The organism is Marinobacter sp. es.048 (genome assembly GCF_900188435.1).
Classification (GTDB): domain Bacteria; phylum Pseudomonadota; class Gammaproteobacteria; order Pseudomonadales; family Oleiphilaceae; genus Marinobacter.
Map to the genome: position 1 here is coordinate 230,687 of NZ_FYFA01000002.1, position 114,827 is coordinate 345,513.

General features: G+C 55.3%; 107 protein-coding genes, 1 pseudogene and 1 riboswitch (2 of these 109 running past the window's edge). Of the genes and pseudogenes, 52 read left to right on the top strand and 56 right to left on the bottom strand.

The features are described from left to right. A protein-coding gene (gene glgB, locus CFT65_RS12100) for a 1,4-alpha-glucan branching protein GlgB (protein WP_088828396.1) crosses the window boundary here: on the bottom strand, nt 1-688 show its 5' end (the start). It extends 1,199 nt beyond the left edge of the window; 688 of the gene's 1,887 nt are visible here — the first part of the coding sequence; the start codon lies at nt 686-688; its stop codon lies beyond the left edge, outside the window. A 203-nt stretch (nt 689-891) separates the two neighbouring features. Here glgB and glgC point away from each other — a divergent pair, with 203 nt between their 5' ends. The 6 genes from glgC (at nt 892) to glgP (ending at nt 9,183) form a co-directional block, all read left to right on the top strand. Next, the gene (gene glgC, locus CFT65_RS12105; RefSeq protein ID WP_088828397.1) at nt 892-2,157 is read left to right on the top strand and encodes a glucose-1-phosphate adenylyltransferase; all 1,266 of its coding nucleotides are present in this window, start codon (nt 892-894) and stop codon (nt 2,155-2,157) included. Next, a complete protein-coding gene (locus tag CFT65_RS12110) occupies nt 2,147-3,874 on the top strand; it encodes a glycoside hydrolase family 57 protein (protein WP_088828398.1) in 1,728 nt (575 codons plus the stop codon). Before glgC ends, CFT65_RS12110 begins: the two co-directional genes overlap by 11 nt. After that, nucleotides 3,871-5,364, top strand: coding sequence for a 4-alpha-glucanotransferase (gene malQ, locus CFT65_RS12115; RefSeq protein WP_088828399.1), 1,494 nt, complete (start codon nt 3,871-3,873; stop codon nt 5,362-5,364). Before CFT65_RS12110 ends, malQ begins: the two co-directional genes overlap by 4 nt. A gap of 100 nt (nt 5,365-5,464) precedes the next feature. After that, nucleotides 5,465-5,827: a PilZ domain-containing protein gene (locus CFT65_RS12120; protein ID WP_088829546.1), complete on the top strand. Its 363-nt coding sequence runs from the start codon at nt 5,465-5,467 to the stop codon at nt 5,825-5,827. Between the two features lie 20 nt (nt 5,828-5,847). Further along, on the top strand, nt 5,848-6,618 hold the full coding sequence (locus tag CFT65_RS12125) for an SDR family NAD(P)-dependent oxidoreductase (RefSeq protein WP_088828400.1): 771 nt from the start codon (nt 5,848-5,850) through the stop codon (nt 6,616-6,618). 30 nt (nt 6,619-6,648) lie between these two features. Continuing rightward, nucleotides 6,649-9,183, top strand: a complete 2,535-nt coding sequence (glgP, locus tag CFT65_RS12130; RefSeq protein WP_088828401.1) for an alpha-glucan family phosphorylase — start codon at nt 6,649-6,651, stop codon at nt 9,181-9,183. 3 nt (nt 9,184-9,186) lie between these two features. On the opposite strand, the gene CFT65_RS12135 is transcribed toward glgP, so the two are convergent. Next, nucleotides 9,187-10,599: a TrkH family potassium uptake protein gene (locus CFT65_RS12135; protein ID WP_172408515.1), complete on the bottom strand. Its 1,413-nt coding sequence runs from the start codon at nt 10,597-10,599 to the stop codon at nt 9,187-9,189. A 251-nt stretch (nt 10,600-10,850) separates the two neighbouring features. Between CFT65_RS12135 and CFT65_RS12140 the strand changes: the two genes are divergently transcribed. The 3 genes from CFT65_RS12140 to CFT65_RS12150 are packed head-to-tail and all read left to right on the top strand — an operon-like array spanning nt 10,851 to nt 12,612. Further along, nucleotides 10,851-11,393, top strand: a complete 543-nt coding sequence (locus tag CFT65_RS12140) for a porin family protein (protein WP_088828403.1) — start codon at nt 10,851-10,853, stop codon at nt 11,391-11,393. A 23-nt stretch (nt 11,394-11,416) separates the two neighbouring features. Then, on the top strand, nt 11,417-11,992 hold the full coding sequence (locus CFT65_RS12145; protein WP_088828404.1) for an ACP phosphodiesterase: 576 nt from the start codon (nt 11,417-11,419) through the stop codon (nt 11,990-11,992). Continuing rightward, complete coding sequence (locus CFT65_RS12150; protein ID WP_088828405.1) at nt 11,989-12,612, top strand: ATP-dependent zinc protease; 624 nt, start codon at nt 11,989-11,991, stop codon at nt 12,610-12,612. The genes CFT65_RS12145 and CFT65_RS12150 overlap by 4 nt, the downstream gene beginning before the upstream one ends. A 17-nt stretch (nt 12,613-12,629) precedes the next feature. Here the strand turns inward: CFT65_RS12150 and CFT65_RS12155 are convergent, their stop codons facing one another. Then, nucleotides 12,630-13,634 carry an MBL fold metallo-hydrolase gene (locus tag CFT65_RS12155; RefSeq protein WP_088828406.1) on the bottom strand — a complete coding sequence of 335 codons (1,005 nt, stop codon included), beginning with the start codon at nt 13,632-13,634 and terminating at the stop codon, nt 12,630-12,632. A gap of 261 nt (nt 13,635-13,895) precedes the next feature. Between CFT65_RS12155 and soxC the strand changes: the two genes are divergently transcribed. From soxC to CFT65_RS12215, 12 genes are all read left to right on the top strand, one after another. After that, nucleotides 13,896-15,227, top strand: a complete 1,332-nt coding sequence (gene soxC / locus CFT65_RS12160) for a sulfite dehydrogenase (protein ID WP_088828407.1) — start codon at nt 13,896-13,898, stop codon at nt 15,225-15,227. After that, nucleotides 15,211-15,888, top strand: a complete 678-nt coding sequence (locus tag CFT65_RS12165; RefSeq protein WP_216360437.1) for a c-type cytochrome — start codon at nt 15,211-15,213, stop codon at nt 15,886-15,888. Before soxC ends, CFT65_RS12165 begins: the two co-directional genes overlap by 17 nt. A 54-nt stretch (nt 15,889-15,942) precedes the next feature. Further along, complete coding sequence (soxX, locus tag CFT65_RS12170; RefSeq protein ID WP_088828408.1) at nt 15,943-16,296, top strand: sulfur oxidation c-type cytochrome SoxX; 354 nt, start codon at nt 15,943-15,945, stop codon at nt 16,294-16,296. A 19-nt stretch (nt 16,297-16,315) separates the two neighbouring features. After that, a complete protein-coding gene (gene soxY / locus CFT65_RS12175) occupies nt 16,316-16,804 on the top strand; it encodes a thiosulfate oxidation carrier protein SoxY (RefSeq protein ID WP_216360438.1) in 489 nt (162 codons plus the stop codon). Nucleotides 16,805-16,829: 25 nt separating this feature from the next. Continuing rightward, a complete protein-coding gene (gene soxZ, locus CFT65_RS12180) occupies nt 16,830-17,141 on the top strand; it encodes a thiosulfate oxidation carrier complex protein SoxZ (RefSeq protein WP_088828410.1) in 312 nt (103 codons plus the stop codon). A gap of 51 nt (nt 17,142-17,192) precedes the next feature. Further along, nucleotides 17,193-18,032, top strand: coding sequence for a sulfur oxidation c-type cytochrome SoxA (gene soxA, locus CFT65_RS12185; protein ID WP_088828411.1), 840 nt, complete (start codon nt 17,193-17,195; stop codon nt 18,030-18,032). A gap of 27 nt (nt 18,033-18,059) precedes the next feature. Beyond that, entirely contained in the window at nt 18,060-18,365 is a 306-nt protein-coding gene (locus CFT65_RS12190) for a hypothetical protein (RefSeq protein WP_088828412.1), read from the top strand. 82 nt (nt 18,366-18,447) lie between these two features. Then, nucleotides 18,448-20,205, top strand: coding sequence for a thiosulfohydrolase SoxB (gene soxB / locus CFT65_RS12195; protein ID WP_088828413.1), 1,758 nt, complete (start codon nt 18,448-18,450; stop codon nt 20,203-20,205). Nucleotides 20,206-20,208: 3 nt separating this feature from the next. Next, nucleotides 20,209-20,667: a hypothetical protein gene (locus CFT65_RS12200; RefSeq protein ID WP_088828414.1), complete on the top strand. Its 459-nt coding sequence runs from the start codon at nt 20,209-20,211 to the stop codon at nt 20,665-20,667. A 28-nt stretch (nt 20,668-20,695) separates the two neighbouring features. Then, nucleotides 20,696-21,211, top strand: coding sequence for a GlcG/HbpS family heme-binding protein (locus tag CFT65_RS12205; RefSeq protein WP_088828415.1), 516 nt, complete (start codon nt 20,696-20,698; stop codon nt 21,209-21,211). Nucleotides 21,212-21,240: 29 nt separating this feature from the next. Next, on the top strand, nt 21,241-22,002 hold the full coding sequence (gene dsbG / locus CFT65_RS12210; RefSeq protein ID WP_088828416.1) for a thiol:disulfide interchange protein DsbG: 762 nt from the start codon (nt 21,241-21,243) through the stop codon (nt 22,000-22,002). 24 nt (nt 22,003-22,026) lie between these two features. Next, a complete protein-coding gene (locus CFT65_RS12215) occupies nt 22,027-22,962 on the top strand; it encodes an MBL fold metallo-hydrolase (protein ID WP_088828417.1) in 936 nt (311 codons plus the stop codon). Between the two features lie 103 nt (nt 22,963-23,065). Here CFT65_RS12215 and CFT65_RS12220 read toward each other — a convergent pair whose 3' ends face one another. Next, a complete protein-coding gene (locus CFT65_RS12220) occupies nt 23,066-23,410 on the bottom strand; it encodes a c-type cytochrome (protein WP_088828418.1) in 345 nt (114 codons plus the stop codon). A gap of 220 nt (nt 23,411-23,630) precedes the next feature. Here CFT65_RS12220 and CFT65_RS12225 point away from each other — a divergent pair, with 220 nt between their 5' ends. Continuing rightward, nucleotides 23,631-24,344 (top strand): DUF6639 family protein, encoded by a 714-nt coding sequence (locus CFT65_RS12225; RefSeq protein WP_141103819.1) that lies wholly within the window; start codon nt 23,631-23,633, stop codon nt 24,342-24,344. Between the two features lie 396 nt (nt 24,345-24,740). Here the strand turns inward: CFT65_RS12225 and CFT65_RS12230 are convergent, their stop codons facing one another. The 5 genes from CFT65_RS12230 to istA form a co-directional block, all read right to left on the bottom strand. Beyond that, nucleotides 24,741-27,944, bottom strand: a complete 3,204-nt coding sequence (locus tag CFT65_RS12230; RefSeq protein ID WP_088828420.1) for a type I restriction endonuclease subunit R — start codon at nt 27,942-27,944, stop codon at nt 24,741-24,743. Further along, nucleotides 27,944-29,074 (bottom strand): restriction endonuclease subunit S, encoded by a 1,131-nt coding sequence (locus CFT65_RS12235; protein WP_088828421.1) that lies wholly within the window; start codon nt 29,072-29,074, stop codon nt 27,944-27,946. The genes CFT65_RS12230 and CFT65_RS12235 overlap by 1 nt, the downstream gene beginning before the upstream one ends. Then, nucleotides 29,071-29,511, bottom strand: coding sequence for a hypothetical protein (locus CFT65_RS12240; RefSeq protein WP_216360439.1), 441 nt, complete (start codon nt 29,509-29,511; stop codon nt 29,071-29,073). Before CFT65_RS12240 ends, CFT65_RS12235 begins: the two co-directional genes overlap by 4 nt. 70 nt (nt 29,512-29,581) lie before the next feature. Next, nucleotides 29,582-30,322 carry an IS21-like element helper ATPase IstB gene (istB, locus tag CFT65_RS12245; protein WP_088828422.1) on the bottom strand — a complete coding sequence of 247 codons (741 nt, stop codon included), beginning with the start codon at nt 30,320-30,322 and terminating at the stop codon, nt 29,582-29,584. 9 nt (nt 30,323-30,331) lie between these two features. Next, a complete protein-coding gene (istA, locus tag CFT65_RS12250; RefSeq protein ID WP_088828423.1) occupies nt 30,332-31,873 on the bottom strand; it encodes an IS21 family transposase in 1,542 nt (513 codons plus the stop codon). A gap of 279 nt (nt 31,874-32,152) precedes the next feature. Here istA and CFT65_RS12255 point away from each other — a divergent pair, with 279 nt between their 5' ends. Beyond that, the gene (locus tag CFT65_RS12255) at nt 32,153-33,181 is read left to right on the top strand and encodes a hypothetical protein (protein WP_088828424.1); all 1,029 of its coding nucleotides are present in this window, start codon (nt 32,153-32,155) and stop codon (nt 33,179-33,181) included. A gap of 29 nt (nt 33,182-33,210) precedes the next feature. Here the strand turns inward: CFT65_RS12255 and CFT65_RS12260 are convergent. The 9 genes from CFT65_RS12260 to CFT65_RS12295 form a co-directional block, all read right to left on the bottom strand. Continuing rightward, nucleotides 33,211-34,352, bottom strand: a protein-coding gene (locus CFT65_RS12260; RefSeq protein WP_088828050.1) for an IS3 family transposase whose coding sequence is annotated in 2 segments (ribosomal slippage) — nt 33,211-34,100 and nt 34,100-34,352 — 1,143 coding nt in all. Because the reading frame shifts where the segments join, the coding sequence is not laid out codon by codon here. A gap of 355 nt (nt 34,353-34,707) precedes the next feature. Next, entirely contained in the window at nt 34,708-35,202 is a 495-nt protein-coding gene (locus CFT65_RS12265) for a DUF1772 domain-containing protein (protein WP_088828425.1), read from the bottom strand. After that, complete coding sequence (locus CFT65_RS12270; protein ID WP_088828426.1) at nt 35,199-35,606, bottom strand: hypothetical protein; 408 nt, start codon at nt 35,604-35,606, stop codon at nt 35,199-35,201. Before CFT65_RS12270 ends, CFT65_RS12265 begins: the two co-directional genes overlap by 4 nt. A 13-nt stretch (nt 35,607-35,619) precedes the next feature. Further along, nucleotides 35,620-36,456: an alpha/beta fold hydrolase gene (locus CFT65_RS12275; protein WP_088828427.1), complete on the bottom strand. Its 837-nt coding sequence runs from the start codon at nt 36,454-36,456 to the stop codon at nt 35,620-35,622. 31 nt (nt 36,457-36,487) lie between these two features. Then, nucleotides 36,488-37,330 carry an NAD(P)H-binding protein gene (locus CFT65_RS12280; RefSeq protein ID WP_088828428.1) on the bottom strand — a complete coding sequence of 281 codons (843 nt, stop codon included), beginning with the start codon at nt 37,328-37,330 and terminating at the stop codon, nt 36,488-36,490. Nucleotides 37,331-37,435: 105 nt separating this feature from the next. Further along, nucleotides 37,436-38,437 carry an AraC family transcriptional regulator gene (locus tag CFT65_RS12285; protein ID WP_088828429.1) on the bottom strand — a complete coding sequence of 334 codons (1,002 nt, stop codon included), beginning with the start codon at nt 38,435-38,437 and terminating at the stop codon, nt 37,436-37,438. Between the two features lie 263 nt (nt 38,438-38,700). Further along, complete coding sequence (locus CFT65_RS19280) at nt 38,701-38,874, bottom strand: tyrosine-type recombinase/integrase (RefSeq protein WP_228705896.1); 174 nt, start codon at nt 38,872-38,874, stop codon at nt 38,701-38,703. A 41-nt stretch (nt 38,875-38,915) separates the two neighbouring features. After that, entirely contained in the window at nt 38,916-39,272 is a 357-nt protein-coding gene (locus CFT65_RS19285; protein ID WP_228705847.1) for a hypothetical protein, read from the bottom strand. Between the two features lie 438 nt (nt 39,273-39,710). Next, nucleotides 39,711-40,700: a LysR family transcriptional regulator gene (locus CFT65_RS12295; RefSeq protein WP_228705848.1), complete on the bottom strand. Its 990-nt coding sequence runs from the start codon at nt 40,698-40,700 to the stop codon at nt 39,711-39,713. An 86-nt stretch (nt 40,701-40,786) separates the two neighbouring features. Here CFT65_RS12295 and CFT65_RS12300 point away from each other — a divergent pair, with 86 nt between their 5' ends. Continuing rightward, nucleotides 40,787-42,250, top strand: coding sequence for an NAD-dependent succinate-semialdehyde dehydrogenase (locus tag CFT65_RS12300; RefSeq protein ID WP_088828431.1), 1,464 nt, complete (start codon nt 40,787-40,789; stop codon nt 42,248-42,250). Nucleotides 42,251-42,281: 31 nt separating this feature from the next. Next, entirely contained in the window at nt 42,282-43,553 is a 1,272-nt protein-coding gene (gene gabT / locus CFT65_RS12305) for a 4-aminobutyrate--2-oxoglutarate transaminase (RefSeq protein ID WP_088828432.1), read from the top strand. Nucleotides 43,554-43,697: 144 nt separating this feature from the next. Here the strand turns inward: gabT and CFT65_RS12310 are convergent, their stop codons facing one another. Genes CFT65_RS12310 through torT form a run of 8 tightly spaced genes read right to left on the bottom strand, consistent with a single transcriptional unit; the run spans nt 43,698 to nt 51,615 of the window. Further along, on the bottom strand, nt 43,698-44,672 hold the full coding sequence (locus CFT65_RS12310; protein WP_088828433.1) for a biotin-dependent carboxyltransferase family protein: 975 nt from the start codon (nt 44,670-44,672) through the stop codon (nt 43,698-43,700). Beyond that, complete coding sequence (locus tag CFT65_RS12315) at nt 44,662-45,537, bottom strand: 5-oxoprolinase subunit B family protein (RefSeq protein ID WP_088828434.1); 876 nt, start codon at nt 45,535-45,537, stop codon at nt 44,662-44,664. The genes CFT65_RS12310 and CFT65_RS12315 overlap by 11 nt, the downstream gene beginning before the upstream one ends. Further along, a complete protein-coding gene (locus CFT65_RS12320) occupies nt 45,530-46,927 on the bottom strand; it encodes an acetyl-CoA carboxylase biotin carboxylase subunit (RefSeq protein WP_088829548.1) in 1,398 nt (465 codons plus the stop codon). Before CFT65_RS12320 ends, CFT65_RS12315 begins: the two co-directional genes overlap by 8 nt. A gap of 7 nt (nt 46,928-46,934) precedes the next feature. Next, on the bottom strand, nt 46,935-47,174 hold the full coding sequence (locus tag CFT65_RS12325) for an acetyl-CoA carboxylase (RefSeq protein ID WP_088828435.1): 240 nt from the start codon (nt 47,172-47,174) through the stop codon (nt 46,935-46,937). Between the two features lie 35 nt (nt 47,175-47,209). Next, on the bottom strand, nt 47,210-47,938 hold the full coding sequence (locus CFT65_RS12330; RefSeq protein ID WP_088828436.1) for a LamB/YcsF family protein: 729 nt from the start codon (nt 47,936-47,938) through the stop codon (nt 47,210-47,212). A 12-nt stretch (nt 47,939-47,950) separates the two neighbouring features. Beyond that, nucleotides 47,951-48,985: an ABC transporter permease gene (locus CFT65_RS12335; protein ID WP_088828437.1), complete on the bottom strand. Its 1,035-nt coding sequence runs from the start codon at nt 48,983-48,985 to the stop codon at nt 47,951-47,953. After that, a complete protein-coding gene (locus CFT65_RS12340) occupies nt 48,985-50,538 on the bottom strand; it encodes a sugar ABC transporter ATP-binding protein (protein ID WP_088828438.1) in 1,554 nt (517 codons plus the stop codon). Before CFT65_RS12340 ends, CFT65_RS12335 begins: the two co-directional genes overlap by 1 nt. A gap of 3 nt (nt 50,539-50,541) precedes the next feature. Then, nucleotides 50,542-51,615 carry a TMAO reductase system periplasmic protein TorT gene (torT, locus tag CFT65_RS12345; RefSeq protein ID WP_088828439.1) on the bottom strand — a complete coding sequence of 358 codons (1,074 nt, stop codon included), beginning with the start codon at nt 51,613-51,615 and terminating at the stop codon, nt 50,542-50,544. 330 nt (nt 51,616-51,945) lie between these two features. Between torT and CFT65_RS12350 the strand changes: the two genes are divergently transcribed. Continuing rightward, nucleotides 51,946-52,857, top strand: coding sequence for a LysR family transcriptional regulator (locus CFT65_RS12350; protein ID WP_088828440.1), 912 nt, complete (start codon nt 51,946-51,948; stop codon nt 52,855-52,857). Between the two features lie 180 nt (nt 52,858-53,037). Here the strand turns inward: CFT65_RS12350 and CFT65_RS12355 are convergent, their stop codons facing one another. The 4 genes from CFT65_RS12355 to CFT65_RS12370 form a co-directional block, all read right to left on the bottom strand. Further along, complete coding sequence (locus tag CFT65_RS12355; RefSeq protein WP_088828441.1) at nt 53,038-53,451, bottom strand: ACT domain-containing protein; 414 nt, start codon at nt 53,449-53,451, stop codon at nt 53,038-53,040. A gap of 86 nt (nt 53,452-53,537) precedes the next feature. After that, a complete protein-coding gene (locus tag CFT65_RS12360; RefSeq protein WP_088828442.1) occupies nt 53,538-53,987 on the bottom strand; it encodes a PAS domain-containing protein in 450 nt (149 codons plus the stop codon). Nucleotides 53,988-54,100: 113 nt separating this feature from the next. Beyond that, entirely contained in the window at nt 54,101-55,837 is a 1,737-nt protein-coding gene (locus CFT65_RS12365; RefSeq protein ID WP_088828443.1) for an isocitrate/isopropylmalate family dehydrogenase, read from the bottom strand. 30 nt (nt 55,838-55,867) lie between these two features. Next, nucleotides 55,868-57,337 carry a malate:quinone oxidoreductase gene (locus CFT65_RS12370; RefSeq protein ID WP_088828444.1) on the bottom strand — a complete coding sequence of 490 codons (1,470 nt, stop codon included), beginning with the start codon at nt 57,335-57,337 and terminating at the stop codon, nt 55,868-55,870. Nucleotides 57,338-57,614: 277 nt separating this feature from the next. Here CFT65_RS12370 and CFT65_RS12375 point away from each other — a divergent pair, with 277 nt between their 5' ends. From CFT65_RS12375 to CFT65_RS12400, 6 genes are all read left to right on the top strand, one after another. Further along, complete coding sequence (locus CFT65_RS12375; RefSeq protein ID WP_088828445.1) at nt 57,615-58,799, top strand: thiamine pyrophosphate-dependent dehydrogenase E1 component subunit alpha; 1,185 nt, start codon at nt 57,615-57,617, stop codon at nt 58,797-58,799. Nucleotide 58,800: 1 nt separating this feature from the next. After that, nucleotides 58,801-59,778 (top strand): alpha-ketoacid dehydrogenase subunit beta, encoded by a 978-nt coding sequence (locus CFT65_RS12380; protein ID WP_088828446.1) that lies wholly within the window; start codon nt 58,801-58,803, stop codon nt 59,776-59,778. A gap of 26 nt (nt 59,779-59,804) precedes the next feature. Then, complete coding sequence (locus tag CFT65_RS12385; RefSeq protein WP_088828447.1) at nt 59,805-61,403, top strand: dihydrolipoyllysine-residue acetyltransferase; 1,599 nt, start codon at nt 59,805-59,807, stop codon at nt 61,401-61,403. 9 nt (nt 61,404-61,412) lie between these two features. Continuing rightward, the gene (locus CFT65_RS12390) at nt 61,413-63,290 is read left to right on the top strand and encodes a protein kinase domain-containing protein (RefSeq protein ID WP_088828448.1); all 1,878 of its coding nucleotides are present in this window, start codon (nt 61,413-61,415) and stop codon (nt 63,288-63,290) included. A gap of 192 nt (nt 63,291-63,482) precedes the next feature. Then, the gene (locus CFT65_RS12395; protein WP_088828449.1) at nt 63,483-65,390 is read left to right on the top strand and encodes a methyl-accepting chemotaxis protein; all 1,908 of its coding nucleotides are present in this window, start codon (nt 63,483-63,485) and stop codon (nt 65,388-65,390) included. A gap of 213 nt (nt 65,391-65,603) precedes the next feature. Beyond that, nucleotides 65,604-66,065, top strand: coding sequence for a hypothetical protein (locus CFT65_RS12400; protein ID WP_088828450.1), 462 nt, complete (start codon nt 65,604-65,606; stop codon nt 66,063-66,065). Here CFT65_RS12400 and CFT65_RS12405 read toward each other — a convergent pair. The 3 genes from CFT65_RS12405 to CFT65_RS12410 form a co-directional block, all read right to left on the bottom strand. Continuing rightward, the gene (locus CFT65_RS12405) at nt 66,062-66,313 is read right to left on the bottom strand and encodes a hypothetical protein (protein ID WP_088828451.1); all 252 of its coding nucleotides are present in this window, start codon (nt 66,311-66,313) and stop codon (nt 66,062-66,064) included. The two genes, CFT65_RS12400 and CFT65_RS12405, sit on opposite strands and share 4 nt — an antisense overlap. A gap of 234 nt (nt 66,314-66,547) precedes the next feature. Then, the gene (locus CFT65_RS19055; RefSeq protein WP_172408492.1) at nt 66,548-66,700 is read right to left on the bottom strand and encodes a hypothetical protein; all 153 of its coding nucleotides are present in this window, start codon (nt 66,698-66,700) and stop codon (nt 66,548-66,550) included. A gap of 168 nt (nt 66,701-66,868) precedes the next feature. Continuing rightward, nucleotides 66,869-67,120, bottom strand: a complete 252-nt coding sequence (locus CFT65_RS12410; protein WP_088828452.1) for a YdcH family protein — start codon at nt 67,118-67,120, stop codon at nt 66,869-66,871. Between the two features lie 167 nt (nt 67,121-67,287). Here CFT65_RS12410 and CFT65_RS12415 point away from each other — a divergent pair, with 167 nt between their 5' ends. Together CFT65_RS12415 and CFT65_RS12420 are read left to right on the top strand one after the other, a co-directional pair. Further along, complete coding sequence (locus CFT65_RS12415) at nt 67,288-68,256, top strand: beta-ketoacyl-ACP synthase III (RefSeq protein WP_088828453.1); 969 nt, start codon at nt 67,288-67,290, stop codon at nt 68,254-68,256. Nucleotides 68,257-68,402: 146 nt separating this feature from the next. Next, on the top strand, nt 68,403-68,675 hold the full coding sequence (locus tag CFT65_RS12420; RefSeq protein WP_008171158.1) for a YebG family protein: 273 nt from the start codon (nt 68,403-68,405) through the stop codon (nt 68,673-68,675). Nucleotides 68,676-68,709: 34 nt separating this feature from the next. Here CFT65_RS12420 and CFT65_RS12425 read toward each other — a convergent pair whose 3' ends face one another. Both CFT65_RS12425 and CFT65_RS12430 read right to left on the bottom strand, forming a co-directional pair. Then, nucleotides 68,710-71,166, bottom strand: coding sequence for a YbcC family protein (locus tag CFT65_RS12425; RefSeq protein WP_088828454.1), 2,457 nt, complete (start codon nt 71,164-71,166; stop codon nt 68,710-68,712). After that, the gene (locus CFT65_RS12430; protein WP_088828455.1) at nt 71,163-72,782 is read right to left on the bottom strand and encodes an NADH-quinone oxidoreductase subunit L; all 1,620 of its coding nucleotides are present in this window, start codon (nt 72,780-72,782) and stop codon (nt 71,163-71,165) included. Before CFT65_RS12430 ends, CFT65_RS12425 begins: the two co-directional genes overlap by 4 nt. A gap of 100 nt (nt 72,783-72,882) precedes the next feature. Here CFT65_RS12430 and CFT65_RS12435 point away from each other — a divergent pair, with 100 nt between their 5' ends. The 4 genes from CFT65_RS12435 to CFT65_RS12450 all read left to right on the top strand — a co-directional run bounded on the left by CFT65_RS12435 (nt 72,883) and on the right by CFT65_RS12450 (nt 77,131). Further along, a complete protein-coding gene (locus tag CFT65_RS12435; protein WP_088828456.1) occupies nt 72,883-73,794 on the top strand; it encodes a LysR family transcriptional regulator in 912 nt (303 codons plus the stop codon). A 90-nt stretch (nt 73,795-73,884) separates the two neighbouring features. Beyond that, nucleotides 73,885-75,375, top strand: coding sequence for a flavin-containing monooxygenase (locus CFT65_RS12440; RefSeq protein ID WP_228705849.1), 1,491 nt, complete (start codon nt 73,885-73,887; stop codon nt 75,373-75,375). A gap of 79 nt (nt 75,376-75,454) precedes the next feature. Next, nucleotides 75,455-76,132, top strand: a complete 678-nt coding sequence (locus CFT65_RS12445; protein WP_088828458.1) for a FadR/GntR family transcriptional regulator — start codon at nt 75,455-75,457, stop codon at nt 76,130-76,132. A gap of 3 nt (nt 76,133-76,135) precedes the next feature. Then, nucleotides 76,136-77,131: a bile acid:sodium symporter family protein gene (locus CFT65_RS12450; RefSeq protein WP_088828459.1), complete on the top strand. Its 996-nt coding sequence runs from the start codon at nt 76,136-76,138 to the stop codon at nt 77,129-77,131. A 13-nt stretch (nt 77,132-77,144) separates the two neighbouring features. Here the strand turns inward: CFT65_RS12450 and CFT65_RS12455 are convergent, their stop codons facing one another. After that, nucleotides 77,145-77,789 (bottom strand): molecular chaperone DnaJ, encoded by a 645-nt coding sequence (locus CFT65_RS12455; protein ID WP_088828460.1) that lies wholly within the window; start codon nt 77,787-77,789, stop codon nt 77,145-77,147. Nucleotides 77,790-77,918: 129 nt separating this feature from the next. On the opposite strand from CFT65_RS12455, the gene CFT65_RS12460 reads away from it, so the two are divergent. From CFT65_RS12460 to CFT65_RS12470, 3 genes are read left to right on the top strand one after another with little or no spacing between them, the layout of a single operon-like run. Further along, entirely contained in the window at nt 77,919-80,066 is a 2,148-nt protein-coding gene (locus CFT65_RS12460; protein WP_088828461.1) for a TonB-dependent receptor plug domain-containing protein, read from the top strand. Nucleotides 80,067-80,098: 32 nt separating this feature from the next. Then, complete coding sequence (locus CFT65_RS12465) at nt 80,099-81,076, top strand: ABC transporter substrate-binding protein (RefSeq protein WP_088828462.1); 978 nt, start codon at nt 80,099-80,101, stop codon at nt 81,074-81,076. Continuing rightward, on the top strand, nt 81,069-83,012 hold the full coding sequence (locus tag CFT65_RS12470; RefSeq protein ID WP_088828463.1) for an ATP-binding protein: 1,944 nt from the start codon (nt 81,069-81,071) through the stop codon (nt 83,010-83,012). The genes CFT65_RS12465 and CFT65_RS12470 overlap by 8 nt, the downstream gene beginning before the upstream one ends. Before the next feature lie 38 nt (nt 83,013-83,050). On the opposite strand, the gene gorA is transcribed toward CFT65_RS12470, so the two are convergent. The 11 genes from gorA to gspE form a co-directional block, all read right to left on the bottom strand. Further along, complete coding sequence (gene gorA, locus CFT65_RS12475; RefSeq protein ID WP_088828464.1) at nt 83,051-84,412, bottom strand: glutathione-disulfide reductase; 1,362 nt, start codon at nt 84,410-84,412, stop codon at nt 83,051-83,053. A gap of 26 nt (nt 84,413-84,438) precedes the next feature. Further along, nucleotides 84,439-85,110 carry a GNAT family N-acetyltransferase gene (locus CFT65_RS12480; protein ID WP_088828465.1) on the bottom strand — a complete coding sequence of 224 codons (672 nt, stop codon included), beginning with the start codon at nt 85,108-85,110 and terminating at the stop codon, nt 84,439-84,441. Nucleotides 85,111-85,166: 56 nt separating this feature from the next. Further along, nucleotides 85,167-85,697, bottom strand: a complete 531-nt coding sequence (gene gspM, locus CFT65_RS12485) for a type II secretion system protein GspM (RefSeq protein WP_088828466.1) — start codon at nt 85,695-85,697, stop codon at nt 85,167-85,169. A 4-nt stretch (nt 85,698-85,701) separates the two neighbouring features. Further along, nucleotides 85,702-87,006, bottom strand: a complete 1,305-nt coding sequence (gene gspL, locus CFT65_RS12490; RefSeq protein WP_088828467.1) for a type II secretion system protein GspL — start codon at nt 87,004-87,006, stop codon at nt 85,702-85,704. 2 nt (nt 87,007-87,008) lie between these two features. After that, nucleotides 87,009-88,013, bottom strand: coding sequence for a type II secretion system minor pseudopilin GspK (gene gspK / locus CFT65_RS12495; protein ID WP_088828468.1), 1,005 nt, complete (start codon nt 88,011-88,013; stop codon nt 87,009-87,011). A gap of 6 nt (nt 88,014-88,019) precedes the next feature. Next, the gene (gspJ, locus tag CFT65_RS12500; RefSeq protein ID WP_323807567.1) at nt 88,020-88,787 is read right to left on the bottom strand and encodes a type II secretion system minor pseudopilin GspJ; all 768 of its coding nucleotides are present in this window, start codon (nt 88,785-88,787) and stop codon (nt 88,020-88,022) included. Further along, nucleotides 88,784-89,158 (bottom strand): type II secretion system minor pseudopilin GspI, encoded by a 375-nt coding sequence (gspI, locus tag CFT65_RS12505; protein ID WP_088828469.1) that lies wholly within the window; start codon nt 89,156-89,158, stop codon nt 88,784-88,786. The genes gspJ and gspI overlap by 4 nt, the downstream gene beginning before the upstream one ends. Next, on the bottom strand, nt 89,155-89,685 hold the full coding sequence (gspH, locus tag CFT65_RS12510; protein WP_014576992.1) for a type II secretion system minor pseudopilin GspH: 531 nt from the start codon (nt 89,683-89,685) through the stop codon (nt 89,155-89,157). The genes gspI and gspH overlap by 4 nt, the downstream gene beginning before the upstream one ends. A 6-nt stretch (nt 89,686-89,691) precedes the next feature. Continuing rightward, nucleotides 89,692-90,144, bottom strand: a complete 453-nt coding sequence (gspG, locus tag CFT65_RS12515; protein WP_088828470.1) for a type II secretion system major pseudopilin GspG — start codon at nt 90,142-90,144, stop codon at nt 89,692-89,694. Nucleotides 90,145-90,212: 68 nt separating this feature from the next. Then, nucleotides 90,213-91,424, bottom strand: a complete 1,212-nt coding sequence (gspF, locus tag CFT65_RS12520; RefSeq protein WP_088828471.1) for a type II secretion system inner membrane protein GspF — start codon at nt 91,422-91,424, stop codon at nt 90,213-90,215. 3 nt (nt 91,425-91,427) lie between these two features. Next, on the bottom strand, nt 91,428-92,936 hold the full coding sequence (gspE, locus tag CFT65_RS12525; protein ID WP_088828472.1) for a type II secretion system ATPase GspE: 1,509 nt from the start codon (nt 92,934-92,936) through the stop codon (nt 91,428-91,430). 165 nt (nt 92,937-93,101) lie between these two features. Here gspE and CFT65_RS12530 point away from each other — a divergent pair, with 165 nt between their 5' ends. From CFT65_RS12530 to CFT65_RS12555, 6 genes and pseudogenes are all read left to right on the top strand, one after another. Continuing rightward, a complete protein-coding gene (locus CFT65_RS12530; RefSeq protein ID WP_088828473.1) occupies nt 93,102-93,752 on the top strand; it encodes a type II secretion system protein N in 651 nt (216 codons plus the stop codon). Between the two features lie 8 nt (nt 93,753-93,760). Continuing rightward, nucleotides 93,761-94,311: pseudogene (locus CFT65_RS19460) on the top strand (transglutaminase-like cysteine peptidase). 122 nt (nt 94,312-94,433) lie between these two features. After that, complete coding sequence (locus tag CFT65_RS12540) at nt 94,434-96,038, top strand: FAD-binding oxidoreductase (protein ID WP_088828474.1); 1,605 nt, start codon at nt 94,434-94,436, stop codon at nt 96,036-96,038. A gap of 26 nt (nt 96,039-96,064) precedes the next feature. Beyond that, a complete protein-coding gene (locus CFT65_RS12545; RefSeq protein WP_088828475.1) occupies nt 96,065-97,663 on the top strand; it encodes a glycerol-3-phosphate dehydrogenase/oxidase in 1,599 nt (532 codons plus the stop codon). Further along, nucleotides 97,653-99,212, top strand: coding sequence for an FGGY-family carbohydrate kinase (locus CFT65_RS12550; protein ID WP_088828476.1), 1,560 nt, complete (start codon nt 97,653-97,655; stop codon nt 99,210-99,212). Before CFT65_RS12545 ends, CFT65_RS12550 begins: the two co-directional genes overlap by 11 nt. A 112-nt stretch (nt 99,213-99,324) precedes the next feature. After that, nucleotides 99,325-99,789 carry a c-type cytochrome gene (locus CFT65_RS12555; RefSeq protein ID WP_088828477.1) on the top strand — a complete coding sequence of 155 codons (465 nt, stop codon included), beginning with the start codon at nt 99,325-99,327 and terminating at the stop codon, nt 99,787-99,789. Nucleotides 99,790-99,801: 12 nt separating this feature from the next. On the opposite strand, the gene CFT65_RS12560 is transcribed toward CFT65_RS12555, so the two are convergent. After that, the gene (locus CFT65_RS12560; protein WP_088828478.1) at nt 99,802-100,494 is read right to left on the bottom strand and encodes a cytochrome b/b6 domain-containing protein; all 693 of its coding nucleotides are present in this window, start codon (nt 100,492-100,494) and stop codon (nt 99,802-99,804) included. 27 nt (nt 100,495-100,521) lie between these two features. After that, a complete protein-coding gene (locus tag CFT65_RS12565) occupies nt 100,522-101,739 on the bottom strand; it encodes a D-amino acid dehydrogenase (protein WP_088828479.1) in 1,218 nt (405 codons plus the stop codon). A 163-nt stretch (nt 101,740-101,902) separates the two neighbouring features. Then, a riboswitch (glycine riboswitch) is annotated at nt 101,903-101,995 on the bottom strand. Nucleotides 101,996-102,100: 105 nt separating this feature from the next. Here CFT65_RS12565 and CFT65_RS12570 point away from each other — a divergent pair. Then, nucleotides 102,101-103,573 (top strand): DUF3336 domain-containing protein, encoded by a 1,473-nt coding sequence (locus tag CFT65_RS12570; RefSeq protein ID WP_088828480.1) that lies wholly within the window; start codon nt 102,101-102,103, stop codon nt 103,571-103,573. A 13-nt stretch (nt 103,574-103,586) separates the two neighbouring features. On the opposite strand, the gene CFT65_RS12575 is transcribed toward CFT65_RS12570, so the two are convergent. Genes CFT65_RS12575 through CFT65_RS12590 form a run of 4 tightly spaced genes read right to left on the bottom strand, consistent with a single transcriptional unit; the run spans nt 103,587 to nt 109,361 of the window. Next, the gene (locus CFT65_RS12575) at nt 103,587-104,213 is read right to left on the bottom strand and encodes a condensin complex protein MksE (protein WP_228705850.1); all 627 of its coding nucleotides are present in this window, start codon (nt 104,211-104,213) and stop codon (nt 103,587-103,589) included. Next, entirely contained in the window at nt 104,206-105,651 is a 1,446-nt protein-coding gene (locus CFT65_RS12580) for a hypothetical protein (protein ID WP_088828481.1), read from the bottom strand. Before CFT65_RS12580 ends, CFT65_RS12575 begins: the two co-directional genes overlap by 8 nt. Beyond that, nucleotides 105,644-108,586: a hypothetical protein gene (locus CFT65_RS12585; RefSeq protein WP_088828482.1), complete on the bottom strand. Its 2,943-nt coding sequence runs from the start codon at nt 108,584-108,586 to the stop codon at nt 105,644-105,646. The genes CFT65_RS12580 and CFT65_RS12585 overlap by 8 nt, the downstream gene beginning before the upstream one ends. Then, nucleotides 108,579-109,361, bottom strand: coding sequence for a hypothetical protein (locus CFT65_RS12590; protein ID WP_088828483.1), 783 nt, complete (start codon nt 109,359-109,361; stop codon nt 108,579-108,581). Before CFT65_RS12590 ends, CFT65_RS12585 begins: the two co-directional genes overlap by 8 nt. Nucleotides 109,362-109,502: 141 nt before the next feature. Between CFT65_RS12590 and CFT65_RS12595 the strand changes: the two genes are divergently transcribed. From CFT65_RS12595 to CFT65_RS12605, 3 genes are read left to right on the top strand one after another with little or no spacing between them, the layout of a single operon-like run. After that, nucleotides 109,503-110,030: a CIA30 family protein gene (locus CFT65_RS12595; RefSeq protein WP_088828484.1), complete on the top strand. Its 528-nt coding sequence runs from the start codon at nt 109,503-109,505 to the stop codon at nt 110,028-110,030. Between the two features lie 16 nt (nt 110,031-110,046). Further along, on the top strand, nt 110,047-110,889 hold the full coding sequence (locus CFT65_RS12600) for a hypothetical protein (protein ID WP_088828485.1): 843 nt from the start codon (nt 110,047-110,049) through the stop codon (nt 110,887-110,889). Between the two features lie 4 nt (nt 110,890-110,893). After that, nucleotides 110,894-111,712, top strand: a complete 819-nt coding sequence (locus tag CFT65_RS12605) for an SDR family NAD(P)-dependent oxidoreductase (protein ID WP_088828486.1) — start codon at nt 110,894-110,896, stop codon at nt 111,710-111,712. On the opposite strand, the gene CFT65_RS12610 is transcribed toward CFT65_RS12605, so the two are convergent. After that, nucleotides 111,705-113,027 (bottom strand): NADH:flavin oxidoreductase/NADH oxidase family protein, encoded by a 1,323-nt coding sequence (locus CFT65_RS12610; RefSeq protein WP_088828487.1) that lies wholly within the window; start codon nt 113,025-113,027, stop codon nt 111,705-111,707. The genes CFT65_RS12605 and CFT65_RS12610 overlap by 8 nt on opposite strands. Before the next feature lie 172 nt (nt 113,028-113,199). On the opposite strand from CFT65_RS12610, the gene CFT65_RS12615 reads away from it, so the two are divergent. Next, entirely contained in the window at nt 113,200-113,457 is a 258-nt protein-coding gene (locus CFT65_RS12615; protein WP_088828488.1) for a YdcH family protein, read from the top strand. Nucleotides 113,458-113,538: 81 nt separating this feature from the next. Here the strand turns inward: CFT65_RS12615 and CFT65_RS12620 are convergent, their stop codons facing one another. Together CFT65_RS12620 and CFT65_RS12625 are read right to left on the bottom strand one after the other, a co-directional pair. Next, on the bottom strand, nt 113,539-114,633 hold the full coding sequence (locus CFT65_RS12620; protein ID WP_088828489.1) for a flavin monoamine oxidase family protein: 1,095 nt from the start codon (nt 114,631-114,633) through the stop codon (nt 113,539-113,541). A 55-nt stretch (nt 114,634-114,688) separates the two neighbouring features. Next, nucleotides 114,689-114,827 carry the 3' portion of an SOUL family heme-binding protein gene (locus tag CFT65_RS12625; RefSeq protein ID WP_088828490.1) on the bottom strand. 440 nt of this gene lie beyond the right edge of the window, so the window shows 139 of its 579 coding nt (coding positions 441-579); its start codon lies off the right edge, out of view; its stop codon occupies nt 114,689-114,691.

A 114,827-nucleotide genomic window follows, 5' to 3' on the forward strand; every position in this document is an offset into this window, starting at 1 on the left:
GACACTGGTCTACCAGATAGCGAAGATCGTCCGGGGTGCCGAACCGACTCGTTGGAGCGTAGTAGCCCGTGGTCTGGTAACCCCAGGACTCATCCAGCGGGTGTTCAGTCACCGGCAAAAGCTCAATGTGGGTGAAGCCCAGTTCGAGTACATAGGGAATCAGCTGATCCGCCAGCTCTCGATAAGTCAGCCAACGGCCGGATCCGTGGTGGCGCCAGGAGGCAGCATGAACCTCGTAGATGGACACGGGAGAGTCCTGCCAGTTCCAGCGCCCCCGTCGGGCGAGCCAATCGCCATCGCCCCAGCCAAAATGGCCACGTTCAGTCACCACGGCGGCAGTAGAAGGCCTCAGTTCAAAGGCTTGCCCGTAGGGATCTGTTTTCAGGAGCTGATGGCCTTTCTCCGAGGTAATGGCAAATTTGTAGAGGGCACCGGTGCCAATGTCAGGAATAAAGCAGGACCAGACACCCGTTCCAGGGTGCGGAGCCATTGGGTGGGCATCAGAACTCCAGTGGTTGAAATCCCCGACAACGCTGACAGCTTTGGCATGAGGCGCCCAGACGGCGAACCGAACGCCTTCCACGCTGCGGCTCCGGCAAACATGAGCACCCAGCACATTGTAAATGTGCCAGTGGCGGCCTTCGCCAAAGAGATGAAGGTCGAATTCGCTGAGCGTTGGACTATCCATAGACCGAGCTGTTCCTGACCAGTTGGAGCGCAGTGGGCGTCCGTTCATTGGACGCGAAAGGGCCTGTGTAAAAAATGACCCAAAACAAGTTTACGTCATAATTCCGTGATAGTGTTCTAATATAGTTTAAGGCGTCCAAAACGTGGCAAGCCCTTGCGGTTAAATAACCGGTCACAGGGAAGGTTTTCTTCAGGGAAGCAGCTATGCATACGGCCCAGCGTTTCGTCAGTCGTCTCACTCGTCAGACTCTCGCACTGGTACTTGCAGGGGGGCGGGGCTCCCGCCTCTACGATCTCACCAAGTGGCGTGCCAAACCGGCGGTGCCATTTGGCGGCAAGTTCCGAATCATCGATTTTCCCCTTTCCAACTGCATCAACTCCGGCATAGGCCAGGTTGGCGTGATCACCCAGTACAAATCCCATTCCCTGATCCGCCACATTCAGCGGGGCTGGGGTTTTTTAAGGGGAGAGCTGGATGAGTTCGTCGAGCTGTTACCGGCCCAGCAACGCATCGAAACATCCTGGTATGAAGGAACTGCCGATGCTGTGCTCCAGAACCTCGACATCATTCGAAGTCACCGGCCTGAGTACGTACTGATTCTGGCGGGCGACCATGTGTACAAGATGGATTACGGCACCATGCTGGCCCATCACGTGGAAAATGATGCCGATATCACGGTTGGCTGTATCGAAGTCCCGATCGATGAAGCCTCGGCATTCGGGGTAATGTCGGTCGATGATGAACTCAGAGTTACTGAATTCGTGGAAAAGCCGGAGCAGCCCAAACCGATGCCAGGCCAACCAGGGAAGGCACTGGCGTCCATGGGAATTTACGTGTTCAGCACTCAGGTGCTTTTTGATGAATTGATGCGTGACCAGCAGTTGGATGGGGAATCTTCCCACGATTTCGGCAAGGACATTATCCCTTCCGTGATCAAACGCCTGCGTGTGGTCGCGTTCCCGTTCCGCAACCCTATTCAGAACAAACCAGCCTACTGGAGGGACGTAGGCACCGTCGACGCACTCTGGCAGGCAAACCTTGAGCTGATCGGCATTAGCCCGGAACTGAACCTTTACGATTCTCACTGGCCCATATGGACCTACCAGGAACAGTTGCCACCGGCAAAATTCGTGTTCGACGATGACAATCGCCGTGGAATGGCGGTGGATTCCATGGTGGCCGGTGGCTGCATCGTGTCCGGCGCTCTGGTGAAACATTCACTGCTATTCTCACAAGTTAAAGTGCACTCTTTTAGTGAAGTATCAGATTCGGTTATCTATCCGGACGTGGATATTGGCCGCCACTGCCATATCCGAAATGCGTTGATTGATCGGGGATGCCGCATTCCGGAAGGCACTCGCATCGGGTTTGACGAGGCCGAAGACCGGAAACGGTTTCATGTTTCCCCCAAAGGTATTGTGCTGATCACGCCCGAGATGCTCGGGCAGGATTATCCCCATGGCCTCTGACACCAAAACGCCGGTTGTACTATGCTGGCATATGCACCAGCCGTCCTATCAGGATATGCGTACCAATCAGTTCCTGTTCCCCTGGGTGTACCTACATACCATCAAGGATTACAGCGACATGGCCGCGCATCTGGAAGCGAATCCAGACGCGCGAGCGGTGGTCAATTTCGCGCCTGTTCTGCTTGAGCAGATCGAAACCTACCTGATCCAGATAGAGCGTTGGCGCCACGCTGCCGGAGAGATTGGTGACCCTCTGCTGTCCGCTTTGGTCGCGGAGAAACTTCCGGAAACCGGTACGCCGGCTTTTCTGGGTCTGATGGAGAAGTCCCTGCGGGCCAATCGGGAGCGGATCATCAATCGCTATCCCGCATACGCACGGTTGGCAGAATTGGCCGAGCTTTACCGCGGGAAACCGGAACTTCAGAGGTACGTTTCCAGCCGTTTACTTTCGGATCTTCTGGTCTGGTACCACTTGGGCTGGATGGGGGAGACCATCCGCCGAAAAAGCCACTGCATTCAGAGCCTTCAGGAAAAAGGCCAAAACTTCTCGATGGATGACCGGCGTGCATTGCTGGATGTGATTTTTGATGTGTTATCCGGCATCGGCCCCAGGTACCGTCATCTCGCCGAGAAAGGCCAGGTTGAACTCTCGGTCAGCCCCTATACCCATGCCATGCTGCCGTTGCTCATCGACCTGACGTCCGCCCGCGAGGCATTGCCAGACATCGCCTTGCCGGTTCACAGTCATTATCCGGGCGGTGAGGAACGGGCTGGCTGGCAGCTACAGCAAGCAAAAGCGGTATTTCAGAGGTTCTTCGGCGTTGATCCGACCGGTTGCTGGGCCTCGGAGGGCGGCCTCAGCCAGGCCACTCTGGGCTTGCTGGACCAACATCAGTTCCGATGGACAGCAAGCGGGGATTCCGTGGTTCACAACAGTCTTAACCGCGCCAGAGAGACGAACCCGGAATTGTCGGATTACGGCATCCATCGGCCCTACACCTTCGGTGAATCGGCCACATCTGTGTTCTTTCGGGACGACGGCCTATCAGACCTTATCGGGTTTAGCTACGCGGACTGGCACGCCAAGGACGCCGTTGGCAACCTGGTTCACCACATGGAAAACATCGCCGGCCAGAGCAAAGGCAAAGCGCGGCCTGTGATTTCCGTGATTATGGATGGCGAGAACGCCTGGGAGTATTATCCGGAAAATGGCTTTCATTTCCTGGATGAACTCTACCGAGTACTTGCGAACCACCCCAGGCTGAAACTGACCACCTACAGCGATTTGGTTGCGAACCCGGTCACCGAGGCGGTTCATCTGCCATATCTGGTGGCCGGAAGCTGGATATACGGCACTTTTTCCACCTGGATTGGTGATCCGGACAAGAACCGCGCCTGGGATCTGCTGTGTGAAGCGAAAACCCACTTTGACCGCGTGATGGACAACGGCAGCCTCAACTCAGAACAAAAAGAGGCCGCCATGGAACAACTGGCGATCTGTGAAGGCTCCGACTGGTTCTGGTGGTTTGGCGACTACAACCCGGCCCAGATCGTTAGCGACTTCGAGCATCTTTATCGCCGCCACCTGGTAAACCTCTATGAAATGATCGGTTACCCGGCACCGCCTTCGGTATTCCAGCAGCTAAGCCAGGGAAGTGGAGAACCGGCCCGCGGTGGCACCATGCGACCAGGACACGAGGCGGATAATCCGGCATGACGTTTGCCAACGCCAACGACCTGTTCAGTGTCAGAAGGGCGGGTGTCCTTCTGCATCCAACCTGCCTGCCGGGCACCTTGGGTGTGCTGGGGGCTGGCGCGCGCCGTTTCGTCGATTTTCTGGCCGCCAGTGGTATCACCGTCTGGCAGACTCTGCCTGTCGGCCCGACACATCAGGACCTTTCCCCCTATCAGTCCCTGAGCGCTCACGCGGGCAACCAGGATTTCATCGACCTATCCGAATTGCTGCAGGCTGGCCTGCTGGCAGACACGGAGCTCACGCAGCCCATTGCCGAGTCACGCCGACAGCTACTGGGCATTGCGGCCCAACGTTTTTTCGAAGGCACAGGGGAAGCCAGGAACGGCCTTGATCTGGCCGGTTTTGAGGAATTCCGTGCAAAAAACGACTACTGGCTGGATGATTTCTGCCTTTTCTGCGCAATCCGGGAGGTTCAGGATTCACCGGGGTGGCTTCAATGGCCAGAGCCTCTGAGAGACCGCGATCCGGCCGCACTGCAGATATTTATCGACCAGAACCAGTCACGGTTGGCCCGAATACGATTTGAGCAGTTTCTCTTTAATCATCAGTGGCAGGCACTGCGCGATTATGCGCGTGGCAAGGGAATCCTGCTGTTTGGTGATATTCCTATTTTTGTCGCGCACGACAGCTCTGATGTCTGGGCCAATCGACATCTGTTCAAGCTGGACGAGCGGGGCGGTCCGACAGTCGTTGCCGGTGTCCCGCCGGATTACTTTTCCGTCGATGGACAGCACTGGGGAAACCCGCTCTACAACTGGCAGGCGATGGCTGTAGATGAATACAAGTGGTGGTTGGAAAGGCTCGAGAGCCAGCGCCATCTTTTTGATCTGATCCGGATTGATCATTTTCGCGGACTTCAGGCTTACTGGGAAATTCCCGCCGAGACGCCGGCACCAAGAAATGGCTATTGGGTCTCGGGACCCGCGGATCATTTTCTCCAGGCCTGCTTCAATCGGTTCCCGGATTTGCCATTGGTGGCCGAAAATCTGGGCATCATCAGTGACGATGTGGAAGAACTTCGTCAACGATTCCAGCTGCCGGGAATGACGGTAATGCAGTTTGGTTTCGACGGCAGCCCCAACAATCCACACCTGCTGCACAACCATCATACCCGGGATCTTGTGTACACCGGCACTCACGACAATGACACCACGTTGGGCTGGTACCGAAGCCTGGACGATCATACCCGGCGCTATGTGAATGAATACCTGGGAACCAACGGTGACGGTATGCCGTGGCCCGTTATTGAGGCTGCTTTCCGTTCCGTTTGCTCTCTGGCTGTTGTCCCCATGCAGGATTTCCTCGGGCTGGGAACAGAGGCACGATTCAACACGCCCGGCACCATTACAAATAACTGGATTTGGCAACTGAACTGGAATTTTTCTGAGGAAGACCTGTCGAAAACTATCGCTGACGCAGTAAAGCGACATGGGCGCCTACCCCAGGACTGACCATTTTTTGATCAGCATCAACGAAGCGCTCCCAAATCTTCGATATAAAACACAGGCAGTATCAACAATTGGCGTTCTGGATGAGTCACAGGGGGGAAACATGGAACACAGACTCAGTAAACGCGTAGCGGGAAAGCTCGGCCTGTTGGTATACAAACGCGGGATGCCGGTGGCAACCGGACAGATCCGCGATGCTTCCAAACGTGGGCTGTTCATTGCCACAGACTACACCGACGTTCAGTTAAACCAGACCGTAGAACTGGAATTCCGTTTTCCGGACACCCAGGAAAAGCAGTTTCGTCGCCTCAAGGCCCACGTGGTCCGAAAGTCAGACAATGGATTGGGTGTCGACTTTGAAGGGATTGAGAACGACAGTTTCACCATCTCTTCATTGGTTCACTGGCTGAAAAACCATCATATGCCCGTCAACTATTTCCCGGCTCGCCGGCAGCAAGCCTATTAAATTGGTCAGGGAGATCTTTCATGGAACGACTCAAGGGTAAGGTTGCTGTCATAACGGGTGGCTCCGTAGGCATCGGAGCTGCAACCGCAACCCGTATGGCGGAAGAGGGCGCTGCCGTCGCCATACTGGATGTTCAGGACTCCGCAGGTAAAACTCTCGCAAAAGAGCTCGCAGACCTTGGGCTCAAGGCCGATTATTGGCACTGTGATGTAAGTAAGGAGCAAGAGGTAAAACGGGTACTGGACGACGTTGCCAAAACCTTCGGAAACGTGACAGTACTGGTCAACAACGCCGGTATCGCGGGTGCCAACAAGCCCACCCATGAGCTGACCGAGAAAGAGTGGGATCACGTGCAGACTGTGAACGTGAAAGGTGTGTTTTTCTGCACCAAGCATGCCATTCCCCACATGAAAAAGGCGGGGGTTGGCAGCATTATCAACCTGTCGTCGATCTACGGCCTGGTGAGCGCGCCTGATATCCCGCCATATCACGCGTCCAAAGGCGCCGTGCGACTGATGTCCAAAACCGACGCTCTTTTTTATGCCACTGAAAACATTCGCTGCAACTCCATCCATCCCGGATTTATCTGGACCCCGTTGGTTGAGGCTCACCTTAAAACCACCGGGCAAGACCCTGAAGAAGCCAGAAAAGCAACGGCGGCGATGCATCCGGTGGGTCACATGGGCGAACCGGACGATATTGCCTGGGGTGCCGTCTATCTTGCCTCGGACGAGTCCAAGTTTGTGACTGGCAGTGAACTGGTGATTGATGGCGGTTATACCGCTCGCTGATATCCCGACCAACCTGAGCGGAGCTCGAATTTGACGCTGGCAGCCTATACCCCGCGGTTCATGCCGGAATCCCTGAACGGACTGTTTCAGCTGGCATTGGACCTGCGATGGACGTGGCACCATGGCACCGATGATCTTTGGCGTGCCCTTGATGCAGAAATCTGGGACACCACCCGCAACGCCTGGCTGGTGTTGAACAGTGTATCTGGCGACAGGCTGGAAGAGCTTGCCACAGATCCTGAATTCCAGCAGCGCTACCGTAATCAGATGTCGGCCCATGGTGAGTTTATCCGGGCCGACACCTGGTATTCCTCGGAGTGTCCGGGAAACATGGCCGAAGGCATTGCCTATTTCTGCATGGAATACGGACTGAGCGAATCTCTCCCGCTATACAGCGGTGGACTCGGCGTACTGGCCGGGGATTTCCTCAAGGCGTCGAGTGATCTGGGTGTCCCCGTGATGGCCGTAGGCCTGCTTTACCAGCAGGGCTATTTCCGTCAGGCCATCAGTACCGATGGCAAACAGCTGGAATTCTACCCTTATAACGACCCGACGATGCTACCGGTTTCTCCCCTGAGGGACGAAGAAGGCCAGTGGGTGAGGGTGGTTGTACCTTTCCCCGGGCGACACGTGCGCCTTCGCGCCTGGAAAGCACAGGTGGGCCGTTGCGAATTGCTACTGCTTGATAGCAACGACCCGCGCAATGAACCCGGCGACCGGGGGATCACCAGTGAGCTTTACACCGGCGATCCGGAAAAGCGCCTGCAACAGGAAATGGTGCTGGGAATTGGGGGCTGGCGTCTGCTTGAACAGTTGGGCCGAAAACCCGCTCTCTGCCATCTCAATGAGGGGCATTGCGCGCTCGCACTGATTGAGCGTGCTTTCAGCTGGCAGGACCAATACGACAGCGATTTTCAGGTTGCCCGTACCGCAACGAGAGCAACCAATCTCTTTACCACGCACACCTCGGTGGCCTCCGGCTTTGACCATTTTTCCCGATCCCTACTGCGCTTGTATCTGGCGCCATGGCTTGATGGACGCGACCTGGATGTCGACCAGTTGATGGCCTTGGGAACTGAAAGCACCGAAACAGGTGATGAAACAGGATCCCCAAAGCTCAACATGGCCCTGCTCGCGCTGAACATGAGCGGACGTTTTAATGGCGTCAGCCGTATCCACCAAAAGGTTACCCAGACCATTTTTCAGCCCTTCTTTCCCCGCTGGCCCGCCGAGGATATCCCCGCAGACTATGTGACCAATGGTATCCACACGCCCAGCTGGGATTCACCGGAATCTGACGCTATCTGGACCCAGGCCTGCGGCAAGGACCGCTGGCGCAGGCCACTTCAGAAATCCTGCCCCATGACGGAAATCACCGATGAGGCCTTATGGGAAATGAGGCGCCTGCAGCGAACCCGACTGATCAGTTATCTGCGCCGACGGCTCTCAAGCCAGCACTGTGAGCAAAACCCGGGCTTTGACCATTCTGCCGCCTGTGGGCTGCTACTGGATCATGAAACCCTGACTCTGGGCTTTGCCCGGCGCTTTACCGAATACAAACGACCAGACCTGCTACTCAAGGACCAGGATCGACTGCTCAAGCTCCTGGCAAGCCGTGACCGCCCTCTGCAAATTGTCCTTGCCGGCAAGGCTCATCCCTATGATCTGCCCGGAAAGGACATCATCCGTCAGTGGAAAGCCTTTTCCCGCCGACCGGATGTAGAAGGCAAGGTCGTGTTCATTGAAGATTATGATCTGGGTGTGGCCAACCAGTTGATCCAGGGTGTAGACGTCTGGCTGAACTGCCCGAGACATCCATGGGAAGCCTGTGGCACAAGTGGCATGAAGGTGCTGGTGAATGGAGGTTTGAACCTGTCCCAATACGACGGCTGGTGGGCGGAGGCCTGGAACCAGGATGTGGGCTGGGCCATTCGCCCCGGCGCAACCTTTGATGAACTGAGCTGCTCAAACAACCATGACCACGACCTTTCTGACATGAATGAGCTGTTTGATCTTCTGGAAAATGAGGTGATCCCGGGCTTCTACGACGTAGATAACGACGGTATCCCCCGCAAATGGCTGAGACGGATACGTGCCAGCATGGACCAGCTGACGGCGGCGTACTCTGCCAATCGAATGGTGCGTGAGTACGTGGAACAGTTCTACCTGCCCATGGCTGATAAAGGCGGCAAACGCACGCGGGAAACCTCGAAGGAACTGTTGGACGAATACAACACAATAACGCGGCATTGGCCGCGACTGAGATTTAACAGCTTCAATACCACCGAATCATCAGAAGGCCAAACCTGCACGGTGGAAGTCTATCTGGATGGAATCGACGAACAGCGGATTACGGTGGAGCTGGTGGCGGAAAAATCAGCGTATGGGCCGAGAACCGTAGCAGCCATGGAAATGAGGCACCCGCTCAGTGGTTCTGCCCACACCTATCTATACGAATGCACGGTGCCTTCAAGACCGGAAGGGCACTATACCCCTCGGCTTCGCGTGTGTGATGATCGGCTGAACCTGCCACTGGAGAATCCCGCCATACTCTGGCTCAAGTAATCCTCAGCTTCGCCAGAACGCCGGCGAAAGAACGATCACGACGCTCAGGATTTCCAGACGCCCCATCAACATACCCACCGAAAGTACCCATTTTGCGGCATCAGGCAGGGGCCCGAAGTTCCCTGCAGGGCCGATGATGTCACCCAGACCTGGGCCGACGTTGGTCAGCGAGGTGAGGGCGCCTGAAAGCGCTGTCACGAAATCCAGCTGCATCGCAGCCAGCGCAACGGTGATCAGCAACAGGCAAAGCAGAAAAATAAACGTGTAGGCGATCATCGAGGAGATAATCTCATCACTCACGGCCCGGCCATTGTAATTTCGGGTGAACACGGCGCGGGGGTGCAGCAAACGCATCAACTGCTCGCGCAGAACAATCAACGACAGCTGGAACCGGAAAATCTTCATACCACCAGCGGTAGATCCGGAACACCCGCCCACAAACATCAGAAAGAAGAACAGTACAAACGCCAGCGGCCCCCACGCCGAATAGTCCTCGGAAGCATAACCGGTGGTGGTTACCACGGACGTCACGTTAAACAGAGTGGCTGCGTAGTTGTGAACGGGATCAAACGGAACGGGAGAAACCATCCAGCGGTAGAGCGTCAGTAAAAGAGGCACGAAAAACAGGATCGCCAGGAACAGACGGACCTGCTGGTCCCGGAGCAGAACACCGTGCTGGCCGTGAAGCTCCCGGACAAACAGGAAGAACGGCAGGCTGCCGATGATCATGAAAAAGGTGGCTTCCATGAGGATCAGATCATTGAACTTGCCCATGGACAGATCCGAGGTGGAAAAGCCACCGGTGGCGATGCTGGTAAGGCCATGGTTAAAGGCATCGAACAGGGTCATGCCGGACAGCCAATAGGTCGTCACAGCAATGATCGAAAACCCGACATAAACCAGCAAAAGACCCCGGCTGAGGGTTTTCATCCTTGGCAGGGCCTTGTCTGTCCATTCTGACGACTCTGTGGCGAACAGCCGCATGCCGCCCACTCGGAGAAAAGGCAGCACAGCAACGAACATACCGATAATCCCGATACCTCCAATCCATTGCAGGATTGAGCGCCAGATCAACAGATCGTGGTCCATATCATCCAGGCCACTCAACACGGTCGCACCGGTCGTTGTAATTCCTGAAGTACCCTCAAAGAATGCATCCGCTGCAGAAATGCCGAGGTCACTCAGGTAGAACGGCAGAGCGGAAAACAACGCGATAATGAACCAGGACGATACCGTGAGGACAAACATGAACCGGGGCTTCAAATCCCGCGGCTTGCGATAGGTAGCGGCCATGCCCAGGATGCCAAGACCGCAGGCAATAGCGGCTGATTCCGCAAACGCCATGGCATTCGGCGTTTCGGAGCCCGCAAGTAGAATGACAGGCAAAGTCATGAAAATGCTCAGAAGCACAAACATGACGCTGACAATGAAAATGACGGGGTAGAGATTTCTCAATGGATGCTCGAGCCAGCTGATACCGGGAGACGGCGTCAGAATACCTGTGGGTTCCGGCTTCCGCAAGGTAACACCGCGCGGATGCTAAAATTACCGGCGAATTAAATCGGTGTAAATAACGCGTAAATGCGGATCTTTCTGATGGTAAAACGCGTGAGCCTGATGCAAGTTCAGTGTTGTACACCGAATGATTCGGTTAAGGAGATATCAAGATGAAACACGTACGTTCAATTGCCGTTGTTTTCGCCACAGGCCTGGCTGCTGCCGGTACCGCGTCTGCTCAGGACATGTACAAATCTGGCGTTGGGGGGCTTTATACGGGCCTGAACTACACCTTTATGAACCTTGAAAGCGGTAATGCGGACGCCGATGTAGGCACTCTGTCTGCCAAGGTAGGCGTGATGGCGACGCCATACCTGGGCATCGAAGCCCGGGGCGGTTTCGGGGTAGATGATGAGCGTATCGGCGGAGTCGATTACTCCCTAGACAACTTCTTTGGTGGTTACGCCACGTTCAATCTGGCCAACGAATCGCCGATTACGCCCTACGCCATTCTCGGCTTTACCCGGGTTGAAATCGAAGCCTCTTCTTTCCTGGGCACAGCGACCGAGGATGAAACGGACGTGTCCTATGGCATCGGCATGAATATGGAATTTGCGCCGAACCTGTCCGGCAACCTCGAATACATGCGTTACTATGAAGACAGCGATGCCGAAATCGATGGTCTGGGTGTCGGCATTCAGTTCAACTTCTGAAACCGGATCACCGGGGAGACTGCTTGAATCACCTGGCTCATGTATTTCTCGCGCCGGACTCGCCCGAAGCCCGGGTGGGTAGTATCCTCGGTGACTTTACCCGGGGTGTCGATCTCTCGACACTCCCGGCTACGGTGAAGCAGGGCGTTCGCCATCACCGGGCGGTCGACAGCTTTACCGACCAGCATCCCGATGTACTTGCCAGCAAGCAGGTGTTCTCCCCTCAGCGACGGCGATTTGCCGGCGTCGCACTCGACATCCTTTATGATCACTTTTTGCTCAAACACTGGGATCGGTTTAGTGCTATTGATCAGGATGCTTTTATCCTCCGTATTTACAGCGAGTTGAAAAAAAACGAACACCTGATGCCAGACCCAATGGCCCGGGTTACACGCCGGATGGTCTGGAACGACTGGTTCGGAGCCTATCAGGATCTTGAGAATATAGGCTACGCGCTGGACCGTGTTGCGGGGCGTATACGCTTCAGAAACGACTTCACGGGCATGATCACAGAAATTCGCGCAAACCAGGACGAACTGGAGAAGAAATTTTTGTCTTTTTTTCCAGAATTACAGGAATTTGCAGGAGGTATTGAATGAGGTTTGTTAGCAGGGTGTTTTTGGCTGCCGCATTGGCTTTCCCATCGACGATGGCTGTTTCAGCGGAGTCCGATGCCAACAATGACCAGCGCCCACCGGAAACCCTTGGATACGTTGAATGGGTGGTCATGCAGGATACCAGCCTTCGTCTCAAGGCTCGGCTGGATACCGGCGCTAAAACCTCATCGCTGCATGCCGTAAATATCGAACCTTTTGAAAGGGATGGAGCAGAATGGGTAAATTTTCAGATCCCTCTCGGGGATCACCAAGACCAGCCGACAGAGGGCGAGCTTGAGCATGAAGACATCATCCTTGAGCTGGAAAGGCCCGTCGAGCGAACCGTTCTGATCAAACGAAAAGGTGCGCCATCCCAAAAGCGCTATGTGGTACTGATGGATTTCTGTATCGCCGGAACTACCCATACCACCCAGTTTTCACTGACAGACCGTGGCAAATTCTCTTATCCGGCGCTGCTCGGTCGGCGATTCATGCGCGATGACAACATACTCATCGATTCGGCGGATTCGTTTCTTGCCGAAAAGGAGTGTGATTACATGACACTGGAAGAGCTGGTTGACAAACATGAGGCGCAAGTTCGAGAGCAGGCAGGCGCTGAATAGCGCGAGTCAGGTCCTCGCTAGTTTCCTTCCAGAGCCTCTTTTTCCATTTCAAGGTAGACGCGATAGGCGTTTGCCTTGTTAGAAGCATCGAAGGCCGGCAGGTTTGCGTATCGCGACCAGTCTGTCTGCTCGTATGCCTCTTCAAACTGAAGCCACTGTTTAACCGCATCGCCCATCTTTTCGCGAACGAAAGACAAATAATCGTATGTAAAATCCAGGGCCGCCATAGCGTTTCCGGATGCCCGCCCATGGCCGGGTACCAGAATCTCAGGTTCAAGCGCTCTGACTTCGTCGATTGCCGTCATCCAGTTTGCTGTATCAACCTCAGAACTCGCCAGGAAAGGGACACGGCCATTCTGAATAATATCGCCAGAGAACAAAACACCTGCTGGTTCCACCATCATCAGGCTGTCATCCGGAGCATGGGCTGGTCCGGCATGCAATATCGTGAAGCGGAAACTGCCTGATTCTAACGTAGTCGTCTCGTCGAAAGTCAGGTCTGGAGCGATTAGACGGGTTTTATCATCAACCCAGGGTGACAGGGCCACACTACGTTGTTCCAATCTTCGGTCCGCGTCCGGACTCTGGATATAGGCGACTGATGATTCCTGAGCAATCACCTCTGCCTCTGTATGATCCTTGAATGCCTGAAGACCATACACATGATCCGCATGATAATGACTGATCACCACATGAGTGATAGGTAACGCGGTCATTTCGCGTATTTTGGCGATCATTTCGAAACCCAGGCTGGGCGTTCCCAGCGCATCGAAAACCACCACACCCTTTTCAGTAATGACAAAGCCGGAATTGGCAGTAAACCCCTCGTTTTCGGGACCGGGAACACCAGAATGACCAGCGAAATAATAAACGTTTTCGGCATCGACCGACTCTGCCTCAAACGGTATTGAAATTGGAGGGTAGGTTGACGAGGAATCGGCCTTCAGCGATCCGGACCCGAATAAACTCGCCGCCAAATACCAGGCAAACGTAATACAGCTTTTAATTTTTTTGTCACGCATTTAACCCTTCTCCTCTGCAGATTCGGATCGTACAAACCGCATGTATCACGGTGCCTTACGCATTTCTTACTACATTCGAAAACCACCTTTCCCTTCCAGCACGGGGCTGACTCTGCTCAAAAAACGACTTGTAACCTCATTTCAAGCAGTCTATAAACAAAGTTATATCCTTATAACAGAAACAACAAGACCGCCATCTCAGTGCTTCACTGATGCCGGCCGACTGTCCCGAAAGGGCATCGAAGGAGGAGGAGAAAAAATATGCTCGGCAAACTTCGCCGGCTTAGCCAGGGTGTATCCGAAATCGCCCTGGAAGAGTCCGAACGCTTACCCTCAGCAGAACGCAGACGGTTTCTCAGAAGCGGCTTGTTTACAGCTGGTGGTGCCATGGTTGGCGGTGCACTCGCAGGCATCGCACCCAAGGCTCTGGCGGCAACCCAATACCCCCCTGAAATACCCTCATGGACCCGCTCGCTGGGGCCGGGTGTCGTGGCCGATCCCTATGGCGTTCCATCTCCTTTCGAGAAAGATGTCATTCGGCGAAACGTGCCCTGGTTAACCGCGGACAAGGTTTCGTCCATCAGTTTCAGCCCGCTACAGCACTTGAAAGGAATCATCACGCCAAATGGTCTTTTCTTCGAGCGGCACCATGCCGGGCGCCCGGAGATCGATCCGCAGCAGCACCGTTTGATGATTCATGGCCTGGTAGACCGACCGATCATTCTTTCAATGGAAGATCTGCAGAGGTTTCCGAGCGTTTCCCAAATCAATTTCATTGAGTGTCCCGCAAACGGGGGCATGGAATGGCGCGGCGCACAGCTCAATTCACTTCAGTTCTTGCATGGCATGATCAGTTGCGCCGAGTGGACAGGCGTACGGCTCTCAACACTTCTTCAGGAAGCGGGAATCCAACCCAAAGGCAAATGGTTATTGGCCGAAGGCGCAGACGGAGCCGCCATGACCCGCAGCATTCCGCTCGAAAAGGCTCTGGACGATGTCATTGTCGCGTACGCCCAGAACGGAGAGGCGCTGAGGCGCGAGCAAGGCTATCCGATTCGTCTTGTGGTGCCAGGTTGGGAAGGAAACACCCATGTGAAATGGCTGCGGCGCCTGGAGGTGGGTGACAAACCCTGGATGCAGCGGGAGGAAACCTCAAAATACACCGATCTGATGCCTGATGGCACTGCCCGTGGTTTTACCTGGGTAATGGAGGCTAAATCGGTCATAACCTCGCCGTGCCCGGAGATGCCGGTTCGAGGCAAGGGTATTTGCCAAATTGAAGGGCTCGCCTGGAGCGGACAAGGCAAGGTCAGAGCGGTCGATGTTTCGGTTGACGGTGGAAAGAACTGGCAACAGGCCCAGCTCCGGGAACCGGTGATGTCCAAATCGCTGACCCGATTTTCTCTGGAATGGAAGTGGGATGGCAATCCAGCACTCTTGCAGTCGCGAGTCATCGATGAAACCGGTTATGTACAGCCAACGCTTGGGCAACTGAAAGCGGCTCGCGGTACCAACTCGATTTACCACAAGAACGCCATCCAGACTTGGAAAGTCAACACAGACGGGAGTGTCGTCAATGTTCAGCTTTCTTAAATCCTCGCGTGCTTTGACGGGAATCTGTCTGGGCGCAGCGCTCGTCTCCGCCCCGATGATCGGTGTCGCCGAATCAGCAGGCCATTATGGATACGGTGAAGCGGCGACCGAGGAACAGATTGCGGCCTGGGATATTGACATCCGTCCTGACGGCACGGGGCTTCCGGATGGCAGCGGCAGTGTTGATGAGGGTATGCAGGTCTATGAAACCTACTGCTCATCCTGTCATGGCGCATTCGGTGAGGGGATGGGCCGTTACCCAAAACTGGCAGGCGGTGACGGAAGCCTTGCCGAGGATCGCCCCGAAAAGACCGTTGGAAGCTACTGGCCCTACGCCTCAACACTCTGGGACTACATTCATCGCGCCATGCCTTTCTTCGCGCCCCAGTCCCTCACTGATAATCAGGTCTATGCGCTTACTGCCTATGTGCTGAACCTGAACTACATCGTAGAGAGCGATTTTATAGCCAACAAAGAGACTCTGCCGGACGTGGTCATGCCCAATCAGGATGGTTTTACCTGGGATGACCCGCGACCGGTTTTTAACAACGAACGCTGTATGAAGGACTGCAAAGAGACGGTGACGGTTTCCGACTCAGCAGCAGGGAAAAACCTGACACCAAGCACCACCGGCCCCCTTGATGAGGGGATTACAGAATAAGAAGGCTGATCTGGGGTCGAGGCTCCAGGAAACAGAGCTGAGGAGGACTGCGTAATGCGAAAAGGGCTCATCTCCGTGTGCTTGACCACACTCGCACTGAGCGCAACAGCGCCGGTGTTTGCCGAAACAACCCAGGCTGATATCGACCGCGGAAAAGAACTCGCATACAGCCGAAAAGACGGAAACTGCCTTGCCTGCCACAAGATGGACGACGGCAAGCTTACCGGGAATATCGGGCCGGAACTTGCTGACATGCAGGCCCGATTTCCAGACCGAGAAATGCTGTTCAAACGCATCTGGGACGAAACCCAGTTCAATCCCGTAACGGTGATGCCACCGTTCGGGAGACACATGATCCTGAGCAAACAAGAAATCAACCGGATCATCGATTACCTGTATACGCTTTAACTGCGGAGGAGAAGTTACCGTGACTGACCAAAGGCGAAGAGGCTTTTTGAAGGGGATGCTGGGCGCAGGTGTCGCAGGGTTCGCACTGGGTTCCGGCATTGTGCCGCTGCGAGTCGAGGCCGCAACCGCTCCCGACGCATCTGACTGGCCGGACAAGGCCTTCAAGACCCCGGGGGTGGATGAAACCATCGCCGAACTTTACGGGATGGAAGCGAGCGAATCCGACAAGATCACCATGGACTTGCCGACTATTGCCCAGAATGGCGCAGTCGTACCCGTGACCGTCGAAACCTCGCTCCCTAATGTAACCAGCATTGGATTGTTGGTCGCCGAGAACCCCAACGCCCTGGCGGCCTATTTCGACATTCCTGAAGGCACACTGCCTTTCGTATCGAACCGCCTGAAAATGGCTGAGACGACGGATGTTGTAGCAGTCGTTATTTCTGACGGCAAGGCCTACAAGGCGACCCAGAACGTGAAAGTCACCGTTGGCGGCTGCGGCGGCTAACAGCTAACCGGACAGGAGAATAACAATGGCGTCCAGTATCAGAGTTCGAGCAGTAGAGAATGGCGGCGTGACATCACTGAAAGCCCTGGTTCGACATCCCATGGATTCAGGCTTCGTTAAGGATTCAGCAGGGAACGTCATCCCGGCTCATTTCATCAAGGTTCTTACTATTGCTCACAAGGGCAAGAACGTTTTCGTAGCCAATTGGGGCCCGGCGGTATCCAAGGATCCCTTTCTGGAATGCCGGTTCGAGGGTGCCAAGAAGGGTGACGAACTCACCATCAGCTGGGTCGACAACGAAGGCGAAAGCGATTCAACCAACGCAACGATCGCCTGAGAATTTGCCGCTGGGGGATTCTCCCCGAGCTGGTGAATAGGAGGATTGGATATGCTTAAAGCGAAAGTCATTCTGGTCTCGCTCGGTATTACATTGGCCATTCCCCAGGCAATGGCGGGCTCGACTCCGGAAGAAGACAGAAAAGAGGCGGTTGAATACTTCAAGCAGATGTTCCCGGATGTTCCGTTCGAGGAGTACGTTAACGGCCAATACGCTCTGAACGAAGATCGGCGCAAGCAGTGGGAATCAATGCAAGACTTCCCACCTTACGAATTTGCAGTGGCGGAAGGTCAGGAAATGTTTGAGACGCCATTTGCCAACGGCAAGACCTACGCTAGCTGTTTCGAAAATAACGGCATCGGTATTCGTCAGAACTACCCGTACTTCGATGCGGAGAAGAATGAAGTTATCACACTTGAACTCGCAATAAATCGCTGCCGTGAGGCCAATGGAGAGAAACCTCTGAGATGGAAGAAGGGGGCAATTGCCTCGATTTCCGCCTATATGGCCTCCACCTCAGCGGGCAAGCCTATTGATATCAAAGTTCCCGACAATCCTAATGCCATGGCTGCGTACCAGGATGGCAAGGAGTTCTATTACAGTCGGCGCGGGCAGCTCAATTTCTCTTGCGCAAGCTGCCACGTACAGAACCCGGGCAAGTGGATTCGGGCAGATTTTCTGTCGCCATCACTGGGTCAGCCCGCCAACTTCCCGGTACACCGGTCCAAGTGGGGCGAGCTGGGCACATTGCATCGCCGCTTTGCCGGATGTAACAACAACGTGCGTGCAGATCCGTTGCCAGCCCAAAGTGAGGAATATCGGAATCTTGAGTATTTCCTTACCTACATGAGCAATGGGTTACCTGTAGTTGGACCAGCCACGCGGCCGTAGGTCGGGACCGCAGAGGGAGAAACGAAAATGAGAAAGCCTTTACTGACAATCGGCATATCACTTGCGTTGTCTGCTCCACTGACTGTCCAGGCGGGCGCGAAAGAAGAGTTCGCAGAGCTTTACGCAAAAGCGCAGAGCACCCACAAGGATGCGGGGACCTTCCAGTGGACTGTGACGGGTGATCGATTAAAAGCAGCGCAGTCGGCTGCTGACAATGGTGACTACAAGAAAGCCAAAACAATGGCGAATGAAGCGCTGAAACTCGCTGAAGAGTCGGTCGCTCAACGAAAGAAACAGCAGGAAGCCTGGCGTCAGGTCGCAATAGGCAACTGATCATCGCTCCAAAATAACCAGCCACCCCGGAAACAGCGGGGCAGGCTGGTGAGCTCCCCTAACGACAAAAAAGGAGAGGGCAGTGACAATTTCCCGAAGAGACTTCCTGATGGCCATGCAAGCGGCAGCCTTGGCTGGGCTTGCCCCGAAACTTGCTTTGGCAAAAGGCGGCGAGGGACTTTACGACGCACCAAAGTTTGGTAATGTACGACTGCTGCATCTCACCGATATTCATGCCCAGTTGCTCCCCGTTCATTTCCGGGAACCAAACGTTAACCTTGGGATTGGTCCCAGTAGAGGCAAGGTCCCTCACCTTGTAGGCAGTCACTTCCTGGACCATTTCGGCATACCCTCTGATAGCCGTCGCTCTCACGCCTTCACCTATCTGAATTACCGGGAAGCCGCGCAGGAATATGGAAAACTTGGAGGATTTGCCCATCTTAAAACCCTCATAGACCAACTTCGGGAGCAGGCGGGTGCCGGCAACTCACTTCTGCTCGACGGAGGCGATCTATGGCAAGGTTCTGGAACAGCTGTCTGGACCAACGGTGAAGATATGGTCGAAGCCAGCAACCAGCTTGGTATCGACGTCCTGACCGCGCACTGGGAATTCACCTATCCGGAACAGCAAATCCGTAAGAACTTGAGCGCCTTTAAAGGAGAGTTTGTTGCCCAGAACGTCTTCCTTTCTGACGAAGCCATGTTCATGGGTGCGGAATCTTTTGATGAAATGAGTGGCCGCGTCTTCAAGCCCTACACAATCCGTGAACTAGGGGGCAAACGGGTCGCAGTCATAGGCCAGGCATTTCCTTACACACCGATAGCCAACCCTTCCTATTTTATTCCTGACTGGCGCATGGGGATCAGGGAATCAGAAATGCAGTCCCTGGTTAATGAAATCCGGGAAAAGGAAAAGGTGAATGCCGTTGTGGTGCTTTCTCACAATGGCATGGACGTTGACCTGAAAATGGCAAGCCGCGTAACAGGTATCGATGCCATCCTGGGCGGTCACACTCACGATGCCGTTCCACAACCCACGGAGGTGACAAACCCAGGCGGTAAGACATTGGTCAGTAACGCCGGCACTAACGGAAAATACGTTGCAGTCCTGGATCTGGATATCGGCAATAACGGTGTACGGGGCTATCAATACAAACTGCTACCCGTATTTTCAGACTTGATCAAACCGGATCCCTCGATGACGAGATTTATTGAAGAGGTCCGCGCGCCATATCTGGGCAGGCTCGACGAAAAACTCGCGATGGCCGACGAGCTGCTTTACCGACGGGGTAATTTCAACGGCACCATGGACCAGGTGATCTGCGATGCGCAACGACAGGTGCTTGATGCCCAGATTGCGCTTTCGCCGGGCTTCCGATGGGGCACGACCGTGCTGCCGGGCGACGACATCCTGATGGAAGATGTGATGAATGCCACCGCGATCACCTATCCGGAGACCTACGTGCGGGAGATGTCAGGCGCCGACCTCAAACTAATCATGGAAGATGTGGCCGACAATCTGTTCAACAAGGATCCATATTATCAGCAGGGCGGCGATATGGTTCGCGTTGGCGGTATGGATTACACCTGCGATCCCACCGGCACTATGAATGGCCGGATTTCGGATATGCGACTGGATGACGGTGAACGGATTGAAGCGAACAAAATGTATAAAGTCGCTGGTTGGGCCACGGTTAACTCGCGGGCACCGGGCCGACCTATATGGGATGTGGTTGCCGATTATCTGCGGTCCGAAAAGACTGTGAAAATCGAAAAGTTCAATACTCCGAAGCTCAAAAATGTCCAGGGTAACCCGGGACTTGAAGACTATGCAGGGTAGCTGATGAGCTCCTATCTTCTGAAGGCGCCAATCTCAATGCTGCTGGGCCTCGCGCTCATAGCATCAGGCCTGCTTCATGCGGAACCTTTAAGTGAGAGTAAGCCCTTTGCAGAGAAATTCCTGCTCTTGCAGTTAAGTGATGGTGAAGCTGAAAAACAGAACAAGGTTCTGAGCGTCGCGGCCAATCTGATCGAGTTTTATGGGCCCGATGCTATCGATATGGAAATTACTACATTCGGACCCGGTGTTCGCCTGATGTACGCCGACAACAGCCGCCGGGAAAGAATCAGTAGCCTCATTGCGCAGGGTGTTCGGTTCACCGTGTGCATGAACACGATCAATACTATCGAAAGGGAGACAAGAACCCGACCGCCCCTCCATCCGGAGAGCATCCCGGTTGACGTGGGAGTGGCCCACATTCTCGACGAGGTTGAGAAAGGCTATGTTCTCGTTCGTCCATAATCGTCTGGCCCCAGAAAGGAAGCCTGCCATGAAGAGCACATTTACAAGATCCCTCACATTAGCGGCGGCTATTTCAACTAGCGGTCTGGCTGGCGCTCAAGACACCAATCAGCCGGTAATGGTGGAAATCAAGAAACTGTCGATGGATACGGCGCTGACGATCGCAAAAACAGCCATTGATACCTGCCGAGAGCAGGGTGTTCAGGTTGCAGTGACGGTCGTCGACCGGGGAGGGCATCCACAGGTCGTGTTGCGGGACGTGTTGGCAATGGACCTGGCGCTTGAAGTCAGCTATCGCAAAGCCTATACGGCCATGACCTTCACCAGTCCGACATCGGCCCTGGAGGACCGCTTCACCGGGCCATTCTCGGTAGGCAAGGTGGAGAAAGTTTTGCTCTCGGCGGGAGGCGTGCCCATTCAGGCCAGTGGTGAAACTGTTGGTGGGGTGGGTGTAAGTGGCGCACCCTCCGGAGAGACTGATGAGATGTGTGCTCAGGCAGGTGTTGCTGAAGTAGAGATGGATCTGGAGATGGCCTCTTTTTAGAACTCGAATAAAACTAGCGGGAAATCAGAATGCTAAGAGGGTTTCTGAAAGTCGTTTGCCCAATACTCCTGATCCCTTCATTGGCCTTCTCTGAGCCATATCCGGACGCAGTCCAGACACTTGTTGAAGACGGACTCACGATCGAGGCGAGCTTCACTGCACCAGGAGGGCTGAAAGGCTATGTCGGCCGAAGAAACGGGCGTTCGGTATCGCTTTATCTCATGCCGGATGGAGAACACGTGGTGGTTGGCAGGATGGTGGACGGTTTTGGTCAGGATCTCAGTGCAGACCATATCAGGCGCTGGCTGCCAGATCCGGATCTCACAGGTGCCTGGCAAAAACTGGCGAATGCTGCCTGGATTTCCGAGGGACCGGTTGATGCCAATCGAATTGTCTATGTCTTTTCCGACCCCAATTGCGGCTATTGCCTGGTGTTTCGCGACAAGGCGCAGACGTATCTAACTCGCGGAATCGAGCTGCGTCATATCATGGTTGGAATCATTCAACCATCCAGCCTGGCAAAAGCAGCCAGCATAATCGGGGCTGAAGATCCGATCAGTAAACTCGAGTTCCACGACAGTCAGTTTCCCAGGGATTGGCTGGAGTCTGATGACAATGTTCCAACAGACTTGAGAGAAAAGGTTCAGAGCAACAATCGTTTGATGAAAAGCCTGTCTGCGGCAGCAACTCCATCCGTCTTTTATCGAGATTCGGAAGGAAGAGTTCGCAAAATCGTAGGTTTGCCGGATGACTCGGCACTATCCGAGGCAGTGTTCAGAGAACCGGATTGATTCAATTTGGAAAGGAGATCAACCATGGGACTAAAAAGCCTGCTTTTTGCGCTATTCATGCTTCCCGGACTTGTTGCGGCCAGTGATGGCGTTCCCGAGCAGTTGAAACTGACGAAGGTGACGGACCGGGCTTATTCGGCCATAGGGGCCACTGCGCCGGGCACCTATGAAAACCATGGTCACAACAACAATCTGAGCTTCATCATCACTGAAAAAGGCGTGGTCGTGTTCAACGGCGGCGATAATTATCTGCTTGCAAAAGCCTTTCACAATTCGATTCGCAGTATTACAGACAAAGACGTCAAATACGTGGTGAATGAAAACGCCCAGGGTCACTCCATGCTTGGCAATAGTTACTGGCGTGATCACGGTGTTCCGATAATTGCTCAAAACGAAGCAATCCGGGAATTCGAGCACCAGGGAGATGCCAAACTGGCTTCCATGAAGCGACGGAACAAGGAGAAAGCGGAAGGGACTTACGTTGCTGTTCCAGATATCGGCTTTGAAAAACGGCACGACCTCGACATGGGGGACGTGCAGATACAGCTGCATTATTTCGGGCCGGGGCACGCACCAGGAGATATAGCACTTTGGGTGCCAGACGAAAAGCTGCTGATTACCGGTGACCTCGGGTTCCACCAGCGCCTGCTGGCTGTTTTCGAGGATACGGAGACCGGCGCATGGATCGAGTCTTTCGACAAAATGACAACCCAGTTGGATCCCGAAATTGTGATTCCCGGGCACGGTGAACCGACGACAATAGACGTTGTTACCGAAGAGACCCGCGGCTATCTCGTTTTTCTGCGAAATGCGGTCATTGAAATTCTGGAGCAGGGTGGCGGCCTGGACGATGCCTACAATATTGACCAATCACAGTGGTCTTATCTGGACACCTTTGAGGAGCTCGCCGGGAAAAACGCCGGGCGCGTTTTTCAGGATCTGGAGTTTGAGTATTTCTGATTCCCGAAAATCGGGGATGATGTCGATGCTCTCATTCCCCAACATGGCTGGCGGGGACATTCGAAATGCCCCCGCTGTATTCAGCCGGTCATCTCCTGAATATTCACATCTTCTCTGAATGCATATCCAAGATCCATTTAACCAGCTTTCTAGCTTGTTTTTCAGTGACTTCAGCTCTTTCATCCATTTCTGGCATCTTTGCTGAACCCCAGTGATCCTCCCCACCGGTCATTACAACTTGAACCAGCATGTCCGCATCATCCTGAGTATATTTTTGCGCAATACTTTCGAATCCCGGAGCGCGGGGCACTTCAGCGCCGGTAGCGTGACAGGCCATACACTGTTTTTCTTCAGCTAGTTGCATTGTGCTTTTGGCGTGAGAGTCTGCCAATGCTATGACAGGGCCAATGCAGAGGCAGAGTGCAGTGAATCCAATTGTCTGTTTCATATCGGCATCCCTCCATTAGACAATCATTTTAGCATACGAGATTACCGCCCTTGGCCTTGGCCAATACTACCATCTCGCTACTAAGCTTAGACCAAAAAGCATGGTTTGAGGAAAACAGTGTGGAGACAAGCGTAAAAAAATTTTAGAAATAAATGTAATGCTCTGGTAAGAGTGCATGTAAGCATATTGCTGATGCGCTGACTAAGAGAGGAGGGCGTTCGTGGCACGGCGCCGAGCTTTCAACAAAGAATCTTTTACAAAACGCATTCGGTTGATGCTTGCGTTTCTGTTCTCGGTACTAGCTGTTTCGGCCTACTCCGCCGAGCTTATGACGTGCGCTGTTCCGGGCGTCAGAGTTTTCAGCGACCAGGCTAAAGACGGTGACCTCGCATGCCAGGCAGTGGGTTCAACGTTGGCATTTATGAAAAGCATGGGCTTCCATGCCGATACTCGGTTTACCATCGAGTTAGTGGATCACCCACTTAGTCTGCATGGTTCGGAAGTGACTGGCACTTATGATTCCAGGCACCTTTACATTGAGGTTCCGAACTTCAGTCAAGCGCAAAGGGTCGCTGGCCGACACGCGCCATTCGGGATGTTCATGAGTCATGAGATTTGGCAGAGCTTCATTGCACACGAAGTGGCCCACGCAGTGGCGCAGGCAAACTTCCGGCTAGAAAAGCCCGGCATTACGGCACATGAATACATTGCTTACGTGGTCCAGCTAGCGACCCTTCCGAAAGAAACACGCGAGGAGCTGCTGAAGCGCTTCGACAATTCGCCATTCCGACATGAAAGACAAATCAACCGCGTGTTTTTAGAGCTGGATCCGGAAGTCTTTGCGGTGAAAGCTTACCGGCATTATCTGGCCCAACCGGATCCCTCCGTGTTTTTTCAGCGTCTTTTGACCAGAAGACTTATTTCGCCACGTTAGTGGGGTGCAACTTTCACTAACCCCGATGTTACAGAACTGTTTTGCTATTCGGATATTATATTTAACATAATATACATTATGCGTATTGCAGGATGCGGTTTTGGTTGCCTTTAGATGACCACTTGTGTAGATTTCAGATGAGACTTAGATTCGGTCTCACAAGGTTTGAAATCTCTAAGCGATTATTTTTCAGGAGCTTATGAGGGATTCCCCAGTTTTCCCCACCGTCAATTTTTCAAAACACGATGAGATTCGTGTTGCCTTGATGGCCCGGTCTGTCTCGCTAACGAGCCATGGCATGCTCGCACTTACTCAGTGATGTTCTCTCGCCGAACTGGTCGCCGACTAGTCTTCTATCAAATTCCACGAAAAATTTTTGTCCTTGTCGGGTCGAATTCAGGCACCACTCAACCACACATCATTGCGCTGTGAAATCAACAAATGCACAAATACTGCCTCAGTTTTTTCCTCAACTTCTTCAGGATTAAAGCTCTCAGGCAAGCCAGTTTCCTCATCCCACAAGAAATTTTTGATTTTCACCTTAATCTCATCTCGCGTGCTCTGCTTGGCGGAAAAGTTCTGCACTCGATCCAGCTCGTGCCTTATCGTCTGATACAGACCTTCGGACACTTTCTTAATGCGATCAATTTCCTTCCTGGAGAGATCTGGCTTCAATAGCAAATCAAAAAGCGCCAGGGACTCTTCCGATAGGCCCTCTTTCACTGCCCGCTGATCTTCCTCGCTTAGCTCATCAACCAGCTTAATCAAAGCTTCGAAAGTCGCTTCAATAGTTACCTGGTCTTTCTCATTGTTATATGCATCAACGATTTCTTCGTAGTGCTTCTGAAAATCTGTCCGGGTCGGATTTTGCATTAGCATTTTCAGTAGCTTTTTCTCAATGACCTCTTTGAGGCTCTGCACGGTTGTATTCTTGGCGGGCGCACGTTCAAATTCTTTCCTCAGCCGATCAAAGTCGACCTTGCTGATATCGTAAAGCTTGCTTGGGCCTTGGACGCCACTTTTTGGCTCAATACTCTCTTCAATTGCGACGTGAAGGTTGCGGATGATGTCGGAAATATCAGCCTTCTCAACATCTTCTTGCAAGCTTTTGTAGATAATATTGATTGCATCATAGGCGGAGCGATAGTTATTTATAGCCTTAATCGTCAAACAGGCCTTGAACTTTTTGAACACCTCACGGCATATAATTTCAAAACGCTTGCGGGTTTCATCGTTTTGGTTAATGACTTCTTTTGCATCAATGATGACTTTGTTGCGCTCAAAGCCTGTTTTCTCGAGAACGTCTTCCAGTCTGAATTCTTTTGCGGCAAGAAACGCTCTTACCGTCTCTATAGTTTCTTCGAGATCCGCAAGCAATTCCTCTTCTGGTTTTACCGGATCAAACTCTGGTGGCAGCTGTTCATCTCCACCTTCACAGCCAGAATATCCAGCAAAGGTCGCAAGCGCTTTGCGTAAGTTCTTCAAGATACCGCAATAATCTACGATAAGGCCGTTATTCTTACCCTCAGCGACACGGTTAGCGCGGGCTATCGCCTGCATCAAGGTGTGCGCCTTTAGCGGCTTATCAAGGTAGAGCGTCGACATTGTTGGCACGTCAAAGCCTGTAAGCCACATGGCGCATACTATGGCTACTCGGAAAGGATGGTCCTCCTTCTTAAAAGCGCTCTCCATATCCAGGCGTTTGCCATCGGCAGTTTCAAAGCCTTCCTTAATAAGCCTTCGGTGTGGGGTGATATCAAAACCCCACTTGCGGAATTTATCGACCTCGCCCTGCTCTTCACTGACCACCACAGCCATGATGGTTCCACGCATCCAAGCAAGTTTCCGCTCCATCTCCATGACAGCTTGCTCATCAGACAGTTTCAGCAGAGCTTTCTCAGCCTCAGCGATCTTTTCCTGCCACTTCTCATGAATAATATGCTGCATGCGAACACAAGTGATCTTGTCGATACAGACCATCATCGCCTTGCCGTTTTGGCCGCCGACACTGTAGTGATCGACGAAGTCTTCGGCGATCTGTTCCAAACGGCTTTGCGCCGTGATGATGTGGTAGTCGCGTTTTAGCTCACGCTCCAAACGCTCGGTGACGTCCTGGTCTTCAATCTCGATCTCTTCGAGCTTGGCTGCGATCTTTTCGTTGAGATCGTTGGTCGCAAGGCCAAGCTTTTCCCCCCTGGCATCGTAGTAAAGAGGTACGGTTGCGCGATCTTCCACAGCCCGCTGGAAGTCATAGGTCGAGACGTATTCCCCAAATACCCGCCGAGTGATTTCATCATCTTTAAAGAGCGGCGTTCCAGTGAAGCCGATATAGCTGGCATTGGGCAATGCGTTGCGCAAATTCAATGATAAGCGCCCATATTGGGTACGGTGCGCTTCGTCGGTGATCACGATAACATCGTCGCGATCCGAATACGGCTCACTGGGATCAACATCTTTATTGAATTTCTGCACCAGCGTGAAGACATAGGCTTTGTGCTGGTGAAGCAATTCCTTTAAATGCTGGCCTGAGCCTGCTCGGCAAGGGTCTTGATCATTATCGACAAGCCCACACCCTGCGAAGGTGTTATAAATCTGACCGTCCAGATCCTCACGATCGGTGCAAATCAGGAAGGTAAAGTTTCCGCCAAGCTTGCGATGTATTTTACGAGCGAAAAATACGATGGAATAGGACTTACCAGAGCCTTGCGTATGCCAGAACACGCCGAGCTTGCCTTGCCGCTCTTCTCGATTCTTCACGGCTTCGATGGCACGGTTCACGCCTAAGAACTGGTGGTTACGGGCTAGGATTTTAATCAGCTTGCCTTCGCTCTCATCAAATAGCGTGTAGTTTTCAAAGAGATCGAGAAAATCGCGCTTATTGCAGATACCTTTGAGTAAGGTCTCCATATCCACAACGCCTGGATCATCTTCCGCCAAACGCTTCCAGTCATTGAAATGCGCAAACTTACTGGAAACCGAACCAATCTTGGCATCCACACCGTTACCCAGAATCACAAAGGCATTGTGATGGAAGAGATGGGGAATAGTATCTTTATAATCAGAAAAATTTTGCTCATAAGCATGACGAATGTCTTTGTGAATGGTCTTGCACTCAATGAATAGCAAAGGAAGGCCATTTACAAAACCAACAATGTCGGCGCGGCGGCGGTAAATATCACCGCGAACCCATAGCTCACGAACACAAAGGAAGTGATTGTTCTCAGGGTTGTCAAAATCAAAGACTTTCAGACGCCTTTTCTCAAGCTCACCTTTGGCATTGCGGAACTGAACCTGAACGCCGCTTTTGATCAACTCATACTGTTCAAAGTTGATTTGCAGCGCGTTCTCGGTCACGGGGGCTTCGGTGATTTGGCGCAACGCATCTTGATAGGCGGTATCGGGCAAGCCTGGATTGAGATTCACGAGCGCCTCGCCGAGATACCTGGTTAGGATAACTTCTTTGTCAGACTCCCTGCCAAGCGTACCTTCTTTGCCGAAGGTTTCACTGTTATAGGCAAAGATGCTTTTCCAGCCTAACTGGTCTTCCAAATAGTAGGCTGTGGTTGCCTGAACCAGCGTATCTTCATTGAGCGGTGCCATCAGACCGCGACCTCTCCATTCATGAGTTTGGGAAGCAGAATGTCGCGCGCCTGAGTCAGCTTCGAATTCATTTTGATAAGCGTCTCCATCTGAAGGAATTGCTGGGTTACAAGATCATGAAAACTATCCAGCAAGCTTTCTGGGGGAAGAAGCACTTCCATGCTAGAAAACTTCGATTTGTTAACATTTGGCATTGTCGCTCCCCCGCCAATAGCCAACAATTTTTCCCTAAATCCTTTAAGGGTCAGATAAGAATAAAATATGTAAATTTTGCTTTTTGGAATAACCGCGTTTATTTGTTGGTTCGTCTGACAGCGGCGGGCGTTTAAAGAGACGACTCCTAAACGTGCGCCTATACAAGCCGTTAATATCGAGAACTTAGGAAGGTATTTGTTCGCTTGGGTATTGGCTCCTCGCTCAGATAAATATTCTTCAGGCTCAAAGATTATTGAAGAACTGTGTATATCTGGAGTTTTTATAAAGGGGATATCTCCACCGAAGTTTTCTTTTACTTTAGTAGAAGGTGTTTTTCCTGTAACCACCTCGCCTAAATCACTAACACGGCCTTTGCTCCACCCCTTCGGCACGCCTTCAACAATTTTGATATGCTCATGGCCGGGAAAGCGGAAGCGCACAAACCATTCTTTGTAAAGCTGCCGCGCTGATTCCTCCAGCAACTCGATCCGGCGCTTGTTGTTTTCGATGAGATCATCGTATTTTGAAAGAACATCCACAATGCGCTCCTGCATACCCCTATCAGGTGCGCGTACCTTTAACGAATGCAGCACATTTCTATCGAGTCCAGGAACTGCAGCCTTATCGCTTTTGTATGACCTGAGTGTCTTTTTGAGAAAATAAGCCGAAAATCTAGGGTCTGTATTCTTAAAATCAATAACATATAGAGCTGTATTTAAGGGCCAATAATCCCGTTCAATGAAGTAAACTCCACCCAACGTTCCATATCGACCAGTTATGACACCTGGCGGCTCAGCTTTAGCTTCATTGTGATAGCCTGTAACTCCAGAAGAAGATACTACAGGCACATCACCCTCAATTCTTTTAGCATTAGGCAAGTCATGCCCACGCTTCAGAGTCATCAAATCCCCTAACGTGCAGTCTTGCCAACTCATATGCCCAACTCCTCAAAATTCTTTTGGATTTGGGCGGCTATTGTTGATGCTTCTTCATTTAATCCTTTCAATTCAATATGAATATCGCGAAGCGTTTCTTCAAAATCGAAGTCTTCGTCCTCGATCTCCGGTGCAACGCCAACATAGCGCCCTGGCGTGAGGCTCCAGTCGTTGGTTTTGATCTCTTCGAGATCCACCAGTTTGACCAATCCTTCTACATCAGCAAGCTCCGCATCAGGAAAACGCTCTTGTAGCCAATGCGCTTGTTTAAAGAAATAACGGATCAGCTTTAACTGCTCGACAGCATCTTTGCGCTGCTCATCCAGCGTCTTAATAGGTCTGTTCAAACCTTTTTCGCCGCTTTCCTTGGCTTGTTTCTCAACAAACTTATAGAGCTGGTCTACCTGCTGCGTATTCCGGCGAACGTGAACGCCCATTCCGGCTGAACGTGAACACCTTTTTTCTTAACGCATCACCCACCGGAGTTTGTACCCCGGGTGTTCACGTTCAGTCAATTTCCTGAAGTCGCTTTCTCATCGATTCCCCTTTCAGAGCCCAGCGGTGAGCGTTGTGCATCAGCCGATCCAGAATGGCGTCCGCCAGAGTGTTATCGCCGATGGCGGCGTACCACTGATCGGTGGGTAGCTGGCTGATGATCATGGTCGAGTGAGTGCCGTGACGGTCATCCATGATCTCCATCAGGTCGTTCCGGTGTGCAGGTTTCAGAGCTTCCAGCCCCCAGTCGTCCAGGATCAGCAGCTTTACTTTGGCTAGTTGGCTGAGGTTTTTCTGGTAGGTGCCATCGGCCTTGGCCTGGGTCAGTTCCAGCAGTAATCGGGAGATCCGGTAATACCGGGCACTGAAGCCGTTCAGACAGGCTTGGTGCCCCACTGCACAGCCCAGGTAAGTTTTGCCACTGCCACAGGGGCCGGTGATCAGCAGGTTCTGGCCACGTTCCAGCCAGTCTGTCTGAACCAACTGGGCCACCTGCGCTTTCTTGAGGTTGCGCGGGTGCTGGTAGTCGATGTCCTGGACCGAGGCCCGGAGTTTGAAGCGGGCCTGGCGAACCAGGCGATCCTGTTTCCGGTGTTCCCGGGTCTGGAACTCTCTTTCGAGTAATAATTCCAGGCGTTCGGTGAACGACAGCTCGTCATAGGTGCCCGGCTGGTTTTGTTGATGTTCAAGGGCGGCGGCCATGCCGCCCAGCTTCAGGTCTCTCAGTCGCGTCAGGGTCTGGATGGTGCTCATAGTGGTGTCCTAGTGGAAGCTCTTCGGGCCACGGATGTTCTCGTGGTGCTGGGGCAGTTCTGTGTGCAAGGGCAGTTGTTCTGGCAGCTTGTCGCGGTTGCTCCGGAGAATGGCCTTGATGTGTTTCAGTCGGTCCAGGCCTTCGCGGTTGGCAATACGGCAACTGGCATTCAGGCGCTCACTGGGGTACTCCTTGCTCAGGTTGAGCAACCCGAGACAGACCCGGTAAGCCTGTTCCGGATGCTCCCGCTCCTCCAGCCGATCACGGACCCAGACGAGGGTGTCTGGCCCGATGTCCCGGGCCCAGTTCTTAAGCCGTCCGGGCGACCACTGTTGTTGTTTTTGATGGCGGGTGGGCATGTGTCCTGATTCGGTAGTGATGCCGTACTGATGGCTGCGTGGGTGGCTGGCGATCTGTCGCTGCCGGAAGTAGATCTGTACCAGTCGCTCACTGGCGTGGATGTCCACTTGCTCTCCAACGTACTGGTGCGGCACCGAGTAGTGATGCTGACTAAACTCAATGTGGTAATCGATGTTGACCCGGCAACGCCGGATCTCGATGTACTCATAGGGGTGCTTGGGTAGTGCCCTCAGGGCTGGCTGGTCGAGCGTCTTGAAGGCCTCCTGCCGGTTGCCCGGCAGCCGCCGGAACGGCCGGCTGTTCAGGTCTTCCAGCAGGGACCGGATGCACTGATTCAGGTCGGCCAGGGTGAAGAAGGTGTGGTGGCGCAACCGGGCCAGGATCCAGCGTTCAACGATCTGCACCCCCACCTCCGCTTTGGATTTATCCTTGGGCTTGTAGGGCCGTGCTGGTAGCACCGCGACCTGATAGTGCGCCGCCAGTTGCTGGTAACTGGGGTTCAGGTCCGGATCGTACCGACAGGCTTTGCTGACACCGCTGCTCAGATTGTCCGGCACTACCATTTCCGGAACACCGCCGAAGTACTCGAAGGTGCGCACGTGACTCAGCAGCCAGTCCTGCAACCCCTGGCTCCAGGTGGCTTCGGCGTAGGTGTAATTGGAGGCACCCAGAACGGCAACAAACACCTGAGCCGTGCGGATTTCACCGGTTTGCGGATTAATGATCGGTACGGTGGGACCACAGTAATCAATGAAGCACTTTTCACCGGCCTTGTGGATCTGGCGCATGGAGCGCTTTTGCTGCTTTTGCCAGTGCCGGAAGCGGTCACAGTATTGAGAGTAGCTGTAACACCGGTTGGGATACTGTGCGGTGTATTCCTCCCACAGCAACTGCTTGGTCACGCCTTTGCGTTTGAGTTCCTGATGGACGGTCGCCCAGTCCGGTACCTGATAGCGGGCGGACGAGGTGGGATCGGAGCCGGGATAGAACATGGCTGCCAGGCGGCCATCGTCCAGGTCCTCTGGCAATGGCCAGGTGATCTCCAGGGTATCGGCCCGGGCTAAGAGTTTCTGGATGGCTCCGACACTGGTCTTGGTGCTGGCGCTGATCTGCCGGATCGAGAGTCCGGCTTCCAGCCTCAGGCGAAGCAATTCTCTGATTTTGCGCATTGGAATTCTCTTTGCTGCCATGACCCTGGTCCCCAAAAAAAGGAACCAGAGTAGCAAACGGTTGAATAAACAATGCGTTAAGAAGGATTCTGGTTGAACGTGAACACCAATTCCGGGAACGTGAACGCCGATTCCGGCATGGTGAACACTGATTCCGGAAAACCACCGGAAAGTGTTCATCTTCGACCGGAATGACTGTTCACGTTAAACCAGAATAGGTGTTCACGTTCGTCCGGAATGGATGTTCACGATGGGCCGGAATATGCACGAAGACGGGCTTTCACAGGATCACCTATATTCTTGGGCGACCGCTGGCTGTACGACCGTATCGAAATTGACGAACAAACCATCGATTGTGAGCAATCTACAGTTGGCCTCGAACTTGAATTTGGAGAAAGACTTCCTGCGTTGCGATTACCGCGATTGACTCTACTGTCCGCTATCGACAAGGCCACTGACTGCATACTGGGTTTTCAGTTGGCGTTAACTCCTGATCCGCAGCAAGACGATTTACTTGCTCTACTAAAGCAATGTATGAGCCGCTTTCCCGAACGCAAAATAACGACATCGGGGCTTGAGCTTCCTGCTGGCGCAGGTTTTCCTGGTTCAGATTCAAGCTTGCCGCTGCCATTACCTCGGGAGATAGCATTTGATAATGCATGGATCCATCAGGCTTACAGTGTTGAATCGTTTATCACTAAAGAACTCGGGGCAACGGTCAGCTTTGGTCGGCCGCAAAGTCCCACTGTCCGAAATTCTATTGAAATCAGCTTCAATAGAATAAATCAGCATCTCAGTCATCGGATTGCGTCAACTACTGGCTCTCATGTGACGGATCCCAAGCGAGAGTCTGCCCAGAATCGCAAAGGGGTCCCGATGATGCCGCTCTCATCCTTCGAAGAGGCCCTCTATATCACACTTGCGGAGGCCAATAATCGGCCCCGAGCCCATCTTGGTAGTGCCACTCCACTTGAAGCACTACGCCACCAATCGGAGCAGGTGTACATCACAGACGTGGATGACGATCGGCGATCTGAGTGGAACCCGTTTCTCGAAACACGGGAGGTACGTGTTCATGATCTCTCCGCGCCTAAGCGCAGGCCATACATAAACTTTGAATATCTGAGGTACAAGGGCCCCGGTTTGCTTACTGTCACCGGTTGGCGACCGTCGGTGCAGGTTAGATTCGATCGCCGCGACATACGCCAGCTAGAAGCGTTTAGTCTCGACGGGCAGAGTCTGGGAACCCTTCATTGTCCGAGTACTTGGAAGAGCCACTCGCATGGTCTTTCTGACCTGCCCCCAATCACTAAACCAATCACTGCTTAGTAATGTCGGTTACTGACCCTGACCCCGAATTAGGTCCACCCAGAGTTGGAAAAATCCGGCTCCAGTTGCTTCTGTTTTCTTCGTGAAACCGCATGTTTTCTGGCGTAGTCCGAGGGCGTGCACCACTCCAATGCGGAATGGGGTCTGACTTGGTTATAGAAAGTCCTCCATGCTTCGATTTTCTCCATGGCGTCGGCCAGTGACAAGAACCAATTTTCATTCAGACATTCCTGCCGGAGTCGTCCATTGAACGATTCTACCGTTGCGTTGTCGGTAGGCTTCCCGGGCCGTGAGAAGTCGATTTCAATGTTTCGCTCATAGGCCCAGCGATCCATGACCTTGCCGGCAAACTCCGAACCGTTGTCGGTCTTTAGCACCTCCGGGTTGCCCCGGAAGCGCGCAATCGCCGTCAGGGCTTCCTGAACATCGTGGCCCTTCAGGCTCTGCCCAACCACAATGCCGAGGCACTCCCTGGTGAACAGATCAATGATCGTCAGGAGACGCAGACGTCGACCATCAAACAGCGCGTCTGAGACAAAATCCATGCCCCAGATGTGATTGGGATGGTTGGCCTGCTGTAGCGGCTGTCGGTTCTTGGCGGCCTTGTTACGCTTCGGACGCTTGAGGCGAAGTGACAACCCCTGGTCCCGATATAACCGGTAAACCCGTTTGTGATTATCACGCCAACCCTCCCGTTGCAGCTGGACGTGCACACGCCGGTAACCGTAGTGAAGCCGCGTGAGCGTGATCTCACGGATCCTCATCGACAGCGCCGACGAGTCCCTCGCCACCGATTGATAGCGATTAGACGCCCTGGAAAACTGCAAGACCGCGCACGCTTGGCGTTCGCTGACCCCATATCGCTTTTGTAGGTCAGCCACCAGTTGGCGTTTACGAGGCGGTCTCAGAGCTTTTTTGCCACCACGTCCTGAAGCATGGCCTTGTCCAGGCTTAGGTCCGCTACCAGCTTCTTAAGGCGATGATTCTCCTCCTCCAGCTGCTTGAGTCGCTTCAGCTCGGATGGCCCCAGGCCGCCATACTTCTTGCGCCAGTTGTAGAACGTGGCATCCGAGACGCCCATTTTCCGACAGACTTCCGGGACCGGCGTACCCAGCTCGGCTTGCTTCAGGGCGAAGGCAATCTGCTCTTCGGTGTAACGGGATCGCTTCATGGCATGATCTCCTGCTCAAGGCTCTATCATGCCGGATTTTCCAGTTTTAAATGGACCTAAATTCTGGGGTAGGGTCACTTATGACGGAGGACGAGGAATTTAGCACTTTGTGTGAAATTCAGAATCCGATCTCTAATCTAGAATCTACTTTAAGTCTGTTTAGCACTTTGTGTGGAAATCGTACTGTAAACTATTGATGCGTCGATGCGGGAATTTAGTACTTTCTGTGGTCGTCCACCACTTACCGTTCCACAACCAGTAAGCTGAAAGCTTCCGCGTCATTGGGGCCTCAAAATAGCCAGTCACGAGCCTGAAAACTCCTCTTTATCGAACTGTGCCTGCCTGCTGCGCTCTGTCAAAGCCACAGCAGAACTAGCATCAATAAGACGCTAACCACGGAAGCGAATACAGTCCTGACCAGGTTCCATCTGACCCAGCGATGTTCGAAAGAGCGCCGTGCTGAGTCGAGCGTGAGTTCATCCATGTCGTCCGCATTCAACGCTTGCAAGGTGTTATTAAGTGGAACATTTATTCGAAAAGTTGTTAGTTGGACTCCAAGAATATAGGCGATCGCAGTGGCAACAACCAAGGTTGGCACTATGCCCTCGTGTTGCAGGACTGCCAGAATCGCCGCCGCCACTAAAGCAAAGACGGATCCTATCCATACAAGACCAAAGACAGGTTGACCGGCTTGGATCGCGCCGTCGATAGCTTGAAATGCGCGGATGAATTCCTTGTCCGTTAAATTTCCAATTCCTGGCATGACGACCGATGCAAAGGAAAAAACAAACCCGGCCGTTAAGGCGCAAAGCAACGTAGCCACGATCATTACAAGCTCAAACACAGTCATGAGTTTCCCTCACTCGAAACCGATCTCGCCAGCGTGAACGAGCTCGTTAAAAATACCCAACCAAATCCAAGAACTCCGACGTTCATGCCAAACGCCGTTTTCTCCGTTCCATCTGAATGAACCATAGATCCGCCGTACAGATCTTGCATTGCAAATGCGGCAAGAAAGCCTCCGGTTACAAGCAGTGCAATTAGGCTGGCCTGCGCCCTACCATTCTGGGAAAACCAGGTTAACCACAAAGCTACCGCGCCAAGGGACGAATTGGTGATTAGCTGCCAAACCTCATGCAGTTTTGCATGGGCCACCCAGGCGGGGTTGAAGACATGCGTATCGTTAATTTCCAGGTAAGGAACGACAACGGCATAGAGTCCGATTGATAACGTTAACAACAGTTTATCGAGCATTTTAATGTCCAATTTAAATAAAATGAGATGATGTATTATCAAGAAAATGCATGATTTTCTGAGTGACTTCGGGATTCTGAAGCAGCCGACTGTGGCCCCATCCGGCGGTTCGAAATATCTGGCTATTATCGAATGCCAGCGAGAGACTCTCGGACTCTGACACAGGTATTTCCTGGTCATCCTCGTCATGAATCAGAAGTACTGGCACTTTCTCAACTTCGGCGATTAAGAGCAGATTTAACTCCTCAACCGGAATGCCAACGGTTTCTTCCATGGTCGTGATGAAGTGACTTTTGCTCCGCTTCCCGAGGTTAAGAAAACGAGCAAATCTATTCAGCACTCCTTCAATCGTTGCCGGGCTGGAGATAAGAACCATTCTTTCAAAGCTTTCGGTCAGCGCCTGAACAGAGACGAGAGCGGCTGCCCCAAGTGAATGGCCTATCGCAACATCAAAGCTGCTATCAAGGTATTCAATGGCTTCAAGTGATGCTTCGATAAACCGACCAGGATGAGATCGAACCGCTCTCGATTCGCCGTGTCCCAGGGGTTGAATGGCGTAAACCGTGTATTCGAAGGGATTGATCTCTCTGATCAACCCCTCAAACTGCCCGACCCAGCCCGACCAGCCGTGTAAAAAGAGTATCTTCTTGTTGCCGTTTCCATATGAGCTGAGTCGAGCACCACTCGGCAGGGCTACGTGTTCAGAAAACAGTTCCTGACAAGACAATCGTCGCTCCCGGGTGATTCGAGGGCTGGTCATCCACTCAACGGCTTTGCATGCCGCTCGACCTGGAAGAATCGAACTGTATGCGCCAAAACCAGTTTGAAACAGATTCAGAGAAATATTCATCGTTTGTCCCCTGCGGATGATTGAATCGTTCCTAGTGGCTTTCCCAGAGTCCCGTGGCTGCCGTTTCCCGCGCGTAGTCTGCGAAGTCCTTGGCAGGTCGACCGAGCGCTTTTTCAACGCCATCGGTCACATGCGCGTTGCGGCCGTCGAGGACCGTTGCGAATAGATAATCCAGCATCCAGACCACATCCTGGGGCGCACCAGAATTCTCAATCTCGGCGATGAAGTCCGTGTGGGGTACGTCGATGAAGGCAATTTCGCGTCCGGTCACTTGGGATAGGTCGTTGGCCACGTCCGCAAAGGTCATCAGTCTTGGCCCTGTCACCTCATAGATGCGGCCGTTGTGGTGATCCTCCGTCAAGGCGGCAACCGCAACGTCTGCGATGTCATCGACATCCACGAAAGGTTCGACCTGATTGCCCGCAGGCAGCGTGATGGCACCGTTCAAGACCATGTCGATGAAAGCGCCCTCAGAGAAGTTCTGGTTAAACCAGCTTGCCCTCACGATTGTCCATTCAAGACCAGAGTGCTTAACAATGTCTTCGCAGGCCTGAGCCTCGGCCTCGCCACGGCCTGATAGCAGAACGAGTCGCTTTACTCCGAGGCGCTTCGCGAGATCAGTAAACGCCTGAATAGCGTCAGTGGCACCGGGCATTGCCAGGTCTGGAGAGTAGGTGATGTAGGCTGAGGTGACACCCGAGAGACATGCCTCCCAGTTATTCTCGTTGTTCCAGTCAAAAGACGGGATAGCTGAGCGGGACCCCACTCGCACTTCATAACCGCAGTCTTTCAACTGCTCAACAACGCGCTTACCGGTCTTTCCGGTACCGCCGACGACAAGAATGGATTGACGTGTTTGATTGGATGTTTTCATTGACTTGCTCCTTTTGATTTAAGTGCAAGTCAATTTTCCTGAAACAAAGTCTCTGGTTATTGCTCCTGCGTGCCAGAGTTTGTGCAGCTGGCGACAACTTACAGCTCAGCGAGTCGAGAGTCGATAGGATCGAGGTGTCTGGCCCGCCCAACGCTTAAATGCCCGGGTAAAGGCACTCTGCTCCGCGAATCCTGTCAGGAAGGCCACCTCGGCAAGACTGTAATCTGTCTCCCTAAGCAACCGTTGAGCGAGATCCTTTTGCGTCATGTCTACCACGTTTTGATAAGAATACCCCTGCTCCGACAATCGCCTCTGCAAGGTCCGGGCACCCATTTTCAGTTCGGACGCAACGCGTGAGAGTCTGGGGACACCCTCGCTGAGCACGTTCGCAACGGCACGCCTCACTTGTTGTTTAAGGTCGTTATCTACTTTCAGGGAATTCAATTGTTGTTCGAGATGTTGGTCAAAAAACCGGGCGATAGATTCGTCACCCAATTTATTGGGAATGTCGATGCTTTCTCTACTCACAAGTACTGCATCTCGTCCCGATTCAAAAACCACTGGGCAACCAAAATGAGTTTCGTAAACAGCGGTGTCGCCTCTAGCCGAATGTTTGAAATAGATGGCCAGAGGCATGAAGTTTGAGGAACTGACCTCTTTGCTGATGGTATCCACTGCAGACATGCTGGCCTCATTGGAGACCACCATGCCAAGGCTATTATCTCCTGCTTTTTCAAGGTTGAAGAAGAATCCTTTGGCTGTTTCCTCAAGCGAATAGGTTTCTGCGCTGCCCAGAACGTGGCCGTATCGCTCTGCCCTTGTATAAGAACCCCGCAAGGTCGGCGCGGATTTCCAGGCCAGACCAAAAGCGCCGTACTCATCACTTCGCATGGCAGAGCCGATCTTCAGCGGTAATAAAAGACCATCGGGATCTCGATCAACCAAAGCTGCAAAAAAATCATAAAACTCCGATGAAGACACCATCCGAGTGGGATCGATGGGACCTTCCGCGGGGAGTCCAAGTCCTTCCATCAGATCCCGCGTTTCGACACCGGGGGTTGCCTGACTGACGACCTTATAAACGTACAGTGACGTAATTTGAGCCATGACAATACTGATAATCTACGTTGGACCAATTGTGCAACCTATTAATTAAGTCGGGCATGAAGATGGCAGCATTGGCCACAACCGGCATGTTAGAGGTCTTGTGAAAGACTATGGAGATTCTATTGCTGGCGTTTTATTGACCCGGACCGACTGATAATGCCCAGAAAATAAGAGACATTAATGTCCGCTTTTGTTTAAAACCTTTCGGACGCAAAGTTTTTAAAGGCACTCTCCTATGTTCTCCGAATCTGATTAATATCAGCCTAGTGAAACTCTACGCCTTCTAAAAGATGCGCTCCATCGAACGTGAGCACATTCGTGTGCACCTCCGTGGATTCGACACTACGGTGACCGAGGAGTTGGCTCACAAACTTCAGAGGTCGCCCGTGCAGCAGCAGGTGCACCGTAAAACTGTGTCGAAAGGTGTGGCACCCGATCTTGAACGGCGGCTCTCCCCCAACCTACTCTATTAAGCGATCTATGTTCGCACTGACCGCCGACGGGTGATCGGAAAGATCCGCTCGTCCTTCCGAAACTTCCCCATCCACAGATAGCTCTGGATCCGGATCTGAAAATCCCGATCGAGTATCGGGATAAAACGATTTGGCGAGCGTTGCAGGCTGCGCTTGCTCGGCCGCCCTCCCTCTCGCTTGAGCGTCTTGAGGACCACTCCGAAGTCGTAGCCGTCGTCGTGGAAGCTCGCCGGCGTGATGGCCAGCACCTCGGAGACCCGGGCCCCGTTGCACCACATCAGATCCAGGATGAGCCGGTGCATGGGATGGGTCTCGGCCTCCAAGAGTGTCAGCACCTCGGGCTTGAGCAGGTACTTCGGCATGGTGTCGAGGGTCTCCAGCAACAAAGGCCGCTTGTCGATGAGTCGGTCCCAATCGATGGTTCACCTCGGTGATCGGGAACAACACCGGGGGGCGCTCCTGAAACCCGTGCGAACGCGCATTTCGTGACGGGCGCGAAAATGACCGCAAGCTGGTGATGGAATTTGACACTTCCCATCCGGGGTTCTGTCAATTATGGCGTGGAATTAAAGGCCCGGCTAGGCGCCCTCTTCCGACTCCTTAGGTATGGCAAGCGCCGGGAAAACCGCAAGAAACGGGGCCGGTTGAGGAACTACTTGGATTTATAAAGACTTCTGTTTTGGCCGCAACGGTAACTAGATTCCGCGCCTTTAGGGCTTTCGCTGGATATTCAGGAGGCGTCGAGGCCTCCAGTCAATCATGGGGGCTTCTGCGCTGCGGTGAGTTGCTGCCATTGGGCGTCAGTGGAGATCACAATTGTGATCCTGATGGCGGTTATGATTGACGACGTCCATCCAATGCTCAAGAAACAGCTCACGCGCCCTATTAGCTCTGCCGTATGAACGGGTGATGGTGCAGACCTCTAACGAATAATGCCTGGTTTCGGGCATCAGAGCGCGCAAATCTCCCGCCTCCACGTAGTGCTGAACGTAAGTGTCTGGCATGAACCCGATGTAAGCACCAGAAAGGATCATCGCGAGTCGGGCTTCATAGAAATAGGAAATCGCTGCCTTGTTCATATCCGCCAATTGAGCACCCACCTGGGGACTGGTGTGAATCCCGGCGTGAACAACTTTACTGGAGAGAACCTGATCCAGCAGCTCTGGCGATGGCTTTGCGTTGAAAAGCTGATGGGTGCGACTGCAGTAAAGGTGGCAGTCGTCAGCGTACAGGGTGCGATAATCCAGCCCGGTAAGCGGGCGATGATAAGGAATCACGCCAATGTCGGCTTTGTCGTTGAGGACCATCCGTTCAATATCGCTGAGTGATCTCACGTCCAGCAGCACATTAACGTCTGGCGCTGCTTCCGAGAATCGAGCAATCGCCTCCGAAAGCCCGGATTGGGGGTCCATGCAAATGGCATCACTGGCAATAATACGCAGCTCGCCGGTAAGGCTTACGTGCAGAGCATTCACCCCTGAACGGAAGCCTTCGAGAGCCGACAGGAGCGTCTTCATTAATTCATAGACTTCAGCGCCTTCTTCTGTCAACGAAAACCCGCCCCGGCCTCGCGAACAAAGCTTTAGATTCAGTCGCTCTTCCAGGTTCGAGATGTGAGTACTGATGGTTGAGCGGCCTATGCTCAACTCACTTTCAGCCGCAGAAAAACCACCGTTTTCCACAACAGCCTCGAATACTTTTAGAAGGCGGATCTCGTAATCACCGACTTGCCCTAGCTTTATTTTCAGATTCTTTTTCATTGTTTGATAAACATCAACGTATACCCCCAATCATTCATATTTATCACACAAACACTCCGAGATACCATCCCTTCAACTGATTAAGCCACTTTGTCCAGGACGTTTTGGAGCCCTTTATGACGTTAAATCTCAACCAACCAACTTTGTTTCGGGATCGTGCCTTTATTGATGGACAGTGGGTCCAGGATGCCAAAGCCCGAACATTTCCGGTATTCAATCCCAGCACCGGCGCTAACTTGGCTTCTGTTCCTGATCTGGGACCAGAGGAAACCCGAGCCGCCATCGACGCTGCTGAAAAAGCATTGAAATCCTGGCAAGCCCTGACCGCAAAGGAGCGTGCTGCCTGCCTGCGTAACTGGTTCAACCTTATTGTTACGCATCAGGATGACCTTGCCAGCATCATGACCAGCGAACAGGGCAAACCCTTTGCAGAGGCCAAGGGCGAAGTCGCCTACGGGGCGTCCTTTGTTGAGTGGTTTGCGGAAGAAGCCAAACGCATTTATGGCGACGTTATTCCCGCCCACGGCCCGGATAAGCGGCTGGTGACCATCAAGCAACCGATTGGTGTCGTTGCGGCAATCACACCCTGGAATTTCCCTATTGCCATGATTACCCGGAAAGTTGCCCCGGCGCTGGCAGCGGGATGCACGGTTGTGATCAAGCCGGGTGAAGATACCCCCCTGTGTGCGCTGGCGCTGGCAGAACTGAGCCAACAGGCCGGCATTCCTGCAGGCGTTTTGAATGTGATTACAACGCTGCAGGCGCCAGAGGTTGGCCGCACTCTGTGCGAGGACTCCAGGGTACGCAAGCTGTCCTTCACGGGCTCAACACCGGTGGGCAAATTACTGATGCGTCAGTGCGCCGATACGGTGAAGAAGGTCTCTTTGGAATTGGGGGGGAATGCGCCGTTTATTGTTTTTGACGATGCCGACGTGGATGCGGCCATCTCCGGCTTGATGGCTTCCAAGTTCCGCAATGCGGGCCAGACCTGCGTGTGCACCAACCGCATTCTGGTTCAGGATGGCGTACACGACATTTTCGTTGAAAAGCTGAATGTGGCCATCCGGAATCTGAAAGTCGGCGATGGGTTCGGCGAAGCCGTGACCATCGGCCCTCTGATTAACGATAAGGCGGCAAACAAAGTCCTCGGCCTTGTTGAGGATGCGCTCACCCATGGCGCCCGGGTCACTCAGCAGCAGGACGTCGGGATGCTGGACAATCCGAACTTCTATCCACCTACTGTGTTGACCGGCGTAACCGCAAGTATGCGCATTGCGCAGGAAGAGATTTTTGGCCCGGTGGCCACGATATTCCGCTTTACTGAGGAGGCAGAGGCAGTCGCATTGGCGAATGACACGCCATTTGGCCTTGCTGCTTATTTCTACAGCCGGGATATCGGCCGGGTATGGCGTGTGGCTGAGGCTCTTGAGTACGGCATGGTTGGGATTAATGAAGGGCTGATTTCTACGGAAGTTGCGCCTTTTGGGGGCATCAAGGAGTCGGGCATCGGCCGCGAAGGTTCCCGCTATGGCATCGATGACTTTGTCGAAATCAAATACCTGTGTATGGGCGGCCTTTGAACGCTGCTACTGTCTGATAAGGAAAAAGTTGATGAATAACGCGCAATTGAATGAATTGAAACAGAAGTATGTTGCCAACGGCGCTGCCAGCCCCGCCACGCAGTTTGCGGATCGCGCAGAGAATGCCTTGATTTGGGATGCGGATGGTAATCGAATTATTGATTTCGCCGGTGGCATTGGGGTGTTGAATATTGGCCATTGCCACCCCAAGGTTGTGGCAGCCGCGCAAGCGCAACTGGAGCGTGTGATGCACACATGCCAGACCGTGATGCCCTATGAAGGCTACGTCAAAGTCGCCGAGAAGCTAAGCCAGCTCACCCCGGTGAGAGGACAAGGTAAGGTCATGTTAGTGAACTCCGGCGCTGAAGCTCTAGAGAATGCGGTCAAGATTGCGCGGGCGGCGACGGGTAAAAACAACGTCATCTGTTTTGATGGCGGCTATCACGGCCGCACCTTTATGACCATGGCGATGAACGGCAAAGTCGCTCCGTATGCAGCCGACTTTGGCACAATGCCGGGTAACGTCTTCCGTGCACCATATCCAGTGCCTTTTCATGGGGTCAGCGAAGAAGACGCTATTCGTGGACTAAAAATGACGCTTAAGACCGATGCCAACCCTCGTGACACGGCAGCCATCGTGATCGAGCCGGTTCTGGGCGAGGGCGGTTTCTATCCTGCACCAGCAAGCTTCCTCAAGGCAGTGCGCAACATCTGCGATGAGCACGGCATGCTGATGATCGTTGATGAAGTTCAGTCCGGTTTTGGCCGCACGGGCAAAATGTTTGCCATAGAACACAGCGGTGTTGAGCCCGACCTGATGGCCATGGCCAAGAGCATGGCAGCTGGCATGCCGATCTCCGCCATTGTGGGTACAGATGTTCATATGGATGCATCCGGCCCGAACTCACTTGGCGGCACCTATTCTGGCAGTCCGGTATCATGTGCAGCGGTATTGGCGGTGCTTGAGGTGTTTGAAGAGGAAGACATCCTCACGAGGAGCCAGTCCCTGGGGGAGGCTCTGGGCCAGCGCTTCTCACAATGGCAGGAGCGTTTCGCTTGCGTGGAGAATGTTCGTCATCTGGGCGCCATGGCAGCTATGGATATTGTCTCAGCTGACAAAGAATCCGATGCGGAGCTCACGGCTGCGCTGTGCAAGCGTGCGCGTGAGAAAGGACTAATCCTGCTTTCTTGCGGCCTTTACGGCAACACGCTTCGTTTTCTCATGCCGGTCACAATTGAAGATGAGGTGCTGAAAGAGGGGCTGGCAATCCTTGAGAAGTGTCTCGCGGAACTTGCGGGTTAAAAATAAACCTACACGATCCGTCCAGCTATAACACCGCGCAGTGATAGCTCGGAAACCTCGGTAACGACTAACGAAGTCAGCGACTGCATGTCGCTGACTTCGTCACAAACCGTCAAGCTATTACAGGACGTGTTCCTGTCATCCTTAGCTCAATAATTCTCGAATCTCATCCATGATGGTCGCCTGCTCCTTGCGCGCGGCAAGGGCACCCTCCATATCCACTTTAACGAACCGAACGGGCGTATTGGGCTGTAACTGGCCGATCAGGTCCATGTCAGCCGAAATAACGGTACCTAACATGAAATATCCCCCACCCGACACTGCATCGCGATGCAGTACAATCGGCTCGGACCCGCTCGGTACTTGTATTGAGCCGTACGGATAGCAGGCGTCCGTGATGTTGGACGGGTCGGCCCCGGCACTGAACGGCTGTTCGCGTTCCACAAACTCAAGTTTGCGCCCGCCCTGAAAGCGATAACCCATGCGGTCGGCTTCGTTAGCAACTTTCCAGGTATCCTCAAAAAAATTGCTCTGGGCCTGTTCAGTGAGACGGTGCCAGTAAAGCCCGGGCAGCACACGTAGCTCAGCCGGGTTGGACGGGCCGCGGCGTAGCGCCGGGGGTACCGATAATCCGTCTTTGACCGTTTTGCTGCTTTTGCCGAGCGGCAGCGAATCGCCAGGCTGGACAGGGCGACCATTAACACCACCGAGCGCCCCGATCGCATAGGTTGAGCGGCTGCCAAGGTACATAGGGGTGGTGATACCGCCGGAAATCGCAATGTAGATGCGCGCACCGGATTTCAGAAAATCGAAGGACAACACCTGGCCGGCTTTCACGGTGAAGGCGGTCCAGGTATCGCGTGGCTCACCATCCACTTTCGGTGGCAGTTCTGCACCGCATACGGCGACGGTCACATCCTGGGTAAATTCAAGTTCCGGTCCAACGAATACGGATTCGAGCCCGGCTGCTCCCTCATCGTTACCAACAAGTAGATTGGCGGTTTTCAGCGCCAGACGGTCCATGGCCCCACCCATGGGAATACCAAGATGATAATAGCCCGGCCGTCCCAGGTCCTGGATCGTGGTGGCAATACCGGCTGAGATAACATTAACGGTCATAAAGGGCCTCCATCAGCTTGGCGTTGGTACCATCCATATCGGCATTGAATTCGCTTAGCGAGAAGCGAACGTTTTTGGTGCGGGGCATGAACTCACCCGCCTGCACTTGTGCAATCGCCGCATCATACTCTTCCCGGTTGATTGGCTTAAACTTGACGATGTCCCCCGGCTTGAAGAAGACCATAAAATCCTTCAGATAGGGAACACTCTGCTCAGGGTCATAGATCGGCATCGGGGTAATGCCGAACATCTGGTAGCCGCCGGCGCCGCGAACGGAATAGATGCAGGAGAAACTGCCCCCATAGCCAACCGTCTGCCGTGGTGTGTCGGTGCGCGGGCTAAGGTATTTTGGCACCTGGATCTGACGGGACCGGTCGACCATCTGGTAAAGAAACGGCAAGCCGGATACAAAGCCGACCATGGAAACGAACCAGGGTGCCCCAGAATGCGCCTCAATAAATTTTTCTACACTGTCATAGCCATTTATCGAGGCCGCATATTCGATGTCGGTCGCGCTAGGATCCTGGTGGCGCTCACGGAATCGCATCAGGGTATCGTGCGTCCAGGGATCCTGATAATAGACGGGGACTTCAACAATGCGAGTCTCCAGAACATTGTCGCCCTGCTCCGCCTCGGCTTCCAGTCGCTTCAATTCCTTCATCATGTCGTCGGGGTGAATCACATCCGGATCAAACTTGATCTGGAACGAGGCGTTGGCCGGGCAGATTTCGGTGACGCCCTTGATGTTGGCATTGCGCACCGCGTTGGTCATGGACAGCGAAACAAAGAATGCCTCAAGCGACATTTCTTCGTCGACTTCTACGAAAATGTGCTCATCGCCGCCAAATGTGTATCGACTACTCATGAGTTTGAGCCCCTTTTTGTTTGATGAGATCAAGATTGTTTTCCAGCCACGGCTCCAACCATCGGGTATGGACTGCGCTTTGCTGCAGCTCTTCACTCTCGAGCAAAGCCTGGAACAGCGGCGCTGTGGTGGGCAGTCCTTCGACATGAAGCTCGCCCAGAGCGCGTTTGAGGCGCAACAGTGCACGGTCGCGGTCTTCGGCCCAGACAATCAGTTTGCCGAGCAGCGAATCGTAAAAAGGCGGAACGGCGTAGCCCGAATAGAGCATGTGATCGAAACGCACACCTGGCCCATCGGGAGTGATCAAGTTGCCGACGATACCTGGAAACGGCATAAAATTATTGGCCGGATCCTCTGCGTTTAAACGCACTTCGATGGCATGCCCGGTTCTGCGTATCGTCTCCTGTGTAACTCGCATCTTTGTACCGCCAGCGATCAAGATCATCTCGGCGACAAGGTCGAAGCCGCAGATCATTTCGGTCACAGGATGTTCGACTTGGATGCGGGTATTCATCTCAATAAAATAGAAACTTCCTGTCTCGTCGTCGTAGAGATACTCAACGGTGCCGGCACCTTTATAGTGGACAGCCTTTGCCAGCGCGACGGCCGAGCGATACAGTTCGTCGCGAACTCGATCATCCAACGCAGCCGACGGAGCTTCTTCCCACACCTTCTGGCGACGGCGCTGCAAGGAGCACTCGCGCTCAAAGAAATGTACGACGTTTTCGCCATCACCTAATACCTGGACCTCAATGTGCCGGGCGCGCTCAATGACTTTCTCTATATAGATGCCTCCATCACCAAACGTTGCTGCCGCCTCCGAGGAGGCCTGGGGAGCTAGCTTTCTGAATTCATCAAGGTCGTGGGCAACACGGATGCCCCGACCGCCACCTCCAGCGGCCGCCTTGATCATTACGGGGAAGCCAATTTTTTCTGCCATTTGCGCCGCGGCGTCCATGTCTTCTATGACCCCGTCACTGCCTGGCACCGTGGGTACATTTGCCTTTTTCGCCTCGCTCCGCGCAGCCGCCTTATCGCCCATGAGGCGGATGGTATCGCCATCCGGTCCTACGAAAAGGAGGCCTGCGGCGGCTACGGCGTCTGCAAAGTCTGCATTTTCGGCAAGAAAGCCATAACCCGGATGGATAGCGTCGGCACCGGTTTCCTTCGCTGCGCTCAGGATCGCATCGATAGAAAGATAAGACTTTGCCGCCTGCGGTGGCCCGATGTTCACCGTTTCATCCGCCATCTGAACGGCCCGACTTTCGGTGTCAGCGTCGCTGTGCACGACCACAGTAGCGATACCGAGATCGCGTGCGGCACGGATTATTCGGATTGCGATTTCACCCCGGTTGGCGATCAGCAATTTTTGAATGCCTGGGTTTTTCATGATCACCTCAGCTCAGTTCGGCAATAGTCTGCCCCGCCATAACGGGATCACCATCACCGACTGGAAAGTCGGCAATCGTTCCACCGGCATCCGCTTTCACTTCATGGAAGGTTTTCATAACCTCGACAAGACCTATGGTGTCGCCTTTGGTTACGGTATCCCCGACGTCGAAGTAAGCCGGCTGGTCCGGCGCCGGTTTACGGTAAAATGTTCCGGGGATTGGTGATTTCACTTCATGCATAGACATCGATAATGCCTCCTGATTGTTGTTATGGTGCTGTATTAAGCCGTTCCAGGCTGGTTGACTGCTGCGCTGACCGCCTTGGCGATATCAACGGCGTTGGGTGTGTCAGAGTGGACACAGACGGTGTCGGCGCGCACGGGCAGTGACTTTCCATTGACGCTGTCCACTCTGCCGTTGCGAATGGCGTTCAGAACTCGCGATGCAGCGTAGCCGGGGTCAACCTCGCCGTGCGACCGGGTGATGATCAGACTTCCATTGTCATCATATTCCAGATCGGCAAAGAACTCCGCCAGGAAGGGGATATTACGTTCCTTGTAGACTATTTCGTGCTGGGTGCCAGCCAGGCCAAGCACGGGCACACCATAAACTTCGGCTGCATCGGCGACGGCATGGGCAATGTGCTCCATTCGCGCTGCCATGCCATAGAGCGCGCCGTGTGGTTTTAGGTGGGACAGGGCGACACCGCTGGCGTCGAGGAAGCCCTTCAATGCACCGATCTGATAAAGGATGATGTTGGCCATTTCCTCACGGCCAATCTTCATTTCGCGCCGGCCGAATCCGGCCAGATCGGGGAGCGAGAAATGTGCACCAACTTTGACGTTATTCTTGCGCGCCAGTTCGACGGTGCTGCGCATGTGGTTAGGGTCGGAGCCATGGAAACCGCATGCTATATTGGCCTGGGTGATGTAGGGCATCATGCCTTCGTCGTCTCCCATCTTGTAAAGGCCGAAACTTTCTCCCATGTCACAATTCACATCTACATGCATTGTTTGTTCTCCTTAATTCTTAAGGGAGGCAACGTAGCGAAGCCTGATCTGGTCTGCGATAACCGCAAGTATCAGCAAAGTGCCGAGCACTACGGTTTGTAAGTAGGATTCGATTTGGGCCAGATTCATGCCGTTCTGAATCAGACCGATGAAAAGTGCACCCAGTACGACGCTCTCAAGACGCCCCACACCACCTCTCAGACTTACCCCGGCGATCACACAGGCGGCAATTGATTCCAATGGCATCGAAGCGCCAATGTTGGCCTCCCCGGTATCAATTCGTGCCGTCAAAAGCATACCGGCGACAGCGGCAAAAAAAGCGCTCAGCACATAGGTGAAAAACAGCGTGGCTTTGGTGTTGATCCCGGACAGTGATGCAGCCTTGAGGTTGCCGCCGACCGCATAGAAATACCGGCCCTGGGGAGTACGATAGAGGAATACATACAGGGCGACGGCCAGTAATGCAGCGACGAAAACCGGCGCTGGAACACCAAGCAGGTAACCGTAGCCAAAGGTATCACTGAAGGCCATGGGCATGCCGTAAACAGGTACGCCACCGGTCAGGTAGAGAGCAACCCCGAAACCGACCGATGCCATGCCGAGCGACACCATGAAAGGTGACACGTTGAAGAAGGCGACGCCCGCTCCGTTGACAATGCCAATCGTGATACCTGCCAGAATGCCCGACAAACAGCCGAGTGCAATGGCCAACCACACCATGTCGGGGGCGATGGCGAAGATGGCCGCCATAACCATAGCCCCGACCACTGAGCTCAACGCCAGTGCCGTGCCAACCGACAGGTCAAAGCCCCCTGTGAGCAATGCCAGCATCTGCCCAAGGGCAACAATCATTAGATAGACCGATTGGCGAAGCACGTTCATCAGGTTTTGTAGCGTGAGAAAATTCTCTGACAACAGCGTGAACACAACCATGGCGATAAACAGGAGAAACGGCAGAATGCCAAGCTTGACGAACAGACGCTTTGTTAAGTTCCCAAGGCCGCCGATAGCTGGCGCGTTCGTCGGAGTAACAGATTGCTCAGCCATTAACAGGCCTCCTTTTCGAAGAAATGGGCAAGCACCTTCTCCTCTGTGAGTTCATCGGCCTGTAATTCGGCCTGAGTCCGTCCATGGAAAAAAACATAGGCGCGGGTAGTAAGATGCAGTATTTCTGGCAAATCAGACGAGATAAGGACGATGGCCACGCCGCCGCGAGCGAGTTCAACAATAAACTCATAGATGGAAGCGCGTGTACCAACATCTACGCCGACTGTTGGTTCGTCAAAAACGATCAGATCATATTTGCGAGTCAGGGCCCGTGCGAGCATCACCTTCTGTTGATTGCCGCCGGAAAAGTGTTCGACCGTACGTTCAATCTGCGGCGGCGACAGATTGAGCCGCGTGGTGAGGGCTTCGACCGCCTTTTTTTCGCCACCACGATTGATAAAGATACCTTTTGAAAATGGCTCAATATCGAGTGAAGCGAGCGAAATATTCTCGCGCACCGAGCGCGTCATCATCAGGCCCTCTTTGTGCCGATCTGCAGGTAAATAGAGAAAACCGTCGCGTATATTGCGTTTTGGTGTATGGCCGGTGATACCTCGGCCATTCAACATCACAGTCCCCGTACGGATTGCCAAACCACCAAAACAGGCCTGCATCAGCTCCGATTTGCCCGACCCGACCAGGCCGGACATCCCGACAATCTCGCCAGCCCGCACGGTCATTGATGCGTCGACCACTGAACCGTCGTTCGTCGTTACATTCCTGGCTTCAAGCACCACATCGCCTGGCGCATTCAGGTTCAGCTCGGGGAAAATGGCGCCGACCACACGACCGGTCATGAGCTGAACCAGATCATCCTCCGTCGCTTCCGCAGCATTGACAGTATCGATGTAGCGGCCGTCCCGAAGAACAGTGATGCGGTCGCCAATGCGGCGAATTTCAGCCATTCGGTGAGTAATGTAGATGACTCCCACTCCACGTTTCTTCAATCCCGCGATCAATTCGAACAATTGATCAGTCTCGTGCGTGGTGAGTGAGGCCGTAGGTTCATCGAGGATCAATACCTGGAGCTCGGAGCGAAATGCCTTGGCTATCTCTACCATTTGCTGCTCTGCACGAGTGAGGCGATCGACAAGTTGGTCGGGCCTCAGCGCAAAGCCAAGCTCATCAAGCGTCTCTTGTGCCTCACGGCTGATGCGGGCGCGGTCAAGTAATCCGGCCCGCCTGGGTTCGGCACCAAGAAACAAGTTCTCCTCTACAGTCATTTGAGGGATCAGTGAAAATTCCTGGAAAACTGCAGATATTCCGAGGGAGCGAGCGTCGTGAACCGAGGCCAGTGTTACTGGCTCACCTTTATAAGTGATTTGACCCGTGCTCGGCTGCTTGGCACCAGCCAGAATGGAAATCAGGGTCGACTTTCCCGCTCCATTCTCACCGAACAGCACATGCACTTCGCCGGCAAGCAGTTCGAAATCGACGTCATCGAGCGCCCGGACGCCGGGATAATCCTTGGTAATGGCCCGGGTCTGGAGGAGAGGGAGCGGGGTTGCCCCCACCTCCTCACAACCCTGCGGCTTGTTGATTGAATTCGACATGGCTCATTCTACCGAGAAGACCGGGCGGAAACCGTCTGGTGCCAGGGTCGAAGTCGGGTCAAACTCGTCGTAGTTTTCCTGTGTTACCACATAGAGCTTGGGACCGACGTGCTTCAGATAATCCTCGCCTTCCAGTATCCGGACGGCCTGGTCGACAGCGATTCGCCCCTGGATGACGGTGGAATCGGTTGGTGCAGCAAGGATCTGGCCACGCGCGATACCTCGATCAACACCCGGAGCATAATAATAGGAAACTACCTTGACTTTGTCGGTCAGACCGCGTGAACGCAGGATCGGGATCGCCGCTTCTGCTGTGACCGCAGTGCCGACAATGTAATCAAGATCCGGATAGGTCTGAAGGGTATCTTCGACGAGCCTGGCCTGGGCTTCCTTACCAGTGTCGCCGTATTTGGTTTCCACCATCTCGATCGCTGAACCCTCTACCGCGCCCAGAAAGCCAGCATTACCCGCTTCGACCCAGCCAGCACCAGCGGGCCCTGGGAACCAAGCTACTTTTGCTGATTCACCACCGGCCGGATGCAAGTCGGCCAGGAACTCACCAGCTTTTGCACCCATTTCGCCAAAGGATACCAACGACTTGGCCGAGAGCTTGTCGGACGACATTCCATTGATAACGTCGATGACCGGAATCCCATCCTCACTGATCTCAGCGACCAGGCTGTTAAGCCCGTCGTAAGCGATGGCGCCGATAATAACGGCATCACCGCCGGCTGAAACGCAATCCTCAATCTGCGAGATCTGAGTGTTGAGGTTGGTGTAGCCACCCGCGTCGGTCACCGTGGCTTTCACGCCAAGCCGTTTGGCTTCTTCGGTGATGCCGTAGTTGACGCCGAGCCAGTAGGCATCCTTCATGTGTGGAAAAGAAACGCAGAGATTCCATTTCTGCGAGGCTTCATCGAGTGGTTCGTAATCGGCCTTGCTGCGTGGGCTCTCCATGTCGAACGGTGGGGTCCAGACTTCGACAGGATAGGGGTACCATTCTTCGGCCATTGCGCTGCTGGATAGAGCAAATGCCATTGCCACGGTTGCAGTTGACGCGCTGAGAATTTTTTTCATTGTTTTTTCTCCTGAGGTGAACGGAGCGGTGCTTCCGCAACGCCAATCCCCTTTGGAAAGGCGATGTAAAAACCATAGGATGTAATGGGAAATTTGTATAATACGATTTTCAGAGACCCATTATCTGTTAAATTGATACACTGGTTAGCACCCTGCGGCAGTTCAAGTTGACATGGCAAGGCGGTTCAAATGTGATTGGGTTATTTATCTAAACAGAAGATGACGGGAAAATTAGGCAGGTGCAGCGACTGCAATGACGGAGGACGTCGGGCCCCAGTGCAATCCGGCAATATTTTTCACTCACTTTATTAAATAGTTATTATAAAAATTATGAATATACCTACAATTCGACAGATTCGTTACTTCATTGCCGTCGCGAATTTGGGCCAGATTTCACGTGCAGCCTTAGAGCTTAACGTCTCCCAATCTGCAGTGACGACGGCTGTAAAACAACTCGAGGAAATTGTCGGAACCCCCCTGCTCGCCAGGCATGCTGGTGGTGTGGCACTGACCTACGAGGGTAATATCTTTCTTGATCACGCCCGGCGAATATTGGCTGCGATGGAAGAAGCGGTGAGGTCCCCGCGCCGCTTGAGGGATGACGTAAAGGGCACTCTTCGTTTGGCAATGACCTACACGGTTGCTGGCTATTATATTCCAACTTATATTGAGCGGTTCCTTCGCGTGTTCCCCGGTGTGGACCTCCAGTTAACCGAATCTTCGCGAGCTGCAATCGAAGACGGGCTTGCTTCAGGAATGTTTGATCTGGCAGTCATGCTGACCTCTAATATCGTCGATCAGGAGGGGATATCCTATGAAACACTGCTGCAATCACGCCGTAGACTGTGGCTGTCGGCGAACCACCCCCTTCTCGAATTGCCATCGATCTCCCTGGCCGATGTTGCTGCCCAGCCCTACATTATGCTAACCGTCGACGAAGCCAGTAACACGACGCAGCGATATTGGAATCGCACGAACTACCGACCACATACAATATTCAGGACAAGTTCAGTTGAAGCTGTGCGTTCAATGGTTGCCAGCGGCATGGGGGTTACGATTCTGTCTGACATGGTCTATCGGCCATGGTCGCTCGATGGTCGCCGTGTCGAGGTCACATCACTGGCCGATCGGATACCGACAATGGATGTCGGTCTCGCCTGGGCCACTAATGTCGAGCAAAACACCGCCGTTTCCGCTTTCCGCGAATTCATGCATGTTGGTGAAGAGCCTGACGTGCGATGAACACACCACTGATCCTTTTCACGCTTTCACGCGTTAGAGCGAAAACTACTGACTGAAAACCAAGCAAGTATTTTCCTCGCATGCGAATAATTGCCACCGGTTGATAACCTCAACCGACGTTTCTCGTTTTTTGCTCATTCTTTACCTCAATCCCCGTCGGGCCAAGGCATTTCGGACTATCTATTCGCCGCTTGGGTTACTGGCAAGCTCCTTCAGTGCTTTCATGGCCTCATCAGTGCGATCGCTGGGCACAAACATATGGTCGTGGTAGAACCCTGCAATAACGTTTGTGGTGATGCCCCGTTCGGCCAGCAGGCTTGTCACCACTGATGTCAGACCCAGAGCCTCAAGGCTGGAGTGGCCCTCAAGGGTGATACGCCTGAACACTCTGTAGTAGTCCAGGCCCTCGGCTTTGGCTTCCTCAAGCGGAATGACCAGTGTAAGTCCTTCAAGCTCGGCAATGCTGACAATGGGCTTGAGGTGTTCCAGATCGCCGTACTTTGCCTTTGGCACAGTGCAGTAGACGTAAGTCGTTGAATCCAGTGTTGGCGACAGCTGTTTGATCAAATCCTGCAAAAACTGTGTTCGCATCATTTTCGACTGTCCTTAGGCTAAGTTTCGCCGGCGTTCATTAAAGAAATTTGAGACTTTCTGTATGAGCATAGCCAATTACGGCAGATCTAGTCATCAAAATCCGTTGCTGATTCCCGGATTCCGCCAATTAATGCAATTACCCGCGTTGACACGCCCTGCTCGCCCTTCACCGGCGAATAACGAGCCTCTAACCAGACATCACGTCCATCGGCGTGGACAGCCGGAAAGCTGCCCTGCTTAACATTGCCGGTAACCAGTTCACGCCAGAATCTGATGTAGTCCTCGCTTGTAGCATAATTGCTGGTGCAGAAAGCCCGATGGTGCTGGCCGATAAGCTTCTCTGGCTTATAGCCGAGGAGGTCCACGAATCTGTTGTTCGCCCGCTCAATAATGCCATCCTGCGTCATAACGAGAACCGCCACGGCTTGCTCAACAGCCTGAAAATCCGACTCCAGATCCCGAATCCTGTTCTCAGCGGCTTCCAGCTTTTCAAGCGCATCCTGCAATTCCAGCTTTCTTCGGTTGTAAAACGCCATTAAGAGGGGCCCCTGGCAGAGAGATTTCGTCTAGCTTACGTTCCTGCTCTCTATTAGATCACGCATGCGAGCATGGATGCTGAGACAGTCCCCTCTGGTAATTCGTGAACAGCTCATTGGAGCGCTTCTTCGACTGCTTCCAGAAAACCGATCATATCCACCACTTGTTCCGAATCGGGGTCCACGGTTTTGCCTTTCAGATCTGCCGTAACGATGCCTTGATCAACAGTATCGGTCAGCGCCGCCTTGAGTTGCACGGCATACTGGCTCAGGGGTTCGTTACCTTCCCGCTCACCGAGGGTTTCCAGGGCGTTGCCCAGCGCAAAAATCAGCGCCGAGGGGTTGAAATGAGCAACCTTACCGTCGCTCTCGAGATACTTCAGGTAAAGATCATGGGCGGTGCCATGGGGCGCCTCGAACAGCATGGTTCCGTCCTTGCTCTCGATGATTGAACTGGCCGTCGCCAGGCTTCCTCCGAGAGCGGCGGAAATGTCCGAGAAGATATCCCCATCGAGGTTCTGGGAGGGATAAAGCGCATTTCTCGGTGGATCCGTGATCATCTTTTTAAGCTGGCTGGACGGCCGCATGATCATGAACGAGGGCGGCGGTGTATGCTCGCTGGCCAGTTCCCTGCGCACTTCGGTAATGACCTCGCTGTAGACTTCGTCGTACTCCATGTACTCGCGCTTGAGACCGAAATACACCTCTTTGTCCTTGCGGGAAGCATCCCGAAACACTTGCAGAACCCAGTCCTTGATGGCTTCACGGTCATTGGACATAAGCAACATTGGATCGCCTTTCCGGACCCGGCGGGCATGCTTCTCGTCACCGTCAACGATCACCTTGAGAATGCCATCCTCCTTGGCCGCCATGTTGAAGCTACCATACTGGTCGCCGCCGCCAGCGCTCATCCGTGAGATGGACACATGGGCCCCGCGTGCTGGAATGCCAAATTCCTTGAGTTGGTTCACCAGCTTGAGCAGTTTGCGCCCGGTGGTGTTATCCGGCACACCCCAGAGCGCACGCTCCGGCGGATTGGAAACAATGCGGGCTGCCTGGGCATCGATCAGTTCGTAGTAGTAATTCAGCCCCAGGTCTTCAATCTGCTTCTTGTAGTCACTGTGATAGATGTCCTCGATCACCGAGCGCATGGCCCCATCGTAGCCGGGGATCACCGTATCCTTGAGGCCCAGGTATACGTCCCGTTTTTCTGCGATTGCACGCTGGAAAAAGCGATGCGCCCAGGCTTTCACATCCTCGATGTCATTCGTCGCAAGAAGCCACGGATCTCCCTTGCGAATCTCTCGCCGATGAAGCTCTACCGGGTCGCCACTGCTGCCCACAAACATCAGCTTGACCACGCCGGTTGCCAGGGAAAGCTGGTTGAAGCTGTCCTTGATGCCGCCGAATTCCATGGTATCCACCTCAATGTCACGCCCTACCCACTCGGGGCGGCGGATGTTGAGGTTACGGAACTGGATGTCTTCCCGGGTGATATTGCCGCTGATGCCCTTGCGAATAGCGCCGTTCGGAGACTTGGTCGCCAGAGGATTCAGGTTGTTGCCGTCCACATCCGGGTGCTTGCGGAGCAAGTCCTCCAACTGCTGGCGGTTTACCGTCATGCCCGCGTTCTTTACACCCACTCCGTGGCGTTGGAGCGAATTGATGGCATCAATAACCACCTGGCCATTGGTCAGCAGGCGGTTCTCCGCAGACAGGTCAATTTCTTCAAGCTGAATATCAAGCCGTGAGCTCACGAATTTCTTGAGAATATGCTCGAACGCAACCTGGGCCATTTCGTCGCCATGAAGGATCACGAGAGGCGAGGTCACACTGATTCTGCTGTCCATGGATGTCTCCCTGCTGCTTAGTGGCCTGGCTCAGTCTTGCTGAGCCGCTGACGGTGTGATGCCCAGCCGCTCGTTAACGGCATCGCGGATTTCCCGGTAACGCTCCGGATTCTTGGCCAGGGTGTCCAGATTGTCCTCGGGGAATATCTCTTTTTTCTTTTTACCTGCTTCCTCACTGGTAAAAATAGACGGCAAGAGCTGTTCCAGGCAACGCAACATGACTTCCGGCGATACCGAAGCCCCGGGCGACGCACCCAGTAGCGTCCCGTAGGTCTTGTCGTTTGAGACCAGAATCTCAGTTCCCATCTGCAGGTCACCATCCCGGATGATCTGCACACGCTGGCCTGCCTCGACCGGTTTCCAGTTGAACTTTTTACTCATGCCCGGAGCGAAACTGTCCAGCTCCTCGAACATGCTCTTCTCACCTTTGAAGGTCTCCGAAACCAGGTATTTGACCAGGGGAAAGTGCTCAAGCGCGACGTTCAGTAGGCCCGGTATGTCATGCAGGCGCATGGAACGCAGGTAATCCAGGAAACCACGGCCTCTCTCAAGAACCGGTTTGAACGAGGCAAAGGGACCGAACAGCAGATAATACTGGCCATCGGCTACCCTTAGATCCAGATGCGGGACCGACATTGGAGGGGCACCAACCTTTGCCTTGCCATAGGTCTTGGCCCGATATTGCTCAGCCTGCTCGGCGCTGATCGGCGCCTGCAGGAAACGACCGCCAACCGGGAAGCCGGTGAATCGACGGGCAAAAGGCAGGTGGCTCTTTTTCAGGATCGGGAAGGCGCCGCCACCGGCACCGACAAACAGCACGTCTGCCTTGTATTGACGGTCAACTCCTCCACTCTTCGTCTCCACAAGCCAGCTACCAGCCGGGCTTCGATGTACACGTTTGACGTGGGTACCGTATTCAATCTTTACACCCAGTTCGTTCACCGCATGCTCAGCCATTTGCTCGGTCAACGCACCGAAGTTGACGTCCGTACCCGTTTCAATAACCGTTGCCGCCATTTTTTCATGCCGAGGACGCTCCTCCATGGTGTATGGGATCCAGCTTTTGATCTCATCGAAATCTTCCGAGTAGCGCATTTTTTCGAAAAAATGATGGGCCGACATCTCTTTGAAGCGGAGTTTCAGCTCAGGAATAGATGGCTCAGAGACGATGGTGCAGTGCTTGGTCTGGTTTATAAAAGATTTGGGGTCTTTGATAGCGCCCGTCTGAACCAGGTACGCCCAGAACTGCTTGGCTACATTGAACTGAGCGTGAATCTTCTCAGCCTTTTCGACCGAGATAACCTCTTCGTCCACCGGGGTGTAGTTCAGCTCACAGTTCGCCTCGTGCCCGGTGCCGGCATTGTTGAACACCCAGGAATTGCCTGTTCCGGGGCCGTCCAGTCTTTCAAGAATGGTGATATCCAGTTCCGGTGCCAGCTCTTTCGCCAAAGTTGCGAAAGTGGTGCCCATTATTCCTGCGCCAATGATGATTACGTTCATTAAAACCTACCCGCGTGAGTCGAATGTCTGAACAAGGTTGGAAAAGTGTGTGTATTGACGGTAGCACGCTTCGGCAAACACGGAAAACGCATCCCGGGCGCTCTCTCCCGAAGGGAAAATCTGAACAGGAGGGTCTACCCCTGTTTCGCAGTTTACGTTAAGGTAAACATCACTTGGCGCGAATCACACCAGATTCTGCCAGGCTGTCTACAATGACATTAACTACACTCCCACAAGGAGTGTTTGTTCCTCAGGCCATTACCCCAGGAAGAGGATTATGACAACAACAAAGTCCAAAGTTGTGTATTCCCCAGTGTTTACCGACGGCGCGGAATTTCGGATTCCCACGTTCAAGCTTCTGAAACAGGACGGCAAGCTCTACAAGAGCGCCAAAGCTCCTGATCTCGACAAAGACAAGGCCCTTCGCATCTACCGGGCCATGGTCACCACCCGGATACTCGACGAGCGCATGCTTGCCGCCCAGCGGCAGGGCCGCCTGAGTTTTTACATGCAGTGCACCGGCGAAGAAGCTGCCGTGATCGGCAGTGCGGCAGCGCTGGATGATGCCGACATGATCATGGCGCAGTATCGGGAGCAAGGCGCCCTCGCCTATCGCGGCTTTACCATCGACGAGTTCATGAACCAGTTGTTCGGCAACGATATGGACTACGGCAAGGGCCGCCAGATGCCGGTGCATTATGGTTCGAAGAAGCTGAACTACATGACCATTTCCTCGCCGCTGGCCACCCAGATTCCCCAGGCCGCAGGCTATGCCTATGGTCAGAAACTGCGGGGCGAAGGTCTCTGTACCATTACCTATTTTGGTGAAGGCGCCGCCTCGGAAGGCGACTTTCATGCTGCCCTGAACATGGCTGCAGTTCATCGGGTTCCGGTGATCTTCCTGTGCCGCAACAACGGGTACGCCATTTCTACGCCGGCCGCCGAACAGTTTGCTGCCGACGGCGTTGCGCCCCGGGCGTACGGTTACAAGATGGACGTGATCAGGGTGGATGGTAACGACATTCTTGCGATGTATCAGGCCACGCAGGAAGCGCGAAAGCTGGCGGTAGAACATAACCGCCCGGTGCTGATCGAGGCCATGAGCTATCGCCTGGCCGCCCATTCCTCCTCGGACGACCCCTCCGGCTATCGCAGCAAGGATGAAGAAGCCGTGTGGCGCGAGAAAGATCCGATCCTGCGCATGCGCCTCTGGCTGGAAAGCAAGAAATGGTGGAGCGAGGACGACGAGAAGCAGCTGCAGGAGAACATGCGCCGCGAAGTTCTCGAAACCATGAAGAAGGCCCAGAAACGGCTTCCACCACCACTTGAATCATTGGTGAGCGATGTCTACGACGAGGTCCCGCCGGCGCTGGCTGAGCAGTTCGATAAATTGAAGGCACATATCCGCCGCTACCCGGACGAATACCCGAAGAGTGCCGAACACGCCAAGGGAGGAGCTTGAGATGTCCAAGATGAATATGCTCCAGGCCATCAACAATGCCCTCGACACCGCCATGGCGGAAAACGAGCGAGTCCTGTGCTTCGGTGAGGATGTGGGTGTTTTTGGCGGCGTTTTCCGTGCCACCAGTAACCTGCAGCAAAAATACGGCAAGGCCCGTTGCTTTAACACGCCTCTGGTAGAGCAAGGCATCATCGGGTTTGCCAACGGCCTGGCTGCGCAGGGTTCGGTGCCGGTCGCAGAGATCCAGTTTGCCGACTACATCTTCCCGGCATTCGATCAGATCGTGAACGAATCCGCCAAGTTCCGCTATCGGTCAGGCAACCTGTTCGACGTTGGCGGGCTGACCATTCGCGCCCCATACGGCGGCGGCATTGCCGGTGGCCTGTACCACTCCCAATCACCGGAAGCCTACTTTGCCCACACCCCGGGTTTGAAAATCGTGGTGCCGCGTAACCCGCATCAGGCCAAAGGGCTACTGCTTGCTGCGATCCACGATTCAAACCCGACCCTGTTCTTTGAGCCCAAGCGACTGTACCGGGCCTCGGTGGGTGAAGTGCCTGATGAAGACTATCGCCTGCCTTTAGGCGAAGCAGAGGTAACCAAGGAAGGTACAGACGTGACGATTCTGGGCTGGGGCGCCCAGATGGAAGTGATTGACCAGGCTGTAGAGCGGGCCGAGAAAGACGGCATCTCCTGCGAGGTCATCGACCTCAGAACCATTCTGCCCTGGGATGTGGAAACCGTCGCCAACTCCGTGTTCAAGACCGGAAGGCTGGTGGTCACCCACGAAGCTCCCCTGACCGGCGGATTCGCCGGTGAAATCGCCGCCACAATTCAGGAGCGCTGTTTCCTGTATCTGGAGTCTCCGATCGCTCGGGTAACCGGGATGGACACCCCATTCCCATTGGTGCTGGAAAAAGAGCACCTGCCCAACCACCTGAAGGTCTACGAGGCCATCAGGGCGAGCGTTGAATTCTAGGCTGATATCAGGACAGGAGAGCAATTATGAGTGATTTTATACTGCCCGATATCGGCGAAGGTATCGTGGAATGTGAACTGGTCAAATGGCTGGTTAGCGAAGGCGATGTCATCGAGGAAGATCAGCCCGTGGCCGAGGTTATGACCGACAAGGCCCTGGTGGAAATTCCGGCGCCCTACAAGGGCCGTGTAACCCGCCTCTACTATAAGGAAGGTGATATCGCCAAAGTTCACGCGCCGCTGTTTGAGCTGGTGGATGAAAGCGAAGGTGCTGGCCAGGCAACGGCGCCCACTTCGCCTGAACCGGCGAATTCCGAGCCTGCAAACGAAGCCAGCGCGGAGTCCGCTACACGCCCGGCGCCTGACGATGGTACGACCGAAGACTTTATTCTGCCGGATATCGGCGAAGGCATCGTTGAGTGCGAAGTGGTGGAATGGCGTGTCGCCGAAGGTGACGAAATCGAGGAAGACCAGCCGGTTGTGGACGTCATGACCGATAAGGCGATGGTTGAAATTACCGCACCCAAAGCCGGGCGCGTAACCAAGCTGTACCACCAACAGCAGGCCATGGCCAGGGTTCATGCCCCGCTGTTTGCATTTATTCCCCGGGATCGGGAAGAGCCGGACGAGCCAAAAGCGAAAGCGGAGCCAGCTGCTCAACTCGCAACGGCGACTGCCTCACCTGTGGCTACGGCCAGCCGACAGCGCGTCCCAGCAAGCCCCGCTGTCCGACGCCTGGTTCGAGAGCACGAGCTCAACCTCGCCGATATACCTGGCTCCGGCAAGGATGGCCGTGTTCTGAAAGCCGATGTATTGGCTCATCTTGAGGACGGCTCAAAACCGGCCCAAGCTCCGGCAGTCGCCGACGATACGCAAGCGGCCACCACGGGCGGCGCCCGCAGGCAGGCTGCGCCCGAACAGGAAGTTCGGGTCGAGCCTATCCGGGGCATGAAAGCCGCCATGGTGAAAAGCATGGTGAAATCGGCCACCACCATTCCTCATTTTATTTACAGCGAGGATATCGACGTTACCGACCTGCTCAAGCTGCGAGAACAACTGAAACCGGAGGCAGAAGCACGGGGCTCAAGACTGACGCTCATGCCCCTCTTCATGAAGGCGATTGCGCTCGCCGTACAGGAATACCCGGTTCTAAACAGCCAGCTCAACGATGACGTAACGGAGATTCACTACCTGTCCCAGTGCAATATCGGTATGGCGGTGGATGGCAAGGCGGGGCTTATGGTGCCGAACATCAAGGGCGTTGAAAGTCTGTCCTTGCTGGGCATTGCCGACGAGGTGGCGCGTCTGACCGAAGCGGCCCGGTCTGGCCGCGTCAGTCAGGAAGACCTCAAGGGCGGCACCATCACCATCTCCAACATAGGGGCACTGGGCGGCACCTACGCAGCGCCCATTATCAATGCGCCGGAAGTGGCCATTGTTGCCCTGGGGCGGACCCAGAAACTGCCCCGGTTTGACGCCAACGGCCAGGTGGTGGAGCGCGCCATCATGACCGTGAGCTGGGCCGGCGATCATCGCATTATCGACGGCGGCACCATCGCCCGATTCTGCAACCGCTGGAAAGGTTATCTGGAATCGCCCCAAACCATGCTCCTGCATATGGGCTGACGTTTCATCATGGCGCAGAAGACTCAACTGCAGCAGTTCTACATCCCCGAAGAGCAGTCGATCTATCTGCTCAGCCATGATGATGCCAAGAAGCTCAAGGACTGGGTGGCGCTCTGCGCTGCCCAGCTCCGGCAACTCGGCTACCGGGACATCGAGCTGATTGGCAAGGGCGCTTACGGCTTTGTGTTTTCTGGCCGCCTACCAGGAACGGCGATTGGCGGCCCGGAACACGTGTTCAAATTCACCCGCATCAACCTGCCCAGACATCTTCAGGACCGCCTCGAAGACGAAGCCTACATTCTTGAACAAGTCCGGCACCCCAGGGTGCCCAGGTTGATCTCCTACCAGCGAGCCAATAACCAGCCGATTTTGGTGATGGAGCGCGCCGCCGGTTTGAATCTGGAAGAAGTGTCCCTGCGTGAAGGCCGCCTGAAACCCCGACTCATCATGCGCATTGCGGATCAGCTTGCCGACATCCTCCGTAACCTGCGCCGCGAAAATGGCCCTGCCGGCAGGCCGATCGTTCATGGCGACATCAAACCCTCCAATCTGGTCTTTGACGCCAGCACGGAAAACATTGCCCTGATTGACTGGGGCTCTTCCGTATTTGCCCAGCTCGACGCCAACCAGCAATTCATCACGGCCAACGTGATGGAGCTGATGTCCGACAACCTGCAGCAAACCAACGCCCGGCTCGGTGATGTATATTTTATCGGCGATGAGCAACTGAACGGCGGGCTGTCTTCGCCCCGTTTTGATGAACAGGGCGCAGCTGGGACGCTCTATGCCCTGGCCTCCGCGCAATCCTGCCGCTTTGGCCATCGGGCCATCCCGGCCACTTCCCTGGGCCTGCCCATGGAATTCGCCCGGATGCTGGATGGTATGCTCTCGCCGAATCCGGACACCCGCCGCAAGGCCGGTGATTACTATCTCGGAGAAATGTCGCGTATGGCCCGCACGGTGATGATCGACCTGCCAGAAAGGCCGGTCGTGGCTCAGGTTCCCGTTTGGGTGCGGGCCTCAGACCAGGAAATCGACACCGTAGTTTACAGTTCCCGCAAGTCGTTCCTCCGCGAGGAAGGTGCACCGGAAACCCTCAACGACGTCAATGACGTGCAGCTGGACCGCTACTACAAGAACTTCATGCAGGGCATGGGCGAAACCGAAAAGGCATTCCTCGCCGCCGTCAGCCGGCTCGGGCGCTACCCGGTGGAAGGCGGCCTGGCCGTGCGCTGGGAAACCGATGGGATCTACATTGACACGTCCCTGAATCTGCACCATCCGGCCTTGAAGTCGGCGTTTGTACAGGCGGTCAACAACATGGTGTACCTGGCTCAGGCAATCTACCGGAAAGGCATTTTCAAAAGCTGCCTGTTCAACGCACGGAACACTCTGCACATTGATCGCGACGAACCCGACCAGCCATTTCTGGTGTCAACGGATATGAAACTGCATTATGAGGTCAGCGCCGCACCAGAGGTGGAAGACGAAAGCCGCGTACACTCCTACTTCGAAGACGGCCCAGACCCGGAGGAGTTTCTCGTGCTTCCTGAAACCATCATCCGTTCCCTGGAGGCACTGAACCATATTCATCATACAGGCATGATCATCTTCGAAGCCCTGCCACGCCATCTCAAAATCCACAGCCACTATCGGCTGCTGGATCCGGACCGGGAGCAGGAGTTCCGCCAACTGTTGGACGAAATCCTGTCATCGGTGGAACAGATTACCGGCCTGGGCGTGTCGGGTTTTATGAAAATGCCTTACAAAGACACCCGACATTTCCCCCACATTGAACGCATGCCCGAAAAGTACTATCCCCGAAACCCAAGATACGAAAGTCGCACGATTCCCGACATACGACAGAATGAACAATTGGGGAATTAACCACGAGCCGCCTCGCGTTGGAACGTTTAGTTAGAATTGCCAAATATAAAGGTCAAGAAATCGAACGCACAGCCGATCACATCAAATACAAGGCGACTGCGTTCTATCAACCGATGGTCGGCTTCCTGATAAAAAGTAAACATCCAAAGATTTTGTAAGGCTCAGCAAGATCTACCCAAGGAATGAGGCATTATGCTGGCACAGGTGAAAATTAGCACACGGTTGGCTCTCGGTTTTGCGGCTGTTTTGCTTGCCATTCTTGCTCTTGTTGTACCGTTAACGTTGACTCAACTCAGCCGGGTAATTGAGTCTGCAGAAAATAACGAGCTGAAGAACCTCTATAAAAGCGCCCTGGCTGAAATTTCCTCAGAGGGCCGTACTGCCAAGGCGATGAGTACAGTTATTGCCAGTTCGCCAGAAGTAAGCAGAGCATTGCTTGAGGGTGACCGCGATGCTTTGGCCAAAACCTCTGTTCCGCTCTTCAAGATCCTGAAACGCGATTTCAATGTAGCGCAGTTTCAGTACCACCTCCCACCGGCCACTTCATTTCTCAGGGCTCATCGCCCCGAAAAATTTGGTGATGATTTGTCGGAGATTCGTGAAACTATTTTGGTAACTAACCGTGAGAAACGAGCGCTTATGGGCCTGGAACGTGGACGCGCAGGTCTAGGAATTCGTGGTTTAGCGCCGATTGAAGCTAATGGCCAGCATCTGGGATCAGTAGAATTTGGCATGTCATTTGGTCAGCCTTTTTTTGAAAATTTTAAAGAAAAATACGGTGTCGAGGTAGCATTGCATGTCGCGCAAGGCAACGATTTTGAGAAATTCGCCTCAACTCTTGAGAACCCACTCCTTACCAAAGAATTACTTAATTCGATCTCAAGTGACGGCCCGACAGTAGCTCGGATGGAACAAGCCGGAACACCCTATGCGGTCTATGGGGAGGTAGTCACCGACTTCAGTGGTAATCCTGTTGGCGTGCTTGAGGTCGCACGAAATCGCGGTGACTACCTGGGACTACTCTCTGCCACCCGTAATGCCATTTTAATCGCCAGCTTGATTGCTATTGCCATTGCCGCTTTCATCGGCACAGCCATTTCACGCAGCATTTCACGCCCCGTTCGCCAGGCGGCGGAAGCGATGCAGGAGATTGCCGATGGAGACGGAGATTTGACTCAGCGCCTATCTGTCGTTGGCAAGGATGAAATCAGCATGATGGCTCGCGGCTTTAACCGGTTTGCGGAGAAGGTGCAGCAAAGTCTGAGAAAGGTAACTGATTCAACGGAACAGCTTGCCTCTGCAGCGGATGAGATGTCCTATGTGACACAACAGACGCGAGACGGAGTAAAACAGCAGCAGAATGAGACTGATCAGGTTGCAGCCGCAATGAACGAGATGACGGCAACGGTTCAAGAGGTCGCGAGACATGCGAGCGACGCATCGACGGCGGCCCAAGAGGCCGATCTAGAAGCCCAGTCTGGCGATACGATCGTAGACCAGGCTGTTCAGTCCATTAATAAACTTGCAGAAGAAATTGAGCGCGCAACAGGTGTTGTAAGGTCCCTGGAGCAGGACAGCGTTCATATCGGCTCTGTACTGGACGTGATACGCGGTATTGCTGAGCAAACCAATTTACTGGCTTTGAATGCTGCGATCGAGGCGGCTCGCGCGGGCGAACAAGGACGCGGCTTCGCTGTCGTTGCAGACGAAGTTCGCACTCTAGCAAAAAGAACACAGGACTCGACTCAGGAAATCCAGGCGATGATCGAACAGCTCCAGGCCAGGACTGCTGAAGCCGTGGAGGCGATGGGTCATAGCCGGGAAGTCAGCGACATGAGCGTTCAGCAGGCGGCTAAAGCCGGAGATTCACTCAAATCCATTACTAATGCAGTAACGACAATCAGGAATATGAATCTCCAGATTGCTACGGCTGCAGAAGAACAAACGTCTGTGGCCGAAGAAATCAACCGGAACGTTGTCAAGATAAACGACATCGGAAATCAGTCCGCGGAGGGGGCCGGCCAAACACACCTGGCGAGCGAAAGCCTTTCTGAGCTTGCTAATGAATTGCAGCAATTGTTGCAGAAGTTCAAAATCTGAAAGTCTCCCGAATGCGCATGAATTCGATGGCCCTAAACAAGGCTCAAGAACATCAGGGTATGGGCCGTTACCTTCAAACACAATTTAATAGAAGGGGTACTTCTTGGCATCCTCTTTCGTAGCATCCGCAGAACGAACATTAGGAGTTCCAGGCAAGCTCTTGATTGCTTAGGTTTTTTTCTTGTACTTTTTGCCACCGTAACCTTTTTCAGTGTGTACGAGTTTCAGGCGCTCGACCAGATCACCCAGGTGTCTGCCGCCACGCAGGAAATGGTGTCCCAGCTCCAGAGCGGCGCAGCCGGCGCCGTCGTCGACATGAGCAAGGCCAAGCAGATGGCCGAAGAAGCCAGCGAGGAGGCAAGCAAGTCGGGCGAGGCTTTAACGGACATTCTTGCCGCGGTGAACAGCATTGTTGAGATGACCACTCAGATTGCGAGTGCGACCGAACAGCAGAGAGCGACTGCCGCCGAGATGACCCAAAATGTGGAAATCAGCAGTGGCGCCATCGAGGAACTGGCCGGAGATATTTCCCAGGTCAACCAGTCCAGCCGTTCTCTGGCAGACATGGCCGATCAGCTGAATACCCTGATGGACGCTTCCGCGCCAGTGAGTAATTGCGCCGCCAGAGGCCCTGGACCGGCCTCTGGCGTATGCTCTGGCTGTTGTGACCGTTAGCTCTGCAACCGGTCTTTGAAAACCTTCCAGTCAATCACGTTGCCGTCGGAATCGAAATGGACGTAGCCGCGAAAGCTGGGATCATCTTCCCAGGCTTTTACAAAGCCAACGGTTTCACCGGCATCTGAGACAATCTCAAAGGCTTCGCTGCGGGCGCTGGCGATCTCTTTATCAGGATCGGTGTCTGAACGTCTGAGAGTTACGGAGGAGTCTAAAGGTAAGGTGCTTTGAAGGAATTCCTGGATCATCGTCAAGCTCTCCTTTCAGGGTGAACCGGTCTGGTTCTGGAGGTAGCGTAACTATAGGCCGATCCGGTAATAGAAAATACAGATTCAGGTCAATTTTCTTAGACTTTTTTGAGATAAAAACGTTTTAAGAACAATGGCATATTTCATTATTGTGACAATGTGTAACCTTCCGAATTGATTATTTTTCAACCAACTCAGAAGGTTACCGTAGCCACTGCTGACCACCTGCAACGATCAGAATTTCCAGAATGGTGTGCTCAGTTTCTGCTCAACCAGTTCCGGGGAAATACCGACGTCCTGCAGCAAATGGCGATCCATTGTCATTACCAGGTGGATAAAGTTGCGCTTCATCCGCCAGCCTTTGTAAAGAGAAGCCGCTCTTTTCATGTCATTACTCCTTGGTCAGCCCAGAATGTCGGTCTGTAAAACCGGGACCTTGTTTAATTAGGATCCTATTCTAAACGTGACGAGGAGTTTTCTGAATACTTGGAAACCCCTATAAACAGGGGCTCCGAGCATTTTCAGGCTTCACTGCCGTTCATTTCAATGACGATTTTATGAAGCCTTGGCGTTTGAAATCAGTACCTGGTAAAGATCGTCCTTGAGCTGTGCCCGCTTCTGTTTCATGCGGTGCAATTTGTCGTCGCCAATGGGAGAGTCCCGCTTTTCCAGCCCTTCAATTTCGTGATCAAGCTCCGTGTACTCCTGAAGCTTTTCATGAAACTTCAGATCATTGCTCTTGAGCTCTTGAATAAGGTCTTTGTACTGGGGGAATTCTCGGTGAAGCTCGTGGCTGGAAATGCCCATCGTTCTACGCTCCTTTTGTTTGCAGAGTATTGATCAAAGCTGATCACCTTCAGCATAGACGAGCGTGCCACTTTCTGGGCGTCTTTGACAAATCGCTAATTACGCACGACGTTGCATGGGTATAGCATGGAAGTACGTTATCCAGTTACGCCTCGGGACACTTGCGAATGACCTTTGCACGAATTACCGGCACCGGTTCTTACCTGCCTGACAATATTGTTACTAATAAAGACCTTGAGAAAATGGTCGACACCACCGACCAGTGGATTCGCGAGCGCACGGGAATCGAAAGGCGCCATATTGCCATCGAAGGTCAGACCACGGTGGATCTTGCCGAGCAGGCCGCAAAGAACGCCATCGACGCAGCAGGCATCAAGGCGGAAGACATTGATCTGATCGTATTTGCCACCTCTACGCCAGACAAGATCTTCCCGAGCTCCGCATGCATCCTCCAGGCGCGCCTGGGCATTCATGGCTGCCCTGCCTTCGACATTCAGGCTGTCTGCAGTGGATTTGTTTACGCCCTGGCAACGGCGGAGAAGTTCATCAAGACCGGAAGCAGCAAGAAGGCTCTGGTTATCGGCGCTGAGGTTTTCTCTCGCATTATTAACTGGGAAGACCGCGGGACATGCGTCCTGTTCGGCGATGGTGCCGGCGCGGTGATCCTGGAAGCCGATGACGAAACCGGCATCCTTTCGACCCATATTCACGCCGATGGCCAGTATGCCGATTTGCTTCACGTACCCTGCGGCATTGCCGATGGCTACGATCAGGTCAAGGCCGGCCGCGCATTTGTGGAAATGAAAGGCAACGAAGTGTTCAAGGTAGCGGTCAACACCTTGGGCAAGATTGTCGACGAAACCCTGGCGGCTAACCAGATGCAGAAATCGGAGATCGACTGGCTGGTTCCGCACCAGGCCAACCTCCGAATCATCTCTGCTACGGCAAAGAAACTGAACATGTCCATGGACCAGGTTGTGGTAACGGTTAATGAGCACGGCAACACCTCGGCTGCGTCCATTCCCCTGGCCCTTGATGTTGCCGTTCGTGACGGACGAATCAAGCGCAACGAAGTACTTCTGCTGGAAGCCTTTGGCGGCGGCTTCACATGGGGTTCGGCCCTGCTCAGGTACTGATTGCTGCACTCCAGGCCTATCCCGGGCTTGAATCAGAGGCGGGCTTCAACCTATGTTGAAGCCCGTTTTTCGTTGTGTTCACCGCACCCTGTCAGATAGACTGTATTTTTATACAGTACAACTTACGCTCACTGCGAGGAATAACCATGGCAGTACAAGCAGTCTACTTTTCTGATAGGGACGGCCTGGATATGGCACTGAAGAATCCTGAGACGATGCTGTTCACATCAAAAGCCGAAGCCGACGCCCGCGATAAGGTGCTCGAGCTGGCCGAGGAAATCCAGGTATTCCTGGGCCGCAAGGTGGAGGGCCTGGGAGACGATCTGGCTGAGCGCTGCGCCATGGCCATCGCCGAGGACAAAGACCTGTTCCAGAAGGCGCTCAAGAAGCCTGAGTTGCTGAACGCAGAACAGGAATAGCAAAACAGGGCGGCGCGCAATGGCCGCCCTCTCCTCACGCTACTGTTATCCAGCTGCCATTGTCATAACGTTCTACACCCTCGCCAGACAGTCGATGCAGACTGACCCATTGATTCTCCACCAGAGCCGCCACATCCGGCTGACGGTGCAAAACTGATTCAATCCGATCTGCCGGCGCATCAATCAGAACCGTCAAACGAACCGGTTCATGACGCCAAAACGTGCCGTCGTGAACAGACTGCAACGGCAGGCCGATTCTCAGGTGCGCTCCATTGCCTTCCACCACACCGATATTCCCTCCAACCACCGAGTGCAGCAGTTTGTTGCCGGAGCCGTATACGTCCGGAACGGTGACCGAGGCAAAGTACTGGAGGTTGATCCAGTTGGCGACCACCATTGGGGCCGAGAGAAGCGCCTCAAGAAGGCCGCCATCAGCATCCTGCTCCGGATCGTAGTCGTGCAGGAAAACCCGGCCTGACAGATTACAGCCACGTGTCTTGATCCGTTTGGCAAAAATGATCGCTGCATTGTTGGCCAGCCCCCACTCCGGGCGAACCTCGGACCAGTCCCGGGTTCGGGTTTCCATGGCCTGCTTGAGGTTGTCATCGTCCAGTCCGTTCAATTTAAGCGGTGTTGCCCGCTCTTTACGCACGCGGATACCGGCCTTTTCAAACCCGGCTTCAAGGTCCGCCAGTTTTTGAACGTGGGAGTCCGGAACCAGGTGGCGATCGGCAATGGTCACCTTGTCCGTCGCCGTGCAGTGTTCCGCAGCAATCGCCCATGTGAAATCGGGAATCCTGATGCCCTCGTCGGCCAGCCCCGCCCGAATCTGCGGATCGTTCACCAGACTGGCCGCAAGCCGCGCATTCACGCCGCCACTCTGTCCACCGCAGGCGCCACAGTCGAGACCGGCCTGGTTCGGATTGTTGTCGGTATGGCTGCCATGGCCCACCAGTACCAGCAAAGGCGCGAAGCCACTGGTCAGTGACATACCACGGAGCATGTTTGCAGCCAACGCGACCTTCTCCGCGTCTGACAGTGGATCTCCTCCATGACTGTGCACCAATCGGCCCTCAACACTCTTTTCCTCGCGTGTTTTATGGCCTTTCTTCAACGAATCTTTGACCAGCTTCCAGGCCCAGGCCAGACCGGTCGTCTCAACCAGTGTGAAGGTCGACAGGCTGGTGTATTTCGCCTTCCTGACCGATTCCCGGGCGATCTCCCTCTGATCCAGGGATCGATTCTCCGCCAGATCCTCGCGCAGGCTGCCCCTGGTATCGATTAACCGGTACGAGGCGGGCAACAGACCAGGCAAACGTCGGGCCGGAGCGACCGGTCCTTGCTGCTGGTGGTCTATTGGCATTCCGAAGAATCCTGCGAAGCCGAGCGTCTGAACCCCGGGGCAGACGTCCTCAAGGTGGCGGCGCATCGCTTCTGACCGAACATCAATACAGAACACGGCCTGAACGATCGGTGTTTCGCGTTCCTGGTCTGATACTGGCTGCCTTTCGGGAACGGACTCAAGCGCCCGCCAGAGGGAGCGCTGATAGCCAATCTCAAAAGCGCGCTGCCAAACCCACAGCCTTCTGCGATCATCATAATCGGCACTGCGACGCGCCCGCGTTCTCTGTCTTTGCCACTCGGCTTTCTGGCCCGTCGATGCAAAGGCAACGCCGGCCGTTTCCCACACCAGCATAATGGCCAGAATCTCTGGGCAGCGATCCGATGAGCGGCCCTCAAGGCCTGCCCGCCAGTCTTCGCCGCGGCACCAGGACGCCCAGCCGTTCACTTTCAGCAACAAGCCGTGGCACAGGGCCTCCAGCTCCTCCCCGGAGACACGAATTCGCTTTATGGCGTCCAGAATGGCCTCGTCCATGTTGTCAGGCACGGTTTTGAAGAAGGCCCTGGCACCTTTCAGTCCCGTGCTGAAATCCAGTGATAGATCCTTTCGAATCGATTCCAGCCAGAACTGGAACAGGCTCGCTCCCGCGTTATCGCCCGCAGCTGACCAACGCCCCTGTCGCTGATCGAAAAAGGCGCCGCAAACTCGCGAAACCTGGTCACAGGCCGTTTCGGCCAAACTGCCACCTTCATCGTCGGTGCTTGCACCTTTGTAAGTGTCGAGAATGGAACTCCTCAGAGGTGCTGTTGTAGACGGTTTACGACTGAGCCAATCCAGGTACCAGGAAAGGTTCTGCTCATCGCCTCGTTCCGCGATGCTCGCCTGTAGATCCTCCTTTCGGATACGGCCGCCCTGCCAGGCCTCCCGATAGTATTCGGTGGGCATGAGCATGCTGAATCCGCCGCGCTCGCCAAGCACCTGATCAGCCCGCGAGGCAGGAAGGTGCCGCAGCCCCCAGAACGGATTCACGGCAATCCACTGGTCCAGTGGCCAGACCGGAGCGATCAGGTCGCAGGCCTGCCGGAACGGCTTTCGCCAGCCATCATTCATTACCTCCAGCTCAGGTACCGACACGCAGACGTTACTCATGACCTCTCCTCCAGTCTGAACGGATGATGGGGAACCCGACGGAACATGGTGGGAACCTTCAGGGCTTCCGCCGCCAGGAAGCGTGTCAGCCGGTCAAACGGCAACTCGAGGTAAAGCCCCTGCCGGAAGTGGGCACACAGTGCGCGGGTTGTCGGGAAGCGGGCTCCGAACACGATCATCAGGGAAAAGGCGACCAACAGCGCAACCATTGCCGAACCAACCGCCCAGGCTGAAATCGGGATGGCAAAGCCCTCATGCACCGGCACCGCCGGGCCAACCATGAAGTGCAACAGTGAGTACATGGGAACCAGAAGTACCGCCAGGCCCGCAAGCCGGAGCTTCACCGAGGCAGTTGCTCCGGCCGGAATACCCATTGCAGCCGCAGACACCGCCAGCACCAACAATGCCCCGAATACGGGGTTGTTCTCAACAATCCACGGCGCCTGGACCAGGATAGCGGCCGCCAACAGGCCTGTAGCCCCGGCCCAGAATAGCCGACTGGCCACACGCGACTCCGGGAAACGAGTTGCCGCTGATACTGCCACGGTGCGGCCGGAGGCCAGGAAAGAGTGCGCCTTATATAGCGAGTGAGCCAGCAGATGCAGGAGGGCCAGGGTGTATGCCCCCATACCGATTTCAAACAGCATGAACCCCATCTGGGCGCAGGTAGACCACGCCAGAGAATGCTTGACCGAGTACTGGGTCATCATGGTCAGGACGGCAATCACCGCTGTCATTCCACCAAGCACCAGCAGAATCATATGGCCCGCCGTAAAGCCGTCGAACACCGGGAAAAGGCGCAGCCAGAGAAACCCGCCCAGATTGATAACCCCTGCGTGTAGCAGAGCTGATACCGGGGTCGGGGCCTCCATTACCCGGATGAGCCAGCCGTGGAAAGGAATCTGGGCACACTTGAGGACAGCAGCCAGAGCCAGCACAACCGAGGCAACCGTCAGCGCGGTCGATCCGCCAGCTAGAGCGGCCTCACTCTGAACCATTTCCGGCAGATAGAAGGTGCCGTAGTGAAGATACAAAGACACCACACCGGAGATAACCAGCGCATCGCCCACCCGGCTGACAATAAACTTCTGGACTGCCGCCATGCGGGCCTGGGGGCGGTCCTGGTAGAGGGTGAGCAAATGATGCAGGGCCAGGCTGACACCAATCCAGGCGCCCGCGAGAATCATAAGGTGGTTGGTAAAAACCAGTACGAGAACAGAGGCAAGGGTAACCAGAAACCATGGCAGAAACCGGTCACGACCGGGATCCTGGCTGAGGTAATTATCGGCAAACCGCAGAATCACCCATCCAATGAAGGCCACCATGAGGGCCATCCATACCGCGATTCCATCCGGGTAAAGACCGAATCGACCGCCAAGGGTCGCAAGGGTGTTGCTGTTCCCGCCAACCTGGGATTGCACCAGCAGCAACACGCCCACCATCAGTGAAGCAGCCATGGAGGCCACCATCAACCATCCTGCGATGCGCCAGCAGTGATTCAGCTTCAGCGGACTTTTCACCCAGCCACTCAGCGCGGCCAGCAAGAAAAGACTCACCGGCAGCAACAGCCAGATTGCCAGGATCAATAGCGAAGAAAATTCGGCGATTGGATTCATATCTGCAAACCTCCTGTTTGCATGTACTTTGCCTTGGCTAGTCACATATAAAAAATGGTTTATACTGATCACTTCATTCGTTTTTTGAGAACGAAATCCCATGAAGCTCAATTACCACCACCTCTATTATTTCTGGAAGGTCGCCCGAACCGGCCACCTGACCCGCGCCGCCGACGCATTGCATATTTCCCAGTCCGCACTGTCGGGACAGATCCGGAAGCTGGAGGAGAGCCTTGGGCATGATCTTTTTATCCGTGAGGGGCGGCGCCTGAAGCTTTCTGAGGCCGGGCGCATGGCATTCTCATACGCCGAGGAGATCTTCCGGCAGGGTGAGGAGCTCACGGCGCTGTTTGCCTCCGGTGCTCAGCCCAACCGCGAGATCCTGAGGATCGGAGCAGTCGCCACCCTGTCCCGGAACTTCCAGGAGGGCTTCCTCCAACCCCTGCTGAATCGCGAGGATCTGGAACTTAGCCTGCAAAGCAGCCACATGGACGAACTGCTTCGGCGACTCTCAGCCCACCGCCTGGACCTGATCCTTGCCAACACCTCCGTGCAGGGCGATGAACAGAATCCTTGGCGCTCCCGACTGATTGCAAAACAACCGGTAAGCATCATCGGCCCCAGGGGAATGGATGTTCAGGGCGATTTTGCCGACGTGCTTCGTGGAAGGAGCCTGATTGTTCCGGGGCCTGACAACAACATACGCCAGGCTTTTGATCAGCTATGCGAATACCACAGGCTGCGCCCGAACATTGCCGCAGAAGTGGACGATATGGCCATGATGCGACTTCTGACCCGGGATACCGGCCACTTTGCGATCATGCCACCGGTGGTCGTGAGGGACGAAATGAGAAGCGGGGCTCTGGCAGATTACGGAGCCCTGCCCGGCGTCTTCGAGGAATTCTATGCCATCAGCATCCGGCGCCAGTTCGAGACGCCAGCGCTTCGGGAACTGCTGTCCCAGACCGAGGCAAATTTCCTGACCCGGACGCCGATTGGTCATTCTGACTAGCCCGTGTGGCGAAAAATGTCATCCATACGGGCCGGTTACATCCGTATACTGACCCCGAGAGACCACAATAATAACGCCGGACCCATGATTATGACCCAAGCCCGCCTCCGTGAACGCCCGTCCATCCTGATAATTGGTACCGGATTCGGTGGCCTGGGTATGGCCATAAAACTGAAACTGGCGGGTTTTTCAAACCTGACCCTGCTGGAGAAAGCCGACCGGGTTGGCGGCACCTGGCGCGATAACACCTACCCCGGTGCCGCGTGCGATGTGCAGTCACATTTCTACTCCTATTCGTTCGAACCCAAGCACGACTGGTCCCGGAAATTTGGGTTGCAGCGGGAAATACTCGGCTACATGGAGCACTGCGTCGAGAAATACCGGCTTGGCGATCACATACGGTTCCATGCGGAGGTACAGGATGCCGCCTTTGACGATCACGCGAATCAATGGACGGTCACCCTGGCAAGCGGCGAGCAACTCACCGCAGACGTGCTCATTACCGCCACCGGTCAACTCAATCAACCCGCCTGGCCAAAACTCGACGGTCTCGATCGTTTCCAGGGCAAGATGTTCCACTCGGCCCGCTGGGATCACGAATACGACCTGGCTGGTAAACGGGTCGCGGTCATTGGCACCGGCGCCAGTGCCATTCAGTTTGTTCCGGAAATTGCCCCACAGGTAAAACAGCTGGACCTGTTCCAACGCTCTGCCGCGTGGGTGCTGCCGAAACCGGATCGGCCGTTCAAGTCCTGGGAGCAGACCTTGTTCCAGAAGGTGCCGGCCTGGGATCGCCTCTACCGCTACCTTATTTACTGGAAAAACGAGAGCCGGGCCCTGGCCTTCACCAAATTCAGCGGCCTGCTGGAGTATTACGCCAATCAGGCAAGGCGGGAGGCAAAAAAGCGGGTCACAGATCCCGCCAAACTGAAACACATCATTCCCGACTACAAGATCGGCTGTAAACGCATTCTGATTTCAAACGCCTGGTATCCGGCCATTAACCGGCCCAACGTGAATCTGATTACCGATCCCATCGACCGTATTGACCAAACTGGCGTTATTACGCGAGACGGTCATCATCATCCGGTGGATGCCATCATCTGTGGAACCGGTTTCCGGGCTTCCGAGTTCCTCTCGCCTATCCAGATAACCGGTCGGGGCGGAAAAACCCTGAACGAAGCCTGGCAGCATGGCGCTGCCGCGTTCAAAGGCATCACCGTAAGCGGCTTCCCGAACATGTTCATGCTGTATGGGCCGAACACCAACCTGGCCCATAACTCCATTCTCTACATGCTGGAATCGCAATTCCGATACGTTCTGGATTGTCTGGACGCGCTGGAAAAGTACCCGGGCTCCGCCATGGACGTACGTCAGGACCGTCAGGACCGCTTTACTAATGTGATGCAACAGGGCCTGCAAGACACGGTCTGGAGCTCCGGCTGCACCTCCTGGTACCTTGATGCCAATGGCCGTAATACCATCAACTGGCCCGGATTCACCTTCACCTACCGGTTTGCCACCCGACGAGTGGACACCGCTGACTACCAGTTTCTCTACCCCGGGCAAGCCACCGGTTAAGCCCGACATGCGCTTTCCCTTGAAGCCGGAACAGATTCATAGGATGATTGGGTTATAGGTTTGAGGGATGATAAACACCATGCTGGAACGTATCCGCAAGGGGTCTCTAGTGGAAAACGCTATCGAGAGCCTCAGAAATGCCATCGAGAAGGGTGACTGGTCGGTTGGCGATCGCCTGCCCGTGGAATCGGAGCTCTCTGACTCCCTTGGGGTCAGCCGTAATACCGTACGGGAGGCAGTTCGGGTACTCGTTCACGTAGGGATGCTGGAGACCCGTCAGGGCGATGGCACGTACGTGCGCGCTACCCGTGATGCCGGGGAAACATTACGGAGGATTGCCCGCACCCAGCTGGCGGACCAGCTGGAAGTCCGAATCATGCTTGAAACAGAGGCCGCCAAGTTGGCCGCGGCCCGGCGAACAGACCAGAACCTTAGACAGATGACCACAGCACTGGACGCGCGCGCCAAAGCCGGAAAGGATATTCAGGCCCGCATCAGCCACGATGAGGCCTTCCATCACGCCCTGGTAGCGGCCTCCCATAACTCGGCTTTGGTAGAGCTCTACGATTATTTCTCCCACGCAGTCAGCGAGACTATTGAGCAAACCGAAACCGACACCGGTCTGCCTGAGCCCTCCCAGGAAGACCACGAACTGCTGCTGGCTGCCGTCAGACGGCAGGATGAGAGTAAAGCAGAGATCTTGGCCCGAGAGCTATTGAAGCCAAGCCTTCAAGCACTCAAACATCGGGAGTCCTGATTCATGAAGTTCCGGATCGACACCTTCACCCTGCTGCTGCTCGGCGCCATCGTACTGGCTACTTTCCTGCCCGCCACTGGCCAGGCCGGGGGCGCACTGGCAACTGCCGGAACCGTTGCAGTAGCCCTGCTCTTCTTCTTTCATGGCGCGGCTCTATCCCGTGAACAGATCATTGCCGGCGCCACCCATTGGCGACTGCACATCCTGATCACCTCACTCACTTTCATTTTCTTTCCGCTGGCGGTTTTGCCGATCAACGGCCTGAGCGACATAGCACCGTCCTGGATGCCGAAGGATCTTGGGCTTGGGTTCCTCTATCTGGGCGTACTGCCTTCAGCGGTCTCGTCTTCCATTGCCTACACAGCGATGGCCCGGGGCAACGTGCCCGCGGCCATCTGCAGCGCGGCAGCCTCCAATGTCTTCGGCATGATGCTGACACCGTTCCTGCTGTTGCTGCTGGTGAGCACATCCGGCGGTGGGGACTTCTCCATTGCGGAAGCTCTGCAAGACATCATTCTGCAGCTGTTGCTGCCCTTTGCGGTGGGCCATGCTCTCAGACCCTGGCTCGGCGGCTTCCTTGGCAGGAATGAAACACTGATGGCACGCTATGACCAGTGCGTGATCTGGCTGATTGTCTATTCCGCTTTCTCGCACTCGGTGGAAAGCGGACTTTGGGAAAACCTGCCGTTGCAGGCCATCCTGTTCGCCATCGGGCTCTGCCTGGGCTTGCTACTGCTATTTATGGTGTTTGCGAAGTTTCTGGTGCGGCGATTTGGCTTCAGCCTGGAAGATGAGGCAGCGGTGGTGTTTTGCGGTTCGAAAAAAAGCCTGGCATCAGGCCTACCCATGGCCAAAGTGCTGTTTTCCGGACATCCCGGCTTTGGCATGATCGTGTTACCGATCATGTGCTACAACCAGATACAGGTAATTGTCGGGGCAATCCTTGCCCAGAAGTACCGTGAAAAGATTGAACGAGCTAACACGGACAGGTTGAACTGACCAGGGGGCGGAACTATCCGCCTCCCATCCCGCCGAAGAGCGTGGCGAGAATCACCAGACCGACAATCCAGCCAATCACCGCCGGCCAGAAATTAACCATTTGCGGTGGCTGCTCCCCCTGCTCTTCCGACATGTCAGGTTCCGGGTAGTTTCGTTCGTCCGCTGCATCAGGAGCCTCCTCAATGGCGAACCAGCCAAACCATTGCCCAAGGAACTGGGCAACCGGAACCGGAAAGGTACCGTTTTCCGCCATGGGGCGCACCTGGGCTTCCAGCTGCCGGCCAATCTCGCGTCTCAGTTGCGGCTGATCGGCAGGAGGTTCGCAGAGAATGGCTTTCCAGATGCCCGCGTCCTTACTTCTGGAAGAGTCATTAAGCAGTGCCTTGATCTGAATGACGACCTCACGGACCACCTGTCCGTCGTTGGCATCCAGTGGGCGGTCTGACTCTTCCTCCGTTATCCCGCCATGCTGTTCATGCTGAACAGAGTCCGCGGCGCGCGCCACCGGAGCCGGCCCATCCCCAACAGCTTCCCGGAAAGCGGCTTCCAGGCTCCTCACCTCGTCTTCCGAGGCAAATTTGAGCTGTTGCTCATACGCATCCTGGATTTTCCGACGATCGCCGGTTGGCTCAATTCCAAGGATTTCCCAACAATTCATACAGCTGCAACTCCCGGGCAGAGATTCATTACATTTCAGAGAGACAAATAGCCTGTAGTCCCTTACGATAGGACCCAATCATAATAAAAGCGTTTTATCCTTTTCTCGGCAGATTATAGAACGTCAACCATGCATCAATCGACAAAAACGGCAATGGTGTGTAACGGCCGCACCCTCGCAACTTGCCTCGGCATCAGTATCGCTTCCGCTCTGCTATCAGCCACCGCGCTCGCCCAGACTGACACACCTGATTTCATACCCGGATTACTTGCCCTCGAAGGCGAGCAAAGCGAAATCCCCGAAGTACTGACCACAACACGATTACGCCAGTCCAAACTCCGGGTGCCCGGGACAACCACAATCATCACCGGCGACATGATCCGGGACCTCGGCATCATGACACTGGTAGAAGCGCTCAGGCTGATTCCCGGCATGGTGGTTGGGCACTGGGGAAGCACTAACCCGGTAGCGACCTATCACGGTACTTCACAATACGAACAGCGCCGACTTCAGGTTCAGATAGACGGGCGAACCGCCTACCGGATCAGCCTGGCCGATGTGGACTGGCTCGGCATGCCCGTGGCATTGGAAAACATCGAACGCATTGAGGTGAGCCGGGGGCCGAATTCCGCGGCCTATGGCATCAACGCGTTTCTTGGAAGCATCAATATCATCACCCGCTCACCCCAGGACACGGCAGGCGTAGAAGCCTACACCTCGGTTGGGTCCCGTGGGCACCTTCGAACGTTTACCTCGGTGGGCGATACGGATGCCGACAAGAGTTGGCGGTTGTCCTACGAAAAGCGCAAGTCCAACGGCTTTGATAATCAGATCGATGGCGGCCAGGAAATCCCCTTTCATGATGGCCACGACATCAACAACTTCAATTTCGACAGCGTATTCCGGATTGATCACCAACATTCTATTGATGTCCGGGCAGGCGTTCTGAACGGACTGAATGAAGAAGATCTCGAGAAGTCCGGCAAGCTGGGAGCCACCACGAACCCGGACATCATCATGGATGACTACTACCTCCATGTCCGGTTCGACGGAGCGCTTTCACCTGATCATTTCTATCATATTCAGGCAAGCTACCAGAATCAGCGGCAGCGGCAACGGTGGTCCGTTGCAGCACCGGCCTCCGAGATCAACGCCATTCTGCCGTCAGAGTTCCCGCCCTTCCCTGAAGACCAGGGCCCATTCATCGCTGACCTGAATGAAGACCTCGAGGAAACACGGCAGGAAATCGAACTTCAGGACACCATCATTTTCAGTGATGAATTCAAGCTGGTCTCCGGCGTGGGCTATCGAAAAGACTCATTCAATTCCGAAACCTACTTTAATGGCAAAGGGAGTAATTACCAATCCCGGGTATTCGCCAACGCCGAGTACTCGCCGTTACGGTGGCTGACCTTCAACGCTGGTGGCAACTGGGAGCAGACTACCACCACCGATGAAGACTATTTCTCGCCCAGGGCCGCTGCAAACTTCATCTTGAACAACAACAACGCCCTGCGTTTCGTTTTCTCCCGAGCGGTTAGAACACCGGATGCTTTCGAACAGAATCCGGACTGGTCCTACACCCCAAGAAATGTGCAGGCACCGTTTGAAGCGCTGGAAGGTCAGAGAATTGAAGTTGCGGACATTCTGGACCCGACAACCTCCACCTACGGCCAGAAACTCCAAGAGGAATGGATCACCTCAAGAGAAATCAGCTACTTCGGTCAGTTCCGTCTCGAAAGTGCCCTGCTCTCGGTGGAAGTGCGCTACTTTAATGACGATTTCGATGACATGATCAGCGGCGTCATCAACGAAGAGGAATGGTATATCGCCAACAACGTCGATCTGGAGCAGGAAGGCGTTGAGCTGGAGACCTCACTGGAGTTTTCCGGCACCAAACTTCGGGCCACCTACGCCTATCTCGAGCAGGAAGGCCGATACACCGGCGACCCGGCTGCGCTGCCCCTGGACAAACAGGAAAGGGCTGTCGATCTGCTGGCCCGCCTCTCAGCCCGAGATTCCGGTAGCTTTGCCTGGATACAGGATCTGCCGAAGGGCTTCATGACGTCAGCGGCGATGTACTGGACCAATGAAGTACGGGATACTCGATTCGAGCGGGCAGATTTTCGTTTAGCCCGCCGGGTGGACAAAACCAATTACAGTTATATGCTGGCACTGACGATCCAACATTACATGAACCCGAAACACTGGATCAGCCCGGACAACCGGATTGAGGATCATAACCAGTTTTTTGTTGAGGCTGGTATTCGTTTCTGAATTCAACAAGGAAAGCGCGAGCCCTGGACGGTATGGAACGAAGGTCAGGCACGATACACCGAAAGCGGTCCGGTTGCGGAATCCCGGGTCTTTTACCCAAGGCCCTCTGTATTCTGGTTCTTACGGTATTGTCCGCGTTCACCAACGCCCAGGAATCACCGGCGAGAACAGTCTACTTCGCAGGTTCAGGCAGCGCGCCTCTTGATCAACACCTGATGCAGCTCCTGAACGGAGAACTTGAGCCAGCAATTTCGGTGGTCGAGGTTTCCGACGACCAGCTGGCCACTCTTGATACCGGCCCGATTATAACTGTTGGACCCGCCGCCTTCTCCCGCGCGCGCCAGGCAAACCGTTCCGCCCACATTCTGGCGATGCTGGTTGATAAATCATTTATTTCGGGCTTTGCCGAACGCTCCCCAGGCCAGATCACCGGCGTTTTTTACGACGTCCCCCTTATCCGCCAGGCGCTAACGGGAAAAGCCATCCTGCCACAGGCTACCAAGATAGCTCTGCTGGCAACCGCAGACTCGGTAGAACTCTACGAAACCCTGATTGATGAGCTGCCAACCTATGGCATGTCGGCAAGAATATTTCTTGTCGACAACAACGACAAACTGATTCCGACTCTGGTCAGGGCACTTGGTTACGGCGATTTTCTGCTAGCCGCCCCAGACAGTTCCATCTATAACCCCAGAACCATCAAACATATTCTGTTAACCGCCTATCGCCGTAACCAGATCGTCATTGGACCGACCCAGGCTTATGTGAAAGCGGGATCATTGGCATCCAGTTATGCGCCATTCCCCAAGATGATCGAGATAGCAGATGATTTTCTGGCCACTTTTTTCGAAACAGGAGAGTTTCCGGCACCGTCCTACCCGGAAGACTTCCGGGTCGAAGTGAACGCCCAGGTTGCACGCTCCCTGAACATCCCCCTTCCCAGCCGTGAGGATATTGCCACACGGGTGGATCGACAACTGACTATCAACGGGGAGGCGTCTGATGAGTAACACACATCGACAACAGCGCCCCCTGTCCCGCAAACTGTTGCTCCTTGGAGCGCTACCGGCCGTTGTAATGTTCATCGTGCTGATGGTGTTCTTCACATCTGCACGCCTGGAAGATGCCCGCAGGGATCTGTCCGATAGCAGCCAGATGCTTGCTGACAGCCTGGCTCCCGCCCTCGAATACGCTGTTGTTTCTGGCAACACCCTGGCCCTGGATCAGATTCTTTCCCAATCATTGCGCCGAAGCAAGGCCGACTGGATCCGAGTTTCAGACGTTATGGGAGACCAGATAGGCTTCGTTTCACACGAACCAGTCCGTCCCGGTGAAATGCCGGAACGCGATCAGATCTTTGAGGCCGAAATTCTCCAGCAGCCTCTGGAGCTTGGATCCCAGCGGACCGCTGAGTGGTTTGAACCGGACTACGGCTTCGGCTCGGGCTCACTGCGCGTTGGTACCGTGCAGGTTGGCGTTGGTCACGATGTGCTCGCCGACCGGCAACAGGATATTCTCTGGACCTCGATTGCCGTGGGCGTGGCCCTGCTACTGTTCACCATTCTGATTATCAATCATTTTCTCGGGACGATTCTGGCGCCAATCCGGGATCTCGCTGGGCGAATCGAAACACTCACGGACGGTGACTACCAGGAACGCCCCCTGAATACCCACCAGAGCTCCCGTGAGATCGTCGCCATTGAAGAGCAGCTCAACCAGCTTGCACACCACCTTGCCGGTCTGAAAACGGCCCGGGACCAGACACTCGCCGCGTCGGAAAGTGCCCGGGAGAAGGCCGAAATGGCGAACCAGGCAAAATCCGAGTTCCTGGCCACCATGAGCCATGAGTTACGCACACCTCTGAATGGGGTGCTCGGCATGGTGGATCTGATCCAGGAAGACCCGCTGTCCCACCGCCAGAGGGAATACCTCAATACCGCTCGCCAATCCACTGAGGATCTGTTGACGGTGATCGGGGATATTCTCGACTACTCCAGGATGGACAGCGGCACCCTGAAACTCGAGAGCCAGGAATTTGACCTTCGGGAACTGATTTCAAACTGTACCGCCACCTACCGGCATCTGGCCGAGCAGCAGGGTCTGGCCCTCAATCTCAAGTTCTTTGGTGACTGGCCAGACAACCCGGTTGTGATTGGCGACCCGGCACGCCTGCGACAGGTGCTTGCCGGTTTGGCGGACAACGCTATCAAGTTTACCGGCGACGGTTTTATCAACATCCAGGCAGGCTGTTTCGCCCTGGAAGACAACTGCATCATCCTCAATTGCTCGGTGAGCGATTCCGGTTCCGGGATCCCGGTAGATCGCTTGCAGGATATCTTCAACTCCTTTGAGCAACTCGATGGTGGTAATAACCGGGGATATGGCGGCACCGGCCTGGGACTGTCTCTGGTCCAACGCCTGGTGGAACTCATGGGCGGCCACATTCAGGTGGAAACCGATTTGGGAAAAGGCTCTTCGTTCCGCTTTGAGCTACCCTTCGAGCTGGCCAACCCGACCAGCCAGCCAGAGCCTTCGGGCCCACCGCCGAGGGAAGCCATTAATGCCGCCAGCCACGCCCTGGTGGTGGAAGATAATCCCGTGAACCAACGCGTAGCCACGGCCATGCTTAAACGGCTTGGTTTCCAGACGGATTCCGCCAACAACGGCAAGGAGGCGCTGGACAGGGTCACTACGAACCACACGGGCTACGACATCATACTTATGGACTGCCAGATGCCCATCATGGACGGGTACGAAGCCACCCGCTATATCCGGGAATGGGAACAAAGCAACGGCCAGATCGGTACACCGATCATTGCGTTAACAGCGGACGTTCTGCCCGGAACAGAAAAAAGTTGCCTCGACTGTGGCATGAACGATTATCTGGCCAAGCCTGTACGCAAGGACATGCTGCGCGAGGTGCTCAGCCGCTGGATCAAGCTCTAGAGAGGTCCCGGCGCCCTGAACCGGGCGCGGGCAATGGATCAGGCCACCGGCTCCCGCATGGTGACAAACTCCTCGGCAGATGTCGGATGAATGCCCAGGGTGGAATCAAACTGAGCCTTGGTAGCGCCCGCCTTGATGGCAACCGCCAGCCCCTGGGTGATCTCACCCGCATCCGGACCCACCATGTGGGCACCCAATACGCGGTCAGTCTCGTCGTCTACCACCAGCTTCATCAAGCTCCGTTCGTCACGACCACTGAGCGTGTATTTCATCGGTCGGAATTCCGAGCGGTAAATCCGCAGGCGATGCCCCGCTTCGCGGGCCTCCTCCTCAGTCAGCCCGACGGTACCGATGTTGGGCTGGCAGAAGACGGCGGTTGGTATGGCCGAATAATCCATCTCGCCTTTGCCATCGCCGAACAAACGTCTGGATAGCACCATGCCCTGTGCCAGGGCAACTGGCGTAAGCTGCGGAGTTCCAATCACATCACCCAGGGCAGTAATTGAGGGCACGGCAGTCTGGAAGTGATCATCCACGACAACATGACCCGAGGCGCTGAGCTGCACACCAAGATCAGTCAGACCGAGACCGTCAACCAGGGCACGACGACCGGTTGCCGCCATCACCAGGCCAGTCTCCAGGGTTTCGCCATTGTTCAGTTGAACCCGGTAATGGGCATTCTCGGCTTCAACCGATTCAATGGTCACACCGAACTGCAGGTTCACGCCTTTTTTCCGCATTTCCTGTTCGGTGAACCGGCGAATATCACCATCAAAGCCGCGCAGGAACAGATCACCGCGATACAGCAAGGTTGTGTCAACACCCAATCCGGCCAGGATGCCGGCAAACTCCACAGCAATGTAGCCGCCGCCCCACACCACGGCCTGTTTGGGCAGCTGCGGCAAATAGAACATCTCGTTCGAGGTGAGGATGGATTCCTTGCCGGGTACATCCGGAATAACCGGCCAGCTGCCTGTGGCAACGGTAATGTGTTTGGCCCGGTAGGAAGTGTCGCCGACCACCACAGTACTGGCGTCCGACAGTGACGCCGTTCCTTCGATGATGGTCACACCGGCGTTTTCCAGCAACCGGCCATAAATGCCATTCAGACGCTCGATCTCGGCATTCTTGTTAGCAACCAGCTTCGGCCAGTCGAAACTGACCTCGTCGAGTGGAACCCGCCAGCCGTAACCGGCTGCATCTTCCAGCTCATCGTGAACGTGAGCCCCGTACACAAACAGTTTCTTGGGTACGCAGCCAACGTTTACGCAGGTTCCGCCAAGATACCTGGATTCAACCACGGCAACCTTGGCGCCCCGCTGGGCAGACATTCGTGCGAGGCGAACTCCGCCGGAGCCGGCTCCGATAACGATCAGATCAAAATCCTGCTGGTCAGACACAGCTTCTCCCGTTAAACATTAGAAAGTCAGGTTTGGCCGGGCGTGGCCGTTTTGGTTTCCGGATGCACTTCCCTGAACAACACATGATCTTCGAAGTCGCCGAGCTGAATCTTGCCAAGGCTCCGGAAACCCTCGGATTCGTAAAACGGCAGATAACGGTTGTTACCAGTATCAAGCACCAATCCGCTGCCACGCGGGTTTTCGGCACAGAGTTTTTCAACGGTTTTCAGCAGCAAACGGCCATAGCCGCGATTCTGGTACTTGGGATTTACGCCCATCATTGGCAATTGGTGCGCCAGCGGCTGTGGCAACATATCACGGATTTTCTGGTGGTAATCCAGGTATCGGCGTGTGGAGGCAAAACCGGTCGTCAATACCATACGGATCCGCCAGCTGATCTGGTCAGCCAGGTTCATCCGGAGCTCAGGGTCTCCGATGAACGCGACGGCAACAAGCGTGTCGTCTACCATCACGCCAATCGCATCCTGGTCGAGCTCAAAGTACAGGTCAATCAGTTCCCGTATGGTTGCCCGAACCCGCTGATCGTAACCGGGGCGCCGGTGATCAAAAAGGTACTGGAACGTCGGCTCATTCCGATAGGCGTGAAACAGAATGGATCTGGCTTCATTCACCGCTGTATCGTCCAGACGAACAATGGCTGGCTCAGATTTGTTCTTGTTGTCGCTGCCGTTACTCATCGCTTCCCTCTCCTGCGTCAGTTCCGGACAGAAGGTCCGGAATCTGTATTTCAGAATCAGATGGCCAGTGTTAAACGAACGGATACCCGGCCCGGTTCACTTGCCCTGTCCATGGCGGCCTGGTCAATCACAACGCCATGGCTGCCATTCAGCCGCTCCAGCCACGCCGCCACCTCTGCAAAAGGCGCATTCTCAAGCCAGACCCGAATGGCATCCTCTCCGCTGGGCTCAAAGCGCTGAAGCGACAGCCCGGCTTCACCGGCGGAACGGGTCACAAGTGCCATCAGGGCACGGCCATCGGCAGGCTTGTCGTCCGACGCTGTGGCGCTGGCGCCGCCGGTACTGCCCAGACGCTGAATCGTCTGTTCATTGGCCTGCATCCATGCCAGCAACTCGCCTGCGTTGTCTCGAGCAGCCTCAGACTGCTCATAAAAGCCCGCAGCCGGGCGCCATACGGCAAAATACAGAATGCCAAGAAAGACCGCGATGGCCAGTACCATCAGGGCCTGCTGGTCGCGGCGGGGCAACTGGTCGTATTGAGCAATGAGTTTGCCGACCGCCGGCTGATCCTTGATTCGGGAAAGCATACCTTTAACCTCCAGAGACCGTCAGGCGACCGCGTGCACCGCTCGCTTCGTTTACAACCGAGCCAATCTGCGCTGCCAGACCCTGGTTCGCCAGCCCGTTTCGCAGGGCGCTTAGGCGATCGTAGCTATCGGCTCTCACGTCCACGATCAGCTCACCCCGGGAGCGGCTGTAATTCACCGAATTGAAATTAACACCCTGGCTACCCGGCAAACGGGCGTATTGCTGGCCGGTGTATTTCATCAGAGTGATAAAGTCCACTTCCGGTCCACTGGTGCCAGCGACCCGCAACTGCCCTTCAATGACACGCCGGACATTGCCGGCATGGGTGCGACGGTCATTGGGGAAGGCGTCGCGATAGATTGCCATGGCCTCGCTTCGTAATTCTTCTGCCTGATTCTGATAATAAAACCCCATGCCGGCATTCAACGCCACCTGAACCCCGAACCAGACTGCCGCCACCGCAATCAGCGGCTTCCATGGCTTCAGTGGGCTGGCTTTCCCGGATTTCGAGGAGAACATGCCCTGGCACAGATTCACTGGCTCACACAGGTGGTGGTGATGGGCGTAGGCCAGTAATTCCAGGGGCATCAGTTCCAACACCTCCTTGCGAACCGCAAGACGGCCGGAACCACCTAACTCCACAATGGTGGATTGCTGGCTTTCGAACTCATCTTCTGTGCCGTAGAGCGTGACCGGAATTTCTGCCACAACCTCTTCAGCCGAGGGTGCCGCAAGGGTATGGGCAAACATGCCCAGGTTGGCAGAATGCATGCTCAGCCATTCGCCCCGTTCGCTCACCAACATCGCGATGTCGCCATCAAGACAGATCGACCAACCGCCGTCGGTGCGTGGCAACAGAGAGGCATCGGGATAAATCGCCTCCAGACGCACATGCTCCCAGCCGCTGAACAGGCGCACCCACTGCCCCATCTGCTCCCGGTCTATGGCTGCCACCCGGTACCCATGGTCGGAGTGAGATCCCAGGGCCAGGTGAACAGAATCAATATCCTGGGCGATCTGTTCCTCAACCGCGTAGGGCAACGCCTGGTTAATAAAACGGCTTTGCTTGGCGGGAATGTCGGCCAGACAGTAAATCGCTTCCTCACCAGGAATCAGACCAATCAACAGAACGTTATCCAGGGCATTCTGCACCAGAGTCTGCTCAATGGTATCGCGGCTGTCACCATTGCCGCGGGCCTGGGCATCGCCACTGGCATCGTGGAGGACCCAGTTGAACATCTGGGCACCGGGGTCCTGGTCACCGTCCGCAAAAGGCGGTATCGGGCGGACGTAAAGGCGATAAGACATGATTATCCTTCTGAAATGGTAAAAGGCTCTTTGGTAATCCGGTTTTTCTGCCCGGTATCCCTGTTAACCGTCTGGACTTCGCCTTCCGGAGTCCGGAACACGGTACTGACCATATTCACGACACGGTTATCGTAGGTAATCCGCGAGGCAACTTCAAAAAACCGTGTCTGCAACCCCAGGCCAACCGACTTTAGCCCGAGACCGGCAAACTCCGGCAACGCCAGAAAATCCTGAAGGTTCTCGAACCGTTCCTCTTCCCGCTTCTCAAGAATAGACGCAGCCTGCGCGTCCGTCAGCTCTTCATGCAGGGAGCGGATCACCATTGCAGTGGCGGTGTTCACATTGATTCCCGCCCCGTTTACTGGAAGTGCCGCCACGTGGGGCCGCAAGGCCCGATAAATCTCTTCGGTCATGCCCTCGATCAGGCGAAGCTCGGTCACCGTGGTGAACGGCTGGTTGGCAGCCCGGTAAGCCTGATCTGCCATCAGGTACTGACCATCCTCAGCCCCATAGGCGGTAACCGTCTGGTCATTGGGGTCGATCCAGTCCACCAACGAGTCCACGGAAACTGCGGTTATACCCAATGCAGCAAACAACTGAACGAAACGATTCCGAACGACGGGATCCACCTCACCATTGGCACCGACCAGGTCATTCAGATTCAGTCGCCCACCCAGGTCATCAATCTGAACCTCAGCCACACCATTATCATCCAGCGGCAGAACGGCCGCGTTGGCGGCCCAGAACTCGTCAAGGCTGTCGACCATCAGATTCTCTTCCTTGTCCTCGTCATAATCCCTGCGCAGGATCTGGCGGGCAAAGGCTTCGGCACCGAGTGCAATACTCTGGCCCTGCTGCTGGGCCAGATAGTGCCCCGCCTTGAACACCCGCAAGCTCTGCTGTTGGGTCATGCCGGAAGCGAGCATGACGACCAGAGCCATGGCCAGCAGCACCATGATCAAAGCGACGCCGCGCTGATGGTGAGGTAACGCCGGGATTTGCCTCATAGTGGCCTAGCCTCCCTGCCCCGTCGCGCCGGTATTTTCTCCGGTGGTATCTTCTTCGGTGTTTTCCTCTCCCGCTTCACTGGCAGCCTGGTTTGCCTGGTTCAGAGCGCCCTGGGCAACCGACGGATCAAAATCCGGCAGGGCAAAGGTCCGTACCAGCGTTCCGAACCGCTCGTGTTCCAGAGTCACCTCCATACCCAGCGGCAATGGAATATCCGGGCGGCTACCGGGGGTCAATCCGGCCATCACTTCATCGGTGGGCCATTGCGGCTGCCAGCTTCGGTTGGCATCCAGAAACCGCACGTCCAGGCGTTTTACGCCTTGCAGCAGCAGCACATCGCGGCTGTCATCTTCCTGGCCCTGGTCCACCATGGGCCAGTACCGGCGCCGCAATTCGCTGCCGGTGTATTCCCAGCCAACACGCTGCAAGCCACTGCGGCGTATGCCCAGTGGGTTGCGCCAGCCCTGCCGGGTCAGCAACAGGGAAAAATCATCCTCACGGCTGGACAGCGCCGGCTGGAAATCGCCGTAAATATCCCTTGCCGGCCGGTTGACCACCTGCATGAGATCTCGCTCGAGCAGGAGCATGGCCCGCTGTAGTCCGTCGAACTGTTCGGCCAGTTCATTCACCCGATCGCGTGAATTCACCACCCCATTGATAACCTGCCACACACCAAGCCCGATGACGGCGGTTATGGTGACCGCGATCAACACCTCCAGCAGGGTGAAACCACTTTGGTTCGATGAGCATCTCTGGCTGGGCACGGCCATCATGGTGCCCCCACAAAAGCTGACAGAGTATGAATCGGAACCGGCGCCGCGCCATCCTCACGATAACGGGCAACCGTGACCTCTATCCGGCGCATCTTCGCCTCGGCAGTGGCGAGTATCGCTGTGGTCACGCGCCAGCGGTAAGGTCCGAAATCGGTGTCCTTGGAGTTTTCGGAGATTCCCGGGATGTTTTCCTGAAGGCGGATTTCATTGATCCGATTATCCGCCAACCAGCTGGCCAGGGTTTTGTCCCTCACCCGTTCATAGCTGGAAATGTACTGGCTGCCGACTTCGGCTGCCGCCGTTGCGATCAGGCCGAAAACCAGCAGAGCAATGAGCACTTCGATCAGGGTAAACCCTTTCTGCGTTCTCACCCGCTGCTCCCCTCATCACCCGGCTTGCGCCACTCCATTGGCGACACACCATCCGAGGCCAACACATGCATCGTGTCTGACCCGTTGCCGATGGTGAATTCAAGCTCGAAGGGTGTTGTCTCGCCACTGGAAAAGAACACCACATCCGGGAGCAGAGTATCCTCGGAAGAAGCCAGTCTCGGCGCGTCGCTTTCAATAAACTCGGTAACGGTCAGCCATTCGGGGAGGCTTCGGGCCCGGAACATGCGTTCGCCAGAGGCTTTCCAGTCCCCGGTCTGATCCTGATATGCCACGAACTGGTAACCATCCTCTTCCAGCTTGAGGCCCAGTTCCAGGTTATTCAGCACCGCCTGTTCGGAAGCAGTCTGCATGAGCAGATACAGCTCCCGCACTTCGTTTTCCAGTTCCCGCTGCTGAGAGCTTCCCCCCATCGTGAACACGGCAAGAGACGCCAGCAGACCCACAACCACCAGGACCACCAGTATTTCTATGAGGGTGAAACCAGTCTGTCGGGATCTGACCTGCACAGTAATTTAGCCCTCGGTATCCCAGACGCTGATATCGGCCGCGTCGCCGTCGCCGCCTTCCTGGCCATCGGAGCCGTAGGAATACAGATCATAGGGGCCCTCAGTGCCCGGGCTCACGTATTGGTATTCAGCTCCCCACGGGTCTTCCGGCACGTTCTTAAGGTAGCCGTCCGCGTTCCAGTTCTTCGGCTCCGGGGTGCCGCTGGGCTTGGAGACCAGCGCCTCAAGGCCCTGCTGGGTGGACGGGTAATGACTGTTATCCAGGCGGTAAAGGTCCAGAGCGTTGGCAATGTTGCTCAACTGGGTTTCCGCCACGGTGACTTTTGCCTGGTCACTCCGCCCCATGATATTTGGTGCCACGATGGCCACCAGAAGGCCCAGGATCACCATCACCACCATGATTTCGATCAGGGTAAAGCCGCGGCTGTTGTTATGTGTATTGAGGTTATTGATGGTCATTGTCTCACTCGTCATTGGCATGGATTGCATTCGGTTCGGATTCGTCTGATGACAATCCGGCGCGGGTTTCATCCCACGAGATTACTCATATTCAATATCGGCAGCATGATGGCCAGCACGATGATCAGCACCACCACGCCCATCACCAGTAACATCATTGGTTCGAATAGTCCCACAATGGCAGCAATCTTGGATTGCAGCGTGTTTTCCTGCATGCGGGCGGTCCGCTCCAGCATGCTGTCCAGCTCGCCACTGGCCTCCCCGCTGGCGATCATGTGCAGCATCATCGGCGGGAAATACCCGGTCTGATCGAGGGAACGATGCAACGACCCGCCCTCACTGACTTTTCTGGCCGCGTCCCGCAATTCCTGCCGCAGGAAATCGTTGGAGAGCACCTCACCGGCAATGCGCATCGCCTCTACCAGCGGCACGCCACTGGTGGTCAAAATGCTCAGGGTACTGGCATACCGGGCAGTATTCACTCCACGGACCATTCCGGAAAACAGTGGCAGATGTAGCAGGCGTTTGTGAAACCGAAGTCGGAACCCGGGTTTGGTCAGGAAAAACCGGAACATCATCAGGCCGCCAACCAGCAATATAAACAGGTAGACACCGTAATCCGCCAGAAATTCCGACACCGCCAGCATCGCCATGGTCAGCGTTGGCAACTCCTGCCCCTGCTTCAGGAAAACATCAATGATATCCGGCACCACGTAGGTGAGCAGGAACACCACGATGGCAATGGCAACAATACTCAGGATGATGGGGTAGATTGCCGCCAGCTGAATTTTCTGGCGAGCCTCCTGGCGGTTTTCGGTGTAATCCGCCAGCCGATTGAGTACCAGATCGAGGTGGCCGGCGTGCTCACCGGCAGCAACGGTAGACCGGTACAGCCTCGGAAATGCCTTGGGGAACTCACCCAGGCTGTCTGCCAGGGTGTAACCTTCCATGACCTTGGCCCGGATAGCGATCAGCATGCTGCGAATTCTTGGCTTTGGGGACTGCTGCGCTGCCGCAGAGAGTGCCTGCTCAATGGGAATGCCGGACTGAATCAGCGTTGCCAACTGGCGGGTAACCAGCGCCAGATCGGCAGCGGCCAGCGAACCCCGGCTGCTCAGCGGATTGCTTCGGGCCTGTTTCTCCGCTGCTGGCTCAACCGCCAGCGGCGTCAGGCCACGTTCCCGGAGCTGCTGGCGGACGGCTCTCGGTGCATCGGCCTCGACGACACCATGCTTCTGCTTGCCCCGGGCATCTAATGCCTTATATTCGTAAGCTGGCATGATTTACTGGCCCCGGTGCGTAACGCGGAGTACTTCTTCCACCGTGGTCACACCATCCAGGATTTTCTGCACACCGTCTGCGTGAATACTCGGGCCATGTTGGCGAGCCACCTTTTCCAGATCCAGCTCGCCGGCACGTTTGTGGATCAGTGAGCTGATCTCTTCGGAGATCCCCACCACCTCATAGATACCGATACGCCCACGGTAACCAAGCTGGTTGCAATGGCTACAACCCGTTGCCCGGTAAATATTGGGCGGATTGGCGGGATCCTGCTGCAGGAACTCGCAGTGCTCTTCTGTCGGTGTATAGGGCTCCCGGCATTCCTTACACAGAACCCGAACCAGTCGCTGGGCAACAATGCCTACCAGGCTTGATGAAATCAGGAAGGGCTCAATGCCCATATCCATAAGCCGGGTGATGGCGCCAACGGCGGTGTTGGTGTGCAGTGTGGAAAGTACCAGGTGACCGGTCAGACTCGCCTGTACCGCAATCTCTGCCGTCTCCAGATCCCGGATCTCACCGATCATAACCACGTCAGGATCCTGACGCAGAATGGCCCGAAGACCGCGGGCAAAGGTCATGTCCACTTTGGTGTTGACCTGGGTCTGGCCAATACCCGGCAGGTTATATTCGATGGGATCTTCAACGGTCAAAATGTTGCGGCTGCGATCGTTTATTTCCTGCAGCGAGGCATAGAGTGTGGTGGATTTACCGGAACCGGTCGGGCCAGTCACCAGCAGGATCCCATAAGGACGGTAAATCAGTTTGCGCAGAACTTTCAGGTCACGCCCTGCCATGCCCAGGGATTCAAGCCGTATGGCACCTGCCTGCTTGTCCAGCAAACGCAGAACCACACGTTCACCGCTTGAAGACGGCATGGTCGACACCCGGATATCCACTTCCCGACCGGCTACCCTCAGCGCAATCCGGCCATCCTGCGGCACCCGCTTCTCGGCAATGTCCAGCTTCGCCATAACCTTGATCCGGGACACCAGCAACGGGGCCAGCGCCCGCTTGGGCTCAACTACTTCTCTGAGCACGCCATCCACCCGAAAGCGAACCACCAGTCGCTTCTCATAGGTTTCAATGTGAACGTCCGAAGCACTGGTTTTAACCGCCTCGGTCAGGATGGCGTTAATCAGCCGGATAATCGGAGCATCGTCTTCCTGCTCAAGCAGGTCCTCGGTTTCCGGCACCGAATCCGCCAGGGAAGCTAGATCCATGTCGTCGCCGATCCCCTCCACCATCTGCATGGCTTCGGCGGAATCATTCTGATACGCAGAGTTCAGGGCCTGATCGAACCGGTCCGGATCAATGGTGGCAAAACGGGCGCGACCGCCACTGATACGGTTCGCTTCCGCCAGCGCAGAATGGGAGGCTCCGGGACGAACCAGAATAACCGGCTCGCCGGCATCCGAACGGGTCAGGATCACTCCGTTGCGCTTGGCAAAAGTAAACGGAAGACGGCCCAGCGGAGCATCCTGCGGCTGAAGTTCTGTGTCTGTGGTCAAGGTCGTCCTCTTTCGTGAAACCCTTTTCGATTCAACTAATTCAGAAAGGCTACCACAGGATATGGACCCGCTGAATAACTCGATACACTATACTCCCAATAAAACGTTGCAGTCTGATAACCTGTGAGCTTTTCCCGGCCCACAAACTTGCATTCAGGATAATCAATGCTCCTAAACAATGAACGGTTTCCCCTGATCCTCGCGCTCGTGGCAGGGGCCGCCATGGTCGCCCTGACAGCCTGGCAGGGTTACCGTTTCTGGCAAATGGAAGGCCAGCAGGGGCAGTACAATAGCGTACAGCCACTGGTTTCCGACCCGGCGGCCGGTCGTGAGCCACCCAGCGTGGACCTGTCCTCCCTGGATCTGTTCGGAGCCGAATCCGGCGAAAGCGCGCCGGTAGAAATGGATACCGAGAACCTCCCGGAAACCAACCTCCGACTGTTCCTTCGGGGCGTTCTGGCCGCAGATGGTGATTTTCCGGGTAGCGCGCTGATCGAAGATGACAAGAGCAAAACCGAAGCTTACCTGGTGGGTGACGAACTGCCCGGTAATGCGACACTGCGCTCGGTACATCCGAACCGGGTGATCATTGAACGTTCCGGCAAACTCGAGAACCTCTATTTCCCGGAATCCGAAGACCGCAGCGGCATGTCCTTCACAGCCGGCCAGCAGGAAGAGCCCGCGCCTGCCGTCCAACAGGCTGCATCCCCCTCACCCTCGAGAGTGCCCGCTTCCGCCAACAGCGATGAACAGCGCCGGGAGGAAATCCGCCGGCGCCTTGAGCAGCTCAGGGAACGCCTACGGAACAATAACTGAGGCGCGCTATGGAAACGGCCGCTACCCAGATACGCCGACGTTCCAGTCTTCCGCCTGCGTTACTGTTGCTGGTGTCCATTGTGGGTGCCTTTGAACTCAGCTCCGGCTAGTCAACTCCTTCTTCAACCGGGTCACTTTTGTCGGCGATATCCGTCACTGGGGCGAAGAAGACTATTGGGCAACCCCGGTGAAATTGCTAACCACCAACGGCGGCAATTGGGAGGATTTCTCCATCGCCAAATACCTGACCCTCAAGTCCATGGGCGTGCCCGATGACCAGCTGCGGATTGTGTATGTCAAAGCCCTGGAGTTGAACCAGGCCCACATGGTGTTGGCATGGTACCCGGAGCCGGACGCAGATCCGTTGATCCTGGACAATCTTATAACTTACATTAAAACTGAATTTCAACATACTGATATTTAATCTGTTTACAGATTCAATGGCGAAGGTCTCTGACTCAACCAGTCGGGCGGAGCGCGTACCCATATCGGGGAAGCCGGAAGGCTTTCCCGGTGGCAGGACCTGAACAGTCGACTGACAGAATCTCTCCGGCCCTGAGGTCCATTGCGAAAAATCTTCTGGCGGCAAATGACAGCGCGACTGGCGCCAAGCGACATCTGCACAAGGCGCCGACCCGCTAGAATGCTTCACATTATTTCTTAACCCGGAGACTTAGACACATGCGACGCTGGAACGGCTGGGGCGACGAGGGATTCAATCTGGCAATGCCGAAACAGGGCCAGGACTTTCTGGCATCGCGCATCGGAAGTTGCCAGCCTCTGGCGGACGCGACCCTGGAATCTGTTTGCGCAAAAGTACCGGAAACCCGCCTTAGCCGGCCGGCAGAGCTGGAATCGCTGATTGATACAGGCCCGGAAACACGCGTGCGGCATGCCCGCGGCCAGAGTCTTGCGGACTGGCTGGCCATGCGCAGCGGCGAGTTTGGCGTATTCCCGGATGGCGTTACCTACCCCACCACCAGCGAAGAGGTTCAAACCCTGCTCTCCTGGGCCGCGGAGCAGCACATTCACCTGATTCCCTACGGAGGCGGCACCAGTGTCGCCGGGCACATAAATCCGGTGGATAAAGGCCAGCCATTGCTGACCGTGGACATGAGCCGGATGAATCGCCTGCTGGATCTGGACCCGGACAGCCAGATCGCGACGTTTGGTGCGGGAACGCCCGGGCCACTGGTAGAGTCCCAACTCCGGGCCCATGGCTACACACTCGGGCATTTTCCCCAGTCTTTCGAGCTTTCCACCGTCGGCGGCTGGGTGGCCTCCCGATCCAGTGGCCAGCAATCCCTGCGCTATGGCCGCATTGAACAACTCTTTGCCGGTGGCCGGGTCGAAACCCTTAAAGGCACCCTCACCCTGCCAACCATACCCGCCTCCAGCGCCGGCCCGGATATCCGGGAAATGGTTCTGGGCTCCGAAGGCCGTATCGGACTGATCACCGAAGTGAAGGTTCGGGTAACCCCGCTTCCGGAGCACGAGAGCTTTCATGTGGTGTTTTTCCCGGACTGGCACAGCGCCCGCACCGCCAGCCGCTTGCTGGTGCAGAACCGCACCCAGCTGTCCATGCTCAGGCTCAGTAATGCTGTAGAGACCGAAACCCAGCTCGCTCTGGCCGGCCATCCCCGACTGATCGGTATGCTCGAGCGCTTCCTGTCGCTCCGCGGCGCGAGAGACGGCAAATGCATGATGACCTTTGGCGTCACCGGCACCCGGCGCCAGACCAGGAACGCCCTGAAAGAGGCCCGCAGTATCTGCAAGGCCCAAAACGGCATCTATACCGGCACCCGGCTCGGCGACAAATGGGCGGCCAAGCGTTTTACCATGCCCTATCTGAGAGAGGCTCTCTGGCAGATGGGCTACGCGGTCGACACTCTGGAAACGGCCACTGACTGGGACAACGTCGATAATCTGCTGGGTCTGATCGAGACCAACCTGCGTGACGCCCTGAAAGACCAGCAGGAGAACACCCATGTGTTCACCCACCTCTCCCACTTCTACAGCCAGGGCTGCAGCATCTACACCACCTATGTGTTCCGGGTGGGCGACAGCTACGAGGAAACTCTCGCGCGCTGGCAAACGCTCAAAACCAGCACCTCTGAACTGATCGTGAACAACCGCGGCACCATCAGCCATCAACACGGTGTCGGCAAGGATCACGCCCCCTATCTGCCGGTGGAAAAAGGCGAACTGGGAATGTTGGCTATACGCTCCCTGTGCAGCACCTTTGACCCGGACGCGATCCTGAACCCTGAAACACTGGTGAAATGAGCGCGACGCTGAATGGGAGCCCCAATATGACCCGGACTGAAATCCTTAATGCGCTGCGTTCAGGGACCAACGAGTTTGATGTGGTGGTGGTCGGCGGCGGTATTACCGGCGCCGGCGTGGCCCGGGAAGCAGCAGGCAGCGGGCTGCGCACGCTCTTGGTGGAACAGAAGGACTTTTCCTGGGGCACCTCCAGCCGCTCCTCGAAGATGGTGCACGGTGGCCTCCGGTACCTGGGCAGCGGGCATTACGGTCTTACCCGGGACGCCGTGCGCGAGCGGGAACGACTGATGGCGGAAGCACCGGGGTTAATTGAGCCCCTGCGCTTCATCATGCCGCACTTCAAAGGCCAGTTCCCCGGACCGCGCCTGTTTCAGACACTGCTTCGGGTTTACGACTTTATTGCCCGCAACCGGAGCCGCCACTTTCTGACCCCGGCCGAATCCATGCTCTGGGTGCCGGGCCTGACGGGCGAAAAACTCGCCGGCGCCAGCGGTTTTACCGATGCGGTCACCGACGACTCGCGATTGGTCCTGCGCCTGATTGCCGAAGCCCGGCGGGACGGAGCCATGTGCCTCAATTACACACGAGCCGATGAAATAAAGCGCAGCAACGGCGATGTATCCGGCTTGCTGATTCAGGCAGAGGAAAACGATACGCCCATTGAGGTCTTCGCGCCCCTGGTAATCAATGCCACCGGTGCCTGGGCAGATCGACTGCAGTCCAGCAAGACCTCTGAAGACACCATGCACATTCGGCCCCTGCGTGGCAGCCATCTCGTGCTGCCCTGGTCCAGCCTGCCGGTGTCCTGTTCGGTTTCCCTCTTCCATCCGGAAGATGGCCGCCCGGTGTTTGCCTTCCCATGGCTGGGCACCACCGTTCTCGGCACCACCGACATCGACCATGAGGGCAATCTGGATCAGGAGCCGGTGATTTCTGAATCCGAAACCGCCTACCTGCTTGAGATCGCCTCACGATTATTTCCGGGCAGCCCCATTACCCGAAGCGACATCCTTTCAACCTGGGCCGGCGTGAGGCCGGTGGTAACCGATGGCACGGGTAAGGCACCGTCCAAGGAAAACCGGGAACACGCACTTCGGGTGAATCGGGGGCTGGTCAGCATTGCCGGCGGCAAGCTCACCACCTTCCGGGTCATCGCCCGCGAGGCGCTCACCCGGGGGCTTGGCGAAGACGCCAGCAAGGTTCTGCGGCGAGCATCCAAACCGGTGTTCCAGAGAACAGAATACCCCTCAAGGCCAGCCGCCATTAGCCATCAGTGCTGGCAGCGACTCCAGGGGTTCTATGGCCCCGAGCTTGAACAACTCGTTGCTTCAGGCCCTATGGAGCCTGTCACTCCGAACCGGACCTCCGACCTGCTCTGGGCAGAGCTCTGCTGGGCATGCCAGCATGAAGATGTGCAGCATCTGGATGACCTGCTTCTGCGACGAACACGGTTGGGCCTGATCCTGCCGAATGCTGGCAACGCCCTATTGCCAGAGATCCGCAGTCATTGCCAGCCTCTGCTTGGCTGGGATGACCAACGATGGGAAGAGGAGCAGGCCCGCTACCTGGCCATCTATCACAACGCCTACTCGCTGCCGCCCGGGGAGGCCACTGATGCCAGCTGACCCTCTCATCCTGGCCATAGACAATGGCACCCAGAGCGTCAGAGCGTTGCTGTTCGATACCCGTGGCAATCTGGTGGGCAAAGGCAAGCAGGACATCGAGCCCTATTTCTCGAGAGAACCCGGCTGGGCCGAACAGCACCCGGACTACTTCTGGGAGCAACTCGGAGAAGCCTGCAAGCTGCTCTGGAATTCCACAGATGCGACACCGGACCGGATTGTCGGCGTCACATTGACGACCCAGCGGGGCACCGTCATCAACCTGGACGAAAACGGCCAGCCCCTACGACCAGCGATCATCTGGCTCGACCAGCGCCACGCAAAGGTAGAAGGCCCCGTCAAAGGGCCCTGGGGATGGCTGTTCAAACTTGCCCGGCTGGAAGGCACCATCAACCGGTTCCGGGAAAAAACCCAGGCCAACTGGATTGCCCAGAATGAACCCGAGATCTGGGCCAAAACCCGTCATTTTCTGCTGCTGTCTGGATATCTCAACTTCCGACTTACCGGGGAGTTCCGGGACTCAACCGGAAGCCAGGTCGGATACCTGCCCTTCGACTACAAAAAGCACCGCTGGGCCGGCCCGAGGGATTTCAAATGGCAGACCATGCCAGTCAAGCCCGCCATGCTTCCGGAACTGGTATCGCCAGGGGAAACATTGGGACATCTGACCAACGAAGCCTGCCAGCACCTCGGCCTTACCAGAAGCCTGCCCGTGATTGCCGCCGCCTCAGACAAGGCCTGCGAGATTCTCGGCTCCGGCGGGCTGACGCCAGACACCGGCTGCATGAGCTACGGCACCACTGCAACCATCAACACCACGAACCAACGGTACGTGGAACCGATCCGGTTGATGCCGCCCTATCCTTCAGCTCTGCCCGGTCATTACTCTACCGAGGTGATGATTTACCGGGGTTTCTGGATGGTGAGCTGGTTCAAACAGGAATTCGGTCAGCGGGAACAGAAAATCGCGGAACAGCGAGGAATAGAACCCGAAACGCTGTTCGATGAATTGGTTAAGGCCGTCCCGCCGGGCTCCATGGGCCTGATGCTGCAACCCTACTGGTCACCGGGTGTGCGCCAGCCAGGGCCAGAAGCGAAAGGCTCCATTATCGGGTTCGGGGATGTGCACACCCGCTCGCACATATACCGGGCCATTCTCGAGGGGTTGGCTTACGCACTCCGTGAAGGGAAGGAGAAAATCGAAAAGCGCAGCGGCGTCGAGATCAAAAAACTCAGGGTTGCCGGGGGCGGTTCCCAGAGCGATGCTGCCATGCAACTGACCGCCGATGTGTTCGGACTCCCGGCCGAAAGGCCGCACACTTATGAAACCTCCGGGCTAGGAGCAGCCATAGACGCCGCCGTGGGGCTGGGCCTTTATCCGGATTTTGATATCGCTGTCGCGAACATGACGCGGGTCGGTGACGTATTCCATCCCAACGAAGAAACCCGGGCCCTTTACCAACGGCTGTATAACGAGGTTTACCTGAAAATGTACCCCCAACTGCAGCCTCTGTACCGAAAAATCAGGGACATCACGGGATATCCGGCTTGAGAGGCCAGCACCTTTTGTTCATCAACCCCCAACCAATGGCTATATTTAAATGACATTTGGTTATGCTATTTTGAAATTGCATTGATTAACCAAAGACAACGAGGGACGACAAATGAAGACGACAGGAATTCTGACCACCGCCATGTTCAGCCTGGCGTTCGCCGGCACCAGCCTTGCTCAGATGGACGTTGAGGATCAGATCGAGGCTCGTCAGGCGGCGTACCAGTTCATGTCCTGGAATATGGGCAAGATCAAGGCGCAGGCAGTAGACGAGGAAGTGGAGTTCAACGCGCAACAAATTATGGCGGCAGCAAACGCCATCGCCGCGACAGCAAATTCAGGCCTTGGCGCTCTTTATAGCCCCGACTCTTCGATGGACAAGGCCGACGATACCCGTTTGAAGCCCGAATTCTTCGAACAGCCTGAAAAAGCGCGGGAAGTTGGCGGCAACTTTGTTCGTGAAGCGAATAAATTGCAGGAAGTTGCGGCCAATGGTGACAAAGCCGCCATCGCCGAGCAGTTTGCGGCGGTCGGCAAGAGTTGCAAAGCTTGCCATGATAACTTCCGCGCCGACTGATCCAGCCAGCGATTACCAGCCAAGATCCTGAGGTGCAGGCTCAGGTGCTGGCGGCGGAGGAATAAACTCGCCGCTGGCAAGCCCGACCAACACAGCACTTAGACAGAACGCAGCAACAAACGCTCCAATCCCTCCACCTTCCGCACTTCTACCAAGATGGTCGCTTATTGATTTTTTCCCCGTCACCATCGGCTTGATCAGATTGTTCTTCCGCACCAGCGTATAGAACATCACTGCCCCGATGTGCAGGGCAACCAAGCCATAAAGGAACCATTCAGACTGTCTATGCCAACCGCTGAGCGTGTCGCTCAGATCCGATGAAATCAGAGGATAGAGTGGTCCGTTGAAAGAAATCTCATCGTTCGCAAACAACCCCGTGACCGCCTGAAATCCAAACAAAGCGATCATAGCCAGAACAGACAGTGCACCCAGTGGATTATGCCCTGCGCCCTGCCATTTGCCCTGGATGTAAGATTTGAGATCCCCGGGACCCGGTAAAAAAACCGAGAACCGGGCATAGGTCGATCCAATAAATCCCCAAATCAGGCGGAAACTCAGCAGCCCGACCGCTGCAAGGCCGAACCGCTCGTGCCAGACCATCCATTCTCCGCCGAGCTTGATCGAAACCAGGGAGCCGCAAACCGCTATGACCAGCAGCCAATGAAATGCTCTCAACGGCAGGTCCCACAGGCGAATACTTGTCATGGCGCCTCCCGGAAAACGGTCAAACTCTTACGACTTACGGGACACTTCTTCTGCCACCATCTCGGCGGTTATCGCGGACAGTGTCCAGCCCAGATGGCCATGCCCCGTATTATAGAACACTGTCGGCAACCGACCAGGCCCGACCCGAGGCATCATATTGGGCATCATTGGCCGCAATCCGGCCCAAGGCACTACCTTGCGCGTACAGACACCGGGGAAGCACTGCTCAACCCAATGGGTCAGCGGGCGGATCCGGTCGTCTTTGATATCGCGGTTGTAACCGCTGAACTCGGCGGTACCGGCAACCCTGAAACGGCCATCGCCAAGGCGACTGGTCACGATCTTGGTCGCATCGTCGAGCAGGCTGACCGTCGGCGCCGCTTTTTGCGACTCCTCGTCGTCCAGTTCAACGGTGATGGAGTATCCCTTCACCGGGTAGATGTTCACCCGATCCCCCAGCTTTTTAGCCAACCCTCGACTGCCAACACCCGCACAAATCACCACGCCATCAAAGGTATCGCGGGTTTGTTCTTCGCCATCGTGCGCGGTGACCCAGGCATTGCGCTCGTCTGCGCTCAGTTCAGTAACCGTTTGGCCGTAGCAGGTTTTAACACCAAGCCTCTGAATGACATCGGCCAGGCCGTTAGTGAACTTGTGAATATCACCGGTGGAGTCACTCTCGGTGAAAAAGCCGCCGTAGTAGTTGCCTGCCAGCGTCGGTTCGATGGCCTTCATTTCTTCCGGCGTGACTGACCGACGCTCCAGGCCACCTGCAGACAGCAGCCGTGACACATTCGCAGCGTGATCAAACCCGGTCTTGTCGCGATAAATATGCAGGATGCCCTGCTTCTTGAGATCGAAATCAATCCCCTCCTCTTGCGCCCACGCAAAGAGATGGTCACGGGCAGCAATGGCCAGTCGGGCAGTTTCCGTGGTGTTTTTCTCGTACTGGGGAATGGCGGCAATGAACTCGGCGAACCAGCTCAGCTTGTGCCAGGACGGCTTGGGATTCACCAACAGCGGCGCATCCCGCCGGGACATCCACTTGATGCCCTTCATCACGGTCTGCCAGTTGTTCCAGACCTCCGCGTTAGAGGCGGAGAGCTGTCCACCGTTGGCAAAGGACGTTTCCATCGCCGCATAGCGATGTTTCTCGTAAACCGTGACGTCAAGCCCGCGCTTGGCAAGGGTGTAGGCGGTGGTAATACCAGTGATACCACCGCCAATTACTGCGATTCGCTTCATTCCAATCTCCGTGAGCGCCCAGGGTTTCCTCTCTGCTCGAAATGGCAGAAAGCACCCCTTCCGTCACGGGACCTGAGAGATTCACGGGCCGTTTCAGCGAAACAGGCCGCTTGCTCCTTCGGTGTGCCGACTGACGCGATTGTCGACAGCTCTTCGGAAAGTATTCATGTCAGCGGTCCTTTTGCCTGAGAGTTTCCGGGGCAGTTGCTCCTTCGGCGCTGATCGCAAGCGATGCAGTCTCTCCCGCAGACATGTCTGATTGGTAATAAAACCCAACCCACGGTCGTAAACATAGCAAATAACCCGGGGGCAGGAAACCAGCCGCTGCACAGCCCCGGCCGGATCGGTTAAGGTAAAGGGTATGAAACACCCCTCGAAAACCCGCAAACAACTCCAGCAGCACCTGGAACAGGCTCGCGACTATGAGCAATGGTGCGAGGCTGCAACCGCGCTCGACGACATGGACGGCCTGCTGGCCTGGCGCGAGCAGGAAGAGACCGGAATGCTGCATGAAAGCCTTATGCGAAAGCACATGGGCCTCATGGACCATTGCAGGCAGAATGGCGACACACGGCGGTTGATCCGGATACTCCAGGAGAGCCTCTACCGTCACCTGGGCGAATTATCCAATCCGGACCTTTACACCGTTGCACGCAGCGGCACCAATCGATTGGTGGGTGAGTTCCTTGATGCCGTGGAAAAGTCCATGGCGTTTATCTGCGAGCACCCCATTCCGGAGGTTTCGACCGCCCGCAAGCTGAAAATGTTTCGGGACGCCGAAAGAGTCTATGGCCGGCCAGCCCTGATGCTCAGCGGCGGGGCGGCTTTCGGGATTTACCACATTGGCGTTACCCGGGCGCTCTGGCGCCAGGACCTGCTGCCGGATGTGATGGCCGGCTCCAGTATGGGCGCGATAGTGGCCGGCGCCATCTGCACACGGGACGAGAAGGAGCTGGCAGACTTCTTTAATCACCCCGAACTCATTCATCTGAATGCGTTCCGCTGGCTGGGCGTGGCGGAAGGCCTACGGGCAGGCCACGCCATGGACCCCGGCCAACTGCAGGAACATATTCAGCACAACCTCGGGAGTGTGAGTTTCAAAGAGGCGTACGAACATAGCCGCCGCACGCTGAATATTTCGGTCTCCCCTACTCGCACCCAGCAAAAGCCCAGGCTACTGAACTGGCTGTCCTCACCGGCCGTTCTGGTGGATTCAGCAGTCATGGCCTCGTGCGCGGTTCCGGGCATCTTCCCGCCGGTAGTCCTTCAGGCGCGGGAATCGAACGGTAGCCGACAAAGTAGCGTGCCCTACATGCCGACCGAAAGCTGGATTGATGGCAGCGTGCATGGTGACCTGCCACTAATGAGAATGGCCCGCCTGCACAACGTGAACAAAACCATCGTAAGCCAGGCCAACCCCCATGTGGTGCCTTTTATCAGCCATCATGACCAGAGCGGCGTGACCGCCTGGGCCAAACGAGCCGCGCTGTCTCTCGCACACGGCCAGATTGCCACGGCCCTGAAACTGACCAAGCAGAGCCCACACCCTGGCATCATACGGCCGCTCATCGAACAGGCCCACGCCATGACCAGCCAGCAATACCTCGGGGACATCAACATTCACTTCCCGCCCAAGGCATCTCTTTACCGAAAGGTTCTGGCTAACCCAAGCCCTGAAGACCTGGAGATGTATATAAATCTCGGGGAGCAGGCCACCTGGCCACGACTGGCGATGATCAAGGATCAGACAAGGATCAGCCGGGCGTTCGATCGCTGTATCACCAGGCTGGAACACGATGTCGAAAAAGAAGGCGGGCAGGAGTCAAAGCGCTAATCGGGCCTCTTTCCTAACCCTGCTCAAACTCCCGAACCAGCTCTTGCAGAAAATACAGACCAGCGGAACTCAAGAAGCAGCGCCCTGCACCGGCGCGAAACAGCAGATTGCGTTTATCCAGATAATCCAGGGCTTCCGGCAACCCTTTTTCAAACCGGGCCGCCCTGAGAATCTCCTGGTATTCCTCATCGCCCGCCAGAGCTTCGAGATCCTGCTCATTCAATCCGGCATCGGGCCGGCCAAGGTATTCCAGATCCCTACCGCTACGCGCGAAATAACGCCCGATCAGCAGCAAGATCACCTGCACCCGGAAGGCGTTCTCATCGTGCTCTTCATTCTCATCGTCACTGCTTTCCTTGAGAAAGAAAAACGCACCGGTTTCGTTGAACACCAGCTCGCTGCCAAGGTGCTCGTAAAAAGTCCGGAAGTGAGACAGGTGGTTATAAAGCAGATTGTAGAACGGATTGGCACGCAGCTCGGAGCGGTTGCTGTCCCAGACATCACGCACAATCACCCGGCCGGCCTGGAATTCCCGGTAGATTGCCGCGCTCTGGGCTGGGAGGATTTGCTCGAAGCTGCTAGAGCTTTGTGCATGATCGGCGGATTCGGTGGTATCCATCGCGTCGGAGAATTCAGGCATGCTGTTGCTCTTCTTGATTGATCGGGGCGTTGCTTTCAGTAGTTTCCAGATTTTCCAGACGGCGCCTGCGGTAGACAAACTGCTCGCCGTCTGACGACTGATCAAGGATTCGGAAACGGTTGGTCGTGACCACCTGCAGCCCTTCTGGTGGCGAGTTGACCAGGCGGTTCAGGGCCGCCAGCAAATCCGGGAAACGGTAACCGGGGATAAAGCCATCCAGGCGGCCGTGCAACTCACGCACCAGGTCCATGGTCGGCCGCAGCTCGAGGGTTTCCAGCCATTGATACAGCTGGTTGATGCGCTCAACGTCAATCCGGGTGTGACGCCCGCTGCCATCCACCTGCTGCAGAACCGGCACCTGTGCCTTACGCTGGAGGTCGTTCAGTCGCAGCTCCAGTTCACTGAACAACAACTGATAATAGCTGGACGATTCACCGAAGGCGTAATGTTTCGGCCGCTGCTGGGCCCGCAGGCCCACCAGAAAACCGGTGCTGCGGGCAAAGTCCCCGCCTTCCAGCCACTTTCGTTTCAGGCTGAGGGTCTCGGTGTCGCCCTTGAGTTCCTGCAGTTTGCCGTAGAAATGCTGCATGGCGTTGTACTGGACCATGCCCTGGCGCGTCTTGCGCAGGAAGTGTTCCACCTCCTGGGCCACAGCCTGAATCGGCTTGTACAAGGCATTGAGGCTGATAGAGGAACGGAACAACTGGTCCGCCAAACTGTGGTCGCCATGGCTTTCCAGCAACCGAACCATGGCTTCCAGGGTCTCGAACAGGTTGCTGCCATCGGGCAGCCGCGTATCCGGGTTCAGAAACACCAGGGTCGGCTTGATGTGGCGTTCATACAGGGTAACGATCTGCTCGAACAGGTTCTGACGGAACTCCAGGAATTTCTCGGGTGCCCGGCTGGCGTCGCCGGACAGGTCCGCAAGCTGCGCACTGATGGTCTGCATGCGCAGGACATTCTGGCGTAGCAAACCGATAAGTTGGCTCACCCGCTCGTTCAGGTCGTCACGCAGCTCGGTGTAGTCCGGGTCCGCGTCGCTGAAACTGCTGGTTTCCAGCCGATTGCGCACGTCCCGAAGGGTTACCAAATGGCCGCGCAAGCGAGCATCGGTCAGTTCCTGATACAGCGACGCGTTGCAGGCCCGCATCAGGTTGATCAGGGCATCCTGGAACACCAGTCGTCGCTCACCATCAGCCTTGATGATGTCGATCACCAGACCGCTGCGGAACAGATTGTCGGTGTTCAGCGAAAAACGCACCCGATCCCGGTCGGCGTTGCCAAGGGTGCGGGTGTAGTCCATCACCTCGGCCACCAGATCGCTCTCCCGGATATACCGGGCTTCGTTCCGGTCCATCCGCTCAATCATCCGGAACAAAATCTTCGGGTGCTCGAACAATAGTCGGGTGGTGTCCAGAGTGCTGAAGCGTTTACTCATCCACCGGCTCCATCAGGCTGGCCTGAGCCTGATCAGCCCAGTGACTCATAGCCTCGCCGCTGGTGAAACCTTCCGCCCCGCCCCAGAACACCAGGGTGCGCTGCGGGCTGTACGGCCGTGCCGTGCGCATCTGCCCGACTTCCAGATGTCGACCGATCAGGTAAATCACTTCCGCGCTGGCACTGTGGGTGGCGGCAGAGAACAGGTTGAAGCCCTGCTTGCGTAGGCGCTCCAACAGTGACGGCATCTGGCTGATGTCCACGCTGGCCAGTTCGTCCAGCACCATGGGGAACGACAGCTGCACGCCGGGATACAACACCCGTTTCAGCAGGCGGTACACCAGCTCCAGATTGATCAGTGCCGTGGTGGAGGTGGACTGGCCCTTCTTGTCCAGGTTCGTGGCGTTTTCCTTGCGGGTACGGTAGGAAATGCCGGTGATCACCCTGTCCATGGTCAGGCGCTTGCTGCCGCCCTGCTCTCCGAAAAAGTCTGCCACAAACACCCGCAAACGGTCATAGAACGCATCGGACTGAAGTTGGTTGCCATAGGGGTCGATGTTGTTGGCTTCTTCCACCAGATTGCGGAATTTCGGATCGGTGTGGATATCCACCCGGATTTCCACCAGGTCGTTGATGCGCACTCCGTCCAGTTCCCGGTTCAGCTGCGCTTCAAATCGGGCAATGTGTTCGTGGTTGGATTTCAGGGCCTGCCGGTAGCTCGCCACGGTTTCGTTGTGGATACCAACCTGCTGCTCCAGCACACTCCAGCGCTCCCCCATGCCGGCAAACAGGTCCGACAGGCTTTTGAACGTTTCCCGGATGACCGATGACGCCGGGCCGTCTTTCTGCAGCTCACCTTCGGCGTCTTCATGGATGCCCAGGTAGACGAACTGACGCAGGTGGTCGAGGATACTGCGGCGGCGCTCTTCCAAATCGTCCAACTGGGTTTGCAAGTCGTCGAACGCGGCGACAGACACCTGCTCCATACCCAGTGGCTGCTCGGCCTCCACGACTTTCAGATGCGGGAAACGGTGCTCCACGGTGCCAACGCTGCGGCTAAGGCCCGCCAGTTCTCGCTCTCGCTCTTCGATACGCTCTTTCTCGGCCCTGGCTTTGGCGGCCTTCTGCTGAACAGCATCCTGCTTTTCCTGCTCCAGCCGGGCCTGTTCTTCCAGCTTGGCGAGCTGTTCTTCTGCCGCCTGCTTTTCTTCAGTGGCGTCCCGCAGGGTGGTCGCGGCCGCCGGGTAACGCTGGAGCGTTTCCAGGTCTTTCTCGATGGCACGGATTTCCTTTTCCGTGCGTTCGATCAGGCGGGGCCGGTCGTGCTCCTGGTTGGCCGTATCCGCCAGCTCGGAACGTTCCTTTTCCAGCCCATGAAGCTCACCCTCAATATGCCGACGCTGCTCTGCAAAGTCTGTCTGCCGGGCCGGCTGAGTCGGGAATTCCGTATCGAACCAGTCAAAGCCTTTTTCAGTGGGCACAAGCAGCCGCGCAAAGGCTTCAATGGTGGCCTTGGTGTCGGCATCCAGATCCTGACCCGGACTGGCCATCACCAGTTTCGAATCCACTGCCCGCAAAGGCGCTGCGGTGGCTTCGTCCAGTTGGTTCTGCAGCTGCCATTGTTGCTTGCTTTCTTTTTCCCTCAGGGATTCATGCTTGCGCTCAAGCTCCTGCTTCTTCTTCTGGATCTGCTCCAGCCGGATCTCCGCCTGGGCGGCACTCTTCAGAGCGGCCAAGTGCCCTTTCTTGCTATCGAGCTCCTCTTTCTGGATCTCTTCGATTTCCTGCAGGGTCATTTCTCCATACTGGGACACCAGCAGCTCGCCATCTTTCTGATTCTGCTCTGCCTGCTTGATGCGACGGTCGGCGGAACGGATCTCGCCCTTCAGGCCGCTGGCATCCTGCTCCAGTTTTTTCAGAGCCTGCAGCACATGGCGCAGTGTGTCGTTCTGTTCATTGAACGCCTCCACCGCGGCTTTGCGCCTGGCGCCAATGTCTTGCAAGGCATTGCTCACTCCATCCCGAAACGCGGCGAAGTCGTGCTGGCTGCGAAGCAAGGTCTGGTAGGACTGATAATCCTTTTGTAGCTTTTCAAACCGTGAGCGCTCTTTCTCGATTCTCGTAAGCTGAGTTTGTTGCTGCTTTAACTGATCATGGCGATTGAGAAAGTCGTCGATGTTGAAATCAAAGGCGTCGTCCGCAAACTTCTTGTCCGCCTCGATGATGCTGGCCACTGCATTGGACATGGCCTGATCGTCTGCCTTCATCTCAAACAGCAGCAAGATCAGCGTACGCAGCGACTGCACCCGGCGTTCGTCGGACTCACCCAGGGGCAGCACCGAATAGCGCACCGCATCAGCATTCATCAACTCGCTGCTGTACAGCATCTGTTTGAGTTTGGCGGGGTCATTCACCAGCCGGGTTTCTTTGGAAAGCTTTTTCAGCGCCTCCGATAACCGGCTGAACGACAACTCCGGCACTGCCTGGCCAATACCGTCTTCATCATCACCGTTCCAGAACAGGGGCCGCAGCTGGTCGTAGCCCACCGGCACAAACGCGCGGCCATAGCTGAGCTGACTGGCGCTGTCCCGGAACAGAATCTGGCAATGCACCCCGGCCGGGTTCTCGGCCTCCATGATCAGGAAACTGAACTGGCTCGGAAAGTAGTGCTGGTAGCTTTCCTCATTGGTGTAAAAGCTTCCGGCGCTGGCATTGCGGAAGGCAAATTTCTTGCGGCTGTTCTTGAAGTTGTTCTCGGGCAGCAGAAACAGCCGCAGCGAATTCAACAGGCTGGATTTGCCCAGGTTCCCCGGGCCGAGAATCAGGCCATGGTTATCCACCGGAATTTCCACGTAACAGAAGCCGGCGGAATCCACCAACACCAGACGGCGAATACCAAAGTTGAAATTGCCTGGGCTCCCCTGGGAGTCACTCATCCAGAATTATCTCCTGTTCCATGAATTTGCCGGTCGTTCGAAACGCCTCGGCCAGGGCCACAAAGCCAAGCCCTCCCGCCAGCGATATCGCCCTTGTAAACCGTTCGGTGCTGTCCGGTAACTTGCAGAACCGGGCCAGCCATGGCTGCCAGTCACGCGGCTGAACAAAGGTGGCTTTGTCACCAAGATGGGCTGCCATCGTCGAGAACATTTGCAGACCACCGGCATCATAATCGAATGCGCAGAATACTTCTTCGTAACCCTTCAACCAGTCGAGAATCGCGCCCCGGGTAACGCGGTTACCACCGCCCAGAACCACGTCACAATTCATCAGCCGCAAATGAACGCCCAGTGTTTCACTGGCAAAGTCGAGCATCTGCGAATACTGGTAGAAATTCCGCTCATTCTCCACCACCAGCACCGAACGGGCCGGCTGGAAACCGATATCCACCGATTCCGTTCCTATTACAACTACGTCCGGCCGGCTGGACGCCAGCCCCTGATGGTAAACAAGAAGAAAGCTGACCTCGGTGCCATGGCGGTGGGAATTACCCTTTTTCGCGGCGTCAAGCCGGCTTACCGGCGTTTGCGCCACATCCTGCAACTCAGCGAAAGCGCTCTCATCCAGAATCGTGACAAGCCAACGGTTGGTTTTTACCTTTTCCGCCGCAAACAATTCCCTATGCCGGCGCCTAAACGAATCCGGAAGTTTTTTCAGGAAAGCTTCATAGTTGATGGGCTGGCCACGGAGGATTTTATCGAGATAGTCGTTCAACAGCTCACCACAATCACTCTGAACACAGTTTATGAACGTAGATTTGAGAGTTAGTGTAACGCTATCAGGCGCCTACTGTATCGGGAACTTTTCATCCAGACTGTTACCCGGAATCTCTGAAAAGCGGGTAAAGGAAAACCAATGAAGGACACACACAGTAACAACCGCGGCAACCCTATCCTGGTTACGTTCGATACCAAGGGCGAGCGATTGGAATGGGACTCCCTGGGTGATCAGGTAATGGGCGGACAGTCTGATGGCGAGCTGATTCATTCTGACGGAGGAGTCGGCCTCTTTGACGGCACCGTGCGCCTGGATAACGGCGGCGGCTTTGCCTCCGTTAAAGCAGACTTTCCGGAACCCATCGATGCCTCCCAATCGACAGGCATTGAATTGCTAGCAAAGGGCGACGGCAAAACCTACAAGATCGGGCTCCGAAACAGCACCAACCGGCGAAGCATTGTTTACCAGCATGCATTCACCCCGGATACAGCAGACTGGAGCCGCATACGCCTGCCGTTCAGTGAATTCATCCCTACCTGGCGCGGCAAAACATTGACCGATGAGGCAGCACTGAATCTTTCGTATCTGGCTTCAGTGAGCCTTTTCGTTTCCGGGCGACAGGTTGGTGAATTTCAACTGAAGATGCAGGATTGGGTTCTGTACTGATGGAGCTCAACCGGCCATGACTACAAGCACCTTCGCCTTGAACCTGCAACGGCCATTCAACCTGCGCATGACGGTGGAAAGCCACGGTTGGTGTCAGCTTGCGCCCTGGCACTGGGACGGAGAGCGTCTTGAGCGAACGGTAAGGATTGACGAGAACGCGGAATGGGCCCGGGTCCACCAGCCCTCTCAAGATCAGCTTCTTATCGAAACATGCTCATCAAGCACCGATGCGGTTTCCGAAAGCGTCTCCCGCTGGCTGCAGTTGGACTGGGATCCCTCAGAGTTTCTTGCACTTTGCGACAGGAACGATCCGGACATTGCCCGCTTCATTCGGTCCGGTGGCGGCCGATTACTGCGCGGAGACACCTTCTTTGAGGATCTCATTAAAACGGTTTGCACCATCAACACCACCTGGAAGCAGACCAAATCCATGGTCGCCTCTCTGGTAGGCCTGGGCGGCGGCCTGTTCCCTGAGCCTAGGGAACTCCAGAGGATTGGCCCCGAGCGTTTGGCCGAAGAGTGCAAACTAGGGTTCAGAGCCCGGACCGTCGATACGGTGACCGATCAATTACTCCAGGATCAAGCCATCCAGAACAATGGCTCTGCCCATGGTGACATGGTCGACTACGACTACCTGATTTCCCTGAAAGGCATCGGCCCCTATGCTGCTGCTCACACCATGATGCTGATGAGAAATTTTGAGACGCTGCCGGTCGACTCCGAAGTCAGCGCCTATCTGCGCCAACAAGGGTTTGACCCGAAGTACGCCCAAAGCGCTTTTCAACACTGGGGCAAGTATCGGTTTCTCGGCTACAAGCTCAAGCGAATTGTCGATAAAGCAAACTGGATTGGGGATTGATGCAATGACCAAACTCGCCCTGGTAACCGGTGCCAGCGCCGGCATTGGCAACGAGACCTGTGCCCTCTTTGCCAGCAACGGCTACAGGGTTGTCGCCCTGTCCCGACAGCCAACCGGCGTCGAGTCTGCCGATCTGGAGCTGGCGCTGGATCTTGAGTCCTTTGAGCAGATCGAAGGCCTTGCCGGAACACTGGAGACGGAAATTGCGGCAGCCGAGCGGGTTATTCTGGTCAACAACTCCGGTTACGGGCAGTTCGGGGCGCTTCGAGACCTGTCCGAATCCATGTGGCAAAAGCAATTCAGCACACACGTATTCGGCCCCATAAAACTGGCGGCCGTCTGCCTGAGACTCTGTGAGCAACACGGCATACCCTTGCGGGTCATCGCCGTAAGCTCAGTGCTCTCCATCGTGCCCCAGCAAATGAAAGGCGCCTACTGTGCCGCCAAATCCGCGATGAACACCGCTCACGAGAGCTTCTGGTTTGATGAGCAGGGTAGCAAAAGCCTGGAAAGCGTCTCGCTGGTGCTCCCGGGGCCCGTGAAGACCCGGTTCAGGGAACATGCCCTGGCCGCTTTGCAGCCCGTGCTGGGGCGAGCGAGCGCGGTGCACCGAGAAAAGTACCAAGCCATGGAAGCAGCGCTCGCGCCAGGCGCCAGAATAAAGCCGTTTACAGCCAGTGCGTCGGATGTTGCCCAAAAGATCTATAAGGCTGCAGAGGCGAAACGGCCCAAGCCTCGATACCTGGTCACTCCACAGACTTATGCTGCCGAATTTATCACCCGGTTTATTCCCCGCTCGATCCAGAGAATCATCTTTAGGTAAGACGGGCCTTTTTCACCCGCCGGGCCTGGCCCATTTCATCCTTCAGGTAAGCCCCGATCGCCTTGAAAATGCCCAGATCCGGATCAGCCTTACCATCATCCGCCAACCGAAAAATCTGCTGGTAGTACCAGGCCTGGCCACCCAGCACGTTGATTACTTTGAGTGGCATCAGCGGACTGGCGGGCGAGAAAAATCCCCGCTGGGCAAGCTTGACGTGATCTTCGTGGCAAACGGTCTTATCGATGCGCCCTTCAAGCAGATCCATAGGCGTATCTGGATCCGTGCAGAGTGGCCGGCCAAGGCCAATCACGTCGGTTTCGCCATTAGAAATAGCCTCTTCCATAAACGCACGCGTTCGGAATCCACCGGTGACCATCAGCGGGCAATCGCAAACCTCACGAATCGTCTGGGCGTAATCCAGAAAGTAAGCTTCCCGCTTGCGAGTGCTTTCCCGCATGGCCGGCCCATCGCTTGCCGTGTCTGCATCACCACTGTACCCGAGCAGCCGGGGCTGTTCGTAGGTGCCGCCGGACACCTCCAGCAAATCAATACCCTCTTCATTGAGCCAGCGCACCACGTTCACAGACTCATCAAGCGTAAAGCCACCCTTGCGAAAATCGTCGGAATTCAGCTTTACCGCCACCGGAAACTCCGGCCCCACAGCAGCGCGAGTCGCCCGCACCACCTCGAGCAGGAAACGGGCTCGATTCTCCAGCGACCCACCCCAGCGATCGGTGCGCTGGTTGGTGACCGGCGACAGAAAAGACGACAGCAGATACCCATGGGCCCCGTGTACCTGAACGCCCGTGAAGCCCGCCTCCTTGGCGATCCGGGCCACATTGGCAAAGCGCTGGATAAAGTCGAGGATCTCCGGCTCCTTAAGCGCCCGTGGGCGGGCATAGTTGCCCATCAGCGATAGCTGGACTTCCGACGGCCCCATTGGACGCGTGGTCACGTAACGCGGCGACTGGCGACCGGCATGGGAGATCTGCATCCACAGATGGTTGCCGTTACGGGTTCCCGCTTCCGCCCAGGCACGCAACTGCGCCATACCCTCCGGCTCGCCTTCGGCCGGCGCAGGATCAATCGCCACATTACCTGGCCGCTCTAACACCCGGTGATCAATCATCACGTTGCCGGTAATCAACAGCCCTGCTCCGCCATCGGACCAGCGACCGTAAAGGGTTTCATGGCGGTGAGTGGCATGGAGCCGGTCGTCTGCCAGCCCTTCGGTCATGGCGGCCTTGGCAAGTCGGTTAGGCAAGACCGCACCACAGGGAAGTTTCAGAGGTTCGGCGAGGGGCGATTCGGGCATAGCTTCATCCTGATGGTTTTGAGTGTGTAAATTTTCCGGGTTAAAACATCAAGCCAACCATAAGCATAAATGCCCACGCCGGCACGGCTTGTTCCAGGTCGTCACCTTGCCGTATTCTTTCCCGTCGACAGCGCAAATTTAAACACACGCCGCAATCAAAGGGATTGTCTTTATGTCACTGGAAAAACACGACCTGATTCATGAATTCCCCGAATCAAAAGAAGCCATTCATCACCTGAAAACCAGCAACAATCATTTCGCGAAACTGTTTGAAGAGTACCACGAGGTAGATCATGCAGTTCACCATTTCGAGGGTGGTGCAGAGAACACCTCTGACGAACACTTGGAGGACCTCAAGAAACAACGCCTCAATCTGAAAGACCAGCTTTCTGGCATGATTCGCGAGTACAAATCCTCGTCTGAAAAATAGAAGTGACCCGGCAACTATTCCCCGGGCTCGGGCGAAAGCTCTCAGCTCGCGCCGGGGCTCTGCCCCTTTCCGCGAACACTCCTAAAAAGAATCTAAACCGCGATTTACCGCATCAATAGCGCCGGCCAGATATCCCGTAAACTCACGTGACCACTCACTGCCAATTCCGGTTACTCGGTTAGCCCATGCACCTGAGCTCGGCGACAAGGCAGGCATAGGGTGATTGCCCGAGGATCTTTCATCTGTATCGGTGGCGGTATAAATCTCCTTAGCCCAGTCCTTGATAAATTCTGCCTCTGGATTCTCCGCTTGCGAACCAAACAGTCGGACGAACTGTGTGCGGCAGGCAGTAATAAGCTCTTCCTCGGAAACACGACGGCGCACGTCAGCGGGCACACCCAGGAAACCAAACAAGGCCGCCTTCCCTCCCTGAGTGGAGGCATCGTGGATCTCAACCATCGGCCCGAGCGCACTTCGAGCTTCCCCGGATAACCCTTGATCTCGCCAGAAAGGCCGATCAAACACGGCAATATATTTTGCGTGAGGGGCCATCCAGGTATCTGTCGCCTGCCATTGCCTGGCAAGTTCATCCGGTAAGGCAGGCGAAAAAGTTAGCTGAGACTCAACCAATCGGGGTGGCATTGCCAGCAACACATGGTCAGCACTGTAGCTCACGGTTTGCCTTTGAGCATCTTCGCCCAGTAGCTCGATAGAGGGCTCTGAAATGCGCAGGCTGCGAACCGTTTGGCCCGTCACAACCCGCACTGGATCAAGCCGCTGATACAAAGCATCAATGAGCGAATACATGCCACCGGCGATTCGCATTGAGGGTGGAGAGTTGACGTACCCACCGGTCCGCTGAGGGGGCTGATTGGATGAACGCTCCAGAAGCATATCGCCGGTTTCAAATTGCTGAAAGGTCTCTAACCCGAGCTCATCCACCAGTTGCGCCATATCGGTCTGGAATGCAGGCCAGAACCAGGCGGGGCCCAGATCGAAGCCCTCACCCGACACATCAAATTTACCCTCAGAGTGGATCGTAGACGCAATCCGCCCACCAAGAACGTCCCTCGCCTCAAGAACGACATAGTCTTTGATGCCTTTTTTCTCAAGGACATAAGCGGCATATAAACCCGCCAGGCCGGCGCCAACAATGGCGACGCGCACGTTTTGCATGAATAAACTTCCTATGATGATCGTGATGCTTCGGTGAGTAGCCTGATACGCGCTATCACTGCAAATGGTCTATTGGGATCAACACTTCATTTCGCCTCAAAAACCAGGGCATGAACGGTGCGTTATATCTCGCCCAGACTGGCTTGCCCTGAATAATGAATCCCTTTTTGTTGATCCATTCTTCCAACCTCGCC

What these genes read in the sequence shown, in the direction of transcription:
- glgC (WP_088828397.1), top strand. Translation starts at nt 892, where the DNA reads ATGCATACGGCCCAGCGTTTCGTCAGTCGTCTCACTCGTCAGACTCTC.
- CFT65_RS12110 (WP_088828398.1), top strand. Translation starts at nt 2,147, where the DNA reads ATGGCCTCTGACACCAAAACGCCGGTTGTACTATGCTGGCATATGCAC.
- malQ (WP_088828399.1), top strand. Translation starts at nt 3,871, where the DNA reads ATGACGTTTGCCAACGCCAACGACCTGTTCAGTGTCAGAAGGGCGGGT.
- CFT65_RS12120 (WP_088829546.1), top strand. Translation starts at nt 5,465, where the DNA reads ATGGAACACAGACTCAGTAAACGCGTAGCGGGAAAGCTCGGCCTGTTG.
- CFT65_RS12125 (WP_088828400.1), top strand. Translation starts at nt 5,848, where the DNA reads ATGGAACGACTCAAGGGTAAGGTTGCTGTCATAACGGGTGGCTCCGTA.
- CFT65_RS12135 (WP_172408515.1), bottom strand. Translation starts at nt 10,599, where the DNA reads ATGTTTGTGCTTCTGAGCATTTTCATGACTTTGCCTGTCATTCTACTT.
- CFT65_RS12140 (WP_088828403.1), top strand. Translation starts at nt 10,851, where the DNA reads ATGAAACACGTACGTTCAATTGCCGTTGTTTTCGCCACAGGCCTGGCT.
- CFT65_RS12150 (WP_088828405.1), top strand. Translation starts at nt 11,989, where the DNA reads ATGAGGTTTGTTAGCAGGGTGTTTTTGGCTGCCGCATTGGCTTTCCCA.
- CFT65_RS12155 (WP_088828406.1), bottom strand. Translation starts at nt 13,634, where the DNA reads ATGCGTGACAAAAAAATTAAAAGCTGTATTACGTTTGCCTGGTATTTG.
- soxC (WP_088828407.1), top strand. Translation starts at nt 13,896, where the DNA reads ATGCTCGGCAAACTTCGCCGGCTTAGCCAGGGTGTATCCGAAATCGCC.
- CFT65_RS12165 (WP_216360437.1), top strand. Translation starts at nt 15,211, where the DNA reads ATGTTCAGCTTTCTTAAATCCTCGCGTGCTTTGACGGGAATCTGTCTG.
- soxX (WP_088828408.1), top strand. Translation starts at nt 15,943, where the DNA reads ATGCGAAAAGGGCTCATCTCCGTGTGCTTGACCACACTCGCACTGAGC.
- soxZ (WP_088828410.1), top strand. Translation starts at nt 16,830, where the DNA reads ATGGCGTCCAGTATCAGAGTTCGAGCAGTAGAGAATGGCGGCGTGACA.
- soxA (WP_088828411.1), top strand. Translation starts at nt 17,193, where the DNA reads ATGCTTAAAGCGAAAGTCATTCTGGTCTCGCTCGGTATTACATTGGCC.
- CFT65_RS12190 (WP_088828412.1), top strand. Translation starts at nt 18,060, where the DNA reads ATGAGAAAGCCTTTACTGACAATCGGCATATCACTTGCGTTGTCTGCT.
- CFT65_RS12200 (WP_088828414.1), top strand. Translation starts at nt 20,209, where the DNA reads ATGAGCTCCTATCTTCTGAAGGCGCCAATCTCAATGCTGCTGGGCCTC.
- CFT65_RS12205 (WP_088828415.1), top strand. Translation starts at nt 20,696, where the DNA reads ATGAAGAGCACATTTACAAGATCCCTCACATTAGCGGCGGCTATTTCA.
- dsbG (WP_088828416.1), top strand. Translation starts at nt 21,241, where the DNA reads ATGCTAAGAGGGTTTCTGAAAGTCGTTTGCCCAATACTCCTGATCCCT.
- CFT65_RS12215 (WP_088828417.1), top strand. Translation starts at nt 22,027, where the DNA reads ATGGGACTAAAAAGCCTGCTTTTTGCGCTATTCATGCTTCCCGGACTT.
- CFT65_RS12220 (WP_088828418.1), bottom strand. Translation starts at nt 23,410, where the DNA reads ATGAAACAGACAATTGGATTCACTGCACTCTGCCTCTGCATTGGCCCT.
- CFT65_RS12230 (WP_088828420.1), bottom strand. Translation starts at nt 27,944, where the DNA reads ATGGCACCGCTCAATGAAGATACGCTGGTTCAGGCAACCACAGCCTAC.
- CFT65_RS12235 (WP_088828421.1), bottom strand. Translation starts at nt 29,074, where the DNA reads ATGAGTTGGCAAGACTGCACGTTAGGGGATTTGATGACTCTGAAGCGT.
- CFT65_RS12240 (WP_216360439.1), bottom strand. Translation starts at nt 29,511, where the DNA reads ATGGGCGTTCACGTTCGCCGGAATACGCAGCAGGTAGACCAGCTCTAT.
- istB (WP_088828422.1), bottom strand. Translation starts at nt 30,322, where the DNA reads ATGAGCACCATCCAGACCCTGACGCGACTGAGAGACCTGAAGCTGGGC.
- istA (WP_088828423.1), bottom strand. Translation starts at nt 31,873, where the DNA reads ATGGCAGCAAAGAGAATTCCAATGCGCAAAATCAGAGAATTGCTTCGC.
- CFT65_RS12265 (WP_088828425.1), bottom strand. Translation starts at nt 35,202, where the DNA reads ATGACTGTGTTTGAGCTTGTAATGATCGTGGCTACGTTGCTTTGCGCC.
- CFT65_RS12270 (WP_088828426.1), bottom strand. Translation starts at nt 35,606, where the DNA reads ATGCTCGATAAACTGTTGTTAACGTTATCAATCGGACTCTATGCCGTT.
- CFT65_RS12275 (WP_088828427.1), bottom strand. Translation starts at nt 36,456, where the DNA reads ATGAATATTTCTCTGAATCTGTTTCAAACTGGTTTTGGCGCATACAGT.
- CFT65_RS12280 (WP_088828428.1), bottom strand. Translation starts at nt 37,330, where the DNA reads ATGAAAACATCCAATCAAACACGTCAATCCATTCTTGTCGTCGGCGGT.
- CFT65_RS12285 (WP_088828429.1), bottom strand. Translation starts at nt 38,437, where the DNA reads ATGGCTCAAATTACGTCACTGTACGTTTATAAGGTCGTCAGTCAGGCA.
- CFT65_RS19285 (WP_228705847.1), bottom strand. Translation starts at nt 39,272, where the DNA reads ATGCCGAAGTACCTGCTCAAGCCCGAGGTGCTGACACTCTTGGAGGCC.
- CFT65_RS12300 (WP_088828431.1), top strand. Translation starts at nt 40,787, where the DNA reads ATGACGTTAAATCTCAACCAACCAACTTTGTTTCGGGATCGTGCCTTT.
- gabT (WP_088828432.1), top strand. Translation starts at nt 42,282, where the DNA reads ATGAATAACGCGCAATTGAATGAATTGAAACAGAAGTATGTTGCCAAC.
- CFT65_RS12310 (WP_088828433.1), bottom strand. Translation starts at nt 44,672, where the DNA reads ATGACCGTTAATGTTATCTCAGCCGGTATTGCCACCACGATCCAGGAC.
- CFT65_RS12315 (WP_088828434.1), bottom strand. Translation starts at nt 45,537, where the DNA reads ATGAGTAGTCGATACACATTTGGCGGCGATGAGCACATTTTCGTAGAA.
- CFT65_RS12320 (WP_088829548.1), bottom strand. Translation starts at nt 46,927, where the DNA reads ATGAAAAACCCAGGCATTCAAAAATTGCTGATCGCCAACCGGGGTGAA.
- CFT65_RS12325 (WP_088828435.1), bottom strand. Translation starts at nt 47,174, where the DNA reads ATGTCTATGCATGAAGTGAAATCACCAATCCCCGGAACATTTTACCGT.
- CFT65_RS12330 (WP_088828436.1), bottom strand. Translation starts at nt 47,938, where the DNA reads ATGCATGTAGATGTGAATTGTGACATGGGAGAAAGTTTCGGCCTTTAC.
- CFT65_RS12335 (WP_088828437.1), bottom strand. Translation starts at nt 48,985, where the DNA reads ATGGCTGAGCAATCTGTTACTCCGACGAACGCGCCAGCTATCGGCGGC.
- CFT65_RS12340 (WP_088828438.1), bottom strand. Translation starts at nt 50,538, where the DNA reads ATGTCGAATTCAATCAACAAGCCGCAGGGTTGTGAGGAGGTGGGGGCA.
- torT (WP_088828439.1), bottom strand. Translation starts at nt 51,615, where the DNA reads ATGAAAAAAATTCTCAGCGCGTCAACTGCAACCGTGGCAATGGCATTT.
- CFT65_RS12350 (WP_088828440.1), top strand. Translation starts at nt 51,946, where the DNA reads ATGAATATACCTACAATTCGACAGATTCGTTACTTCATTGCCGTCGCG.
- CFT65_RS12355 (WP_088828441.1), bottom strand. Translation starts at nt 53,451, where the DNA reads ATGATGCGAACACAGTTTTTGCAGGATTTGATCAAACAGCTGTCGCCA.
- CFT65_RS12360 (WP_088828442.1), bottom strand. Translation starts at nt 53,987, where the DNA reads ATGGCGTTTTACAACCGAAGAAAGCTGGAATTGCAGGATGCGCTTGAA.
- CFT65_RS12365 (WP_088828443.1), bottom strand. Translation starts at nt 55,837, where the DNA reads ATGGACAGCAGAATCAGTGTGACCTCGCCTCTCGTGATCCTTCATGGC.
- CFT65_RS12370 (WP_088828444.1), bottom strand. Translation starts at nt 57,337, where the DNA reads ATGAACGTAATCATCATTGGCGCAGGAATAATGGGCACCACTTTCGCA.
- CFT65_RS12375 (WP_088828445.1), top strand. Translation starts at nt 57,615, where the DNA reads ATGACAACAACAAAGTCCAAAGTTGTGTATTCCCCAGTGTTTACCGAC.
- CFT65_RS12380 (WP_088828446.1), top strand. Translation starts at nt 58,801, where the DNA reads ATGTCCAAGATGAATATGCTCCAGGCCATCAACAATGCCCTCGACACC.
- CFT65_RS12385 (WP_088828447.1), top strand. Translation starts at nt 59,805, where the DNA reads ATGAGTGATTTTATACTGCCCGATATCGGCGAAGGTATCGTGGAATGT.
- CFT65_RS12390 (WP_088828448.1), top strand. Translation starts at nt 61,413, where the DNA reads ATGGCGCAGAAGACTCAACTGCAGCAGTTCTACATCCCCGAAGAGCAG.
- CFT65_RS12395 (WP_088828449.1), top strand. Translation starts at nt 63,483, where the DNA reads ATGCTGGCACAGGTGAAAATTAGCACACGGTTGGCTCTCGGTTTTGCG.
- CFT65_RS12405 (WP_088828451.1), bottom strand. Translation starts at nt 66,313, where the DNA reads ATGATCCAGGAATTCCTTCAAAGCACCTTACCTTTAGACTCCTCCGTA.
- CFT65_RS19055 (WP_172408492.1), bottom strand. Translation starts at nt 66,700, where the DNA reads ATGAAAAGAGCGGCTTCTCTTTACAAAGGCTGGCGGATGAAGCGCAAC.
- CFT65_RS12410 (WP_088828452.1), bottom strand. Translation starts at nt 67,120, where the DNA reads ATGGGCATTTCCAGCCACGAGCTTCACCGAGAATTCCCCCAGTACAAA.
- CFT65_RS12415 (WP_088828453.1), top strand. Translation starts at nt 67,288, where the DNA reads ATGACCTTTGCACGAATTACCGGCACCGGTTCTTACCTGCCTGACAAT.
- CFT65_RS12420 (WP_008171158.1), top strand. Translation starts at nt 68,403, where the DNA reads ATGGCAGTACAAGCAGTCTACTTTTCTGATAGGGACGGCCTGGATATG.
- CFT65_RS12425 (WP_088828454.1), bottom strand. Translation starts at nt 71,166, where the DNA reads ATGAGTAACGTCTGCGTGTCGGTACCTGAGCTGGAGGTAATGAATGAT.
- CFT65_RS12430 (WP_088828455.1), bottom strand. Translation starts at nt 72,782, where the DNA reads ATGAATCCAATCGCCGAATTTTCTTCGCTATTGATCCTGGCAATCTGG.
- CFT65_RS12435 (WP_088828456.1), top strand. Translation starts at nt 72,883, where the DNA reads ATGAAGCTCAATTACCACCACCTCTATTATTTCTGGAAGGTCGCCCGA.
- CFT65_RS12440 (WP_228705849.1), top strand. Translation starts at nt 73,885, where the DNA reads ATGACCCAAGCCCGCCTCCGTGAACGCCCGTCCATCCTGATAATTGGT.
- CFT65_RS12445 (WP_088828458.1), top strand. Translation starts at nt 75,455, where the DNA reads ATGCTGGAACGTATCCGCAAGGGGTCTCTAGTGGAAAACGCTATCGAG.
- CFT65_RS12450 (WP_088828459.1), top strand. Translation starts at nt 76,136, where the DNA reads ATGAAGTTCCGGATCGACACCTTCACCCTGCTGCTGCTCGGCGCCATC.
- CFT65_RS12455 (WP_088828460.1), bottom strand. Translation starts at nt 77,789, where the DNA reads ATGAATTGTTGGGAAATCCTTGGAATTGAGCCAACCGGCGATCGTCGG.
- CFT65_RS12460 (WP_088828461.1), top strand. Translation starts at nt 77,919, where the DNA reads ATGCATCAATCGACAAAAACGGCAATGGTGTGTAACGGCCGCACCCTC.
- CFT65_RS12465 (WP_088828462.1), top strand. Translation starts at nt 80,099, where the DNA reads ATGGAACGAAGGTCAGGCACGATACACCGAAAGCGGTCCGGTTGCGGA.
- CFT65_RS12470 (WP_088828463.1), top strand. Translation starts at nt 81,069, where the DNA reads ATGAGTAACACACATCGACAACAGCGCCCCCTGTCCCGCAAACTGTTG.
- CFT65_RS12480 (WP_088828465.1), bottom strand. Translation starts at nt 85,110, where the DNA reads ATGAGTAACGGCAGCGACAACAAGAACAAATCTGAGCCAGCCATTGTT.
- gspM (WP_088828466.1), bottom strand. Translation starts at nt 85,697, where the DNA reads ATGCTTTCCCGAATCAAGGATCAGCCGGCGGTCGGCAAACTCATTGCT.
- gspL (WP_088828467.1), bottom strand. Translation starts at nt 87,006, where the DNA reads ATGTCTTATCGCCTTTACGTCCGCCCGATACCGCCTTTTGCGGACGGT.
- gspK (WP_088828468.1), bottom strand. Translation starts at nt 88,013, where the DNA reads ATGAGGCAAATCCCGGCGTTACCTCACCATCAGCGCGGCGTCGCTTTG.
- gspJ (WP_323807567.1), bottom strand. Translation starts at nt 88,787, where the DNA reads ATGATGGCCGTGCCCAGCCAGAGATGCTCATCGAACCAAAGTGGTTTC.
- gspG (WP_088828470.1), bottom strand. Translation starts at nt 90,144, where the DNA reads ATGACCATCAATAACCTCAATACACATAACAACAGCCGCGGCTTTACC.
- gspF (WP_088828471.1), bottom strand. Translation starts at nt 91,424, where the DNA reads ATGCCAGCTTACGAATATAAGGCATTAGATGCCCGGGGCAAGCAGAAG.
- CFT65_RS12530 (WP_088828473.1), top strand. Translation starts at nt 93,102, where the DNA reads ATGCTCCTAAACAATGAACGGTTTCCCCTGATCCTCGCGCTCGTGGCA.
- CFT65_RS12540 (WP_088828474.1), top strand. Translation starts at nt 94,434, where the DNA reads ATGCGACGCTGGAACGGCTGGGGCGACGAGGGATTCAATCTGGCAATG.
- CFT65_RS12545 (WP_088828475.1), top strand. Translation starts at nt 96,065, where the DNA reads ATGACCCGGACTGAAATCCTTAATGCGCTGCGTTCAGGGACCAACGAG.
- CFT65_RS12550 (WP_088828476.1), top strand. Translation starts at nt 97,653, where the DNA reads ATGCCAGCTGACCCTCTCATCCTGGCCATAGACAATGGCACCCAGAGC.
- CFT65_RS12555 (WP_088828477.1), top strand. Translation starts at nt 99,325, where the DNA reads ATGAAGACGACAGGAATTCTGACCACCGCCATGTTCAGCCTGGCGTTC.
- CFT65_RS12560 (WP_088828478.1), bottom strand. Translation starts at nt 100,494, where the DNA reads ATGACAAGTATTCGCCTGTGGGACCTGCCGTTGAGAGCATTTCATTGG.
- CFT65_RS12565 (WP_088828479.1), bottom strand. Translation starts at nt 101,739, where the DNA reads ATGAAGCGAATCGCAGTAATTGGCGGTGGTATCACTGGTATTACCACC.
- CFT65_RS12570 (WP_088828480.1), top strand. Translation starts at nt 102,101, where the DNA reads ATGAAACACCCCTCGAAAACCCGCAAACAACTCCAGCAGCACCTGGAA.
- CFT65_RS12575 (WP_228705850.1), bottom strand. Translation starts at nt 104,213, where the DNA reads ATGCCTGAATTCTCCGACGCGATGGATACCACCGAATCCGCCGATCAT.
- CFT65_RS12580 (WP_088828481.1), bottom strand. Translation starts at nt 105,651, where the DNA reads ATGAGTAAACGCTTCAGCACTCTGGACACCACCCGACTATTGTTCGAG.
- CFT65_RS12585 (WP_088828482.1), bottom strand. Translation starts at nt 108,586, where the DNA reads ATGAGTGACTCCCAGGGGAGCCCAGGCAATTTCAACTTTGGTATTCGC.
- CFT65_RS12595 (WP_088828484.1), top strand. Translation starts at nt 109,503, where the DNA reads ATGAAGGACACACACAGTAACAACCGCGGCAACCCTATCCTGGTTACG.
- CFT65_RS12600 (WP_088828485.1), top strand. Translation starts at nt 110,047, where the DNA reads ATGACTACAAGCACCTTCGCCTTGAACCTGCAACGGCCATTCAACCTG.
- CFT65_RS12605 (WP_088828486.1), top strand. Translation starts at nt 110,894, where the DNA reads ATGACCAAACTCGCCCTGGTAACCGGTGCCAGCGCCGGCATTGGCAAC.
- CFT65_RS12610 (WP_088828487.1), bottom strand. Translation starts at nt 113,027, where the DNA reads ATGCCCGAATCGCCCCTCGCCGAACCTCTGAAACTTCCCTGTGGTGCG.
- CFT65_RS12615 (WP_088828488.1), top strand. Translation starts at nt 113,200, where the DNA reads ATGTCACTGGAAAAACACGACCTGATTCATGAATTCCCCGAATCAAAA.
- CFT65_RS12620 (WP_088828489.1), bottom strand. Translation starts at nt 114,633, where the DNA reads ATGCAAAACGTGCGCGTCGCCATTGTTGGCGCCGGCCTGGCGGGTTTA.